We start from the raw sequence: 111644 nt of genomic DNA on the forward strand, positions 1-111644 counted from the left end.
TCGGCGACCGAGCCGGGGCGCGCGGCGGGCGCCTCGACCGGGGCCGACGCGCCGACGGTGACGGATTCCCGCAGGGCCGCGCCGAGTTGCTTGGCCAGCTGCCGGGCCACGTCGGCCGGGGTGTCGCCGGGGCCGAGCGGCAGCAGCAGGACCGTGCCGCCGTCGCGCGCGGCGGCCAGGCCGTGCCGGGTCGCCGCCAGATGCGCGGCGGCCGAGCCCATGCGCTGCCGGTCGGCGGTCTGCCGCTCCGCCGTACCGTCCTCGGGCCCTTCCATGCGGGCTGCGAGGACGAGGTGCGGGGCGTCCAGGTCCGCCCGTAGCCGCGCCGCGCGGTCCCGCAGCAGCCGGGGGTCGCGGCCGGGCGTGTCCAGCAGGTCGTCCAAGAGCTCACCGCGCACGCGCTGTTCGGCCTCGCCCGCCGAGCGCCGGGCGAGCAGCAGCAGCGAGGTGACCATAGCGGCCCGCTCCAGGGTGCGCCGGTCGACGGGGTCGAGCCCGGGGTGGCCGCGCAGCACGAGCGCGCCGAGCAGTTCGCCGCCAGCCGAGACCGTGGCCACCCAGTCCCGTCCGTTCCGTATCGCATGGCCGTCCGTGCCCGTCAGGTCGAGCGCGGTGAAAGCCGGTGAGTCGGCGTCGGCGAACTCGACCGTGCCGTCCAGGACTTCGGACACCGCGCTCGCCACGTCATGGACACCGCCGCCGCGCAGGACCAGTTCGGTGAGCCGGTCATGGACCTCGGAGGCGCGCTCCAGGACCGCGCTGTGATCCCGGATGATCTCGTTGGCCCGCTCCAGCTCGGCCAGGGCCGATCGGGTCTCGGCGAGGAGGTTGGCGGTGTCGATGGCGACGGCGGCGTGGGCGGCGAACGAGCCGAGGAGGGCGATCTCCTCGCGGGCGAAGACCCGGCTGTGCCGGTCGGCGGCGAAGAGCACGCCGATCACATTGCTCCCCAGCATCAGGGGAACACCGAGGATCGCGACCAGGCCCTCGTCCCGTACGCCCGTGTCGATGGCCCGGGTGTGCCGGAAGCGCTCGTCGTCGAAGTAGCTCGATGTGACGTACGGGCGGGCGGTCTGCGCGACGAGACCGCCCAGGCCCTCGCCCATGCCGAGCCGCAGCTGCTGGAAGCGGGCGGCCACCGAGCCTTCGGTGACCCGCATATAAGTGTCGCCCGCCGCTGGGTCGTTGAGGCTCAGATACGCGACCTCCGTACCCAGCAGGGACCGTGCGCGCTGCACGATCGCCCGCAGCACCGCGTCCAGATCGCGCAGCCCCGCGAGGTCGTGGGCGGTCTCGAACAGCGCGGAGAGCTCGGCCTCCCTGCGCCGTCTGCCCTCCAGGTCGGCGCGGACCCGCAGGGCGAGCTGCCGGGCGGACTCAAGCGCGGCCAGCGCCTCGGGTCCGGCGCCGTCGGCGCGCGCGAGCAGCGCCGGCCGGTCGTACGCCTCGGCCGCCGCGCCGCGCGCCAGAAGCTCCAGGTAGGGGACTTCGGCGTACTCGGTGAACTGCGGGTGATCGTGGGACATGTTCACAGGGATACCTGCCGTACGGGCCACCGCGCCAGGCCTGTGGAAAACTGTTGGCAGGGGCCAGTCAAGTGACGGATGTGCGTCAGTGGGCGGTCCAGCCGCCGTCGAGGGCGAGCGAGGTCCCGGTGATGAACGACGCCTGCGGGGTGCAGAGATAGGCGACCGCCTCGGCGACCTCGGACGGCTCCACGAGACGTTTGAGCGCGGAGTCCTTCAGCAGCACCTCGGCGAGGACGCGTTCCTCGGGGATGCCGTGGGCGGCCGCCTGGTCGGCGATCTGCTGCTCGACGAGGTTGGTGCGGACATAGCCGGGGCTGACGCAGTTCGAGGTCACCCCGTGCGCGGCGCCCTCCAGCGCGGCGGTCTTGGAGAGCCCTTCGAGGCCGTGCTTGGCCGACACATAGGCCGACTTGTACGCGGAGGCCCGCAGTCCGTGCACCGAGGAGATGTTGACGATGCGCCCCCAGCCCTGCCCGTACATGTGCGGCAGCGCCCCTCTGATCAGGCGGAACGGCGCCTCCAGCATCACCGTGAGCACGGTGTGGAACATCTCGGGCGGGAACTCCTCGATGGGGCGCACCAGTTGGAGCCCGGCGTTGTTCACCAGGATGTCCGTGCCGGTGGCGGCCTGTTCGGCGGCCTCCAGGTCGGTCAGGTCCAGGACCAGCGGCTCGATGGATCCGGCGAGGCCGGTGTCCGCCGTGGCCAGGGCGTCGAGGCCCGCGGCGTCCCGGTCGACGGCCCGTACCTTGGCGCCGGCGGCGGCCAGGCGCAGGGCGCAGGCCCGGCCGATGCCGCCGGCGGCTCCGGTGACGAGCGCGGTGCGGCCGCCCAGGTCGAGGGCGACGGGCGCGGGGACGGGACCAGGTGTGGTGGGCGTGGTCATGTTTTCGACCCTAGGCAGTGCGCCCGCCCACCACCCATGTGGTCCGCACCCACACTTCAGTGCTCGGTCATAGGCGCGAACCATGTCGGTCCATCGGCCAGCGCCTGTTTGATGCGGAAGAGGGCGAACTCCTGGAGCTCCGGCAGCGCGTCGACCGGGAACCAGCCGACCTCCAGGGACTCGTCGTCGTTGACGCGCGCCTCGCCGCCGACGGCCCGGCAGCGCAGACAGATGTCCATGAACTGGCAGTGGTCGCCGTTGGGATAGGTGACCGGGCTCAGCGCGTCGACCAGGATCACTCTCTCGACCACGCACCGCACGGCGGTCTCCTCGTACACCTCGCGCACGGCGGTCTCGGCGGGCTGTTCGCCGGGCTCCGGGATGCCGCCGATGATCGACCACTCGCCGGAGTCGACCCGTCGGCCGAGCAGTACGCGGCCCTCGTCGTCGAAGACGACGGCGCTGACGCCGGGCAGGAACAGGAGTTGGTGTCCGGCCGAGGCCCGGATCGCGCGGATGAACTCAGGTGTCGCCATGGCCTCGACCCTAACGAGACTCCGTCGCGACGTCCTGCGCCTCCCGACGCGCGCGTACCGTGCGGGTCACCGCCCAGCCGAGGCCCGCCGCCGCGAGCGCCACCAGCGCCCACTCGGGGGCGGTACCGAGCCGGGTCGCCGGGGTCTCGGAGGAGCGCAGCGGCACCTTGGCGACGAGCGAGGCGGGCGTGAACATCGCCGTCTTCTGGACCACCTTGCCGTCGGGCATGATCACGGCGCTGACGCCGCTGGTGACCGGGACCGTGACGGTCCGGCTGTGCTCGACGGCCCGCACGCGCGACATGGCGAGCTGCTGGTAGGTCATCTCGCTGCGGTCGAACGTCGCGTTGTTGCTCGGCACCGAGATCATCTGGGCGCCGTGGGTGACGGTGTCACGCACGGCCCAGTCGAACGCGGCCTCGTAGCAGGTGGCGATGCCCACCTTGGTGCCCGCCATGTCGAAGACGCCCGGCTGGGTGCCCCTGCTGAAGTCCTCGCGGACCATGGAGACATAGCCGGGGCTGAACTGCTTGATGAAGCCGCGCAGCGGGATGTACTCGCCGAAGGGCTGGATCTGCCGCTTGTCGTAGGTGGCGCCGGGCCCTGTCTTCGGGTCCCACAGGACCTGCTCGTTGAAGAGGCTGCCGTCGCTGCGCTGGACGACCGCACCCACCGAGATGGGCGCGCCGATCATCTTGGCGGCGTGGTCGATGTCGTTGTAGGCCTGTGCGTCGGTGTACGGGTCGACGTCCGAGGAGTTCTCCGGCCACAGGACGAAGTCGGGCCTGGCGGCCTTGCCCTGCTTGACCTTCTCGGCCAGGCGCAGGGTCTCGCGTACGTGGTAGTCGAGCACGGCACGGCGCTGCTCGTTGAAGCCGAGGCCCAGACGCGGCACGTTGCCCTGGATCACCGCGACGGTGGCCGTGCCGTTCTCGGCCGCGTCGCTGACCAGCGGCGTCGCGGCGAAGGCGGCGGCGACAGGTGCGACCAGGGCGAGCAGCGCGCCGGCCGCGGCGCCCCTGCGCAGGACACCGGTGGCGCGCAGGCGCAGGGCCTGGCGGACGGTCTCGTACAGCCCGAAGCCGCAGAGCACCACGGCGAAGCCGAGCACCGGCGTACCGCCGAGGGCGGCCAGCGGCAGGAACACGCCGTCCGCCTGGCCGAAGGCCAGCTTGCCCCAGGGGAAACCGCCGAACGGCATACGCGCGCGTGCCGCCTCGGAGGCGATCCACATCGCCGCGCCCCACAGCGGCCACCCGGGCAGCCGGGAGGCCACCGCGATCCCGGCGCCGGCGGCGGCGACCCCGATGGCCTCGATGGCCGCGAGGGCCAGCCAGGGGCCGGGCCCGACCTCGACGCCCGTCCACACCAGCAGCGGCAGCAGGAAGCCGAGGCCGAAGAGGTAGCCGAGGCCGAATCCGGCCTTCCAGGTCCGGCCGCGCAGGCACCAGCCGAGCAGCGCGAACGCGGGTACCGCCAACCACCACAGGGGCCGGGGAGGGAAGCTCAGATACAGGAGCACACCGGACAGCGCGGCCGTCGCGGGCCGTACGAGCCGGTGCAGCAGCCGACGGCCGCGCGAGGCGGCGGCGGGCTGCGGTTCGAGCTGCTCTGGCTCGGCTGTGGGGGTGGTGGTCGTGCTCACCCGGCGGAGTCTACGGCCGCGGGCTGTGGGTGCGGCAGCCCGATTCGTACAGTAACCGTCCTTATTCGTACGATCACCGCGTTCGGGATCCTACGATCGCCGGTGCTCACTCGGCGAAACGGCGGAGCTGGAACGTTTCTGCACATCTGTACCCACACCACGCTCCGCGCCGTTACGGTGTGCGCCAGTGGTTGGAGCGTCGGGGGGCGGGGATGAGCGCACGGGAAGGCCGGTCCGCCGCACCCGAACGCGCGGGCGGGGTCGATCTCGTCGGCGTCCTGGTGCTCGGCGCCTGCGCGGGCTGGTCGCTGGTGTCGGCGGCGGGGCGCGAGGCGAGGCCCGAGGGGGTACTGCTCGCGGTGCTCGCGGTCGCCGCCGGGTACGCGCTGGGCCGGATCAGCGGCAGCCTGGTGCCGGTCGCGGCAGCGACCACCGCCGCGATCGCCGGTCTTGTCCTGGCACTCGCGTCGCGGGACGGGGTGCCGGGCGCCACCGTCGACCCTCTGCCGGGCCACATAGGCGTCTCGGCGGCGCTCCCTGTGCTCGCCGCCGGCGGGGCCTGCTGCGCGGCCTGGGCGGCCCGTACGGCGGCGGTCCGGCTCGCCCTGCGGCTGCTCGGCGTCGGATGCGCGGGCGTGGCCCTCGCCCTCGGCTCGGTGGCGGGCTGCGCGGCGGCGCTCGGCGTGCTGCTCTGCTCGCTGGCGGCGGCCCGGATGCGGCGCCGGGCGGTCGGTCTCGCGGGGCTCGCGGCGGTCACCGCGCTGGTGGCGGTGGGGTCGGTGGCCGTCGCCGAGGACGCGCTGCCCAGCGGGCTCACCGTCTCCTTGCAGGGTCAGCTGACGCCGGAGCGCGTGCTGCTGTGGCGGGACGCGGTGGAACTCACCGAGCAGCATCCCGTGCGGGGCACCGGGCCGGATCGGTTCGGCGGCCTCAGCCCCGTCGCCCAGCAATCGGCGCTGACCGCGGGGAAGCCGCACTCCGCACTGTTGCAGCAGGCGTCGGAGCAGGGCGTGGTCGGCGCGGGGCTGCTGAGCGCCGCGTACGGCTGGATGCTCTACGGGCTGTGGCGCTCGCCCCGCAGCACCACGGTGGTCCTCACGGCGGGCGCGGCGCTGACCGCACTGGCGGCGTTCGCCTGTGTGGGCAACGCGCTGAGCTTCACCCCGGTGACCATGGGCGCGGGCCTGCTGGCCGGACTGGCCACCGCCCGGCCACCCGGGGACGGCCGGCCGGAGGCGGAACGGGCGGCCGAAGCGCACCCCACGCGCGCGTAGGGGGGTGGCCAAACCCCGATCAGGCCTCGGCGGCCTTGGTCGTGCTCAAAAGACGCAGGCGGGCGCGGATCACGCGGACCGCAGCCTCGGCGTCGTCCACCGTGACGGTGAAGACGCGGCCGTCGCCGAGCCGCAGCACGACGCCCTCGCCCCGGCGCACCACGACGGCGGTGCCCTTCTCGGGGCGCCAGCGATAGCCCCAGCCACCCCACTGACGCGGGGTGACGCGCGGCGCGAAGTCCGCGCCGACCACGTCGCCGAGCGGGATACGGCGGCGCGGCAGGCCGATGTGGCCGCAGCGCACTTCGAGGGAGTCGTCGTCGACCTTGACGGCCACATGGACGAAGGCGAGGGTCCCGTAGATCACAAGGAGACCGGCGGCGACGCAGCCGATCACCGACATGAGCAGCGGCGCGATGCCGGACGTCCACGTGGAGTCGACCGCCAGCTCGACACCGAGGGCGATGCAGGCCGCACCGCCCGCCGCGAGCAACCACTGGGCACGGTTGGTCGCGCGACCGGTCCAGATCGCCGACTGCGGGGTGGCCGCCTCGGCGCCGTCTTCCTGCGCCGGGAGCTCGGGGGGCTGATCCCTCATGCCTAGCAGACTACTCAGAATCCACTCGACCGGCAGCCACTCCACGCTCAGTGAGCGGGGCTGACCGCCTGTAGCAGAAGGCCTTCCGGGTAGCCGAGCGCGGCCTCGGGCAGCGCGGCGACGCGGCCGCTGAGCAGCACGGTCACGCCGCCCGTGGGCGCGGCGTCGGGGGCCGGCTCGATACCCGCGCGGCGCAGCGCCTGCGCGGCGACGGCGGACGCGCTGCCGTACAGCTCGGGTGCGGGCGAGCCGGGCCGGGAGACCGCCGTACGGATGCGTTCGGCGACCAGTTCGTAATGGGTGCAGCCCAGGACGACGGCCCTTACATCGAAGGGGGTGCGCGCGGCTGCGGCCTCGATGGCCGACTCGATCGCGGCCTCGTCGCCGTGCTCCAGGGCGTCGGCGAGTCCGGGGCAGGGGACCTCGGTCACCTCGACGCCGTCGGCGAAGTCACCGATCAGCCCACGCTGGTAGGGGCTGCCGGTGGTGGCGGGCGTCGCCCAGATGGCGACGGGCCCGCCGCCCGAAGCGGCCGGCTTGATCGCCGGTACGGTCCCGATCACCGGGATCGCGGGCTCCAGTTCGGCGCGCAGGGCCACCAGGGCGTGCACGGAGGCCGTGTTGCAGGCGACGATCAGCGCGTCCGGCCGGTGCTCGGCGGCGGCGCGCGCCACGGCGAGAGCGCGCTCGGTGATCTCCTCGGGGGTGTGCGGGCCCCACGGCATGGTGTCCGGGGCCGAGGAGAGAACCAGGTCGGCGTCGGGCCGCATCCGGCGTACCGCGGCGGCCGCCGCCAGCAGGCCGATTCCCGAGTCCATGAGCGCGATCTTCACCCGGTCACCATAGTCGACCGCCCTTGCGCACCGGCTCAGGTGGTGCAGACTGCGGCGGATGAGCGCCCTCGCATGGATCGCCGTGGTGTCACTGCTCTGCTGGCTCTGGCTGCTGCTCGGGCAGGGGTTCTTCTGGCGCACCGACCAGCGTCTGCCCGCCCGTTCCGCCCCGCCCGACTGGCCGGATGTCGCCATCGTCGTCCCGGCCAGGGACGAGGCCGAGGTGCTGCCGCGCAGCCTGCCCACGCTGCTCGCCCAGGACTATCCGGGCGAGGCCGAGATCTTCCTGGTGGACGACGGCAGTTCGGACGGCACCGGCGAACTGGCCCGGGCGCTGGCCGCGCGGGAGGACTGCGCACTGCCGCTGACGGTGATCTCCCCCGGTGAGCCGGGGCCCGGCTGGACCGGGAAGCTGTGGGCGCTGCGCGAGGGGATCGCGCTGGCTCGCACCCGGGATCCGGAGTATCTGCTGCTCACGGACGCCGACATCGCCCATGAGCCGGACAGTCTGCGGGAGTTGGTGGCCGCGGCTCGCTCCCAGCGGCTCGATCTGGTGTCGCAGATGGCGCGGCTGCGGGTCGCGAGCGGCTGGGAGCGGCTGGTGGTGCCCGCCTTCGTGTACTTCTTCGCGCAGCTGTATCCGTTCCGCTGGATCAACACCCCGGGGGCGCGCACGGCGGCCGCGGCGGGCGGCTGCGTCCTGCTCCGCACCGAGGCGGCCGAGCGGGCGCGCATCCCGGAGTCGGTGCGCCAAGCGGTGATCGACGATGTGTCGGTCGCGCGCGCGGTGCGGCGCTCGGGCGGACGGATCTGGCTGGGGCTCGCCGAGCGCGTCGACAGTGTGCGCCCGTATCCACGCCTCGTGGACCTGTGGCGGATGGTCTCGCGCAGCGCGTACGCCCAGCTGCGGCACAACCCCTTGCTGCTGCTCGGTACGGTCGTGGGGCTCGCGCTCGTCTATCTCGCACCCCCGGTCACGCTCTTCGCCGGGCTGCTGCGGGACGACCCGGTGGCGGGCTGGGCGGGCGCGCTCGCGTGGCTGGTGATGGCCGGGACGTACGTACCGATGCTGCGCTACTACCGCCAGCCGCTGCTGCTCGCCCCGCTGCTCCCGTTCACCGCACTGCTGTATCTGCTGATGACGGTGGACTCGGCGGTGCAGCACTACCGGGGGCGCGGGGCGGCATGGAAGGGGCGCACTTATGCGCGGCCGGAGGCGTCGCCGGACCGGTGAGCCGGACCGGTGAGCCGGGCAACCGACCTGGGTCGCCCGAACCGCGCCCACGCGCGCGTCATTTGCGACCCGGTGTCCAGTTCATGCCCCAGCCGTACGCCTGGTCTATGGTGCGCTGCGGGCTGACCCCGCGCTCGGGCACCAGATAGCGGGCCTCGCGCTGGACGACGAGGTCTCCCCCGGTGTTGGTGATCAGCGCGAGGGCGCAGACCGTGGAGGGCACGGTGCACTCGTCCAGGGAGAAGTCGATCGCCGCGCCGTGCTGCGGCTGGAGCGTGACCGTGGCGTGCAGATCGGCGAAGCTGCGCGCGCCTTCGTAGATGGTGACGAAGATCAGCAGGCGACGGAACTGGTCCTTGTGGTCGAGGTTGACCGTGAGGTTCTCACCGGATGAAACGGCTCCCGTGCGGTCGTCACCGTCGAGGTGGATGTACGGGGGCCGGTTGAGCGAGCCGAAGGCGTTGCCCAGCGCCTGCACGACTCCCTTGCGGCCGTCGGCGAGCTCATAGAGGGCGCACAGGTCGAGATCGAGGTCGGTGTGGTTGGCGACGGCCCGGCCCAGCTTGGCGCCCCAGCCGCTGAACTGCTTGCGCACCTGCCAGTTGAGGTTGACCCGCAGGGCCCCGGAGCCGCCGCCCTGCTTGGCGAGCGAGACCGTGGGCGCCGCCTTGGTCAGCGTCACCTTGCTCAGGCGTACGGGGGCGGGCGGCGCGGCCGGGGGCGGCGGGGCGGCCGCCGGGAAGGCGGGGACGGTCGGCGCGGGTCGCGTCGGCGCGGGCTGTACGGGCGGCGAAGGCGGCGCGGCCACCACCGGCGCCACGGCCGGGACGGGCGGAGACGACGGGAAAGGCGCCGCAACCGGTTTGTCCACCGTGATCCCGAAGTCCGTTGCCAGCCCTTCGAGTCCGGAGCCGTATCCCTGCCCGACCGCCCGGAACTTCCAGGCGCCCTGGCGCCGGTAGAGCTCACCCAGGATGAACGCCGTCTCGACGGTCGCGTCCGTGCTGTCGAAGCGGGCCAGTTCCGCGCCGCTCTCCGCGTCGAGCACGCGGACGCACAGCCCCGGGACGCGGCCAAACGTTCCTCCGTCGGCGGAGGCCGCGAGCACCACCCGCTCCACGTCGGGCTCCACGCGCGCGAGGTCGACGTACAGCGTGTCCGTCACACCGTCGGGAGAGGTCCGCTTGCCCTCGTGGCGCACGGCGCCGGAGGCGTGCGCGGGCTGGTTGTAGAAGACGAAGTCCGCGTCCGAGCGGACCTTTCCGGTGGCCGACGCGATCAGCAGCGCCGAGGCGTCCGCGTCCGGCACCCCGGGACCCGAACGCCAGGCCAATTCGACGCGTACGCTCCGCGCCGACACAGGAACATTGGACCCCTTAAGCATGGACATGCTCGCCCCCATCGCGACTCCGGGTGCCGAAAAGGACTTTCCGCACCGTCAACCTAACCCCCGGCGGACGTTCCGGCACCCGGCGGTAACCCCTCCCGAGCTCGGCCTTTACACGATTCGTACGCTCCTGGGCGACCGATTTTCCCAGATTCGCTCGCATTGGGGACGGGCGGTCACTCCGAACCCGTGAAACAACCCTCTTATCGGGCTCCCCAACGACCACATCGTGGGCTTAACTTATGTGCCATGACCTCCCCCCGCTCCACCTATGGCGGCGGTTACTACTCCGCGCCGTCCTTCCCGGACACCCCCATCTACGACTCCCTCGTCGCAGAACGGGGTACGCCTCAGATCGCCCCGATCCGAGTGCCTTCTCTGTACGACACCGGCAGCAGCTATCTGCCGGCCCTTCCGGCCGCGCTTCCCGCCCTGCCCGCCGGTCCCTCGCAGCAGCCCGCGTACGCCTCCTCTTACGGCTACCAGCAGGCGCCGCAGTCGATGCCGCTGCAGCAGGCGCCCGCGCCGTACATCCCGCAGCAGGCCGGCGTCCCGCGCGGCTACCCGGCTCCGCAGGCCCAGCAGCAGCGCCCGATGGCCCCCACCGGCTACGAGGCGATGCGTCCGGCGGCTCCGCGCCCGGCGCCCGCCCCCGCGCCGTACGACGGCTACAACCAGCCGTACCAGAACACGGGGTACTGAGCCGCCCTTTCCGCCGTTCGACCGGATGTCCGAGGCGGCTGGCAAGATTGGTTCATGGAGAGCCGAGTTCAGCCAGTCGTCCGCGATATCCACATCTACCCAGTCAAGTCGGTCAGGGGGATCCGACTGGACGAGGTGGAGGTCGAACCGTGGGGTCCGGCCGGTGACCGTCGCTGGATGGTCGTCGACGCGGACGGGAAGGCCGTGACCCAACGCGAGCAGGCGCGGCTCGCGTTGACCGCCGCCGGCACACTGCCGGGCGGCGGTGTCCGGCTGTCCGCGCCCGGCCAGGAGGACCTGACGGTCTCCGTGCCCGAGCCGATCGGCGCGAGCGGGGTCAGCCTCTTCGGCAAGAAGGTCAAGGCGATACCGGCGGCCGACGCCGCACACGAGTGGTTCAGCGACTACCTCGGGGTGGAGGTGCGCCTGGTCCACCTCGACGATCCCGCGACCCGGCGGCCGATCGACCCGGACTTCGCGCTCCCGGGCGAGACGGTGAGCTTTGCCGACGGCTTTCCGCTGCTGGTGACGACGCGCGCCTCGCTGGACGCGCTCAACTCGCTGATCGCACAGGGCGACCGGCCGCACGAGGGCCCACTCCCGATGAACCGGTTCCGCCCCAATGTCGTCGTGGATGGCACCGAGGCCTGGGCCGAGGACGACTGGTCGCGGATCGCGATCGGCGAGCTCACCTTCCGGGTCGCCAAGCCCTGCGGCCGCTGCGTCATCACCACGACGAACCAGTCGTCCGCCGAGCGCGGCCGCGAGCCGCTGCGCACGCTCGGCCGCCACCGCCGCTTCGGCACCAAGCTGGTTTTCGGGCAGAACGTCGTCCCCGAGCGCCCCGGCGTCATTCGCACCGGTGATCCCGTACGCGTTCTCGCATAGCGGGCGCGGCTGCGGGAACTCGTGGGGGCAGTGGACGCGTTGTGTGGGAGGGGGCGCGGGTGACGTTGCTCTCTCTTGGTCCCGCCCGTGCGTGGGATGTGCCGTTCCGGGCCAGGACGGAAGCGGAAGGGGGTGTGATTCGGTGCGATCCGCAGTGGGGGTGTGGCGTTGGCGGAAGAACCCCTTACGCCGACGTACGGATCTCGTGGAGGCGTGGGTGGCGCTGACCGCCCTGGTGTTGACGGTGCTGGCCATGCCGGTGCTTGGGAGTGTGTGCGGGGTGATGACGGACCGTGCGCTGCACCGCACGGTCATCAGGGAGCAGCGCACGCGGCACGCGACGACGGCCGTGGTGGTCCGCGAGACGCACGACCACAGGGCGGCATCCGACTTCGACGGCCTGGGCGGCGGCCGCGAGGGCCGGGTGCGGGTGGTGGCCAACTGGACGGCGTACGACGGAAGTGCGCACAGCGGCACGGTCTCGGCGCCCCGGCGCTCGGTGCCGCCGGGCACCACCTTCCGTATATGGACCGACGACAAGGGCATGCGCGCCAGCCGCCCGTTGGACTCCGCCACGGCGCACGCGCACGCGGTCTTCGCCGGGCTGGGCGCGGCCCTGGCCGCGGCCGGGCTCGTCGAGGGCATACGACGGCTGGTCGTATGGCGTCTGGTGCGCCGGCGGTACGCCCGTCTCGACCGCGCCTGGGCCCGATGCGGTCCGGACTGGGGCCGTACGGGAGCAGGCAGCTGACCGGTCAACTCACCGGCCTCGCGCGCGCTACGGTGGACCATCAGTCGCACGTACAGCGTTGGCACGCACGAGGTGGGGGCACAGCAACGCCATGGCTCAGGGCACGGTCCAGGTAACCCACACCGGCACGTCGAGGTGGCGGCGCCGCACCGGCGAGTACGCCTCGCTCGCCGCTGCCCTGGAGGCCGCCGCGGACGGCGACGTCCTCACGGTCGCGCCCGGCACGTACCGGGAGAACCTGGTGCTGCGACGGGCCATAACGCTGCGCGGCCCCGAGGGGTCCGCCGGGTCGGTCCGGATCGCCCCCGTCGACGGCGTGCCGCTCACCGTGCGCGCCTCCGCCACCGTGCACGACCTGCAACTGGAGGGCCAGGACGCGGCGGCGCCCGCGCTGTTGATCGAGGACGGCGCGCCCGAGCTGTGCGACCTTCGGGTGGTCACGCGCTCGGCGGTCGGCATCGAGGTGCGCGGCGCGGCCCGCCCCACGGTGCGCCGGTGCGTCGTGGACAACCCGGGCGGCGTCGGCATCGGCGTACTGGACGGCGCCGGCGGGCTGTTCGAGGAGTGCGAGGTGGTCTCGGCCGGCCAGTCGGGCGTCTCGGTGCGCGCCGGGGCCCACCCGCGCCTGGAGCGCTGCCGGATCCACCACGCCAGCGGCGCGGGACTGTCGGTGACCGGCGAGGGCAGCGGTCTGGAGGCACTGGGCTGCGAGGTGTACGAGATCAAGGGCGCCGGGGTGCAGATCGCCGCGCGCGCCACCGCCCACCTCACCGACTGCACGGTCCACCGCACTTCGGCGGACGGCGTCACGCTGGACACCGACGCGGTGCTGACCCTGGCCGACTGCGCCATCCACGACATCCCGGAGAACGGGGTGGATCTGCGGTCCCGTTCGGTGCTGACGCTGACGCGTTCGGCGGTGCGCAACTTCGGCCGCAACGGTCTGTCGGTGTGGGACCCGGGGACCCGGGTGGACGCCAACCAGTGCGAGATCCACGACAGTACGGGCGACTACCCGGCGGTGTGGGTGAGCGACGGCGCGACCGTGGTCCTGGAGGCGTGCCGGGTGCACGACGTGCCGGACGCGCTGTTCGTCCTGGACCGGGGCTCGCGGGCCGATGTCGTCGACAGCGACATCTCCCAGGTGCGCAACACGGCGGTGTCGGTGAGCGACGGCGCGACCGCCCAGCTCGACGACTGCCGTATCCGCGAGGCCTCCACCGGCGCCTGGTTCCGCGACCACGGCAGCGGCGGCACCCTCGCCAACTGCACCATCGACGCGGCGCAGACCGGCGTGATCGTCACCAAGGGCGCCGACCCGAGGATCGAGCGCTGCACGGTCACCACCCCCGCCGAGGCCGGTTTCTATGTCTCCGCCGAGGGCCGGGGCACCTTCCACGGCTGCCGGGTGACCGGCAGCGGCGGCTACGGCTTCCATGTCGTCGACGGCTGCCGTACGACGCTGACGCGCTGCCGTACGGAGCGCTGCGCGCGCGGTGGTTACGAGTTCGGCGAGGACGGGCCGGTCGTCGAGGACTGCACCAGCGACGAGAGCGGCGTGCGCTCGGCCGCGCACGAGCCGTCCGCCCCGCAGACCGCCACCCAGACGATGGGGCTCCTCTCCACCGTCCCCGGCCCGCACCCGACCGCGACCGCGACCGTCGAGGTGAGCGCCACCGACCCCACCCGCACCTCGCAGGCCGTACTCGGCGAACTGGACGCGCTGGTGGGCCTGGAGAGCGTCAAGCGCGAGGTGCGGGCGCTCACCGACATGATCGAGGTGGGCCGCAAGCGGCAGCAGGCGGGGCTCAAGGCGGCCTCGGTCCGCCGCCATCTGGTCTTCACCGGCTCCCCCGGCACCGGCAAGACCACGGTGGCCCGGCTCTACGGCGAGATCCTGGCCTCGCTCGGGGTGCTGGAGCGCGGGCATCTGGTCGAGGTGTCCCGGGTCGACCTCGTCGGCGAGCACATCGGGTCGACGGCGATCCGTACCCAGGAGGCGTTCGACCGGGCGCGCGGCGGGGTGCTCTTCATCGACGAGGCGTACGCCCTGTCCCCCGAGGACTCGGGGCGGGACTTCGGGCGGGAGGCGATCGACACCCTGGTGAAGCTGATGGAGGACCACCGCGAGGCAGTGGTGGTGATCGTCGCCGGGTACACGGCGGAGATGGAGCGGTTCCTGCGGGTCAACCCCGGTGTGGCGTCCCGTTTCTCACGAACCATCACCTTCAGCGATTACGTTCCCGAGGAGCTGCTGCGGATCGTCGAGCAGCAGGCCGAGGAGCACGAGTACCGCCTGGGAGAAGGGTCTTCGGAGGCCCTGTTGAAGTACTTCACGGCGTTGCCCAAGGGTCCGGCGTTCGGCAACGGTCGCACCGCACGCCAGACCTTCGAGTCGATGGTGGAGCGGCACGCGGGACGGGTCGCCCAGCTCGCCGAGGCGAACACCGACGACCTCACTCTGCTCTACCCGGACGATCTGCCCGAACTTCCCTGAACTGTACGGATGTTGACGATCCGTCAGCGTGGCTGGGGCAATGCCGGGGCCAGTTCGTCCAGCAGTGCTGTGCGCTCCTCGGCGAAGGCCGGGTCGGCCTGGTAGTCGGAGTGCGCGAGGATCGGCGCGGGCAGTGGCTGGCCCGGTGTCCGGCCGAAGGCGATCGGGTCGAGCAGCGGGCCCCGGTCCACGTCCGTGCCGGGCAGTACCGGGCCGCCGATCGGGTCGGTGGCCCGCCACAGATTGCGCCAGCAGTGCAGTTCACGGTGGAGGGCGGTCAGCTCCGAGCACCCGAAGTACGCGGGGAACCAGCGCCCGTACAGCCTCTCAAGAGGTGAACCGTAGGTGAGCAGTGCGACCCGCTGCCGGGTGTGGGCGGGCAACTGCCACACGGCGGCCGCCGACAGGACGCTGCCCTGGGAGTGCCCGGAGATGACCAGGCGCCCGCCGGTCCGCTCGGTCCAGGTGTTCATCCGCCAGGCGAGGTCCGGCACGGCCCGCTCGGCGTAGCAGGGCGGCGCGAACGGGTGGGCCGCGCGCGGCCAGAACGTGCCGACGTCCCAGAGGATGCCGATGGTGCGCCGGGCCGAGGCGTCCTTGTAGGCGCGGCGCCCCCAGGTGACGAAGAGCAGGAAGCCGAGGCCGGTGAACCAGGAGCCCAGCGCCTGCACCGTGTCGGCGGCCGAGGCGATCACCGCGGGCGCGCCGGACGCGGCCCGTCCGGGGACCTCGCCGGTGGTCCAGGAGCCGGTCAGCGCGCCCGCGCCGAGCAACAGGGTGGCGGTGGCCACGATGCCGAGGAACGCGGGCGCGCGGTCGGTGAGGCGGGCCATCGCGCGAGCGGTGGCGATCTGCCGGGAGCGGGCCGTGTCGGGAGGCTCGCCCGGGTAGTCGGCGGGCAGGGCGCGCTCCTCGGCGCGCGCGGTGCACCACGTACGGACGGCGAAGTACGCCACGGCCGGGAGCAGAAGGGCGAGCAGGGCGGGGATCGCGGAGGCCTGCCAGGTGAGCAGCGGCGGCGGGCCCGTGAAGACGTCACCGGCGGCGCCGGGGGTGCCGGAGCGGTCCAGCCAGTCGGCGACGCGTTGGGCGACGCCGCCGGTCATCACCCCGCCGAGCGCGCACGCGAGGAGGGCGACGGCGGGCCCGCCGAGGCCTAGGAGCGCGGTACGGGCGTCGTACGGGCGGCGCCGCAGGACGAGCGCGGCCACCACCAGGGCGAGGACCAGTGCGCCCTGGGCGAGGGCGATGATGCCGAAGACGCGGTCGCCGGGCAGGGTGGAGTGCGAGACCCAGCCGGGCCGGTTCCAGGACGCGTACCCCAGCGACAAGGCGAGCAGCGCGAGAGCGGCGGCGGGCAGGCCGGTGATGACGGCGCGGTCCAGTTTCTCGTCGAGCACGGACTCGCTGCGGCCCCGGCCGCACACGACCCAGAGCACAACTACCCCTGCGCCAAGGACAGTTGAGGCCAGGAACCAGCCGATGACCGCCAGCGGGGCGCTGCCGCCCGCGCGGTCGTGGCGGGCTGCGGCGCCGGTGACAGCCGCGGCGACCGTGAGGAACCCGGCGGCGGTGTGCGCGGCGCGCAGGCGGGCGACCAGCCGTCGCCCATACCAGAAACCGGGGCGACTCAGGGCGGGCCGTTGCGAGGGCTCGCCCAGAGTTACCCCGGCGGCCGTGAGCGGCTGCTGTGACTCGTACGCGCTCCAGGTGCGGTTGGACAGATACCAGAGCAGCCAGGTGAGGGCGGCGGGCACCAGCGCGGCGAGCGCCAGGCGGCGGCCGGGCTGGCTCCACCATCCGTGCCGCGCGGCGGAGAGAAAACCGAGCCAGGACTTCCCGTCGGCGCAGCGCGCCACACCCGCGCACTGCCACGCGGCCAGATCCAGCGCGACCTCGCAGGCGGCGGCGGTGAGCAGCACGGTGAGGCTGAGCGCGACGAGCCGCACGAGCACCCCGTACAGCCGGACCGTGCGCTCGTCGCCCCGGGCCGGTGGGCGCATCCAGTGCGCGAGGTTGACCACCATGAACGGCAGGAGCAGCAGCCACAGGGCGCGGGCGCCGTTGCCGGAGGTCAGATTGGACCAGCAGTACGCCTCGCGGACGGGACGGCCGACGGGGTGCTCGTCGGCGTCGGCGTCCTCGGCGCGCCGGTATATGGCGGCGGTGTCGTCACCGGTGACCCGGACCGTACGCGGGTCGCCGAGCATGGACTGCGGGGTGGCGCCGCCGACGCCGTGCACCAGCAGTTCGAGCGCGGGCCCGCCGTCGCCGGCGGCCGGTGTGGCACGGGACACTTCTGTGACTCGCTCTCATGATGGGAGGATCGGCGGCGGGACACGGCGTCGGCGGTGCGCGGATCACGGATCATGCGGGTCGTGCGGTCGTGCGGGCTTCAGGATCTCGGATCCGGGGCGGGAGTGCGGTGTCCTCACGGAATCTCCCCGTGACAGGATTCGGATGCTGTACGACGACAGGTACAGCGGACGCGCACCGGCAGACGTGTGCGCGGCGGATGTGTACGGCGACGTGGAAGGACCGACCCGGCAGTGAGCGACAATCAGAATCTGCTCGCGGAGCAGCGTCGCGCCCTGATCCTCGACGAGGTCAGACGGCGTGGCGGTGTCCGGGTCAACGAACTCACCCGGAAGCTCAACGTCTCCGACATGACGGTGCGCCGCGACCTCGACGCGCTGGCCCGCCAGGGCGTCATCGAGAAGGTGCACGGCGGTGCGGTGCCGGTGGTCGAGGCCTCCACGCACGAGCCCGGGTTCGAGGCCAAGTCCGGCCTTGAGCTCAACGCCAAGGAGGACATCGCACGCGCGGCGGCGGCGATGGCCGTGCCCGGCAGCGCCATCGCACTCTCCGGCGGCACGACGACGTACGCGCTGGCCCACCGGCTGCTCGACGTGCCGGATCTGACCGTGGTGACCAACTCGGTACGGGTCGCCGACGTCTTCCACTCGGCGCAGCGCGCGGCGGGTGGCGTCGGGGTCCGGCCGGGAGCGGCGACCGTGGTGCTGACCGGCGGTGTGCGCACCCCGTCCGACTCGCTGGTGGGCCCGGTCGCCGACCAGGCGATCCGCTCGCTCCACTTCGACGTGCTCTTCCTCGGGGTGCACGGCATCTCGGTGGAGGCGGGGCTCTCCACGCCGAACCTCGCGGAGGCGGAGACCAACCGCCGGTTCGTGCGGTCCGCGCGGCGGGTCGTGGTGGTCGCGGACCACACCAAGTGGGGGACGGTGGGGCTGAGTTCGTTCGCCTCGCTGGACGAGGTGCACACCCTCGTCACCGACGCGGGCCTCTCGGACGCGGCCCGCGAGGAGATGGCCGAGCATCTGCCGGGCCTGGTGGTGGCGGGCGAGCACGACGCGGACGCGGACGCCGAGGAGCAGCGCCCCGCCGAAGACATGTGACGGGGCCGTCGGCGGAGACCGGCCGAGGCCCCCGGACTCCGCCGACGACCGAAGGCGCCTCACGGACCGCTCCGGACTCCCACCGAAGACCAGGGCCCCGACGGACCCCGCCGACGACACCTGACGGACCGCCAGCTATGGTGTGCGGGCTCGTTGTTGCTCGCTCGTGCCTGTCGACACCGACCCGCTGGAGGTGCGGCCGCATGGCTCGCCGACTCCGCCCCGTGGAGCTCGACTTCGTCGAGTCCGCCCCGTTGCGTCTGGTCTTCGCCGCCGAGGTGTCCGCCCCGGCGGACGCCGTCTACCGGGCGCTTGCCGTCGAGACCGAGACCTGGCCGGAGTGGTTCGCGGCCGTGACGCACTCCCGGCCCACCGACGGCGGCCGCCAGATCCGGCTGCGCGGCGGCACCCGGTTCGAGGAGACGGTGATGGCCGCCGAACCCGCCACGCGCTACGCCTACCGGGTCGACGTCACCAACGCCCCCGGCCCGCACGCCCTGTTGGAGGAGTGGCGGCTCACCCCGACCGCCGCCGGCACCCGGGTGCAGTGGACGTTCGCGGCGGCCGGGGGCGCGCCCTTCCGGTTCGTCCTGCGCATCGGAAGAGCGGGCCTGGGCCGCGCGTTCCGCGACGCCGTGACCGCCCTCGACCGACGGCTGGCCGCATCCGACCGCAGGCCCGGCGGGGAACCGACCTAGTCCGGCCACACTCCATTGGCCAGGAACGCCTCGATCGTGGCCGTGTACGGCGCGATGTCCAGGCCCTGTTCGGCCAGCCAGGCGTCCGAGTAGTACTTGTCGAGGTAGCGGTCGCCCGGGTCGCAGAGCAGGGTGACGACGCTGCCGGTGCGTCCGGCGGCCACCATCTCGGAGACGATCTTCAGCGCGGACCACAGACCGGTACCGGTGGAGCCGCCCGCCTTGCGGCCGATGGCCTGCTCAAGCGCGCGTACGGCCGCGACGCTCGCCGCGTCCGGGACCTTCATCATCCGGTCGATGGCGCCGGGCAGGAAGCTCGGCTCCATCCGGGGGCGGCCGATGCCCTCGATGCGCGAGCCGCAGTCGCTGGAGGCCAGCGCGTCGCCGCGCGTCCAGCCGTCGAAGAAACAGGAGTTCTCCGGGTCCGGCACGCAGATGCGCGTGTCGTACTGCATGTAGTGCACATAGCGGGCGATGGTCGCCGAGGTGCCGCCGGTGCCCGCGGTGGCGACGATCCAGGCGGGCTCGGGGTAGCGCTCCAGCTTGAGCTGCTGGTAGATCGATTCTGCGATGTTGTTGTTGCCGCGCCAGTCGGTGGCACGCTCGGCGTACGTGAACTGGTCCATGTAGTGACCGCCGGTCTCCAGCGCGAGGGCCGCGGCCTCCTCGTACATCTTGCGCGAGTCGTCCACGAAGTGGCACTGGCCGCCGTGGAATTCGATCAGCCGGCACTTCTCGGCGCTGGTGGTGCGCGGCATGACGGCGATGAACGGCACGCCGATGAGCCCCGCGAAGTACGCCTCGGACACGGCGGTCGAGCCGCTGGACGCCTCGATGACGGGCTTGCCGGGGCGGATCCAGCCGTTGCACAGCCCGTACAGGAAGAGCGAGCGGGCCAGGCGGTGCTTGAGGCTGCCGGTGGGGTGGGTGGACTCGTCCTTGAGGTACAGGTCGATGCCCCAGCGCTCGGGCAGCGGGAAGCGCAGCAGATGCGTGTCGGCGGAGCGGTTGGCGTCGGCCTGTACCTTGCGCACGGCCTCCTTGAGCCACGCCCGGTAGGCCGCGTCGCTGCGGTCCACGTCGATGGTCTCCATGCCGTTCCTCCATGTCTCGCGGGCCCCGGGAACGGGAATGACCCGAGGGGAAATGCCTTGAGCGAGCCCGGTGGGCGGCTCACCGAAGTCGGCTGGAAACGCGCGGCTCCGTCACTTGACAATACCGCCCCCACCTGCACAAACATTCCCTTTGAGGATCCATAGGGGTGGCTTGTGGGACGCCGGTGAAGCGGCGCACGGCGGCGGGTGACGGCCGATCCTCCGCGCGCCCTGGTGCGTACGACCGACGTTGTGCAGACTGCCCAGCAGGATCAGGTACGAAGGGGGCACAGCGGCCATGACCGAGCCGGAGTTCAGCGTCAGGGGTGTGCGGATCGAGCGGTGGACGCGTTCGCTGACGCGAGCGGGCCAGGTCCTGATCAAGGACGGCCGACTCGCGCTGCTCACCAGCAACGGCCGGGAGATCGACAGCGCGCCGCTGCGCGCGGTGACCGCGGGCAAGCCCCGGCTGCCGTGGGGCGCCAAGGCCGACCGGACGGTGGCCAAGCTCAACGGCCATCGGTACCGGCTGACCATGGGGCAGCAGAGCGGCAGGCCGCGCGGTGCGGAACTCACCCAGCGGTTCCTCCAGGCGGTACGCCCGGCCAGCGGGCCGCGCGGCTGAAGGGACTGCCGGGACGCGAGTTGCGGAGTGCCACCCCCTGCGCCACCCTGGTCTCACATCACTGAGGGTTTACCGGCGGTCACGCTGTGATCCAGCCCGCCGGACCAGACAGGCTTCTTCCGGACTCAATCGGGGAGTCGCAGCCGTGATCAGCCAGCCAAGCAGGCATTGCACGGTGGAGCTCCAAGCCCTGCCGTCGCGGATCGGGCAAGTCCGCAGAATCGTTTCTGCGCAGTTGCGCTACTGGCATCTCGATCCGTTGATAGACCAGGCGGCGCTCGGTGTCACCGAGCTGCTGACCAATGTCCACCGGCACGCCCAGCCGGACAAGATCTGCACCGTGGAGATCGAGCTGCTGCTCGACCGGCTCACGGTGTCGGTCCACGACCACGACCCGCGGCTGCCCGCCGTACGGGACGCCGACCCCCTCGCCACCAACGGCCGCGGACTCGCGTTGATCGCGGCGGTCAGCGAGAGCTGGGGGGTGCGCCCGCACGGCGATTCGGGCAAGACCGTGTGGTTCACGCTCCCCACGTCGCCCACGGTGGTGGCGCTGCCTCCCCTGCCGGCGTACAAGGCGAAGACCGCCGCCGCCAAGGCGAGCGGCCCCTGCCTGCACAAACGGCCCGCCGCCGCGCGCGCCGACGGCCGCTCCGGCCATCCACGCACCCCCGCCCGGTCGCCCGTGGCGGGCTGACCGGGCGGGGTCGCCTCCCTCGACCGGGGGCGACGGTCACTCCGCCCCGGCCTTCCCTCGACTGCCGAACTCCTCGTCCAGGACGGAGAGCCGGCGCCAGTACTCGTCCTCGTCGATCTCGCCCGCGGCGAACCGCCGGCCGAGCACGGCGAGCGGCGAGTGCTCGTCGACGCGCGGGCGGTCGCCGTAGGACCGGCGGTCCTCGAAGGGCGGCCGCCAGGGGCCGCGCCGCCCGCGCCACGCCGTGCGGCGCAGCACCGTCACGACCGTGAAGATCACGGCCGCCCACACGATCGGGAAGAAGAGGATCCAGGGTCCGGGCCCGTCGTATGCCAGCGTGTTCATCGCGGTTCAACTCCTCGGTAGCGACTGGTCTCGCACGCCTCGTTCTCGCGCTCCTTCGAGACTCCCGCCGAGGGGTGGCCCGGGTCGTCGTACAGCCAGCGGCTCTTGGCGTACCTCCCGGGGAGTAGACCGGCACGTGAGAACTGCTCTGGATTCTGTACCTACTCGTATGTACAGTACGAGCATGAGCACACCCGAGCGTCTGATCGAGGCCACCCGGGAGCTGCTGTGGGAGCGGGGCTACGTCGGCACCAGCCCCAAGGCCATCCAGCAGCAGGCGGGCGCGGGCCAGGGCAGCATGTACCACCACTTCGCGGGCAAGCCCGATCTGGCGCTGGCCGCGATCCGCCGCACCGCCGAGGAGCTGCGGGCCGCGGCCGAGGCCCAGTTGGAGACCGAGGGCACGGCGTACGAGCGGATCCGCGGCTATCTGCTGCGCGAGCGCGACGTCCTGCGCGGCTGCCCGGTGGGCCGCCTCACGATGGACCCGGACATCATCGCCAGCGACGAGCTGCGCGCGCCCGTGACGGAGATGATCGACTGGCTGCGCGGCCGACTCGCGCAGATCGTCCAAGAGGGCGTGGACGCGGGAGAGTTCACCACTTCCCTGGTCCCTGAGGAGATCGCGGCGACCGTGGTGGCGACGCTCCAGGGCGGCTATGTCCTGGCCCGCGCGTCCGGCTCGCCCGCCGCGTTCGACGCGGGCGTCCGGGGCCTGCTCGCGCTGCTCACACCGAGTACCACCTGACCTGCGCTTTTCCAAGCCGTACGACTCCAGGAGTACGTCATGCACGCCATGCAGTACGAGATCGTCCTGCCCGCCGACTACGACATGGACACCATCCGCACCCGGGTCGCCGCCCGGGGCCATGTGCTCGACGACTTCCCCGGGCTCGGCCTCAAGGCGTATCTGATGCGCGAACGCGGCACGGACTCACCCGTGAACTCGTACGCGCCCTTCTACCTCTGGAACACCCCCGAGGGCATGAACTCCTTCCTCTGGAACCCGCTCTTCCAGGGTCTCGTGGACACCTTCGGCCGGCCCGAGGTCCGGTACTGGACGGTCCTGTCGTACGAGGAGAACGCGCCCGGCACGCTCCCGGCGTCCGCGACACGCCTGCGCGTTCCGGTGCCGGACGGCATACCGCCGGCGGACTTCGTGGCCGAATCGCTGGACCGGACACCCGCTGAGGGCGCGGTGGCGAGCGCCGTCGTGATCGACCCCAGCCGCTGGGAGCTGGTCCACTTCACGCTGTGGGAGGGGAAGGCGCCGCAGGGTCCGGGCGACCGGTTCGAGGTGCTGCATCTGTCGGCGCCGGAGCGCGACAAGATGGCGGCGGGGAGGCAGTGGTGACGGAGATTCCTGTCGTCCGCACCGTGCGCGGCGATGTCATCGCCACCGACCTGGGAGTCGTGGACTCCCACGACCATCTCTTCATCCGGAGCCCGCTGTTGCCGGGCAAGGAGCTGGACGACGTCCGGGACGCGGGTACCAGGCTGGCCGCGTTCCGTGACCTGGGCGGCGGCACGGTGATCCAGTGGACGCCGCACGGGATGGGGCGCAAGGCGGACCAACTCCCGGACCTGTCAGCCAGGTTGGGCGTCCATGTCGTCGCCGCCACGGGCCTGCACCAGGCAGCCCACTACTCCCCCGAGTCACTCGCCTCACTGCGCGGATCGCTGGCCGGACTGTTCGTACGCGAGATCACCGAGGGCATCCACGGTACGGCGGTCCGGGCCGGTCTGATCAAGGTCGCGGGCGGGTTCCACGGTCTGGACGAACACGCCCGGCTCACGATGCGCGCGGCCGCCAAGGCGCATCGGCGCACGGGCGCGGCCATCGCCGTACACCTGGAGCTCGGGACCGGTGCGCTGGACGTACTCGACCTGCTCTGCGGGGAGTTGGAGGTCGCGCCCGACCGGGTGATCCTCGGCCACCTCAACCGCTCCCCCGACTTCACAGCCCACCGCCAGGCCGCCGAGGCGGGCGCCTACCTCGCCCTCGACGGCCCCTCCCGCACCAACCACGCCACGGACTGGCGCATGCCGGACGCGCTCAAGGCCTTGGCCGACGCGGGCTACGCGGACCGCCTCCTCCTTGGCGGCGACACGGTAACCCCGGACACACCCGGCATGCCCCACCTCCTGCGCCGCGTCCGCCCACGACTCGAACTCACCCTGGGCAAGGAGCTGGTGGAACAGATTCTGATCGGGAATCCGCCGGGGGCGTTCGGGTTGCGGGTGTAGGGGGCTCGCGCCCTCAACCCAACGCCGCCAGCGGATCGTCCAGCACCGGCTGCCACGCCAACTCGGCCGCTCCCACCAGGCTGTTGTGGTCGAGGGAGCAGGCCAGGATCGGGACGCCGCCGCTGCGGCCCCATAGGCTGCGGTCGGCTACTACCGCCCGTAGGCGGTCGGGGTCGGCTTCCAGGAGGGCCTTGTGGAGGCCGCCGAGGATGATGCGGTCGGGGTTGAGGATGTTGACGAGGCCCGCGAGGCCCAGGCCCAGGCGGTCGATCAGCTCCTCGGCGGCGTGGCGCACCGAGACGTCGTCGTACTCCGTGCGCAGCAGTTCACGAGACTGTTCGAGGAGCGAGACCTCGGGGCCGGGGTCGCGGCCCGCCGTCGACAGGAAGGCGAGCGGGTCGGTCTCGACGTCCAGGCAGCCGCGGCCGCCGCAGTAGCAGGGGCGGCCCTCGGGGTTGACCGTGAGGTGGCCGACCTCCAGGGCGAGGCCCGAACTCCCGGTGTGCAGACGGCCGTCGAGGACGAGCGCGCCGCCGACGCCCCGGTGTCCGGTGGCGACGCAGAGCAGATGCGCCGCGCCCCGCCCGGCGCCGTGGCGGTGTTCGGCGAGGGCCGCGAGGTTGACGTCGTTGCCGGTGAAGGCGGGGCCTTCGATGCCCGCCGCCCGTACCTGCTCGGCGAAGATCTCGCGGACCGGGGCCCCGGCCGGCCAGGCCAGGTGCAGCGGGTTGAGCGCGGTGCCGTCGGGCTCGGCGACCGCCGACGGCACCGCGAGACCCGCGCCGACACAGCGCAGCCCGCTGCCGCGCAGCAGTTCGGCGCCCGCCGCCACGACTTCGCCGAGTACCTGCGCCGGGTCGGCGGAGACGGTGACGCAGCCGGGCGCGGTGGCGACCGTACGGCCGCCCAGGCCCACGAGCGCGGCGCGGAATCCGTCGGCGTGCACCTGGGCGGCGAGGGCGACGGGGCCGGAGTCGTTGACCGCGAGGCGGTGCGAGGGGCGGCCCTGGGATCCGGCGGCCGCGCCGGGCCGTGAGTCGACCTGGATGAGTCCGAGTGCTTCGAGTTCGGCGGCGACCGCTCCGGCCGTCGCGCGGGTGACGCCCAGTTCGGCGGTGAGGACGGCGCGGGTGGGCGCGCGGCCGGTGTGGACCAGTTCGAGCGCGGGGCCGAGTGCCCCACGGCCCCTGTCCAGCCTCGTCTTGGTGTGCGTCGCCTTGCCGTTCATGGGGGCGAGTCTCCCATGATCCAGGACGGAGGCCGCCCTTCCGGCCGTTGCCCCGGTCACACATCGGCCACCGCCCGTCGACCTGGCAGCCGCCATACCGCCGGATCCACGCGCGCGTTACCGGCTTGTCCCCGACGGCCGCCGCCCCCTATCCTGAGTTTGTGCCGCTACTAAACAAAGTCCGGACGGCCGCCTCGGGGGAACCTGGCGCGGAGACCGCCGCACCCTCCCTGTCCCGCCTCCGCACCGCCCTGACCGTGTTCTTCGCCCTCGACGGATTCCTCTTCGCCGGGTGGGTGGTCCGGATTCCGGCCATCAAGCAGCAGACCGGCGCCTCGGCCGGTGACCTCGGCCTCGCCCTGCTCGGCGTCTCGGCGGGAGCCGTGGTGACGATGGTGCTCACCGGACGGCTCTGCCGCCGCTTCGGCAGCCATCCGGTCACCGTCGCCTGCGCCGCGCTGATGGCGCTGGGCATCGCGCTGCCGCCGCAGACCCACTCCGCGCTCGCGCTCGGCTCGGTACTGCTGCTCTTCGGTGCCGCATACGGCGGTATCAACGTGGCCATGAACAGCGCGGCCGTCGACCTCGTGGCCGCGCTGCGGCGCCCGGTGATGCCGGGCTTCCACGCCGCGTACAGCCTCGGCGGCATGCTCGGCGCGGGCGTCGGCGCACTGGTCGCGGGCAGCCTCTCCCCCACCACGCATCTGCTCGCGCTCACCGGGTTCGGCCTGCTGGTCACCGCCTTCGCCGGACCGGCGCTGCTGCGTCACCCGGCACCGGCGCACGCCGACACCCCGCACGCCCAGGGGCGGCGCCTGGACGGACGGGCCCGCCGCCTGGTGCTCCTGTTCGGCGTGATCGCGCTGTGCACGGCGTACGGGGAAGGCGCCATGGCCGACTGGGGCGCGCTCCATCTGGAGCAGGACCTCGACGCCGCGCCCGGGGTCGCCGCCATCGGCTACTCCCTCTTCGCCCTGGCCATGACGGCGGGCCGGCTCAGCGGCACCACTCTGCTCGAACGGCTCGGCCAGACCCGCACGCTGGTCGCGGGCGGCACGACGGCCGCCGCCGGAATGCTGCTCGGCGCGCTCGCCCCGACCGTATGGCTCGCGCTCGCCGGTTTCGCGGTGATGGGTCTCGGCCTCGCCAACATCTTCCCGGTCGCGGTGGCCCGCGCGGGCGCGCTGGCCGGACCCGGTGGGGTCGCCGCCGCGTCGACGCTCGGCTACGGCGGCATGCTCCTCGGCCCGCCCGCCATCGGCTTCCTGGCCCAGTGGTCGTCGCTGCCGATCGCGCTGACCACGGTCGCCGTACTGTCGGCGGCGGCCGCGCTCATCGGATACGGCTCGCGGCACGCCACGGCCGGGGTGTGACGAGAAGGTCGTACACGGCCAGCACATGACGGATCGTCATGTTCCGCATGGCGCGTGACGGGGAGCACTGCGTAGAGCAGACCGCACGCCCGTCCCGCTGGCAGAATTTCGACATGGACACCGCAGAACTCATCGACATCCTCGGCCGCGAGGGCCGGTTGCTGGCCGAGGCCGCCGCCTCGGCCGGCCCGGACGCCACCGTCCCCACCTGCCCCGACTGGCAGGTACGGGACCTGGTACGGCACACGGGCACCGTGCATCGCTGGGCCACCACCTACATCGTCGAGTGCCTCACCGAGTTCCACCCCGCCCCCGAGGAGCCCGACCTCGACGGCGCCGAACTCCTTGCCTGGTTCCGCGAGGGCCACAGCGCGCTCGTCGACGCACTCGCCGAGGCTCCCGAGGATCTTGCGTGCTGGCACTTCATGCCCGCGTCGTCGCCGGTGGCGTTCTGGGCCCGTCGCCAGGCGCACGAGACGGCGATCCACCGGGTGGACGCCGAGTCCGCGCGGGGCGGTGAACTCACCCTTCCCACCCCGGAGTTCGCCGCCGACGGCATCGACGAGCTGCTGTGCCAGTTCCACGCCAGGGAGAAGAGCCGGGTGCGCACGCGCACCCCGCAGGTGCTGCGCGTACGGCCGACGGACACGGACGCGGTGTGGACGGTGCATCTGTCGGACGGGGTGCCGCGCACGGTCCGCGACGACGACGGCGCCGCCGACTGCGAGCTGAGCGGCGCGGCGTACGAGCTCTATCTGACGCTGTGGAACCGTAGGCCGCTCTCATCCGTTGCCCTTGCGGGCGACGCGTCGCTCGCCGAACTGTGGCGCGACAACTCGGCCATCGTCATGCGGTAGCAGCCGCGAGCGGTCGCACGACGCCAGAAGGGCCGGTCCACCAGAGCAGTTGCCAGGAGGGCCGGCCCCTTGGCGCCGAGCGCATGGACCGGTCCACGAACGGTCCCTACGCGGCCCGCTCCGCCAACATGCGCGCCAGCACTGCCCGCTGCAACGGCCGCACCTCGGCATGCCGCGTCCGGCCCGCGTCCGTGATCGCGACCCGGACGCCCCGCCGGTCCTCGCTGCACATCCCGCGTGTCACCAGGCCCACCTTCTCCAGCCTGCCGATCAGGCGGGACAGCGCGCTCTGACTGAGATGGACGCGCGCGGAGAGTTCCTGCACGCGGTAGGCCTCATGACCGTCCTCCGCGCACCCTTCGACGAGGACGTCGAGCACCTCGAAGTCGCTCGCACCGATCCCGTACTGATGCAGCTCGCGATCGAGCTCGCACGTCGTGCGCGCGTGCACCGCGAGGATGCCGCGCCACTCGTCCACGAGCATGCGCTCGGACTTCTTGGCCGCCATGTCCGCACGTTAGCAGAGAAGACGGGCTTTGTTGCATCGGAATTAAATGCGTTTGCACCTCATGCATGTGCATGTACTGTCCTCCGCATGACCACTCCGCTCAACGCCCCGTCCACCCAAGAGCGTTGGAGTCCCCGACTGTGGGGAACCCTCCTGGTGCTCTGCGCCGCGATGTTCCTGGACGCCCTCGACGTCTCCATGGTCGGCGTCGCACTGCCCTCGATCGCCACCGATCTGCACCTCACCACGTCGACGCTCCAGTGGATCGTCAGCGGCTACATCCTCGGCTACGGCGGTCTGCTGCTGCTCGGCGGACGCGCCGCCGACCTGATGGGCCGCCGCCAGGTCTTCCTCATCGCGCTCGGCGTCTTCGCGCTGGCCTCGCTGCTGGGCGGACTCGTCGACTCCGGGCCGCTGCTGATCGCCAGCCGCTTCATCAAGGGCCTCAGCGCCGCGTTCACCGCGCCCGCCGGCCTCTCGATCATCACCACCACGTTCAAGGAGGGCCCGCAGCGCAACCGCGCGCTCTCCATCTACACCACCTGCGCCGCCACCGGCTTCTCCATGGGCCTGGTCCTGTCCGGTCTGCTCACCGAGCTCAGCTGGCGCTGGACCATGCTGCTGCCGGCCCCGGTCGCGCTGATCGCCCTGTTCGCGGGCCTCAAGCTCATCCCGCGCAGCGCCCGCCCCGAGGGCAAGCGCCACTACGACGTACCGGGCGCCGTCACCGGCACCGGCTCGATGCTGCTCCTCGTCTACACCGTCGTGCAGGCACCCGAGGTCGGCTGGGCCTCCGCCCGTACGCTCCTGTCGTTCCTCGCCGTCGCCGTGCTGCTGACCGTGTTCGTCCGTATCGAGCAGCGCACCGCCAGCCCGCTCATCCGACTCGGCGTGCTCCGCTCCGGGGCCCAGGTGCGCACCCAGCTGGGCGCGGCCGCGTTCTTCGGCTCGTACGTCGGATTCCAGTTCATGGTCACCCAGTACATGCAGTCGGTCCTTGAGTGGTCCGCGCTGCAGACCGCGCTCGCCTTCCTGCCCGCCGGTGTGCTCGTCGCGCTCTCCTCGGTGGGGATCGGCTCGATCGTGGACCGCTTCGGTACGCCGAGGATCCTCGCCGTCGGCTTCGCGTCGCTGGTCGTGGCGTACGCGCTGTTCCTGCGCATCAGCCTGACTCCGCAGTACGCGGCCGTCATCCTGCCGTCGATGCTGCTGCTCGGCGCAGCCTGCGCGCTCGTCTTCCCCTCGCTCAACATCCAGGCCACCACCGGCGTGGACGACAGCGAGCAGGGCATGGTCTCGGGGCTGCTGAACACCTCGATCCAGGTGGGCGGCGCGATCTTCCTGGCCGTGGTGACCGCCGTGATCACGGCGGGCCACAAGGGCGATTCGCCGCAGGCCATGCTGGACAGTTTCCGGCCGGGTCTGTGGGTCGTCACCGGCATCGCGTTCGCCGGACTCCTCATCACCCTGACCGGTCTGCGCACCCGGCCCGACCGCCCGACGCTGGTGGTCGCGGCCTCGGACGCGGTCGCGACGCCCGAGCCCGCGAAGGTCGCCGTACGCGACTGACGCGCCCACGGGGGGAGATGCGGCCGACGGGTGCTTCTTGCCCGTCGGCCGCATCTGTGCGGACACTTCTCCCATGGGGAACCGGAGCCGGGCCGACCGCGATGCCGTCACCGTCGAGATCGGCTACGCCGTGGTGACCGCCCTGTTGGGGGCGTTCCTCGCGTTCGGGGCCGTCGCCGGACCCGTCTTCACCTTCGAACTGCGCCATCCCGCCCGGGGGTTGCTGCTCCTCGCGGGCACGGCCGCCGCCGTCCTCGTCTTCGTCAGCCGGACCGTACACGTCCTGTGGCGCTTCTCGTACGCGGGTGAGAACCGCCGGGGAGAGCGCCGCCGGAATCAGCCGAGCCAGCCCGGCCGGACCAGGCCCGACTCATAGGCCAGGACGACCAGTTGGGCCCGGTCGCGGGCGCCGAGCTTGACCATGGTGCGGCTCACATGGGTCTTGGCGGTGAGCGGGCTGACGACCAGGCGCCGGGCGATCTCCTCGTTGGACAGGCCCATCCCGACCAGCGCCATCACTTCGCGCTCCCGCTCGGTCAGGTGGCTCAGACTCTCGGCCGTGGCCGGTTCCTTGGAGCGGGCCGCGAACTCGGCGATGAGCCGCCGGGTCACCCCCGGCGAGAGCAGCGCGTCCCCGTGCACCACGGCCCTTACGGCACGCAGCAGTTCCTCCGGCTCGGTGTCCTTGACCAGGAACCCGGAGGCACCGGCGCGGATCGCCTCGAAGACGTACTCGTCTAGCTCGAACGTGGTGAGCATGACCACCTTCACCGCCGCGAGCTCCTCGTCGCCGGTGATGAGGCGGGTGGCGGCGAGCCCGTCGAGGCGCGGCATGCGGATGTCCATCAGCACGACGTCGGGCCGCAGTTCGCGCACCCCGCCCACCGCCTCCTCGCCGTCGGCGGCCTCGCCCACCACCTCGATGTCCGGCTGGGCGTCCAGCAGCGCCCGGAACCCGGCCCGGACCAGCGACTGGTCGTCGGCGAGCAGTACGCGGATCACGGTGTCTCCCTGGGTGCGGTACGGGTGAGCGGGAGCCGGGCGACCACGCGGAAGCCGCCGTCCGGGCGCGGGCCCGCCTCGATGGTGCCGCCGAGCGCGGCGGCCCGCTCCCGCATGCCGATCAGCCCGTTCCCGGAGCCGCCCGCGTCGCCCGGCGCGGCCGGTCCGTCGTCGTCGACGCGCAGTTCGAGCATGCCCGGCGTGTATCCGACCCCGACCCGGGCGGTACGGGAGCCGGAGTGGCGCACCACGTTGGTCAGCGCCTCCTGGACGATACGGAACGCGGCCAGATCGGCCCCGGGCGGCAGGTTCCTGCGTACGCCGGTGGTCTCGGTCTCGACGGTGAGCCCGGCGGCCGCGGCCTGTTCGACGAGTTCGGGCAGGCGGTCCAGGCCGGGAGCGGGCGAGCGGGGCGCGTCTCCCGGGGCGCGCAGCGTGTCCAGGACCTGGCGGACCTCACCGAGCGCTTCCTTGCTGGCCGACTTGATGGTGGTCAGCGCGGTGCGCGCCTGTTCCGGGTCGGAGTCGAGCAGTGCGAGGCCCACGCCCGCCTGGACGTTGATGACCGAGATGCTGTGCGCGAGCACATCGTGCAACTCCTGGGCGATCCGCAGCCGCTCCTCGTCGGCGCGCCGCCGGTTGGCGGCCGCCCGCTCGGCCCCGGCCCTGGCCCACTGCTCACGTCGTACGCGCATGAGCTCGGCGACCGCCAGGACCGCCAACACCCAGGCGGTGACGGCAAGTTCCTGCCCCCAGGGCGCGGCCCGGTCGCCCTGCGGGGGCAGCCAGCGGTAGAGCCAGTGGGCGACGAGGAGATGGCCGAGCCAGAGCATCCCGACCGCCGCCCACGCGGCCCGGCGGTGCCCGGCGACGATCGCCGCGAAGCAGCCGACGGCCACGGCGATCAGGATCGGCCCGTACGGGTAACCGGCGCCCAGATAGACCATGGTGGCGCCCGCCGTACCGAAGACGGCGAGCACGGGGTGGCGGCGGCGCAGCAGGAGCACAGCGCAAGCCGCGACGATGAGCAGCCGCGCGAAGACGTCGAGCGGGGCGCGATCGGGCTGGCCGTGCGCGGCGAAGCCGGAGCCTGCCATGACGAACACGGTCAGCAGGATGGTCGACACCCACGGCAGCCGGGACCGCCCGTCGGCCCCCACCGCGCGGCCCGGACCCCAGGCCCCCGCGCCCCCGAACCGCGCCCAGGGCGGCAGAGGCGGCGCCTCCCGGGGCCGGGCCGGGGCACCGCAGCGGGCGGGGCGCGGTGGCTGCTGCTGTTCCATACCGGCCACGCTAGCCCCGTGCCTGCGGCGCGGGCGTCAGCCCGGCGTGGTGATCACGGCTACTCCCCGGGGAGTACCAGCCCGACCGTGGCCGCGAGCCCGGCGGCCGCGTGCCCGAAGAACGCGTCCCGCTCCTCGACGACCCGATGGAACTGGCCGAACAGCTCGAACGAGATCAGCCCGAACAGCTGCGACCAGGCGGCCACCAGCGCGACGGCGGCCGCCGGGGGCAGCTCGGGGGCGAACTCCGCCGCCATCCGCTCCGCCTCCGCGCGCAGCTCGGGCGCGAGCTTGGGCACCGCGACGCCCCGGCCCCGGTGGGCGTCGCTCACGATCGAGATCAGCACGAACCCGACCCGTCCGGCGGGAGCGATCGTGGTCTGGGGCGCGGTGTAGCCGGGGACGGGCGAGCCGTAGATCAGCGCGTACTCATGGGGGTGGGCGAGCGCCCAACCACGCACGGCCCGACAGACGGCGACCCAGCGCTGAGCCGGTGGCTGAGCGGGATCCGCGTCGGCGAGGGCGCGCTCGGCGGCTTCGCCCACGGCGTCGTACGCGTCGACGATGAGCGCGGTCAGCAGGTCGTCGCGGCTGGGGAAGTAGCGGTAGAGAGCGGAGGACACCATGCCGAGCTCGCGGGCGACGGCGCGCAGCGAGAGCTTCGCCGCACCCTCGGCGGCGAGCTGTTTTCTCGCCTCGTCCTTGATCGCGGCGGTGATCTCGGTACGTGCGCGGGCTCGGGCGCCCTTGACGGTGCTCATGGGGGCATTCTGCCATCGGCGAGAGCGGTGCCCAAGAACGAGAGCACTGATCCGGCCAGAGATCTCTGCACAAATTCGAGAGCACTGCTCTTGCTTTGGATCACCGATCGCGCGCACACTGCTCTCAAGCGAGAGCACTGCTCTCGAAATGCCGAGAGCGCCGCTCTCCCAAACGCAGGGGTTCCCATGTCGTCGCAGCCGATGCCGTCGCAGCCGTACTACCTCAAGGGCAGCAGCTTCACCATCCGGATGAACAGCGCCATCGGCTGGCTCGCCCGCCACGGCCTCAGCCTGGCCGGCACCGCCGAGCTCTCCGTACGCGGCCGCAAGAGCGGCAAGATGCAGCGCGTACCGGTCAACCCGCACACGTACGAGGGCGCGCAGTACCTCATCTCGGCGCGCGGGCACTCGCAGTGGGTGCGCAACATGCGGGCGGCGGGCGGCGGCGAGCTGCGGGTCGGCCGCAAGATCCGCGCCTTCACGGCCGTGGAGATGTCGGACAGCGAGAAGACCGCCGTCCTGCGCACCTACCTGGAGCGCTGGGGGTGGGAGGTCAACCAGTACTTCCAGGGCGTCACCGCGAAGTCGAGCGACGACGAACTGCTCGCCGCCGCGCCCGACCACCCGGTCTTCCGCATCACCGTCGACGCCTGAGCGGGACCCGGCCTCCCGGGCCCCCGTCCGGTCTTCCTACGAGGTCCCCCTACGAGCTGCGGCGGTCCACCGCGTCCAGCACGCGCCGCGCCATCGGATGCGTACGCACCAGACCGGCCAGCGTCGTCGAGCCCCGGGTGATGTCGGCGAACGCCTTCCACGCCGGGCGGAAGCCGGTGATCGCGGCGTGCAGCATCGCCGGGCGCTTCTCGAAGAGCGTCAGCATCCGGCGGCCCACGCCCATCTCGACGCCGAGGCCCGCCTTGATGGCGAAGGCGTAGTTCAGCGCCTGGCGCCGGGCGTCCACCGCGTCCTGCGACTCCGCGATCCGCACCGCCCACTCGCCCGCGAGCCGTCCTGAGCGCAGCGCGAACGAGATGCCCTCGCGGGTCCACGGCTCAAGCAGCCCCGCCGCGTCCCCGCACACCAGCACCCGGCCGCGGGAGAGCGGCGAGTCGTCGCTGCGGCACCGGGTCAGATGCCCGGACGAGACGGCGGGCTCGAACCCGGCCAGGCCGAGCCGGGCGATGAAGTCCTCCAGATACCGCTTGGTCCCGGCGCCCTCGCCGCGCGCGGAGATCACGCCGACCGTGAGCGTGTCGCCCTTGGGGAAGACCCAGCCGTAACTCCCGGGAATCGGGCCCCAGTCGATGAGCACCCGGCCCGCCCAGTCCTCGGCGACCGTCGCGGGCACCGGGATCTCGGCCTCCAGGCCCAGGTCCACCTGGTCGAGCTTGACGCCGACATGGGCTCCTATCCGGCTGGCGCTGCCGTCCGCGCCGACGACCGCGCGCGCGAGGACGGTCTCTCCGCCGGCCAGCACCACCGCGACCGTGCGCCGGTCGGGGACGGCCGAGCCGTGCTGCTCGACCCGCTGGACGGTGACCTGGGTGCGCAGCTCGGCGCCCGCCTTCTGGGCCGCCTCGACCAGACCGGCATCGAACTCCGGCCGGTTGATGAGCCCGAAGAGCATCTGCTTGGAGCGGCGCGTGCGCGTGAGGCGGCCGTTCAGCGAGAACGTGACCGCGTGCACCCGCTCCTTCAGGGGCAGTTCGAACCCGGGCGGCAGCGCGTCCCTCGACGGTCCGATGATGCCGCCGCCGCAGGTCTTGTAGCGGGGCAGCTCGGCCTTCTCCAGGAGGAGCACCCGGCGGCCCGCGACGGCCGCCGCGTAGGCCGCCGAGGCGCCCGCGGGCCCGGCGCCGACCACGACGACATCCCACACGGGCGCCGTCCCCGGCTCGCCGTGCTGCGTCCCGGCATCTGCGTTCTCGCTGCTCACGATGTGCTTCTGCTCCCGATCCGACCCGTGGCCATGCTGATGACCGCATCCTACGGCGCGGTAGGTCCCGCTCCACCGTGTGGGAGGATCGGCCATACCTTCGTAGTACATACACGTGCGCGTACGTACGCGTTCACGTACTTCAACGTCGCACCCACGAGGAGCGTGCCCATGACCGCGAATCCGATCGCCGAGACCGTCGCCTCTCTCATGCCCCGCGCACAGGCGGAGCTCACGGAACTGGTGGCGTTCCAATCGGTGGCGGACGAGGCAGTGGCGCCCAGGAGCGAGTGCGAGGCGGCCGCCGCCTGGGTCGCCGGGGCACTGCGCGCCGAGGGCTTCCAGGATGTGGCCCTGCTCGACACCCCGGACGGGTCCCAGTCGGTCTACGGCTTCCTGCCCGGCCCGGCCGACGCGCCGACCGTTCTGCTGTACGCGCACTACGACGTACAGCCGATGCTGGACGAGTCCGCCTGGCTGAGCCCGCCGTTCGAGCTCACCGAGCGCGACGGCCGCTGGTACGGGCGCGGCGCCGCCGACTGCAAGGGCGGCTTCATCATGCACCTCCTCGCGCTGCGCGCGCTGAAGGCCAACGGTGGCGTCCCGGTCTCGGTGAAGGTCATCGTCGAGGGCTCGGAGGAGCAGGGCACGGGCGGTCTGGAGCGGTACGCCGAGGCGCACCCCGACCTGCTCACCGCCGACGCCATCGTCATCGGCGACACCGGCAACTTCCGTGTCGGCCTGCCCACGGTCACCGCGACCCTGCGCGGGATGACGATGATCCGGGTGAGCATCGAGACGCTCGAAGGCAACCTGCACTCGGGCCAGTTCGGCGGCGCGGCGCCCGACGCGCTGGCCGCGCTGATCCGCGTACTGGACTCGCTGCGGGACGAGAACGGGCAGACGGTCGTCGACGGGCTCGCCGCCGACTCGGCGTGGGACGGACTCCAGTACCCGGAGGCCGAGTTCCGCAAGGACGCCAAGGTGCTCGACGGGGTCGACCTGCCCGGCACCGGCACGGTCGCCGACCGTATCTGGGCGCGTCCGGCCGTCACGGTGGTCGGCATCGACTGCCACCCGGTGGCGGGTGCGACGCCGTCCATCCCGGCGAGCGCGCGGGCGCAGATCAGCCTGCGGGTGCCGCCGGGCGTGGACGCGGCCGAGGCCACCAAGCTGCTGTACGCGCACATCGAGAAGAACGTGCCGTGGAACGCGCGGGTCTCCTTCGAGCAGGTCGGCCAGGGCCAGGCGTTCCGGGCGGACATCACCAGCCCGGCGTACACCTCGATGGCCGAGGCCATGCGGATCGCCTACCCGGGCGAGGAGATGCAGTCCTCCGGCATGGGCGGCTCGATCCCGCTCTGCAACACCCTCGCCGCGCTCTACCCGCAGGCCGAGATCCTGCTGATCGGGCTGAGCGAGCCGGAGGCGCAGATCCACGCGGTGAACGAGAGCGTGTCGCCGCAGGAGCTGGAGCGGCTGTCGGTCGCCGAGGCGCACTTCCTGGTCAACTACGCGCGCTCCAAGCAGTCCTGACGGTTCATCACCTCTGTTCCGCCCGGAGTGTGACGACCCCCGTCACGCTCTGGGCGGAATCGCGCAGAGCGTAGATCCATGCCGTGTGCGGCGGGCGCGACGTACGTTCGCCGTATGGATCTCGTACAGGTGACGTCGCAGCTGCACATGTTCCGCTTCCCGATCGGCCAGGCGTATCTGTGGCAGGACGGGGACGAGTTGACGCTGGTGGACGCGGGTGACGTCAACGCCGCCGCGCCCATCGAGGAGGCGATTCGCGGCCTCGGGCTCGACCCGGCCGCGATCCGCCGGATCGTGATCACACACGGCCACAACGACCATTACGGGGCGGCCGGCGAGCTGGCCGAGCGGTACGGGGCCGAGGTGATCGCCCATCGGCTGGACGCGCCGGTGATCCGGGGCGAGCGGCCGAGGGCGGACCCGGTTCTGCTGGACTGGGAACTTCCGCTGTGGGAGCACGCGTTGACGGTTCCGGAGGCACCGTCGACCAGGGTCGACCGCGAGGTCGAGGACGGGGACGTGCTCGACTTCGGCGGCGGCGCCGTCGTGGTCCACTCCCCCGGCCACACCGACGGCTCGATCGGCATCCATCTCCCGCGCCACGGCGTGCTGTTCACGGGCGACTGCGTGGCCGGGGTGGGCCAGGTGATGCTGGGCGTCTTCAACGTGGACCGGGCGCAGGCCCAGGCCTCGTTCCGGCGGCTCGCCGCCCTCGCCCCGTCCGTGGCGTGCTTCGGCCACGGGGACCCGCTGACGACGGACGCGGCGAAGGTGCTGACGGAGGCGTCTGCCTGAGCGGGCGCGCGGGTGCCGGCCGGTGCGTCCCAGGCGACCGCCTGACGCGGGGCACGCGGGTGCTGACCGAAGCGTCCCGGGCGACCGCCTGACCGGGGCGCGCCCACACCCGACGCCCCTCACCCCACCGGCACCCCCGCCTCCAGGTTGAACACGGTCGACTTCTCCCGGGCCCGCAGCGCCCAGCGGAGCCGTTCGTAGCGGGCGGGCGGCAGCAGATGAGCGGCCTCCTCCTCGCCGACGAACCGCCAGCCACGCAGCTCCGAGCCCGGCAGCCGCACTTGCCCGGCGTCGGCGAGATCGAGCCGTCCGCCGTCGAAGAGCAGCCGCAGCCCGCCGTATCTGGGGGGCGTCGGCGGCTCCCAGTCGACGACGAGGAGGCGGGGCACCCGGTCGAGCCGTATGCCGATCTCCTCCTCGACCTCGCGCATGCCCGCGCGGGCGGGCGCCTCGCCGCGTTCGACGACGCCCCCGGGGAACTCCCAGCCCGGCTTGTACGTCGGGTCCACCAGGAGCACCCGGTCGCTCTCGTCGAAGAGCAGTACTCCGGCGGCGAGGGTCTCGGCCGTGGGCTCCGGCGTCTGGACGATCTCGCAGGCGCGGGCCGCTCCGCTGCGTACGGCCTCGGCGATGAGTTCGGCGGTGCGGCGCGGGGTGAGGGCGCCGTTGTCGACGACGTGGGCGTCCTCGGTGAGCCAGCCGAGGGCCGCGCGATAGGGCGCGATGTGCTCGTACGCCCACTGACGGCAGCGCTCGCTGGCCTCGGGGTCGTCGGGCACTTCGACGCGGGCGGCGATTCGGTCGCGCAGGATCGTTTCCTCAAGCGTAAGAAGCACATGCCGTACGGATATACGGCGGGAGGCGAGCCCGCCGAAGATCTCGTCGCGGTACTCCTGCCGCAGCAGCGACATGGGCACCACGAGGACCCCGCCGACCTCGGCGAGCAGCGCGGCCGCGCCGTCGACGACGAGGCGGCGCCAGATCGGCAGGTCCTGGTAGTCGCCGACCTCGGCGAGTCGTTTCTGCGGCAGCAGATGCCGCAGCACGCCGCCGATCACCTCGGGGTCGTACAAGGTGCTGTTCGGGATCAGGTCGACCAGTTCGCGCGCGGTGCTGGTCTTGCCCGCGCTGAACGCACCGTTGATCCAGACGATCACGGTTCCCCCTCTTCCGTAGCCCCCAGTGGATTGCCCGCAACAGAGTGCCACGGAAACCCCCGGGGGGAACCGGGCGCCCTGATCTTGCCCACAACTGTGGCGATGCTGTTGCACGTTGAACGCGCCGTTCCGGCCGCGCGGCACGTCCTTACCAGCGGAGCACCGGCCACGGGGGGCCCACGGGGGGCCGTAACGCACGCGGTGGGGACATCGTTGTGCGAGTGCCGGAAGAAAACGAGGGGGTGCGACGAATGCGTCGTACAGTGCTGGAACGCTTTCCCGCCGGCGGCCCGCGCGGCAGCTGGCCCGCCGAGGAGTTCGCCCGGGACCGCCGTAACGAGGGCGTGGCGGCGGAGGTCGTGATGGACCTGGAGTCGGACGCGTTCCTGGTCGTGGTGCGACAGTACGTACCGGAGGCGGTGGGCTGAGCCGCGCCCCCGGCTACCGGTAGTGCGTCGGGGCGTCCGCCCGGGCGGACGCCCCCTCGCCGCGGCATCAGGCGAGCTGCGGTGCCACCTCCGCCGCGACCCACTCCATGGCCTTCTCGACCTGCTCGGCCGCGACAGGCAGCCACAGGGTGCAAGCGGTGAGCCCTGCCTCGGCGAGCCGGCCGAGGTCGTCGACGACACTCGCCGCGGTGGGCTCGGCGCCACCGAGCGGCCGCCCCGGTGGCGGAGCCACCGCGGGGACACCGGGCGGCGTGAGGAACGCGGCCGAAGCGAGCGTCAGGCGGTCCGCGTCCTCGGTGCCGCCGAGGTCACGCAGGCGGTCGCGGACACCGGTGACCTCCGCGGCGTCGGCGCCGGAGCCGTACCACCCGTCACCGAACCGGAGCCAGGCGGACCGCAGGAGCTACGCGAAGTGACAGAGGCGCCTCGGCTACACCGGCAGCGACACAGACGGATGGCCGGGCCGCACGTCCTGGGACGCGCTCAGAGTCCCCCGATCATGAACGCTCACTCGGAGAGCTCGATCCGCCAGGGCCGCGGCCACTCTCCAGAAGGAGGGGGTGCGCCAGCGATCCCAAGGTCGCGCCGCGAGGACACGTAGAAGGCGTCACGTGCCGCACTGGCCAACTGGTGGGCCTTCGTCCACTTGTCGGCGTCGGACTCAACCGTTCCCTCTCGTACGAGCAGCTCGATCATCCATATCGTTTCGTGCCACCGCCGCGCCGCCGCGATCGTCTCCGCATCCCCGACAAGCAGCACCGATTCCCACTCCTCCGCGCGACGGGACTCGGCCTCGGCGAGCAACGGCAGCCATTCAGCCGGGTCCGCCGGGTCGGCAACGTCATTGAATCCCTTGGCTGCGCCTATGCGCTGGGCGATGCGGAGTTGGGCCTTCAGGGCATTGGCGTAGCGACCGTACGTCTCAAAGCGCCGTTCGTCCCACCGCTCTTCCCTCTGCCGCTTCCACTTGCGGCGTTCCGTCAGGTTTTGCGTTGCGTACGAGGCCGTCGAGCCCACCACAACACCGATCAGCGCCGGAAGTTGATCAAGAAGCACTGTCACCCCCTCAGCCCTTCCCAGATCACCTGCGCCTGCCATCCACAGACTGAAAGCCCATACCCATGAATCCGAGTCAGTCCACCCGCCGCACCATCCGCACCCTCTTTCAGACAGCCCTCTCCCTTGCGGCCGCCCTCCCTCTGATCATCGACGCATCCGGCATCCCGCAGACCACGGCCGGTGTCGCCGTCGCGCTCGCCATAGCCGACGGCCTCACTCTCATAATGGCCCTGCCGGTCGTCGAGAACCTGCTGCCCGGATGGTTGTCTACCGCCCCGGACGCCGACGACGAGTTGCTCGCCCTCGACCGAGATCGGGGTGCCAAGTGACCGAACCGGACCCGTCCGACGTCGCCCTCGAACTGGAACGGCTCCGGGGGGGGTCGTCAAGGCGGGATTCGCGCGCCTCGACGGGCAGCTCGCCCTCGTCGTGCAGCGAGGCGACCAAGCCGACCGGCAGCTCGCCGACCACGAACAGCGCCTCGACACCCTCGAACGCGGCCGGTGGCCGCTGCCCAGCGTCCTCGCCCTAGTCGCCGTCTTCGGTCTCGTGCTCACCACGTGGCAGTTCGCCACGCAATAACTCACCTTTGCCGTAGGCTAGTTGAGGCACTGCAAGAGAGGCGCAAGCGAGATCGGGTCCGACGCCCCGATTAGGTAACGCTCACCGTCACCGAATCGCCGCAGCCTACGACCGGTACGCAGGTGAATGCCGAGTAGCCCTGGCAAGGCACCTCTTGAGACTCACGCGTCGGCAGAGCCTCAGCTAGACCACACGCCATGGTGGTGGTCGGGCTGAGGTCTGCGCACCCAAGGTCCGATCACCGGAGAGGGATCGGACCTTTGCAAACACCTAGCCGAGACAAGGCTCTGTACGTAGCGCTGTGCTTTCTTCTCTCGATCACCGCCGCACTGGTGGCAGGAATCATCACCTTAGGTACGGGGGGCTCTGGCGCCGAGGCGACCGGGAACGCCGGAACGACCTTGGGTGCCGCGCTTGTCATCTGCCTGTCAGCCCTCAGCCTGCTTCTATAACGCAGCATGCCCCCGCCGCCGCCCTCGGGCTGGCGACGGGGGCGCCTTTGTTTTGTCGCGTCCAGACACGGGAGGACCCTCCGCAACCAGCAACGCCCAGGGTCCTCTCGTAGGGGACAGTCACCGTGCGGGTGCACCTATGCGGCCACGGGCACGGGCGCTATGTCCCCCTCCTTTTCGCGGTCCGCCCCAGCGCGGGGAGACGGGTCGGGGCGGCTGCCGCGGCCTTGGGGAGGCTGGTCGAGCTTCGCGTGCCGACGCCGCTTACGGTCCGACTCGGCGCAGAAGGTGACACGCACGGGCTGCGCCCAGCAGTAGCAGGTGTACGAGTAGCCGTTCCGGTCCGTCCGCGGCGCGACATACGCGCGGCAGGGCGACGGCATCGACCAGTAGATCGCCAGCAGCGCCAGCAGTCCAAGGGCGACCGCGATGACGATTACACCCCAGAATGCGCGCTCCATGCCGGGGCTCACTCTGCTGCCTCTGCGACACCGTCACGCGCCGACACGAACAAGCCCAGTTGATCGCCGAGTTGGCAAGTGACGTCGTGAGCGAGCTCTCGCGAGAGCTCGACGATCACCTCTGTACCGAGGGCAAACCACACAGGACCCGGCTTATTCTCGGGCCCAAACGCCATCACGTGCACGATCTTGGGTTTGATCACGAGGCACCCCGCCCACCCTCGACCATGGAGAACCACACCGACTTGGACGTCGGGAGCAGTCCCCCGTACTGCGCGGTTCCCCAGCGGTCCGCAAGGCTGTCCACGATGAACAGGCCGTACCCGCCCTCTCCGTCGCTGATCTCACGCGGCATCGGCAGACCACGCGGCAAGTCGTCGTGTACGTACACGCTCACCTCTCGCTTGCCGACCGTCACGTCGACGTACACGAGCTTTGCTCGGGTGTGCCGGTAGACGTTGGTGACCACCTCGCTCGTACAGAGCCGAGCAGCCTCGGCGAGCTGCTTGTGCCCCGAGCTACGGCACAGCGCTGCGACCAGATCACGCATGCCGCCGGCGGCTTCCTCGCGGTTCGCTGTGGTCAGGCGGAAGGTCATGGTGGATGTGGAAACGGGTGGTGCGGGAGGCACTAAGCCTGCGGTCGTCATGTCGTCGTCTCCCAACGCGTGTGTGCTCGCGCTGCTCGCCATGCGTGGCAATGGCCGCACGATGCGCATGCCTCAACTGGCTTACGCGCGGCTGCACTTCGGGCTAACTGGCGTGCGACGCGGTGCTGCTTGGAAGGTAGGGCACAACATTGTGACGGCGCAACAGTGGTACGGCCGTCGCACCCCCAAGGGTGGACTCATGGCACAGCGGGCGGCACACTCGTACAGGCAGTTGAGGGAGGGTTCATGCCGCCACGGAGTTACCCATCCGCCAGACAAAGGCGGTTGGGCACTGAACTACGCAGGATGCGAGAGCGGGCCGGCATGTCCGGCTCTGAAGCGGCAGCAATCTTGGGTGGCGAGCGCGCCCAAATCAGCCATATCGAGTCCGGCCGGTACGGCGTGAGCAGCGAACGCGTACGACGTCTCGCCGTGCACTACTCAGCAACAGACAAGTACCTCGTTGATGCGCTCGCGAAGATGGCTGACGAACGCTTCAAAGGCTGGTGGGAGGACTACCGCGGAGCGCTGACGCCCGGCAACCTGGACGTGGCCGAGCTGGAGTTTCACGCAACCAAGCTTCGGGGCATCTACATGTTGCACGCGCCTGGCGTCCTTCAAACACAGTCGTACGCCCGTGGGTTGATTCAGAGCAGTGTCGCCGCCACGCTTCCGTCCGGAGAGCTGAACTTGCGCGTTGAGCACCGTATGCGGAGGCGCGCAATCTTTGATCGGCCCAGCCCAACCCCCTTTGAAGCCTTCATCCATGAGGCAGCACTGCGCATGAGGTACTGCGATGCCGACACGATGCGAGAACAGCTTGAGTTCCTGAGCGAAGCCTCGCAGTGGCCGTCCGTCACAATCCGAGTGATTCCGTTTGACGCTCAAATCACGGGCTCAGTGCACTCGATGCAGTACGCAGCCGCAGAAATCCCGACACTCGACACAGTCCAGATCGACAGTGCTTTCGATGGCGGCTTTCTGAACGCAGAGGCTCAGCTCACAACTTACCGAGAATTGCTCTCCTCTATCGAGTCGATCTCACTCGGGGCGGAAGAGTCATGCAAATACATTCAACGCATCGCACAGGAAATGTGAGTTAATCGGCATGACTGACGGAATTCAGTGGCAGAAGTCCTCTTTCTCGGGAGCTGACAACAATCAGAGCTGCGTCGAGCTTGCCCCTGTCGACGGAGAGATCAAGATTCGCGAGAGCGACGATCCCGACGTGATCGTTACGACGAGCGTCGCGAAGCTTCGTGCTCTCGTTCTGGGAATCAAGGCCGGGGAGTTCGACCACCTGATCTAGTGAACGGATAGCGTGCGCGTCCCCCATCTATGCAGGTGGGGGACGCTTGGCATATGCCAGTACAACTTTGGGACGGCGCACCATTGCGACGCGCGTCGCAACAGCGCTGCGCCGCCTGTACGGGTTGAACTCCAGGCAGGGCCGTGCCCGGTGGTGGTGCAACTCTCTTGCACTGCAACCTTGTTCAAGAGACCCCCGAGCGGTTGCCCTGCCCCTGTCCCCTGTCGGAGGCGGGGCAACCATGCCTCTGCGAGGGAGGGCAGACGCATGCTCGTTGGGCAGGCCGACATGAGTCGTGGCGTAGCAATGTTGCCGTCTAGACCGGTCCTCATAGAGGCCGACGTCGAGCATGGATATTGGTACGAGGTTCTGCTCTACCGCTCTGCCGCCGACAAGTCACCCCGCCTAGTCCGAAGTGCCGTGCTGGAGACGATCTCCCGAGCCGTGCAGGCACTGCGTATCGACCTGCGTGCCAGCCATGTCTTCGCCGTGACTTCTCAGGAATCACGCAGGGCCGTTCAATGGGTCAATGAGGGGTTCACGGCCGCTCGAAGGACCCTCGAACTCGGCAAGCCGCTCGGGTTCGCCCTCCGCCTACACACGGGCCGGATCACCGCATGGTCCGTTCGCCCAGCCCAGTTCCTATGCCTCACACCGTTCGACTGGTGCAACCGATCGAGCGAACACACGTGTGCAACACGCCCCTTGGGGCGCTAGCCCTCTCTCGAAGCCTTTGTGTCACGGCACCGCGACCGCTCCCGTTCACAGGAGGCACACCGTGCAGAGCACCGCAAGCAAAGCGATCACCACCGTCCGCAGTATCGAGCTTGAGGTGACCGGGAAGTGCCAAGCCCAGTGCGAGCATTGCCTCGCCGACTCAGGCCCGACCGGCACTGACGGAACCATGACCCTCCCTGACTGGCTCCGCATCATCGACGACGCCCCCGAAATCGGCGTCAAAACGGTTCAGTTGATCGGCGGCGACCCCACCCTCTACCGCGGCTCCCCCGAACTCATCCGGCGCGCCCTGGGTCGCGGGCTCGACGTCGAGGTGTTCACGAACCTGATCGCCGTACCGCGCCGTCTCTGGGACGCGCTAGCACTCCCCGGGGTCGGCATCGGTACGTCGTACTACAGCGATCAGCCCGAGCAGCACGACCGGATCACCCGCACGCGCAACAGCCACAAGCGCACCCGCGCGAACATCATCGAAGCCCTTCAGCGTTCCATCCCGGTCCGAGCCGGCATCGTCGAGTGCTTCGAGGGCCAACGGGTCCGGGAAGCCGAAGCCGACCTGCGCGCCCTCGGGGTCGAGCAGATCACTGTCGACCGCATGCGCCCCGTCGGCCGAGGCGCCCGTGGCACGACACCCGACCTCTCAGACCTCTGCGGACGCTTTACCCGGGGCCGCGCCGCCGTACTCCCCAATGGGGATGTGGCGGGATGCGTGCTGTCGCGGTTCATGCCCGCCGGGAATGTTCACGAGCAGTCTCTCGCCGACATCCTGAGCGGCGCAGAATGGGCGAGCATCGCCGCTCGCGTCCCGGGCCTGTCCGCCGGAGCCTGTCCGCCCGATGACAGCGGCGACTGTAGCCCCGCCAACACCGAGGCATGCCCTCCCGCATTCGACAGCGTCGCCGAACTGCCGATCATCCACATTCCAGGAGTCGCCCGGTGAACTGGGAAGAACGTGCACACGCCCTCGCTGCCACCGTTACCCCCCGCGCCTCCCGATGGGGAGCAGCCGTGGCCGCAACCCCCCGACACCTGTTCGTGCCGAACTGGTGGACGCGCAACGGGCGCGCGTGGGCATTGCGTCAGGGTGCGACGGACGAGCAGGTGTGGCTCGACGCTGCGTACGCCGACCGGTCCCTGATCACCCGGGTTGGTCCCCTTCACGCCGACGACGCCAAGCCTGGCGACTCCCCCATGGGTCGCCCGACCATCTCGGCCACGCTTCCAAGCCTCGTCGTCCGCATGTACCGGTACGGACAGATCGGCGACCGCGACGATGTTCTCGACCTCGGTCTCGGCACCGGCTACGGAACCTGCGTCGCCGCCCACCGGCTCAGCGACCAGCAGGTAACCGCCGTCGACGTCGACCCCCTCGCCTGCATCACCGGCCGCGAGCGTCTCGCCGAGGCAGGTCGCCGCCCCACCGTCGTGTGCGCCGACGCCACCGAAGAACTCCCTGGAACGTTTGATGTCATCGTTGCCACCGTGGGGCTTCGCCGCGTGTACCCCAGCATTCTCGATGCCCTCAACCCCGGCGGACGGCTCGTGACCACCATCGCGGGAACCACCCTGATCATCACCGTCGAGAAAGCCGAGGACGGCACCGCGACCGGGCAAGTCCTGTGGGACCGGGCCGGCTTCATGCCCACGCGCTCCAGCCTCGACTATCCGCCCGGCGCCGACGACCTGCTCGACGCAGCCGTTATGGCCACAAGCGAGCACCCCAGGGTCAGCCCTTATCCCGTCGTGGACGTCGCCAACGCATGGGACCTGTCGTCCATGCTGGACCTCACCGCGCCCGACATCGCCCACCACTATGAGGAGCGGGGCGACGGAACACGGGTCGCCGTCATGGCCCATTCCGACGGTTCATGGGCCCGCGCCACAGGAAGGCCCAACGAACGCGCAGCCGTCGACCAGGGCGGCCCCCGCCGTCTGTGGGACATCCTCGACGAACTGCGTACCCACTGGCTCACCGAAGGCGAGCTACCCGCACGCGGTGCTCAGGTCTTCGTCAAGGCCGACGGAACCACGATCCTCGCCCGCGGCAACTGGCACGTGAAGCTGTGACCCCACAACGCCCCGACCTCGCCGACGAGCTCTTACGCCGCAGGGCAGCCGACCAGCACGCCAGGGGCGTACGTGAACACGGGATGGTTGCCGCCGACCTCGACGCCATGCGGGCAGTGGACAGCGACAACGTCACGGCGCTCAAACGGATCACTGCCGAACACGGCTGGCCCGGCCGAACCCTCGTCGGCCAGCAAGCCATGGACGCCGCATGGCTGCTCGCCCAGCACGCCGACGCCGACCCAGACTTCCAGCAGGAAGCCCTCTTACTGCTCCGCGAGGCCGTCGCCGCCGGCGAGGCCGAGCCGCGCCACCTCGCCTACCTGACCGACCGATGCCTCGTCCACGAGGGTGAACCACAGCTCTACGGCACCCAGTACGTCAAGGACGAACAGGGGCTACGCCCCTACACCATCAGAGAGCCGAACGGCCTTGACTCACGGCGGGCCGAGATCGGGCTCGGCCCGTTCGCCGAATACGACGCGCAAATGCGCGAGCACTACTGACTCGCCCGACGCTCCACCCGTCGGCGTCCGCCAACGGCCCGGCGGGCGGAACTCCCACGCTACGTCAGGCAGCTTCACCCTTTACGCCCACGAACCCGAGGGCAGCGCCCACGCATGGCACTTCCCCACCGGCCGCCGCTGGAACCTCTAGCACTTCTAAAGACTCTCCGTTCGCTGGCCTTCCCCCGACCCGTCATAGGGTCGGGGGGACCGCCGGATGGGACCTGCTCGAATACGAGCACCTCGTCGGCCGGCACGCCGACTAGTCCCCCGGCTCCCCCGACCTACCGCTGCTCGCCGACGCCCTGGCCAAGCTCCAGAACACGCCACGCCCTGACCTCGACGACCTGATCGACTGGGCATGGCCCACCCGGGGCGCAGCTTGGATCGACCCCGCAGTGCTCATGCTGCGACTTATGGAAGCCGGCCACACAGCCACCAGCCGGACTCAGCCAAACCCGACCTCCCAACACACGGTGTCAGCAGCTCAGAACTCCCTCAATTTCAGTTTGCGCAGCTTCCTTCAGGCACAGAACGCCAACCATGACAGGGCTGGACTGGGGAACCGTCCCAGCATGGGCAAGCGCGTTCCTCACAAGCGGATCACTGCTCCTCGGCTTCTACATCCTGCTGCGCGACCGCAGGAAGGAAGAACGACAGGAAGCACTCAAAGTCGTCTGCTGGTCGGAGTACGGCTACCTAGGCACGCCCGACCAAGACATGCACATGGTGCACATGCTGAACACCTCGTCCCGACCGGTCTACAACGCCTCAGTGCTCGTCGACTTGAGGCTCGACGCCTTCGACGGGTTCGAAGGGTTCGGGCTCGCCAACATCATCCAGTCGACCGAAGAGGCGACCACTCAGATCCCCAGACGCATGAACGATCGCAAGATCTTTCCAGCTGCTGTCAGCTTCACCGATGGCGACGGCATCAACTGGGTACGGGAACTCGGCTCGCGACGCCTCTACCGCAACCCACACTCCGGCCGCCGCTACCTCGCCAGGCTCCGCTGGCGAGTTCAAAGTGCCAAGCACTACGGCTGGCGAAAGCTGTTTGCCCGTAGAGGGCCTACACGACCGCTACGGCGCAGGCTGCTGCGCTAGCAGCAGGCACCGATGTCCTTCGCCCTCAGCCCTCTTCATCAAGCCCGGAAGCGGTGACGTGCCTACGGAGTGAAGGTACTCACTCCGTAGGCTGGACATCCACGCTGACCAGCCCGGTCACCTGAACCGGTCGAATGATCACGAACGAGGGGCTACCTTGGTGGGCCCGAACACGGTCCACTGCACATTGCCGTCGCCCGCAGTACTACCGAGGGGTACGGCGTGTCGTTGGAGGTGTTCGCGAGCCTGCCACCAGTGCCGCTGCCGCGCGTCGGCGACGACTGCAACAAGGTGGAGGGCACCCTGCATGGCCGCGCTCTCCCGGCCGGCAGGCTCTCGCTGAAGCTGGTCCACGGCCTGAAGGGCGACTTCGGTGGCCTCCTGGACGGCGCCGTCACGCGGGTCGGAGAGCAGTACTTGGGCCAAGTTCCAGGAGGCGGCGGCGATACGTACCGGGTCGTCGGCGTTTTCCGCCGCCCGCATGGCACGGTCGGCGGCCATAAGGGACAGGTCGAGCCGGCCGGTGCGTCTACAGTACGAGCGCAGCAGTCCGTACAGGTCGGCTGTGGTGCGCAGGACATCGCGCCGGGTGGTGGGGTCGTGGCGGTGGCTGCGGATGGCGTGTTCGATGTCGTCGATGAGTGCGGGAAGCGTTTGGGCAGCGTCGGTGAACCGCTGCTCGGAACACTGCCAGCTGGTCCACGCCTGCTCAACACGGTCGCGCAGTACAGGGGCCGTCGCCGGAGTCACGTCAGCGGGTGACCGATAACCCATGAGGGCGCGGGCGACTCCGGGGTTGATCGTGAGGGGAGCTGCGGATTCGGGAGGGGCGCTTTCGGCAAGGAGGACAGCGACGGGAACGCCGAGTTCGGCGGCGAGCCGGACGAGCACGTCGTGGGAGGGGATCCGTTTCCCGTTTTCGATCAGGGAGAGGTAGCGAACGCTGATGCCGCACAGTCCCGCCACGGCGGCTTGGCTGCGGTTACCGTTCTTGTGGCGGTAGTGGGCGATCCGCCCGCCGATGAGCAGTCTCGGCGCGTCCATGCTGGTCTCCCGTGCTGGGTGCGTGGCCTCAGCGAAGGGCGGTCGCAGGACTTGGGCGCGCCGTGTGCCCGTTCTAGTGGAGTCTCATCACCCAATGGAATGGGTCCAGTTGGGGAGGGCCGGGGCATGGTGCTGGTGTTGTGGGACATCGACCACACGCTGATCGCGACACGTGGAGTGGGCCGGACGCTGTCGGCGGCGGCGTTCGCGGAGGCGACCGGGGTGGTGATGCGGGAGCAGGCGGCGATCGACGGGATCACCGAGAGGGTGATTTTCCGGGAGACCGCCAAGCTCCACGGACTGACCACCGGCGACGGCGACTTCGAGCGGTTCGCCGAAGCACTTGCCGACCAGCACGTGAAACGCTCCGCCGAGCTGCGCGAGCGCGGGCACGCGCTGCCGGGGGCTGCGGCCGCGCTCGACGCGCTGGCCGGGGCGACACAGACGGTGGTGACGGGCAACGTCCGCCGCGCCGCCGAGGTCAAGTTGGCGGTGTTCGGGCTGGACCAGCACATCCGATGGGAGCTGGGCGCCTACGGCGAGGAAGCCGAGGACCGCGCCGACCTGGTGCTGCTGGCTCTGGAACGGGCCGAGGTACAGGCTGCCGACGCGGTCCTCATCGGCGACACGCCTGCCGACGTGGCCGGGGCTCACGCACACGGTGTACTGGCCGTGGCCGTCGCGACCGGCCGGAGCAGTGAGCAGGAACTGCGCGAGGCCGGGGCGGACTTGGTCCTGCCCGACCTCCGCGACACCGAGGCGGTGGTGGCCGCAGTGCGGGGCCGGGCCGGTAATTTCACCTGGGGCTCGGGTGGGTGAATTGGGGCCCGCCGGGGACCACGGCGGCGCCGACCCACTCACGGGCGGCATCATGCCGAACATCAAGTCACGCGGCGCAGCCTTCTACGCCTCGACCGATGCGGCTGATCTGGCAGCCTGTTCGATCCTCGCGCAGTAGGCGGCGCGGGCTTCCTCGTCGATCTGCGTCTCATGTTCGGGACGCATCCCGGTTCGGCCGTCGACGCCTTCGCGCAGGATGTCGGCGTGCCCGGCATGCCGGTTGGTCTCGCTGAGGACGTGGACCATGACGGCGAACAGGTTCGTGTTGGTATGAGGCTCCGGCCACCACGGCACGTGGCCGGGGGCGTCGAGGGGAAGCGCGTTGATCGTCGCGTCCGAGTGCTGCCACGTGCGCCGGTAGGACTCGATGATCTGATCGCGGGTCTCGTCCTCGGTCGCCCACAGATCGCTGCCTTCGTGGTCCTGCCACCGGGGCAACGGTTCCGGGGAAGGGCGGTCGAAGACCTCGCCGAAATACCTGGCCTCAACGCTGGCCACGTGTTTGACCAGGCCGAGGAGGTTGGTCCCGGTCGCCGTCAAAGGCCGGCGGGCGTCGTATTCGGACAGGCCGTCGAGCTTCCAGAGCAGCGCCTTGCGGTCCCGCCGCAGTCTCCCGTGCAGGTTGTCCTTCGCGAATTCATCGATCATGCGGCACCAGCCTGCCATGGGCTGCTCGTGGTCTCAAGATCCCTTACGCGGTCCGCAACGACGGTCAGAAGCGACTGGCAGAGCCGAGGCCCGGCCATGGCCACCGCGCGCTGAGCAGCTACAAGAAGCTCGCGGAACCTGCCACGAGACAGCCTCTTACGCCGCCGCGCGGCCGCGCCGCCGAGGTCAGGCGCCCACGAGGATTCCGGAGATTTCCTCCTGGATTCGCTTCAGCTTCTCATACGTGGCAATCACGTCCAGCTCGAATTCACGGGGCCAGTTCGTCCTCGAATGCCAACGATAGGGGACCCCCTCCTCTTTCCAGCGCAAATGACTTACGCGCCAGGAGCTATGGTGGTCGATGAAGGCGATGTACGAGGCAGGCATTCGCGGCGCATCAATCAGATGTGCTTTGGTCGACAACAACACCTGAATGGCCGAGTTTCTGGGCATCAGGTCATTGTCCACCCAGAAGAGCCAGGTGTTCAGGTCTTCGGAGCTTATTGATCCGTTCGCGAAGAATATATTGCGACCGACCGTCTCACTGAAGTCCTTGAAGGATGCCGTCCCCTCGTGCAGCAGAAAGAACAGCGGCCCGTACAGCTCTTCAAGTTGTCTCTCGACATGGGACAACCTCGCCCGGTGCTTGTTCCTGTTGCGCTCGGATCGCTCGGACAGAATGTGATTGACCAGCCATCCAACGGCCGCAGCAACCGCCGCGATAGTGGCAGCCGTGACCGTGCTGTCCATGTTCTTCCCCCTCCGCCCCAGTTGGCTTCTTGCCATCACATCATGGCGACGCGAAGCAACTCCCTTGGAGGAGTGGCGCGTTCTCACCTTATGCTGTCCTGCCCGTGCCAGTTGCCGGGCCGCTTCGAACGGCAGGGTACCGAAGCCCTACCCCTTGCTGGACCCCAAAGTAAGCCCCGCGATGAAATGCCGCTGCAGCAGCAGGAACACCACCAGCGTCGGCAGGGCCACGATCACCGACCCCGCCGCCAGCAGGTTGTAGTCCGTGAAGAACTGGCCCCGCAGGTTGTTCAGGGCCGAGGTGATGGGGAGTTTGTCGCCGTCCGACATGAAGACCAGGGCCCACAGGAAGTCGTTGTACATCCAGGTGAACTGGAGCGTGGCCAGGGCCGCCAGGGCCGGGCGGCACAGGGGCAGGGTGATGCGCCAGTACTGGGTCCAGACGCCCGCGCCGTCGACGATCGCCGCCTCCAGGATCTCCTGTGGCAGCGTGCGCATGAAATTGGCCAGGACGAAGACGCAGAAGCCGATCTGGAAGCCGATGTGGACGACGATGACGGCCCAGTACGAGTCGAACATCGTCATCGAGTCGGACATCCAGTACGGCAGCGGGATGCGGTTGAACAGTACGTACAGCGGGGTCACGATGACCTGTTGGGGCAGCAGGTTGCCCGCCGTGAACAGCATCAGGAGCACGATGCCGCCGCGCAGCTTCAGGCGGGAGACCGCGAACGCCACGAACGACGCCAGGAACAGTGTCACCAGCACGCCCGGCACCGCGATGATCAGCGTGTTGACGAAGTACTTCGTCATGCCGGAGTCGCTGAAAGCCTGTTTGTAGTAGTCGAACGACAGGTGTTTCGGGAACGAGAAGTAGCCGTTCTTCGACGTCTCCTCGTACGGGCGCAGCGACGCGTAGACCGCCAGCAGCAGCGGGGCCAGGAACGCCAGCGAGACCGTCATCAGGAAGGCGTGCACGCCCAGGCGGCCGGGGCGCACCCGGCGGCGCCGGGCCTGGGGCGGCGCCGGCGGGGCGGTGGCGGGGGCCACCGGTGCGGTGTCCACGGTCATCTGCTCTTCTCCCCTCGGATCTCCTGGACCAGGTACGTCACGACGAACCCGAGGGAGACGGTCAGCAGCACGACGGCGATGGCGGAGCCGAAGCCGATGCGGCTGGCCTCGCCGATGATGTTGTCGGTGACGAGCACGGAGAGCACTTCGAGGCCGTTGCGGCCGTGGTTGACCGCGTACACGATGTCGAAGGCGCGCAGCGACTCGATGACGGTGATCACGCCCACGATCACGTTGACCGGGCGCAGGGTGGGCAGCACGACCCGGAAGAACGTCTGGGTCTCGCTGGCGCCGTCGATCGCCGCTGCTTCTTTGAGAGTCGGGTCCACGGCCTTCAGGCCCGCCAAGTAGAGGATCATGACGTAGCCCGTGTGCCGCCAGGCCGCCGCCAGCAGGATCATCCAGATGTTGAGGTGCGGGTCGCCCAGCCAGTCGGTCGGGTTCTGCTTGTCGCCGATCATCGCGTTCAACGCGCCCTGGTCGCGCGAGAAGACGAGTTGCGCGATGAAGCCGACGACGGCGAGCGACAGTACGACCGGCATGTAGAGCGTCGACTGGTAGAAGCGGCTGAAGCGGACGCCCCGGTCGATCAGTACGGCGAGCAGCAGCCCGAACGGGACGGCGACCAGGCCGAGGAAGGCCAGCCACATCAGGTTGTGGCGGACCGCCGGCCAGAACGGCGGGTAGTTGGTGAAGATGTTGGTGTAGTTCTGCGTGCCGACCCATTTGATGTCGCCGATCCCGTCCCAACTCGTGAAGGACAGGACGACGGACGCGAGGGTCGGGCCCCACACGATGGCGAGGTCGAGCAGGACGGGTATGCCGAGCAGCACACCGAGGACGGCGAGGTCGCGGGCGGTGAACCGCCGCGGCCCTCGTCGTCCGGCGCGCCGTGCGGAGATGAGCGACACGGCTGAGTACTCCAAGTCCGGGCGGATGTGGGCCAGTTGACGGGCGCCCGACGTCAGTCCGCGGCGAAGATCGTCTTCCGCTGCCGCTCGATGTCGTTGACCAGCCCGTCCACGTCGTTCGGGTTGCCGATGAACCGCTGGAGTGCCGGGATCATCACGGTCGAGGAGAAGTCCGGTCGGGTGTCGCGGTCCATGAACTGCGAGATCTGCTTGGCGCCGGAGATCAGCTGGACGGACTTCTTCTGGAGCGCGCTGTACTTGGTGGTGTCCGCCGCGCTGTTGACCGCGATGTTGTTGGGGTCACTGGCGAGGTAGGTCTCCTCGGCCTTCGGGGTGGCGAGCCACTTCAGGAGGTCCTTGGCGCTCTCCATGCTCTTGGCGTTCTTGAGGTTCTTCGCGTTCTTGGCGAGCAGGAACCCGTCGATGGGCGCCTCGACCGCGTCCTGGCCGTGCTCCGGGTTGATGACGGGGAACGGGAAGAAGTCGACGTCGTCCTGCTCGGACACCGGGAACTGCTGCCCCACGTGCGGCAGTCCGAAGACCGCCATGCCCGTCTCCTTCTTCTGCAGGCTCTGCGCGGCCTCCTGCCAGGTGCGGCCGTTGGCGCCCTTCTGGCAGTACGGAAGGATTCTGCGCCAGGTGTCGAAGACGTCCTTGACCCGCTTGTCCGTCCACGACTCCTTGCCCGCCATCAGGTCGCGGTGGAAGTCGTAACCGTTGCTGCGCATGTTGATGTAGTCGAACGTGCCCATGACGGGCCAGCCGTCCTTGTCGCTGAACGCGAGCGGTACGAGCTTGTCCTTCTGCATCTGCCTGGCGAGCGCGACGTAGTCGTCGAGCGTCTTGGGCGCCTGGTAGCCGTGCTGCTGGAAGACGCTTTTGCGGTGGAACACCGCCCATGGGTAGTAGTAGTACGGCGTGAGGTACTGCTTGCCGTCCTCGCCCGTCGACTGCGCCTTCAGCGCCGGCGAGAAGCCCTGGAAGCCCTGCCACAGGTCGCTGATGTCGTGCAGCAGCCCCTTCTTGGCGAAGAACTGCATACGGTTCCCGGCGAACCACATGAAGACCTCGTCGGGCTTGCCCTGGAGATAGCGGTTGATGTTCTCCTGGAAGGTGTTGTGGTCCACGGTGTTGACCTTCACCGTGCGGCCTTCCTTGGACTGCTGCTCGTACGCCTTGAAAGCGTCCGCGAAGGCCTTCTTCGGCACCGCGTCCGACGAGTTGGAGCCCATCCGGATCGTCTTGCTGTCACCGCCGGGTCCGCTGGAGCAGGCGGCGAGCAGCGAGGGGAGCGTGACCGCCCCGGCGCCGATCGCCGCACCGCGCAGGAGACTTCGCCGTGACATCCGATGTCCCGCGACGCTCCCGGGCACAGCAGGACCTCTGAACGATGACTGCGCCATGTCCCCCTCCTTGGGGTGCAACCCAACACAACCGAACGCGTGGCTTGGATCACACCCCCAAGTGAGGGCGCCGTCAAGGGTTTTGACGCGACACCGGGTAACCGTTACCAGTTCTATTCCAACAGACTCCAACAAGCTCTACCGCAAACGCGCGTGGCCGATGAGCGCACCGCGAAGTGCGCCTCATCGGCTCAACTGCCGTGAATCCGGCGGAAGGTGATGAGACATCACCTTCCCGCCCGCACCGCCCGGCGAGCAGTCGTCGGAGCGCTGACGGCCGCGGCGGCCGCGCCCACCAGACCCGCGTCCGTACCCATCAGCGCGGGGGCGACCTTGAGGCCCTGGACGAAGGAGAGCGTGGCGTAGTCGTGCAGGGCGCGGCGCAGCGGGGCGAAGAGGATGTCGCCCGCGCCCGCCACTCCGCCGCCGATCACCGCGATCTCGATCTCCGTCAGGGTCGCGGTCGCCGCGATGCCCGCGGCCAGCGCCTGGGCGGCCCGCTCGAACGAGGCGAGCGCGACCGGATGCCCGGCGCGCGCGGCCTCGGCCACGGCGGCGGCCGAGGCGTCGCCGTCGGGACCCGGGGTCCAGCCGCCCGCCAGCGCGCGGCGGGCGATGTTGGGGCCGCTGGCGATCCGCTCCACACAGCCGCGCGCCCCGCACGGACACGCGTCCCCGTCCAGGTCGACGCTGATGTGGCCGATGTGGCCCGCGTTGCCGGTGGGACCGGGGTGCAGTCGGCCGTTGAGGACGAGGCCGCCGCCCACGCCCGTGGAGACGACCATGCACAGCGCGTTGTCGTAGCCGCGGGCCGCGCCCAGCCAGTGCTCGGCCGCGGTCATCGCGACCCCGTCGCCGACCAGCTCGACGGGGAGCCCACCGGTCGCCGCCCGTACCCGCTCTACCAGCGGAAAGCCGCGCCAGCCGGGGATGTTGACCGGGCTGACGGTCCCGTTGGAGGCGTCGACCGGGCCCGCGCTGCCGATGCCGACGGCGGTCACCCGCGCCCACAGCGCGGATCCGGCCAGCTCGGTAAGCACCTCGTCGACGGCACGCGCCACCGTCTCGCCGTCCTCCTGCGCGGGGGTCGGTCGCTGCGTCCGTACGAGCAGCCGGCCACCGGCGTCCACCAGCGCTCCGGCGATCTTGGTTCCGCCGATGTCGAGCGCGGCGACGAGGTCGGTGTGCATCGGTGTCGGATCTCCTGGTGGGCGTGGGTGCGAAGCTAGTCGGATCAACAGTCTCCATTCACCTGACAACGTTGTCCAGGGCCTATGCTCGACGCCACACGGCGATCCCCCGCGATCCGCTCGCCACACCACCCGTAACCCCCCGCACCCCTCGATCCTCCCGACGACGACAGGACACCGCACGTGGCCGAGACCGCCCGCCACCATGAGCCCCGTTACGGCATCCGGCCCACCATGAAGGATGTCGCCTCGCGCGCCGGTGTGGGGCTGAAAACGGTATCCCGGGTCGTGAACGGCGAGGCCGGGGTCACCCCGGACACCGAGCGGCGCGTCCAGGAGGCGATCGAGGCGCTGGGGTTCCGCCGCAACGACAGCGCGCGCGTGCTGCGCAAGGGCCGCACCGCGTCCATCGGGCTCGTCCTCGAAGACCTCGCCGACCCGTTCTACGGGCCGCTCAGCCGCGCGATCGAGGAGGTCGCCCGGGCGCACGGGGCGCTGCTGATCAACGGCTCCAGCGCCGAGGACGCCGACCGCGAGCAGGAGCTGGTGCTCGCCTTCTGCGCCCGCCGCGTCGACGGGCTCATCGTCATTCCGGCCGGCGGCGACCACCGCTATCTGGAGCCCGAGATAAAGGCCGGGGTCGCGACGGTCTTCGTCGACCGTCCGGCCGGGCAGATCGACGCGGACGCGGTGCTCTCCGACAGCTTCGGGGGCGCGCGCGAGGGCGTCGCGCATCTGGTCGCGCACGGCCACCGGCGGATCGGCTTCATCGGCGACCAGCCGCGCATCCACACCGCGACCGAGCGGCTGCGGGGGTACCGGGCGGCGATGGAGGAGGCCGGGCTCGCCGTCGACGACGCGTGGGTCGCGCTCGGCTCGACCGATCCCGAGCGGGTGCGGTCGGCCGTCGAGGCGATGCTCAGCGGGCCGTCGCCGGTCACCGCGATCTTCGCGGGGAACAACCGGGTGACGGTGACGGTGGTACGTGCGCTGGCCGGGCGCTCGCGGCCGGTCGCCTTCGTCGGGTTCGACGACATCGAGCTCGCCGATCTGCTCGGGATCACCGTGATCTCGCAGGATGCGGCGGCGCTCGGGCGCGTTGCGGCGGAGCGGTTGTTTCGGCGGCTCGACGGGGTCGATGAGGCGCCTGCTCGGGTGGTCGTGCCTACCGCGCTCATCGCGCGGGGGTCCGGGGAGATTGCGCCCCCGGGCGACGATCTCTGAGTGCGGGGCGCTCCGCGGGGTGCTGGTCATTCGGCTGCGGACCGTGGGGGCTGGTCGCGCAGTTCCCCGCGCCCCTAAAAGCGGCACCTCCACGTCAGCAAAAGCGGCACCTCGCGTCAGCAGATCTTCAAGCCCGGCACCGGGTGGTTGTTGGTGCCGCCCTTCAGGTAGACCACGCTGACGTACACGTTGTTGTTGCCGTTGTCGTCGTCCGTCTTCGCCCAGTACGTGTTGGTCCACTTGCCGTATGTCTCGCGGCGGCCCAGGTCGGTCTGGCAGAAGAAGTAGTTGGTGCCCGCGCGCAGCGTACCCGCCGTGCCGCCGTCGTGGCGGTAGGTCTTCGCGGTGCGCCACACCTGGCAGTTGTACCTGCCGCCGCCGATGGGCTCGCATGCGGAGGTGGGGCTGCCCGACGGCTTCTTGCTCGGTTCCGCGGTGCTTTTCTTGTGCTCTTTCTTGCCGGAAGGCCGGGTGCTGGTCGCGGTGGACGGGTGAGCGCCGCCGTCCCAGGCGCGGCCCGTGCCGTCGTCGGCGGTCGATCCCGGGACCGGGCTGCTCGCCGAGCCGACGGCCTGCTGGTGGGCGCCCTTGTCGTCGCCCGTGCCGACCATCGCGTACGTCACCCCGGCGCCCGCGAGCACGACGGCCGCCGCGCCCGCCGCCACCATCGCCCGTGCGCGTCCCCGCTTGGGGGACTGCGTGGGCTGCGGGGCGACCACCGGGCCGAAGCCCTCGGGGCGGTGCGGCAGTACGTCTCGTACGGTCGCCTCGCGCGGCGGTATGGCGGGCCCGCCCAGCGGCTGCGTCGCGGCCGGGGCGTGGCCCTCGGCCACCGCCGACAGGAGACGCGCGGCCGTCTCCGCGTCGGGGCGCTGGGCCGGGTCCTTGTGCATGAGCTGGCGCAGTACGGGTGCGAGGGGCCCCGCCCGGACCGGCTCGGGCAGCGGCTCGACCACGATGGCGTTCAGCGTCGACCAGGTGGAGGTGCGGCGGAACGGCGAGGAGCCCTCCACCGCCGCGTACAGCGTGGCGCCGAGCGCCCACACGTCCGAGGCGGGGCCCGGCTCCTGGCCCTTGGCCCGCTCGGGCGCCAAGTAGTCGAGGGAGCCGACCAGTTCACCGCTGCGGGTCAGATGGGTGGCGGAGCCGTCGCCGGGGTCGTCCATGGCGGCGATGCCGAAGTCGGTGAGCACCACCCGGCCCGCGCGCTCCAACAGGATGTTGCCGGGCTTCACATCGCGGTGCAGCACGCCCACGCGGTGCGCGGCGGCCAGCGCTTCGAGGACGCGGGCACCGATGGCGGCCGCCTCGCGCGCGTCCAGCGTGCCGCGCTCGCCCAGTACGCCGTCGAGCGAGGGGCCCTCGACGAGCTCCATCACGATGACCGGGCGGCCGTCGTGCTCGGTCACGTCATGGACGGCGATCACCGAGGGATGCCGCACGCGCGCGGCCGCGCGTGCCTCGCGCTGCATGCGCAGCCGCAGGTCGCCGAGCTCCGGCCCCGAGGTGTCGGTGTACGTCCGCAGTTCCTTGACCGCGACCTCGCGGCCCAGCACCTCGTCGACGGCGCGCCAGACGACGCCCATGCCGCCCCGGCCCAGCTGTTCGACGAGCCGGTAGCGGCCCGCCAGCCGGTTGTTCTCCCCCGATGACACCGCTGCCCCGTTCCCTGTGACGGTTGTGGTCGCGTACAGAGTACGGGGCGGCGGTGACAGCGCCCGGGCTACGGGGTGGTGACGGTGAGGGCCGCGCGGCGCGGGGAGGCGAAGCCGTCGAGGTCGGCGCGGGTGAGGCCGGTGAGGCGGGCGACCTCCTCGTTGTCGAGGGCGCCGCAGTCCAGGCCGCGCAGCAGGAAGCCGCTGAGCGCCTTGGCGGTCGCGGGCTCGTCCATGACGTCGCCGCCCGCCTTCGCCACATACGCGGCGAGCCGCGCCGCGGCCTGCTCCAGGCCCTCGCGGTAGAACGCGTAGACGGCCGCGTAACGGGTCGGCAGATGGCCCGGGTGCATGTCCCAGCCCTGGTAGTACGCACGGGCCAGGGCGCGCCGGGTGAGGCCGTAGTGGAGCCGCCAGGCCTCGTGGACGTGCGCGGTGGAGCCGATGGGCAGGACGTTGGTGGAGCCGTCCGAGACCCGTACGCCGGTGCCCGCCGCCGCGACCTGCATCACGGCCTTGGCGTGGTCGGCGGCCGGGTGGTCGCTGGCCTGGTAGGCGGCGGAGACGCCCACGCACGCGCTGTAGTCGAAGGTGCCGTAGTGCAGCCCGGTGGCGCGGCCCCGGGCGGCGTCGATCATCCTGGCCACGGCGGCCGTGCCGTCGGCGGCCAGGATCGACTGGCTGGTCTCGATCTGGATCTCGAAGCCGAGGCGCCCGGCGGGCAGGTCGTGGGCCTTCTCGAAGGCCTCCAGGAGCCGTACGAAGGCGGAGACCTGCTCGGGGTAGGTCACCTTCGGCAGGGTCAGGACGAGCCCGTCGGGCAGGCCGCCGTGCTCCATGAGGCCGGTGAGGAAGACGTCCGTGGTGCGGATGCCCCGGTCGCGTACCGCCGCTTCCATGCACTTCATGCGGATGCCCATGTACGGGGCCGCCGTGCCGTTCTCGTACGCCTCGTGGATCAGGCGGGCCGCGCGGGCGGCGGCCGCGTCCTCCTCGGCGTCGGGGCGCGGGCCGTAGCCGTCCTCGAAGTCGACGCGCAGGTCCTCGACGGGCTCGCGCTCCAGCTTGGCGCGCACCCGGTCGTAGACGGGGGCGGCGAGCTCGTCGGCGATGCCGAGCACCTTGGCGAAGGAGGCGGCGTCCGGGGCGTGCTCGTCCAGGGCGGCCAGCGCCTGGTCGCCCCAGGAGCGGATGGTGGCGGCGTCGAAGACGTCACCCGGTACGTAGACGGTGTGCACGGGCTGGCGGGTGCCGGGGTCTCCCGGGTAGCGGCGGGCGAGCTCCTCGTCCACGGCCACCAGCGAGGCGCTGATCTCCTCGCTGACGCCGCCGGCGAGGCTCGTCGCCACCTTCTCCTGCTGACCCATCCTGCACCCTCCGCGTTCAGGTTTCCACGTGGCGGAATCAATGCTCCGCATAGCAGAATTTAGTTACGGGGTACCTCTGCCGTCAATGGTTGCCCAAAACGGCCGGGGGCCGCGCGGTGAAGATCACCACGCGGCCCCCGGTCGAGCGAACAGGCAGGTCAGCCCTTGCGCGCCTGGACCTCTTCGGTCAGCTGCGGGACGACGTCGAACAGGTCGCCGACCACGCCGTAGTCGACCAGGTCGAAGATCGGGGCCTCGGAGTCCTTGTTGATGGCCACGATGGTCTTCGAGGTCTGCATGCCCGCGCGGTGCTGGATCGCGCCGGAGATGCCGGACGCGATGTACAGCTGCGGCGAGACCGACTTGCCGGTCTGGCCGACCTGGTTGGAGTGCGGGTACCAGCCGGCGTCGACGGCGGCGCGGGAGGCGCCGACGGCGGCACCGAGCGAGTCGGCCAGCGCCTCGATGATCGCGAAGTTCTCGGCGCCGTTGACGCCGCGGCCGCCGGAGACCACGATCGCGGCCTCGGTCAGCTCGGGGCGGCCGGTCGACTCGCGCGGGGTGCGGGAGACGACCTTGGTGCCGGTGGCCTGCGCGGAGAAGGTGACCGACAGGGCCTCGACGGCGCCCGCGGCCGGAGCGGCCTCCACGGCGGCCGAGTTCGGCTTGACCGTGATGACCGGGGTGCCCTTGGAGACACGGGACTTGGTGGTGAAGGAGGCGGCGAACGCGGACTGCGTCGCGACCGGGCCCTCGTCACCGGCCTCCAGGTCGACGGCGTCGGTGATGATGCCGGAGCCGATGCGCAGCGCCAGGCGGGCCGCGATCTCCTTGCCCTCGGCGGAGGACGGGACGAGCACGGCGGCCGGGGAAACGGCCTCGTACGCGGCCTGGAGCGCGTCGACCTTGGGGACGACGAGGTACTCGGCGAACTCGGGGGCGTCGACGGTCAGGACGCGGGTGGCGCCGTGCTCGGCGAGCGCGGGCGCGGTGGCCTCGGCGCCGGCACCGAGGGCGACGGCGACGGGCTCGCCGATGCGGCGGGCGAGCGTCAGCAGCTCCAGGGTGGGCTTGCGGACGGCGCCGTCCACGTGGTCGACGTAGACGAGAACTTCAGCCATGGGACTCAATCTCCTGCGAAGTACGAAGAATCGGGGGGCAGTTGGGCGCTACGAGCTGTCGACGAGCCTTAGATGAACTTCTGGCTCGCGAGGAACTCGGCCAGCTGCTTGCCGCCCTCGCCCTCGTCCTTGACGATCGTGCCGGCGGTACGGGCCGGACGCTCGGCGGCCGAGTCGACCAGGGTCCAGGAGCCCTCAAGACCGACCTCGTCGGCCTCGATCTCCAGGTCCTCCAGGTCCAGCGACTCCACCGGCTTCTTCTTGGCGGCCATGATGCCCTTGAAGGACGGGTAGCGGGCCTCGCCCGACTGGTCCGTCACGGAGACGACGGCCGGCAGGGACGCCTCCAGCTGCTCCGACGCGGAGTCGCCGTCACGGCGGCCCTTGACGGTGCCGTCCTCGACCGAGACCTCGGAGAGCAGCGTGACCTGCGGAACGTTCAGACGCTCGGCGAGGAGGGCCGGCAGCACGCCCATGGTGCCGTCGGTCGACGCCATGCCGCAGACGACCAGGTCGTAACCGGTCTTCTCGATGGCCTTGGCGAGCACCAGCGAGGTGCCGATGACGTCGGTGCCGTGCAGGTCGTCGTCCTCGACGTGGACGGCCTTGTCGGCGCCCATGGAAAGCGCCTTGCGCAGCGCGTCCTTGGCGTCCTCGGGGCCGACGGTCAGCACGGTGATCTCCGCGTCGTCCGCCTCGTCGGCGATCTGCAGTGCCTGCTCGACCGCGTACTCGTCGAGCTCCGAAAGGAGGCCGTCGACGTCGTCGCGGTCGACGGTCAGGTCATCGGCGAAGTGCCGGTCGCCGGTGGCGTCGGGCACGTACTTCACACAGACAACGATCCTCAAGCTCACGCCGGCTCTCCTACTGCATCGTCATTTCTGGGCTGCCTTGTTGCACGCAGCATAGGCGCCTGATGGGGCGGTTTCCGGTCGGGGCGACCGACGCTCCGAACGAAATATTACTCGCCAGTACACCCACTGTGTTCCCAGTAAGCAAGCGCTTTGAACTGTGACGTTGCCAACGCTGAGTAACCGGCGAGTACGGAGACTTTTCGGCCCTCGCGGACGTTGAGGCGGTCCCCGGGCGGGGTCAGTCCCGCAGCCCGTTGAAGCGGCCCTGGTGGTAGAGGAGCGGGCGGCCGGCGCCCGCGGGCTCGCCGACGACCGCCTGGCCGACCACGATGCGGTGGTCCCCGGCCGGGATGCGGGCCACCACCCGGCACACCAGCCACGCCAGCACCCCGTCGAGCACGGGCACGCCCTCGGGGCCCGGTTGCCAGCGGGTGGGAGCGCCGAAGCGGTCGGCGCCGCTGCGCGCGAAGGTCGCCGCCAGCTCTTCCTGGTGCTCGCCGAGTATGTGGACGCCGATGTGCTCGGCCTCGGCGACCACGGGCCAGCTGGAGGAGCCGGTGCCGATGCCGAAGGAGAGCAACGGGGGCTCGGCGGCGACCGAGTTGAGGGAGGTGGCGGTGAAGCCGACGGGCCGGCCGTCACGCTGCGCGGTGATCACCGCGACGCCGGCGGCGTGCTGGCGGAAGACCGCGCGGAAGAGCTGGGGTGAGGCGAGGCGTCCCGTGCCGAGCTCGGGCGAAGCCGTCATGGAGTTGTCCTTCTGCGGTCGGTGCGAGGGGGCCGGGAGATGCTCAGCGGCCCGTACAGCGCGCACTTGCGGTGCGGGCGAGGTCCGCATGGACGCGCCCATAGAGAAGGATTCGGATCGGCACATCGTCAGACTGACGATTGCGGACGGGCTCAGTCAAGTGCGTTCTACGATGTGGGAGATCCGTCACGGGACGCTCCACGCAGCTCACACCGCCTCTCCCAGCGCGGCGATCACATCGGCCCGGCGCGGCTGTCCGGACGCCCGGCGCACGATCCTGCCCTCGCGATCGAGGACCAGGACGGTGGGCGTAGCCCGGATGTCGAGGGCCCGTACGAGCGCGAGACGGTCCTCGGCGTCGATCTCCACATGCTCGACCCCGTCCACCATGGCGGCAACTTCCGCCAGAGTGCGCCGAGTTGCCCGGCAGGGCTGGCAGAACGCCGTGGAGAACTGGACCAGGGTGGCCCGCTCGCCCAGCTCCCGGCCCAACTCCCCCGCTCCGAGCCTCGGCTCGTCCTCGCGCACCACGACCCCTCCCCTTACTCCGATGTCCGGCCTGTACAGCGCCCAGGACCGGCCGGAAGATTCCCGCACGGCCCCGACCTGGGCGTACGTGATGAGAATCTCCCTCGCACAAGGCCCCAGGACTGGCCAGCACGGCGCGTATCGGGCACGATCTGCCCAATGCCGAAAACCTACGGCTGCGTAACTTCCACCGGGAGGAACCCTCCCCCGGGATCAGAAGGGCCTCCCCCAGATGGCAGAACTCGTGTATCGGCCGGTCGTCGGCGCCGCCCTGACCCTGTTCAAGGCGCTCGACCTGAAGATCGACACGCAGGGTTCGGAGAACATCCCCCGCACGGGCGGGGCGGTGCTCGTCAGCAACCACATCAGCTATCTGGACTTCATCTTCACCGGGCTCGCCGCGCTGCCGCAGAAGCGCCTGGTGCGCTTCATGGCCAAGGAGTCGGTCTTCCGGCACAAGATCTCGGGCCCGCTGATGCGGGGCATGAAGCACATCCCGGTGGACCGCAAGCAGGGCGAGTCCGCGTACGCGCACGCCTTGGCGTCGCTGCGCTCCGGTGAGATCGTCGGCGTCTTCCCCGAGGCGACCATCTCGCAGTCGTTCACGCTGAAGAGCTTCAAGTCGGGTGCGGCCCGGCTCGCCCAGGAGGCGGGCGTCCCGCTGATCCCGATGGCGCTGTGGGGCACCCAGCGGGTGTGGACCAAGGGCCGCCCGCGCAACTTCAAGCGCAGCCACATCCCCGTCACCATCCGGGTCGGCGAGCCGGTGGAGGCCCCCGCCGACCAGTACGCGGGCGCCATCACCCGGCGGCTGCGCGAGCGGTGCCAGGAGCTCCTGGAAGCCGCCCAGCGCGCCTATCCCGTACGCCCGAAGGACGCCGCCGACACCTGGTGGATCCCGGCGCACCTCGGCGGCACCGCGCCCACGCCCGAAGAGGTACGCGAGCGCGAAGCCAGCCGCTGAATCGTCACGCCCCGGCGCCCACCGGTGCGTGCACGGTGATCCGCGCACCGGGGCTGGCCTTCTCCAGGAGCTCGGCGAGCTCGGCTCCCGCCGTCTGGAGATCGCAGTGCGGCGCCATCCCCTCCAGCAGGAACAACGCGCTGGTCGACTCCTCGGTCAGCCGGGTGCGCACCCCCTGGCGCCAGTTCCAGCGACGGCAGGTCACGCCCTCGTCGTCGCACCACACCACCTCGCCCGCGTCCGGGTGCTCGATCACCGTCTCGCCGCCCGCGACCGTGGGGAACGGCTCGTCGCCGACGGCCCGCACCAGCCGCATCGACCCCTTGATCAGCTCGGCGTCCTCGCCGCCGACCGGGACGAGATGGGCGACGCTGATCGCGTTGTAGACGTCCACGAGCCGGTTGACCCGCGGCAGCCCGCCGTCGGCGAGCGCGCGCTTGGCCAGCGCCTCGGCGGAGTTGCGCGTACGGGACGGCTTGGCGCCGAACGCCGTGTACGCGGCGCGCCAGGCGACCATGTGCGGGTCCTCGTGCGGGGCGAGGCCGCCGAGCCGTTCGCGCAGCCGCCGCGCGGCCTCGTCCAGCAGGGCCGAACTCGCCGCGTCACTGGGGCCGTTGACGAGTTCGCGGGCCTCGACGGCGACATGGGTGAAGCCGGGCGCGAGCGCGCGGACCTCGTCGGAGACGGTGAGCGTGAACGTCATGATCGGTCGTGCCTCACAGTTCGGTCGGGAGCGTCCGCCAGAGATACGGACGGTCGGGCGCGGCCTTCAGAGCGGCCAGCACCACAGGATGCGGTACATCATAGAGTACCGGGTAGTCCACCTCACTGAACTCCGAGCGAGCCTTCCAGGCCAGCCGCTCCTCCCCCACGGAAAACTGGGCGTCGACCCCGGGCTTGTTCCCGCGCACGTCCTGCCGGGCCCACTCCCGCTCGCCGGGCAGCTTGAGGGCGACCAGGCCATGGACGGCGGGGTTCGAGCCGTCGTCATCCGCGAGCCGCTGGTAGCAGAGGGCGGCCGGTATCCCCTCGGCCCGCAGCAGCGCGGCATAGGCGTGGGACTTGGCGTAACAGATGCCGGTGCCCTGCTCCAGGACGTCGGAGGCCCGCCAGGTGACACGCATGTCGCCCGAGTCCTGGGAGTGCGGGATGGTGTCGCGGGCGAATTCATAGGCGCGCTTGGCGTATGAGTATGCGTCGAGTGCGTCGGACGCGAGCTTCGCCGCGAGGGTGCGTACGAGCGGGTGGTCGTGGTCGATGACCTCGTCCGACACGAGGTAGGCCGCGAGTTCAGGGTTCCGCTGAGTGAGCCGCATGGCACGGGAGCGTACGAAAGCGGCCGACCGTAAGTCAATGACTTTACGGTCGGCCACATATCTATCCAGCGATTAGCGGGACATCTCCTCCTTGAGCGCCGCCAGGAAGCCGTCCACGTCGTCCTCGGTGGTGTCGTACGAGCACATCCAGCGGACGTCGCCGGCCGCCTCGTCCCAGAAGTAGAAGCGGTAGCGCTTCTGCAGCCGCTCGCTGACGTCGTGCGGAAGGCGCGCGAAGACCGCGTTCGCCTGGACCGGGTAGAGGATCTCGACGCCGCCGACCGCGCTCACACCGTCGGCGAGCCGCCGGGCCATCGCGTTGGCGTGGCGCGCGTTGCGCAGCCACAGGTCCTTGGCGAGCAGCGCCTCCAACTGCACTGACACAAAACGCATCTTGGAGGCGAGCTGCATCGACATCTTGCGGATGTGCTTCATCCGGCGCACCGCGTCGGGGTTGAGCACGACGACGGCCTCGCCGAACATCATCCCGTTCTTGGTCCCGCCGTACGAGAGTACGTCGACGCCCACCGCGTTGGTGAACGCCCGCATCGGTACGTCGAGCGAGGCCGCGGCGTTGGCCAGCCGGGCTCCGTCGAGGTGCACCTTCATGCCCAGCTGATGGGCGTGGTCGCAGATCGCGCGGATCTCGTCGGGCGTGTAGACCGTGCCCAGTTCGGTGTTCTGGGCGAGCGAGACGACCTGCGGCATGGCCCGGTGCTCGTCGTCCCAGCCCCACGCCTGCCGGTCGATGAGCTCGGGGGTGAGCTTCCCGTCCGGCGTGGGCACGGTGAGCAGCTTGAGGCCCGCCATGCGCTCCGGCGCACCGCCCTCGTCCACGTTGATGTGCGCGGTCTCGGCGCACACCACCGAACCCCAGCGGTCGGTCAGCGCCTGCAGCGCCACCACGTTGGCGCCCGTGCCGTTGAAGACCGGGAACGCCTGCGCGTCGGCGCCGAAGTGGCTGTGGATGACCCGCTGGAGGTGGTCGGTGTACTCGTCCTCGCCGTAGGAGATCTGGTGACCTCCGTTGGCGAGGGCTATCGCGGCCAGGATCTCGGGGTGCACACCGGCGTAGTTGTCGCTGGCGAAGCCGCGCACCTCGGGGTCGTGGTGGCGGCGCGCGTCCGTCCTCACGGCTTCGGGGTCAGCCACAGACGCTGTCCGTTCACTTCCGCCGCGGGCTTGTCCCAGACCCCGGCGATCTCCTGGGCGAGCTCCTTGACGTCGGTGAAGCCCGCGAACTTCGCGTTCGGGCGCTCCTCGCGCATCGCGTCGTGCACCAGCGCCTTGATCACCAGGATGACGGCGGCGGCGCCCGGGCCCTCGTCGCCGCCCGCCTTGCGGAAGGCGTCGGCGAGCGCGAGCGTCCACGCCTCGGCGGCGGCCTTGCCCGCGTTGTACGCGGCGTTGTTGGCCGTCGGCTTGTGCGCGCCGGACTGGCTCACCAGCACATAGCGGCCGCGGTCGCTGCGCAGCAGGCCCTCGTGGAAGGCGAGCGAGGTGTGCTGAACCGTCTTGATCAGCAGCTTCTCCAGGAGCTCCCAGTCGGCGAGGTCCGTCTCGGCGAAGGACGCGCTGCCGCGCCAGCCGCCGACGAGGTGGACCAGGCCGTCGATGCGGCCGAACTCCTTCTCGGTGCGCGCCGCCCACTCGCGGGTCGCGTCCAGATCCAGCAGGTCGACGGTGTCGCCCACCACGGTCGCCCCGCCGTGCGCGTAGCGCGCCGCGTCCACGGCCTCCGCGAGGCGTGCCGCGTCCGCGTCGGACGCCACCACGACGGCACCCGCCTCGGCGAGCGTGAGCAGGGCGGCGCGGCCCGCCGGGCCCGCCGCCCCGGCCACCGCGATCACGGCGCCGCTGAGCGGCCCGTTGCCATTCCCGTTGCCGTTCATGATCGTCTCCTCCGCACGAGCGCTCACGCGGCGGCTCGCTCGGCACTCGCCGCGGTGATTCCCTTGGTGGAGGCAATCACGTCCTTCAGCTTCTTGGCGAGTGCCTCATAGAACATGCTCAGGGGAAACTCGTCCGCAAGCACGTCGTCGACGAGTTTGCGCGGCGGCTGCGAGAGGTCCAGGGCGTCGGGGCCCTTGGCCCAGCGGGATCCCGGGTGCGGCGCGAGATAGGTCGAGACCAGGTCGTACGCGGCGAACCAGTGCACCAGCTTCGGGCGGTCGATGCCGTCCCGGTAGAGCTTCTCGATCTCGGCGCACAGCTGGTTGGTGACGGCCGGGGCCTGCTCCCAGTCGATGTGCAGCTGGTTGTCGGTCCAGCGCACCACGTCGTGCTTGTGGAGGTACGCGAAGAGGAGCTGGCCGCCGAGGCCGTCGTAGTTGCGCACGCGGTCGCCGGAGACGGGGAAGCGGAACATCCGGTCGAAGAGCACCGCGTACTGCACATCGCGGCCGTGCTGGTTGCCCTCGGCCTCCAGCTTCACGGCCTCCTTGAAGGCGGTGAGGTCGCAGCGCAGCTCCTCCAGGCCGTACATCCAGAACGGCTGGCGCTGCTTGATCATGAACGGGTCGAACGGCAGGTCGCCGTGGCTGTGCGTGCGGTCGTGGATCATGTCCCAGAGCACGAACGCCTTCTCGCAGCGCTCCTGGTCGCCGACCATCTCGGCGATGTCCTCGGGCAGTTGGACGCCGAGGAGGTCGACGGCCGCCTCGGTCACGCGGCGGAAGCGCGCGGCCTCGCGGTCGCAGAAGATGCCGCCCCAGGTGAAGCGCTCGGGCGCCTCGCGCACGGCGATGGTCTCCGGGAAGAGGACGGCCGAGTTGGTGTCGTACCCGGCGGTGAAGTCCTCGAAGGCGATGCCGCAGAACAGCGGGTTGTCGTACCGCGTGGCCTCAAGATCGGCCAGCCACTCGGGCCACACCATGCGCAGCACGACCGCTTCGAGGTTGCGGTCCGGGTTGCCGTTCTGCGTGTACATGGGGAAGACGACCAGGCGCTGCAGGCCGTCGGCGCGGTCCGCGGCCGGGTGGAAGGCCAGCAGCGAGTCCAGGAAGTCCGGCACGTCGAAGGCGCCGTCGGCCCACTTGCGCAGGTCCGCGACGAGCGCGCGGTGGTACGCGGCGTCGTGCGGCAGCAGCGGGGACAGCTCCTCGACCGCGTCGACGATCCGCTCGACCACGGCCTCGACGGCCGCGCGGGTGGGCGCGCCCTCGGCGTCGAAGTCGATGGATCCGTCCTTGGACTGCCAGGGCCGGATCTCCTCGACGGAACGCTTGAGCACGGACCAGGCAGGGTGCTCGACCACCGGCCGGTCGGCGATGGCGCCGGCGACCACGTCCTGCACAAGAATTTCCGTCATGTCACTTCCTCCACGGGAGAACCTCGCGTTAAGACACCGTATCCGTGTTCGGTTCACCGGCTCAAGAGGGATATCGGGAAATTATCCTGCACACCTTCACGCGGGCCGCTGTTCTTCCTGCTATCGGCGCCCGAGGCGCACGCTTCTATCACAGCGCGGACGTAGTGCCAAACCCGTCAAGCTCCGGGGGACTCGCCCACCCCCGGGTGACACCTCTGGCCGCGGGACACCCCGGACGGGTAGGACGGAGAGGTCCCTCCAGTCCCCCGAGTGCGGAGGCGTGACCCCATGAGTACCCGCGCCGTCCTTGTCGCAGCCCTCATCACCGGACTCGTCCTGGGCATCGCGGCCACCCGGGGAAACGACTCCGCCGCCCCGCGCGAGCCGGGGTCCATCGCGCGGGCGGGCCGTTAGGCTGCGGCACTGCCGCGTGGGCACGGGACCGCCCGCGCGCGATCCGCCGTCGACGGAAGCGAGGCCTGTCTTGACGTTCCTCACCATCGGTCATCGCGGGGTCATGGGTGTCGAGCCGGAGAACACCCTGCGTTCGTTCGTCCGCGCCGAACGCGCGGGCATGGACGCCATCGAACTCGATCTGCATCTGAGCAAGGACGGCGCCCTCGTCGTGCTGCACGACGCCGATGTGGACCGCACCACGGACGGGACGGGCCCGGTGGCCGAGAAGACGGTCGCCGAGCTGCGCGAGCTGGACGCCGGTCAGGGCGAGCGCATCCCGCTCTTCGAGGAGGTCCTGGACGCGGTCGGCACACCGCTCCAGGCCGAGATCAAGGATGTGGCGGCCGCCGTCGAGCTGGCGCGCGTCATCCACGCGCGCGACCTCGTCGGCCGCGTCACGGTGTCGTCGTTCCACGACGAGGCGCTGGCCCGGATGGTGTCGCTGGTGCCGGGCGTACGGACCGTACTGATCGCGAGCCAGTGGGAGGACGAACTCGTCGACCGGGCCAGGGCGGTGGGCGCGCACGCGCTGTCGCTGGACATCCACCACCTCACGCTGGCGGCCGTCGAGCGCGCGCACGCCGCGTCCTTGCAGGTGATCGGCTGGGTGGTGAACACCCAGGACCATCTGCGGCTGGTGCGCGCGCTGGGCCTCGACGGCGCGATCACGGACTGCCCGGAGATCCGCCGCACCGGCCGCTTCACCGCCTGAACCGGCCGGAGGCCCGGCGGTCCGTCAGGCCAACTCCTTGACCAGCAGCTCGAATTCGAGGTCCGCGCGCTGCGGGATGCCGAAGCGGTCGTCGCCGTACGGGAAGGGCGTCATCCTTCCGGTACGGCGGTAGCCGCGCCGCTCGTACCAGGCGATCAGCTCGTCGCGCACCGAGATCACGGTCATGTGCATCTCGGTGACGCCCCACGCCTCGCGGGCGGTGCGCTCGGCCTCGGCGATGATCTCCTTGCCGAGGCCGCTGCCCTGGAGCTCGGGGCGGACCGCGAACATCCCGAAGTAGGCGGCGTCGCCCCGGTGTTCGAGCTGGCAGCAGGCGACGATACGGCCGTCCCGCTCCACCGTGAGGAGTCGGCTGCCCGGGCTGTGGATCACCTGGCGCACGCCCTCGGGGTCGGTGCGCTGGCCTTCGAGGATGTCCGCCTCGGTGGTCCAGCCGGCCCGGCTGGAGTCCCCGCGATAGGCCGACTCGATGAGCGGTACCAGCTCCTCGACATCGGCTTCGGTGGCGTCCCGGTAGCTCAGCTCTCCGGCGCGGGTGGTGTCCATGGCGAACCTTCTCCCAACTGCATCAATACGTCGTACGTCACGGGGGCACCACGAGCGTATCCCTCTCCCCCGTACCCCCTTGGACGGCTCCAGGTCGCGGGCGTGCGCTCCCCCGGTGTGCCCTTGCGCCCGCGTGCGCGGCGCTTCCCGTGGGCATCGACTCCTCGGCAGGGCCACACGTCGAGCGGGGAGGTGGGCCATGCACGGATCCGCGCTGTCCGGCTGGCTGCTCGTGGCGGTGTGCGCGGCGGCGGGCGCGTACTGCCTGATGCGGCTGCGCAGCGACTGCGAGCGGGCGCGCAGTTCGGCCGGCGGCGAGGCGGTGATGGGCTTCGGCATGGCCGCGATGGCCGTCCCTGCGGCCTTCGTCACCCCGCCGTCGTGGCTGTCCGCCGCCTACGCCGCGGTCTTCGGCGCCGCGGCCCTGCGCGCGGGCTGGCTGATCCGCGCCACGACCGCGAAGAGCGCCGGAACCCATCATCTGCACCATGCGATCGGCACGCTCGCCATGGTCTACATGGCCCTGGCCATGAGCTCGCCCGGCAGCCACACCTCGCACCACGACCACGCGGGCCCCGCCGGGGGCATTCCACTCGTCACCGGGGCGCTGCTCGTCTACTACGTGGCCTACGTGCTCACCACGGGCGCGCGACTGCTCCCGGCGGCGGGACCGGCCCGCGAGGGCACGGCGATCGCCTGGGGCGCACGGCCCGAACTCGCCCTGGCCTGCCGGTTGTCGATGGGAATCGCGATGCTCGCCATGCTCATCGCACTCTGATCCCGAGCCGCGCACCTTGGTCGATGATCGTGATCAAAACGTGGCGTGCGTCACTTGACGCACGAGGTCATACCTATGGGCAGGACCCCGCTCATAGGCTGAGGCCATGATGGTCTCCCTCGCGCTGCTGGCGCTCGGCGTCGTGTCCGCCGTGGTGGCCCCGCGGCTGTTCGCGCGCGCCCACTGGGCCGAGCGCGAGCCGGTGGTGGCGCTGTGGGTCTGGCAGTGCGTGGTGGCGGCGGTGCTGCTCTGCTTCGCGCTCGCGATGGTCTTCAGCGCGGCGGCGGCCTGGCAGACGGTACGGGGGCAGGTGTTCGCCCCGGCCCCGCGCGCGGTGGTCGACGCGTACGCGCTCGGCCCGTACGGCCCGTGGTCGGCGGCGCTCGCGGTGCTGCTGTTCTGCGGCGGCGCCTGGACCGCGGCGATGCTCACCCGGGAGATCCGCGAGGCCCGCGCGCGGCGCCGGGCACGCCGCTCCGAACTGCTCGTCCGCGCGCCCCTGCTGCCCGGCGAGGAGCCCGGCGGGGCGCCGCTGGTGGTCCTGGAGGCGCAGCGCCCAGACGCCTGGTGGCTGCCCGGTCCGATGCACCAACTGGTCATCACCACGGCGGCACTTCGCCGCCTGAAAGGCCGTCAGCTCGACGCCGTGCTCGCCCATGAGCAGGGCCACGCGCGCGCCCGCCACGACTGGCTGCTGCACTGCTCGGCCGCGCTGGCCAACGGGTTCCCGAAGATCCCGGTGTTCGCCGCGTTCCGGGACGAGATGCACCGCCTTGTCGAACTGGCCGCGGACGACGTGGCGTCGCGGCGCTACGGGCGGCTCACGATCGCGCTCGCACTGGTCGAACTCAACGAGGACCGTGGGCTGTTCGGCCCCTGCCCCGCCCCGCACGGCGAGGTACGGCAGCGGGTGAAGCGCCTGCTGGGCGGCGCGCCCCGGCTCACCGCGGGCCACCGGCTCCGCCTCACGGCGGCGGCCGCACTGGTCCCGGTGGTCCCCCTCCTGGTGGCCTTCGTCCCGGGCCTGCGCGCGCTGGGCTAGCCATCCGTACGCTCCAGCGACGCGAACCACCCGAGCCCGACAGGGCTTGATCCGGCCGGGCCACGCGGGGAAGGATCGCGACCATGGCGATCGAGGGTGTGCTGTTCGATTTCTCCGGGACGCTGCTGCGCGTCGAGTCGACGCGCGAATGGCTGTCCGCCGTTCTCGATGAGACCGGCACAGCACTGACCGATGAGCAACTAGCAGTAACTGCACAGCAGTTGGCGGACGTGGGCGCGCTGCCGGGCGGCAGCAATCCCCTCCGCGTACCACCGCATCTGGCGGAGCTGTGGGCGACCCGCGACCAGAGCTCCGCGCTGCACCGGGCCGCGTACACGGGCCTGGCGCGGGAGGTGACATTGTCAGATCCGCAGTTGTACACCGCGCTCTACGACCGGCACATGACACCGGCCGCCTGGCACCCGTACCCCGACACGGAGGCGGTCCTGGCCGGGCTGCGGGAGCGGGGCGTCAAGGTGGCCGTGGTCAGCAACATCGGCTGGGATCTGCGGCCGGTCTTCCGCGCGCACGGCCTGGACGACCTGGTGGACGCCTGTGTGCTGTCGTACGAGCACGGGGTGCAGAAGCCGGACGTACGGCTGTTCCGGGCAGCCTGCGAGGCCGCCGGGTGCGATCCGGGCGAGGTGCTGATGGTCGGCGACGACCGCCGGGCGGACGGCGGTGCGGCGGCTCTCGGCTGTGCGGTGCACTTCGTCGACCATCTGCCGGTCGGAGAACGGCCCGCCGGGCTCACTCCCGTACTGGACCTCGTCGACCAGGGCAGATTCGGGCCGCCCTTTCTGGGTGATCCCCCGCGTCACCCAGAAAGGGCAGCAAATCCGCAGGCCAGAACCCCCGGGAGGGGTTCCCGCATACGGTGACCTGAGTATATTGGCTCAGAGCCAGTCAACGCAGGAGTTACAGCATGTCCCCGCGAAGCGCATCGGTCAATGAAGAGTTGCGCCGACGTTCCCGTGAACGGCTGCTCCAGGCGACAGTCGAGCTGGTTGCGGAGCGCGGCTACGAGGCGACCACCCTCGGCGACATCGCCGACCGGGCCGGGTCGGCCCGCGGCCTGGTCTCGTACTACTTCCCGGGCAAGCGCCAACTGCTCCAGTCGGCGGTCCACCGGGTCATGCACCTGGCCCTGCACGCGGGGCTTGAGCAGGAGCCGCGCACCGACGACGGCCGCGAGCGCCTGGCCCGGGCCATCGACGCCATACTGGCCCTCACCTATGTGCACCCCGTCCTGATGCGGGCCCATATGGCCGGCATCCTCCAGGCCGAGGGATTCGTGCAATGCCCCGAGCAGCAACGATTGTCCTGGCTGCTGCGGGACACGATGGAGCGCTACGGCTCGCAGGACGTGGAGGCCGACTACCCGATGCTCCGCGCGCTGCTGATGGGCGCGGTCTTCGCGGCGCTGCTGCCCGGCGCGCCCATGGAGGTGCCCCGGCTGCGCGCCGAGCTGTTCCAGCGGTTCGGGCTCGAATGGGAGCTGGGCAACCCGCCGCCGCAGGGGAAACCGCTCGCCGTGCCGTGACGCCCGAGGCGAAACCGTTCGCCGTCCCCTGACGCCGCGCGCGCACCGGTGCGATGCTGGAGTCCCTGGTGGGTTCCACCCGCGGAAGGGAGTTCCCTTCGTGCTGCGTATCGCCGTCGTCGGTTCCGGGCCGAGCGGGGTCTACACCGCCCAGTCACTTCTCACCCAGAGCGCCGTGCCCGGACTGCGGGTCGACGTCCTCGACCGGCTGCCCTGTCCGTACGGCCTGGTGCGGTACGGGGTGGCGCCCGACCACGAGAAGATCAAGTCGCTCCAGAACAACCTGCGGGCCGTCCTGGAGGACGAGCGGATCACGTTCCTCGGCCATGTCCAGATCGGGCCCGGCGGCATCGCGCCCGAGCAGCTGCTTGGGCTGTACCACGCGGTGGTGTACTGCGTGGGCGCGGCCGCCGACCGCCGGCTCGGGATTCCGGGCGAGGACCTGCCGGGCAGCTGCTCGGCCACCGACTTCGTCTCCTGGTACAGCGCCCACCCGGACGCCGAGGGCAACGCTTTCTCCCCCGACTGGCTCGACGCGCGCGCGGCCGTCGTGATCGGCGCGGGCAATGTGGCCGTCGACGTCGCCCGGATCCTCTCGCGCGGCGCCGACGAGCTGCGGCCCACCGACGTGCCGCACGCGGCGCTCGACGCACTGGCCGCCGGACGAGTGCGCGAGGTGCACATGGCCGCGCGGCGCGGCCCCTCGCAGGCGAAGTTCACCACCAAAGAACTGCGCGAGCTCGGGGCGCTGCCGGGCGCCGAGGTGAGCGTGGACGGCGCCGAACTGGCCCTGGATCCCGGCTACTTGGACCCGTCCGCGCTGCCCGCCGCAGTCCGCCGCAACGTGGAGGTGCTGCGCGGCTGGGCCGGGGGCCGCGAGCCGCGCGAGGTGGAGCGTCTGCTGCGGCTGCGGTTCTTCCTGCGCCCGGTGGAGATCCTGGAGCGGGACGGGCGGGTCGGCGGCGTCCGGTTCGAGCGGACGGTGCCGGACGGGTCCGGCGGCGTGCGCGGCACCGGCACGTACGAGGACATCGAGGCCCAGCTGGTCCTGCGGGCCGTCGGCTACCTCGGGGTCCCGCTCGCCGGGCTCCCGTTCGACGCGTCGAGCGGGACGGTGCCGAACGCGGCGGGACGCGTACTGCGCGACGGGGTGCCCTCGCCCGGCGAGTACGTGGCCGGCTGGATCAAGCGCGGCCCGACCGGCGTGATCGGCACCAACCGGCCGTGCGCCAAGGAGACGGTGACCTCGCTCCTGGAGGACGCTCCCGCGCTCGCCCTGCGCCCGGTCCAGGGTGAACCTCTGGACTCCCTGCGGGAGTCGGGGCTCCGGCCGGTGGAGTGGCGCGGCTGGCTGGACATCGAGCGCGCGGAGGCGGAGCTGGGGCAGTCGCTCGGCCGGGGTTCGGTGAAGATCCCGGACTGGGACGGGCTGTTGGCGGCGGGGCTGGGACAAGTACCGGGCTAGCCGCCTACACGGCGTCGCCGCTCACCCTCGCCGCCTGTCGGGCCGCCGCGTCCAGGACGCTGTCGAGCAGGCCCGGGAAGAGCGCTTCCAGGTCCGCGCGGCGCAGGCCGTTCATCTTGGCGGTGCCCCGGTAGACCTGCTGGACGACGCCGTTCTCGCGCAGCACGCGGAAGTGGTGTGTCGTCGTCGACTTCGTGACGGGCAGCTCGAAGCACGAGCAGGAGAGCTCGTCGGCGGCGGCCGCGAGGTCGCGGACCACGCTCAGCCGGATCGGGTCGGAGAGCGCGTGCAGCACCCCCTCCAGGCGGATCTCGTCGCGCGCCGGATGGTCGAGTTCACGCTTGCTCGTTGCTGTGGACACCGTCCCATTGTACGAGAGTCATCGTAGTTTGACATTCCCCGTACTACGATGAGTATCGTACTAAGCGAACCCGGCGTCGCCCCCGGCGCCGCGGCCCGTCCTGGATGGAGTCTGCCGTGTCTGCTGCGAGTGCCCTGTTCGAGCCCTACACCCTGCGGTCGCTGACCTTCCCGAACCGGGTCTGGATGGCCCCGATGTGCCAGTACAGCGCCGAGGCCTTCGGCCCGAACGCGGGTGTGGCGACCGACTGGCACCTCGCCCACTACGGGGCCCGCGCGGCCGGCGGCACCGGCCTGATCCTCGTCGAGGCGACCGCCGTCAGCCCCGAGGGCCGCATCTCCCCCGGAGACCTCGGCATCTGGAACGACACCCAGGTCGAGGCGCTGCGCCGGATCACCGCGCTCCTGGAGAGCCAGGGGACGGTGCCCGGAATCCAGATCGCCCACGCGGGGCGCAAGGCGAGCACGGACAGCCCCTGGCGGGGCGGCGCTCCGCTCGCCCCCGACACCGAGGAGGGCTGGCAGCCGCTCGGCCCGAGCCCGGTCGCCTTCGGCCCGAACCACACGGTACCGGCAGAGCTGACGGTTGATCAGATACGGGAGATCGTCGGCCAGTTCGCCGACGCCGCCCGGCGCGCGCTGGACGCCGGGTTCAAGGTCGTCGAGATCCATGGCGCCCACGGCTATCTGATCGGCGAGTTCCTCTCCCCGCACTCCAACACGCGTACCGACGCGTACGGCGGCTCGTTCGAGAACCGCGTCCGGTTCGCCCTCGAAGTCGCCGACGCCGTACGGGCGGTGTGGCCCGAGGAGCTGCCGCTGTTCTTCCGCATCTCGGCCACCGACTGGCTGGACGAGGGCGGCTGGACCGCCGACGAGACCGTCCGCCTCGCCGTGCTGCTCAAGGAGCACGGCGTGGACCTGCTCGACGTGTCGACCGGCGGCAACGCGGCAGGCGTGCGCATTCCCGTCGCGCCCAACTACCAGGTCCCGTTCGCGACCCGGGTGCGCAACGAGAGCGCGCTGCCCGTCGCCACCGTCGGCCTGATCACCGAGCCCGCCCAGGCCGAGAAGATCCTCGCCAACGGCGAGGCGGACGCGATCCTGCTCGGCCGCGAACTCCTCCGCAACCCGGCCTGGGCCCGCCAGGCGGCCCGCGAACTGGGCGGCGAGGTCCACGTCCCGAACCAGTACTCCTGGGCGATCTGACACCGACCGCCGCGTTCAACCGACGTCGAAGGGCTCGCTCACTCCGGTGAACGGGCCCTTCGCCGTGTCCCCGTGGTACGCGAGCCGGTAGCGGCCGGGCGGGGTCGCGGGCGGGGCGGTCCAGGTCACGGTGGCGATCGACGTCGAACCGCCCGAGCGGGACCAGCGGAAGATCGTCGACCAGTCACCGTCATCCGCTATGCGCTTCCAGCCGTCGGCCGTCCAGTGCTCCACGGACAGGTAAGTTCCGCCCCTGCGCAGGTCGTTGCCCGGGTGCGCGGCCACGAACGAGGCCGTGGCGCGGCGGCCGATCACGGCGAAGGAGAGCACGTCGCCGAAGGCACGGCCGGGGTGCGGCGCGTCCGAGGCGCGGTGGCGGTGCCGTCTGCGTACGGGCACGGCGGGCTCGGGGACGCCCCGGTCGACGGGGACGCCGTCGCGCAGGGCGGTGGCGAGCGCGGCCACGGTCTGGCAGAGCGCGGGCAGCTCCCAGCGTCCGAAGAGCGTGCTGCCGCCCTCGTACTCCTGGGCGTCGTACTCCTCGGGCGTCGTCACGTAGTGGAGGTAACCGTTGCTGTATCCGGCGACGAGGACGTTCTCCAGGGGCGCGCCGAGGATCGCGGCGGCGGTGCGGCGCAGTCGGAGCCCGGCGACGATGGTGACCTCGCCGGGGATCCCGATGAGGAACAGCGGCCCGATGCGCAGGAGTTGGACGGGCGCGCGCTCCTGGACCATGGGGCGGACCCGGTTGACGGGCCCGGCGGGCAGGGCCAGCGCCTTGGGATGCTGCGCGTCGCGGAGCTTCGGTGCGAGCGGATAGAGGAACCGCCGCGAGAACGCGTCCCAGAGGGGGTTGACGCCGGGCCTGAAGCCCTTGAAGCCGGGGCCGTCGACCCACGCGCCCGCGAACGCGGCCGCACCGCCGACGGGAGGCGAGGTCCGATGCGTACGACCGTCTCCGGTGTGCTCGGGTCCCACTTCGACGGCCGACAAGTGCACGTACGTAGTACGTGTGTCGATGCCGCCGGACATCTCGGCGCCGCGCAGCGCCGCCGCGGCCTCGTACTGGCGGGTGCCGATCACCCGGGTGTTCTCGAACTGGTCGCCGGTCGGGCCACTGCCCGGCGACAGGCCCAGGTTGGGCGACATGTCACCCGCGTTGGTCTGGGCGAAGGCGGTCACCAGCTCCGGCGTGCCGTCCGCGAGGTAGTCGGCCCCGGCCACCAGGCGCTCCCAGTGGTAGGCGGCATAGCCCTTGTTGTCGGCGCTGATCAGGCGGTTGCGGTTGGTCATGCTGGTGTTGTGGGTGGCGAACCAGTTGACGGCGCCCACTATTTGACCGTCCCGTTCGAGGGTGAGCAACGTGGTCTGGGGGTCGACGGCCGCCGGGAAGTGCGCGCGGTCGGCGGCCGGATTGCGCGCGAAGGCGCGGTGGGAGCGGTTGACGCTGGCGCCGGTCAGCTCGCCGTGCGCGAGGCGCAGCACGGTCGGCGCCAGGTCCTCGATCGCCGCGTGCGCGGCCTCGGTGATCCCGTCCGTGATCGCGGCGAACGTACGCTCCCTGAAGCCCCCGGTGTTGCTGTTGTACAGCTCGTGGTGGAAGTAGCCGCCGGGGCCGCAATGGGTGTGGGTCGCGGTGAGCATGACGTTGGACGCGTCGTACCCCTCGGGCAGCCGTCGCAGCACCTCCCGTACGACGCTGTCGGCCATCAGCGGCAGCTCGCACACCACCAGGAGCACCCGGTGACCTGCCGCCCGGTCCACGAAGGCGAAGGCACGGGCGCGCTGGCGGGTGTGGATCCCGGCGCTCTGCTGGTCCGCCTTGCCGTACCCGAGCATGCCGCACTCGGCGGCCTCACCGGTGATGTCGGCGATGCCGCGCCCGGCCAGGAACGCGGGGTCGGCCGGGTCGGTCGTTCCGTACGTCATCGTCGCTCCGCTCTCGTCGGGCCCGTGCGGGGTGACTCGTACCGGTGACTCGTACGGGTGAAAAGGGCGCCGAGGCGTGGAAGCGATCGGCTCCACACCCTCTGACCTGCGCGGACGCCGTCTGCGGGGGCCGCTGTCAGTGGTGGGGTGCAGACTGGCCACTATCCGGAACAACGGCGTTTTGGAGGGGTCGGGATGACCGACGTTCTGCTCACCGTGGGGACACGCAAAGGACTCTTCGTCGGCCGCAGGCACGGCGGCGGCAGCTGGGAGTTCGACGGTCCGCACTTCAATGCCCAGGCGGTCTACTCGATCGCCATCGACACCCGGCGAGCGGTCCCCCGGCTGCTCGTCGGCGGGGACAGCGCGCACTGGGGACCTTCCGTGTTCCACTCGGACGACCTGGGCAAGACCTGGGTCGAGCCACCTGAACCGGCGGTGAAATTCCCCGAGTTCACGGGGCGCTCGCTTGAGCGAGTATGGCAGCTGCACCCGGCGGGCCCGGAGGCGCCCGACGTGGTCTACGCGGGGACGGAACCGGCCGCGCTGTTCCGCTCCGAGGACGGCGGGATGAGCTTCGAGCTCGTGCGGCCGCTGTGGGAGCACCCGACACGCTCGCAGTGGGTGCCGGGCGGCGGTGGTGAGGGGCTGCACACCATCGTCACGGACCCCCGGGACGCGCGGGCGGTGACGGTCGCGGTCTCCACGGCCGGGGTGTTCCGCACCCGGGACGGCGGCGAGAGCTGGGCGCCCGCCAACAAGGGCGTGTCGGCGGTGTTCCTGCCGGACCAGCACCCCGAGTTCGGCCAGTGCGTGCACAAGATCGCCCAGGACCCGGCCGACCCGGACCGGCTGTATCTGCAGAACCACTGGGGTGTCTACCGCAGCGACGACGGCGGGGGCGAGTGGCAGGACATCGGCGACGGACTGCCCTCCACCTTCGGGTTCGCGGCCGCGACGCATCCGCGCCGCCCGGACACGGCGTATCTGTTCCCCATCACGGCCGACTCCGACCGGGTCCCGGCCGGGAACAAGTGCCGGGTCTACCGCACCGAGGACGCGGGCCGCAGCTGGGATCCCCTGACGGCGGGGCTGCCTCCCGAGGCGCACTACGGGACGGTGCTGCGCGACGCCCTGTGCACCGACGACGCCGACCCGGCCGGGGTGTACTTCGGCAACCGCAACGGCGAGCTGTACGCGAGCGCCGACGACGGGGACAGCTGGCACCTGCTCGCCTCGCATCTGCCGGATGTGCTCTGCGTACGGGCGGCGGTGATCCGCCAGTAGAGTGACGGCCGTGGCAGCACGACCGTTGAAAGAGATCGTTGAGCCCGGCTGGGCGGACGCTCTGGAGCCCGTAGCCGGACGGATCGCCTCGATGGGCGACTTCCTCCGTCAGGAGATCGCCCAGGGGAACACCTACCTCCCCGCCGGACAGCATGTGCTGCGAGCGTTCCAGCAGCCGTTCCACGAGGTGCGGGTCCTCATCGTGGGACAGGACCCGTATCCGACGCCCGGGCACGCCGTGGGGCTCTCGTTCTCGGTGGCCCCCGAGGTGCGGCCGCTGCCCGGCAGCCTGGAGAACATCTTCCGCGAGATGCACACCGACCTGGGCCTGCCCAGGCCCTCCAACGGGGACCTGACGCCCTGGACGCAGCAGGGCGTCCTGCTGCTCAACAGGGCGCTGACCACGGCGCCGCGCAAACCCGCCGCGCACCGGGGCAAGGGCTGGGAGGAGGTCACCGAGCAGGCCATCCGCGCGCTGGTCGCGCGCGGGACACCGCTGGTCTCGGTGCTGTGGGGCCGGGACGCCCGCAATCTGCGGCCGCTGCTCGGCGAGCTCCCGGCGATCGAGTCCGCGCATCCGTCGCCGATGTCGGCCGACCGGGGCTTCTTCGGGTCGCGGCCGTTCAGCCGCGCCAACGACCTCCTGGTCCGCCAGGGCGCGCAGCCGGTCGACTGGCGTCTGCCGTGACCTCCGGCGCCGACGCCTGGGTGCTCGGGGTCGACTCGGGCGGGTCCGGGGTGCGGTTCGCCCTGGGCCGGGCCGAACCGGGCGCCCCGACCGAGGTGTTGGTGTCAAAGGAGCCGGTGCGGACCGGCCCCGCCGGGATCGACGCCGGGCAGCTCCTCGGCCAACTGCTGCCCGCCGCCCGGGAGTTGCTGGCACGGACCGGGGCCGAGCGGGTGGCGGCGGTGGCCGTGGGCGCCGCCGGGATGGCCTCGCTCGGCGACGACCTGCGGGCCCGGCTGCCCTCGGCTCTCGCCGATTCCCTCGGCGTGACGCGCCTCGCGCTGGCCGCCGACGCCGTGACGGCGTACGCGGGGGCGCTCGGGCAGCGGCCCGGGGCGGTGGTCGCGGCGGGCACCGGGATGATCGCGCTCGGCACGGATCTGACGGGGTGGCGGCGGGCTGACGGCTGGGGGCATCTGCTCGGCGACTGCGGCGGCGGCGCGTGGATCGGCCGCGCGGGCCTGGAGGCGGCCCTGCGCAGCCACGACGGCAGGCCCGGCGGGTCGGCGGCGCTGCGCGAGCGCGTGGAGGCGCTGTTCGGCCCGGCGCCGGAGCTGCCCGGGTTGCTGTACCCGCGCACCGACCGGCCGGCGGTGCTCGCGTCGTTCGCCCCCGAAGTGGCGCGCTGCGCGCCGTTCGACCCGGTCGCGGCCGCGATCCTGCGCCAGGCGGCCCGGCACATCGCCGACGCGGCGGCCGCGGTGTGCCCGGACGGGGTGCGTACCACTGCGGAGTCGAGCGCCGACTCGTCCACCGGCGGGACCACCACCACCGGCTCGGGCGAGGCCGGTTCGCACGTTTCCAGCAGCCTCCTCTCCCCTCCCACCAGCGCGGGCGAAAGTGTGAGCGAATGCGAAGTCGCGCTCACCGGTGGGCTGTTCAGGATCGGCGGCCCGCTGCTCGTCCCCGTACGGGAAGAGCTCGCCGCGCTGTTGCCGCGCGCGCGGACCGTCGACGCGGCGGGGGATCCGCTCGCCGGAGCGGTGCTGATCGCCGCCGCGCTGGCCCGTGGCGAGCTGCGACTGCCGCACGACCCCCGCATGTTGTGCGTCACGACAGAGCAGGACACTTGAGGGCAATATCACTGACCGGATAAATGCGGACAGATACCGCTCACCTGCCCCCTACCCGAACAGCCGCGCACGCAAAGCCAGTAGCATGCGGCGCCATGAGCTCCCCCACTGGGCCCGCATCCGGCCTGCCTGTACGAATGCCGCGACCCCGCCAGCCAGGGCGGCACCGCCGCCCGGAACCGGTGGTCGCTCCCGAGGGCGCGCCCGCCCTCGTTCTCGCCGTTCCCGGTACTCCTTCCCCCGCCGTGCGCTCGCTGGCCGAGGAAGTCATCAGCATCGCGCGCTCCGAGCTGCCCGGCCTCGACGCCCGGATCGGCTACCTGGACAGCGCCGACCACGAGTACCCCACGCTCGACGCCGTGCTCGCGCACGCCGCCGCCGAGCGCACCGCCCGCTTCGAGCAGGCCCGTGCCGCCGGTCAGGACGTCACGGCGCCCGACGGCCCCGTCGCCGTCGTCGTGCCGCTGCTCGCGGGCCCCGACAGCGCGCTGATCCGCCGCGTGCGCCAGGCCGTCATGGACAGCCGCGCCGCCGCCGAGCTGACCGACGTCCTCGGCCCGCACCCGCTGCTCGCCGAGGCGCTGCACGTACGTCTCTCCGAGGCCGGTCTGGCCCGCGCCGACCGCGCCCGGCTGTTCACGGTCGCGACCGCCGCCGACGGCATCATCCTGGCGACGGTCGGCGGCGACGAGGCCGTGCAGGCCGCCGGGATCACCGGCATGCTGCTGGCCGCCCGTCTCGCCGTGCCCGTGATGGCCGCCGCGCTCGACCAGGAGGGCTCCATCGCCGCGATGGCCGACCAGCTGCGCGGCTCCGGCTCGATGCAGCTCGCGGTCGCCCCGTACCTGATCGGTCCCGAGGTCGGCGACGGTCTGCTGGACGCGGCCGCCAAGGAGGCCGACTGCCTGGCCGCCGACCCGCTGGGCGCCTACCCGGCCATCGGCAAGCTGGTGCTCTCGCAGTACGCGGCGGCGCTCGGCATCACCCCGCAGCCGCAGGGCTCGCCGGTGCACTGACGCCAGGCACCACACGAAGGGCCCGCACCGGACGAACGGTGCGGGCCCTCGCGCGTGCGCGCGCGTGAAGGCGCCTCAGCCGAAGACCACGCACGAGGCCGCGGGCGCCTCGACCGAACCGGCCCGGCGCGGGATGCCGCTCTCTTCGTACAGGTCGAACCAGGTGACGTCGCCGGAGCGCTCGTTGGCGGCGTACAGGCGGCGGCCCGACGGGTCGAGGGTGAGGTCGCGCGGCCAGTGGCCGCCGCAGTCCACCGTGGCGACCAGCGCGGCCCGCTCGCCGTCCGGGTCGAGGGCGAGTGTGGCGATCGAGTCGTGGCCCCGGTTCGCGACCCACAGGAAGCGCCCGTCGGGCGCCACGACGACCTCGGACGGGTACGTCCGGTCCGTCACGCCCTCCTGGACCACCCGGGTCTCCCGCAGCGGCTCCAGGACGCCCCGGACGGCGTCCCAGCGGCAGAGGACGACGGTGGGCGCCAGCTCGTTCAGTACGTACGCGTGGCGGCCGTCGGGGTGGAACGCCAGGTGGCGGGGGCCGGAGCCGGGGCGCAGCGCGCACTCGCCGTGCGGCCGCAGGACGCCCGTCGCCGGGTCGAGCGCGCAGACGCGTACGGAATCGGTCCCGAGGTCGACGCTCACCAGCCAGCGCCCGCTCGGGTCGGGCAGCACCTGATGCGCGTGCGGACCCCGCTGGCGCTCCGGGTCCGGCCCGGAGCCCTGGTGCTTCAGTACGTACGCGGCGGGGCCCAGGCTGCCGTCCGGGCGCACCGGGAGCGTGGTGACGCTGCCCGAGGTGTAGTTGGCGGTCGCGAGGTGGCCCGCGAACAGGGCGAGGTGGGTCGGAGCGGCGCCGTCCACCGGCACCGGTTCGCCGAGGAGGACCGGGGTGTCGCCGGTGACGTCGAAGGCGGCGGCCGTGCCGTGCTCGCTCTCGCCGACCGCGTACAGCACGGTCGAGTCGGCCGACAGGGCCAGGAACGACGGGTCGGCCAGGGCGTCGGTGGCGCCGAGCGGGGTGAGCGCACCCGTCCCCGCGTCCACGGCGGCGACGGTGATCCCCCGTCCGCCCGCCGTGGTGAACGACCCGATGAATGCCCGCCCGGCGCTGCTCTCGGCCACCGTTGCTTCCCCTCTCGCGCGACTGTGCGCACCGGGGCCGCGCCCGGCGCTGATGGCCGCGACGGTAGCAGGCGGTCTAGACCAACCCCGCGAGGCGGGCGGCCGGGCGCTGAGGCTCAGCCCGTGAGGGCCGGGGCGCGCGTCGAGGTGCGCAGGGGCGTGGCGAGGTCGGCGAGCGCCCGCTCCAGGTCGTGCAGATGCGCCAGGGCGGCCTCGGCGGCGTGGTGGTGCTTGGCGGGTGCGGGGACGGTCGCGGCGGTCTGGGCGACAGCCACCGGCACCTGGTCCGTGACCGCCGCCGGGGTGACCAGCGCCTCCACCGCCGCCTCCACGCGGCGGCAGGCCGCCGTCAGGCGGGCGTCGTGCGAGGCGGCGGGGTCTGCGGCGACGGCGGTCAGGCCGTGCACCTGGCGGGCGCAGTCGTCGAGCAGCGCGATGATCTGGCGGGCGCGCGACCTGCGGCCCTTGAACGGGCTGAGCGGGTGGACCAGCGGGGCCAGCGAGAGGCGGACCCGGCCGAGCAGCAGCTCCAGCTCGGCCGCGTGCGGCGTCGGGTCGGCGCTGTCGTCCCCGGCGAGGCGGCGGGTCGCGGCGCTGGTGCAGCCGCGTACGCAGTGCAGGGCGCGCTCGATCCAGGCGTCCGTCGCCGCGTGCGTGGTGACCGGCAGGACGAGCGCGACGGCCGCCGCGGCGCCGATCGCGCCCACCGCGGTCTCCTCGAAGCGCAGCACGAGCAGCCCGGGGTGCAGCACACCGAGCAGCCCGTAGAGCAGTCCGGCCATGACGGTGACGAAGAACATCATCCAGGAGTACGACACCGGAGCCGTGTAGAAGATCCCGAAGACGCAGACGGCGACGCCGAGCGCGGTGGGCGCGGGCGCGCCGTGCAGCGGCAGTGCGACGACCAGGCCCGCGGCGATGCCCGCGACCGTGCCGAGCACCCGGCGGAAGCCCCGGACCAGGGTCTCGCCGCGCGACGCGGTGTTCACGAAGATCCACCAGGCGGTGCCGACGGCCCAGTACCAGCGCTGCTCGGAGAGCATCTGGCCCACCCCGAGCGCGATGGCGCAGGCCACCGTCGCCTGGAAGGCCTGGCGGGTGGTGGGGCGGGCGAGTCCGCGCCCGGTGAGCGGGGCCGGGGCGGCGGGCGGCGGGGTGCGCCGCTCGAAGCACCAGAGCCCGAAGCGGACCAGCGCCGAGGCCGCGATCGCCAGCCCGATGGCCCCGTACAGCTCGGGCAGCTGCGCCGGGACGGCGTGCAGGAACTGGGTCGTGAAGAACATCATGAAGCCGAACACGCCCAGCGCGTGGCCGCGCGGGCCCCAGCGCCTGGCGTAGACGCCTGCGAAGACGACGGCCAGCCAGGCCGCGTCGCGCAGCAGCGGCACGCCGTGCAGCGCGGTGGCCAGGGCGAGGACCGGGAATCCGACGGCCGGGAGCAGCGCGGTGCTGACCGCCTGGCCCCGGACGGTGGGGTCGGCGACGGTGAAGAGTGCGAGCAGCGCCGCCAGGCCACCGGTGATGGAGGCGGGCAGGGACATGCCGCACAGCTCGGCGGCGGTGACCGCGAGAGTGATGCCGAGTACGGCACGCGCGGAGACCCTCAGTCGTACAAGCCCCGGGTCCGGAGCCACAAACATCCTCTTCACGGCGGTCGCCGCGCCCCCCTTCAGTGGAGAAGCCACCCGCTCACGGCGCGACCCGTACGGGCACGCGTCGACGGACATGGCAAAGGCGCCGCGTCCGGGACCGGCGTCGTCGCCGCCCGGCGCTCTGCGGCGCCGTCTATTTGCTACGTACAACTTGCTACGGAGAAGAGGAAAGCATCCGCAGTGACACTGGCTCAACTGCTCTCGTTCCGACTGAGCCATTGGTACAGTGAAATCGCGTACGGCAGGACCATGAAGGGGCCAACGGACCATGGCAGTGGACGCGCTCGACACCCGCATCCTGCGGCTCCTCATCGAGCAGCCGCGCACGAGCGTGCGGGAGTACGCGCGTCAGCTCGGCATCGCGCGGGGCACCCTCCAGGCGCGGCTCGACCGGCTCGAACGGGACGGGGTGATCACCGGAACCGGCCCGTTCCTCTCCCCCGCCGCCCTCGGCCACCCGGTCCTCGCCTTCGTCCACGTCGAGGTCACCCAGGGACATCTCGACGAGGTGGGCGACGCGCTGGCGGCCGTGCCGGAGATCGTGGAGGCGTTCTCGATCACCGGCGGCGGCGACCTGCTGACCCGGGTCGTGGCCCGCGACGCCGGTCACCTGGAGGACGTGATCCAGCGCCTGATCCAGCTGCCGGGCGTGGTGCGCACCCGCACCGAGGTGGCCCTGCGCGAACGGGTCCCGCACCGGCTGCTGCCGCTGGTGGAAGCGGTGGGGCGGGACGCGGGCACGCCCTAGCGCGGCGTCCTGAATGGCCGCCGTCCGGCGACGGGTCTACGTTCGAGGACATCGGCACGATCGCGACCACCCCCGGAGAACATCTGCCATGGCAAAGATCCTTTTCGTGATGACCGGCGCCGAACACTGGACGCTCGCCGACGGCACCAAGCATCCGACCGGTTTCTGGGCCGAGGAGGCCGTCGCCCCGTACGAGGCGTTCACCGGCGCGGGCCACGAGATCACGGTCGCCACGCCCGGCGGTGTCGTACCGCCCGTCGACAAGGGCAGCCTCGCGCCCGAGGTCAACGGCGGCCAGGAGAACGCCGACCGGGTCGCGAAGGTCCTTGCCTCGATGGACGAGCTCCGCCACCCGCTGAAGCTGGCGGAGGTCGAACTCGACGCGTACGACGCGGTGTTCTACCCCGGCGGCCACGGCCCGATGGAGGATCTGGCGGTCGACGCCGACTCCGGCAAGCTGCTGGTCGACGCGCTCGGCTCCGGCAAGCCGCTCGGCGTGGTCTGCCACGCACCGGCCGCGCTGCTCGCCGCCACCCGCGACGACGGCACCAACGCGTTCGCGGGCTACCGCCTCACCGGCTTCACCAACGCCGAGGAGACCCAGGCGGGCCTCGCGGACAAGGCGAAGTGGCTGCTCCAGGACCGTCTGGAGGCGGCGGGCACCGACTTCCGGGAGCGCGAGCCATGGACCCCGCACGTGGTCGTCGACCGCAACCTGGTCACCGGCCAGAACCCGGGCTCGGCGGCGCCGCTGGCCGCCGAGATGCTCAAGATGCTGGGTTCCTGACCGGGCCGAGTTGCGTACCGCGCAGGAGCCGGAAGGCTGGAGAGCGTTCGAAGGCCGGGGAGCGACTGTACGTACGGACGCGGACCCGGCCGTCCGACTCAGCGAGGGGACACACCCATGCAGGACCTCGCGGCGCTCGCCGGAGAGCATCTGACCAAGGCACGCCTCGCCTCGCACGGCCGCAGCGCCCATCTCATCGTCCACGACGGCGCGCTGCGGCAGAGCGTGATCGCCCTCACCTCGGGCTCGGCACTCGACGAGCACAGCGCCCCACTGGCGTCCAGCCTCCAGGTGCTGAGCGGCCATGTGCGGCTGACGTCGAACAGCGGCAACAAAGAGCTGCGGGCCGGGCAACTCTGCGAGATCCCCAAGGAACGGCACGGGCTGCTCGCCCTGGAGGACTCGGCGGTACTGCTGACGGCCGTCACCGCCGTGATGTAGGCGTACGGACACGGCTGCGCGAGACGCCACCTCGTCCGGTCGCCCCGACCCCCACCCCCCGTACCGCGACGAACACCCCCACCGTCACCACCCACGCCGCCACCGCGACCCACAACAGCACCTCCCCCGGTGTGCGCAGCGCCCCGATGCGCGCCGCCACGCCCGTGGACAGCGCCGCCACGGCGGTCATCCCGAGCGGGAACACGGTCGCCCAGCGCCGTACGTCGTAGTGCGGCCGTGGTCTGACCACCTCGGCCGTCAGCAGGATGGCGTACGCGGCGAAGGCGAGCCCGAGCAGGACGAGCGTCGCCGTGCGCAGCACGTGGTGCGCGGTGCCGCTCCACAGCGGGGACGCGGTGAGCTTCGATCCGGCCAGCGCCGAGATCCCCAGCGCGCCGCCCGCGATCCACTGGTCGCCCGCCCCCTTCCACACCTGCCGTACGTCGAACCGGACCAGCGCCGCCGGATAGAGCAGCACCCCGAGGCAGAACAGGACGAGCGCCGCCCGGCCGAGCCAGTCGCCGCGCCCCGCCAGCGCGAGGTTCGCCGCGAGCACCGCGAGCGCCTGGGTGGCGACGCACACCAGGAAGACCCCGCCGGGCATCCGGCGCCGCCAGTGCCGTACGACCGCGTAGAGCAGAACAGGCCACAGCGCGGCGGCCAGTGCGAGCAGGACGGCGGCGGCGGGCTGCCAGCCGAGCAGCGAGAGGCGCGTGCCGAGCACGGCGGTGGCGGCGACGGCGGTGAGTGCGGGCGGAGTGTCGGCCTCCGCCTCCCAGCGGGGGCGGTCGCGCAGGAACCGCACGGTGAACCGGACGGCAAGGAGCAGCCACACCGCCGAGGCAAGCGCCAGCGCGATCCTGGAGAGGGTCTCGTGGCCGATGAGGTGCAGGCCGACCGAGACGATGCCGGTCGCCATCACCGCGGCGCCCGCCGCTGCGGGGAGGTCGGCCCACCAGTGGCCGGAAGGACGGTTCACCGTGTCATCGGTACGCGGCGACCGCCGGGGCCGCCACCGGGGTGCGCCAACGGGAGCACTCCGGGCATCCCGGACAGGCACTTCGAGACCCCGACTCCCGCTTGGTCCAGACCTATTGACGAAAGGTCTGGACCTCCTTACGGTGTGGCGCAACCGGACCCCGTACGTCTCCAGGTTCCCCACAACCCAGGAGGTTCCGCCATGCTCGGTCGGACGTTACGTCTGCTGGGGGCCGGCCTCGCGCTGGCCTGTGCCGCGCAGTTGCCCGCCGCCGCATCGCCCGCCGCGCCCTCGGCCGACACCTGCGCGGTCAAGCCGAGGCCCACGGGCAAGGTGCTCCAGGGCTACTGGGAGAACTGGGACGGGTCGTCCAACGGCGTGCATCCGCCGTTCGGCTGGACGCCGATCACCGACTCCCGGATCCCCGGCCACGGCTACAACGTCATCAACGCGGCCTTCCCGGTGATCCTTTCGGACGGGACCGTCCTCTGGGAGGACGGGATGGACGCCACAGTGAAGGTCCCCACACCGGACGAGATGTGCCGGGCCAAGGCCGCCGGGCAGACGATCCTGCTCTCCATCGGCGGCGCGGCGGCGGGAATCGACCTCAGCTCCAGCGCGGTCGCCGACCGGTTCGTGGCCACCGTGGTGCCGATCCTCAAGGCGTACCACTTCGACGGCATCGACATCGACATCGAGACCGGCCTCGTCGGCAGCGGCTCGATCACCGAGCTGTCGGCCTCGCAGGCCAACCTCGTCCGCATCATCGACGGCGTCCTCGCCCAGATGCCGTCGAACTTCGGCCTGACGATGGCCCCCGAGACGGCGTACGTGACCGGCGGCAGCGTGGCGTACGGCTCGATCTGGGGCGCGTATCTGCCGATCGTGAAGAAGTACGCGGACAACGGCCGGCTGTGGTGGCTGAACATGCAGTACTACAACGGCAACATGTACGGCTGCTCCGGCGACTCCTACTCCGCCGGCACGGTCGAGGGCTTCACCGCGCAGACGGACTGCCTCGACAGGGGTCTGGTCGTCCAGGGCACCACGGTCAGGGTCCCCTACGACCGGCAGGTCCCGGGCCTGCCCGCCCAGCCGGGCGCCGGCGGCGGCTATATGTCACCGGACCTGGTCGCGCAGGCGTGGCAGCACTACGGCGGCGCCCTCAAGGGCCTGATGACGTGGTCGATCAACTGGGACGGCTCGAAGGGCTGGACCTTCGGCGACAACGTGAAGGCGCTGCAAGGGCGTTGACCGCCCGGGACGCACACCGGAATCCCACCTTCCGAAAACCTGCACACCGCGTGCGCAGACCGGTCACCGCACACCTGTGCTCACCCTGGTCCGTACCAGTCGGCGAGGGCCTTAACAGCCGGAGTGTCCCAGTTGAGCAATTGGATATCCGGGGACGAGGAATTCATGAAGTGAAGCTCGTGAAGAAGCTGCCCCCAAGTTATGGACACCTCTGCACGCGGCGGTAATAAGCACGGTGGATAACCCCTGATCAGGGCCGGTGGGGATTGGCTGTGTACGCCGTCGGCATGCTTTGATCCTGCCCCATACGGGAGCCCCGCCAACGGGCTCCAGGTATTGAATTCCCCCCGAATGAAGGGCAGTTTCCCCATGAACATCACCCCGCAGGTCGAGACCCGCGAGATCTCCGACGCCGACCTCGACAACGTGTCCGGCGGCCTCGTCGGCACCGCGCTCGGCAACGTGACCGGCACCGCCGACTCGCTCCTCCCGGTCTCGGGCATCGTGGGCTCGGTCACGGGTCTCGTGCAGTCGACGACCGGTGTGAACGTCGGCGCGGTCACCGGCATCGCCTCGGGCCTCACCGCCGGTCTCTGAGACGCCGTGTGAGCCCCGGAACCCGCTCGGTTCCGGGGCTCCCCGCATCGTTACGCAGGTAAGGGCAGCGTCCCGTGCAATTTCGTCAACAGGCCCTGTCCAAGCTCCAGTCACCGGAGGATCTCGACCTGCCGGTGCGTTTCGCGCGCCCGCAGGGCCGTCTCGTCCTCCTCGTCACCGTGGCCGTGATGGCCGCCGCCTGCTTCTGGGCGCTGACCGGCTCGGTCTCCGCCACCGTGAGCGCACCCGGCATCCTCACGCACGCGCAGGGCAGTTACGTCCTGCAGAGCCCGTACGCGGGCCAGGTCACCGGGGTGCTCGCCAAGGAGGGCCAGACCCTGTCCGCCGGAGCCCCGCTGCTGACCGTACGTACGGAGCGCGGCGACCGGGTCGTGCGCGCGATCGCCTCGGGCCGTCTCACGGCGCTCAAGGCCACCATCGGCGCGGTGGTCGCCACCGGCGCGGACGTGGCGAGCGTGGAGCGGATCGGCTCCAGCGACGACCCCTTGATGGCGATGCTGTACGTGTCGGGTGACGCGGGCGCCTCCGTCCCGGTGGGCGCGAAGGTGGACCTCGGCGTCCAGTCCGTGCCGTCCGGGCAGTTCGGCGTGCTGCGCGGACACGTGGCCGCCGTCGGCAGGACGTCCCAGACACGCGAGCAGATCGCCGCCTTCCTCGGCGACGCCCAGCTCGGCGAGCAGTTCTCGCAGCACGGCAGGCCGGTCGCGGTCCTGGTGCGCCTCGATCGCTCGGCCGCCACCAAGTCCGGCTACGCGTGGTCGTCGGCGCAGGGTCCGCCGTACGCGGTCGACTCCATGACCCCGGCCTCCGGCACCGTCCATCTGGCCGACCAGCGTCCGATCGATTGGCTGCTCCCGTGACCGCCCCGCACACCGCACCTCCCCAGCTTCCCCCGCCCGGACGGCGCCGCCGCGACAACCCGCCACCGGACAGGCGCCGTTCACGGTCGGCGCCGAAACCGAAGAAGACGAAGACGGTACGCACCCCCACCATCCTCCAGATGGAGGCACTGGAATGCGGCGCGGCCTCGCTCGCCATGGTGCTCGGCCACCACGGCCGGCATGTGCCGCTGGAGGAGCTGCGCATCGCCTGCGGCGTCTCGCGCGACGGCTCCCGGGCCAGCAACGTCCTGAAGGCGGCCCGCAGTTACGGCCTCACGGCCAAGGGCATGCAGATGGAAACGGCCGCTCTGGCCGAGGTCCAGGGGCCCGCCATCCTCTTCTGGGAGTTCAACCACTACGTCGTGTACGACGGCCCGGGCCGCCGGCTCGGACGGCGTGGCGTGTACATCAACGACCCCGACAAGGGCCGCCGTTTCGTGCCCGCCGAGGACTTCGACACCAGCTTCACCGGTGTCGTCCTCGTCCTGGAACCGGGCGCATCGTTCCGGCGCGGCGGCAAGCGGCCCGGCGTCCTGGCCGCTCTGCCGGCCCGGCTGCGCGGCACCACCGGCACGATGCTCGCCGCACTCCTGGCCAGCCTGCTCCTGGTGGCCGTCGGCGCGACGCTGCCCGCGCTCAGCCGTACGTATATCGACATGTTCCTGATCGGCGACCAGACCTCGCTGCTCGGGGTGCTGTTCGCGGCGATGGGCACCATGGTGGCGCTCACCGCCGTGCTGACCTGGCTCCAGCAGGCGAACCTGCTGCGCGGGCGCGTCATCTCGTCGACGCTGGGCGGCGCCCGGTTCTTCCGGCATCTGCTCAGACTGCCGGTCACCTTCTTCGCCCAGCGCAGCCCGGCCGACCTCGTCCAGCGGCTCCAGTCCAACGACGCGGTGGCCGAGACCCTGGCCCGCGATCTCACGGCCGCCGCCGTGGACGGGGTCGTGGTGCTGCTCTACGCGTTCGTGCTGTGGAGCTACGATCCGCAGCTCACCGTCATCGGCATCGGGATCGCCCTGCTCAACGTGGTCGCGATGCGCATCGTCGTACGGCTGCGGGCCACCCGTACGCAGAAGCTGAGGGCCGACAGCGCACGGCTGACCAACACCTCGTACACCGGCCTGCAGTTGATCGAGACGATGAAGGCGACTGGCGGGGAGGACGGGTACTTCCGGCGCTGGGCGGGGCAGCACGCGACCACGCTGGAGGAGCAGCAGCGGCTCGGGGTGCCGAGCGCGTGGCTGGGGGTCGTCGCGCCGCTGCTCGCGACGCTCAACAGTGCGCTGATCCTGTGGATCGGCGGGCTGCGGGCGGTCGAGGGGCATCTCTCGATCGGTCTGCTGGTCGCCTTCCAGGCGCTGGTGACCCGCTTCACCGCGCCGGTCACCCGGCTCAACTCGGTGGCCGGACGGGTCCAGGACTTCGCGGCGGACGTCGCCCGGCTCAAGGACGTCGAGAACTTCCCGGTGGACGCGCTGTACTCGCGCGGCGAGGTCGCCGAGAGCACCCGCAGGCTCAAGGGCCATGTGACGCTTGAGAACATCACCTTCGGGTACAGCCCGCTGGACGCCCCGCTGCTCACCGGCTTCTCGCTCTCCGTGGGGCCCGGGCAGCAGGTGGCGCTGGTGGGCGGCTCCGGCAGCGGCAAGTCGACCGTTTCCCGGCTGATTTCGGGGCTCTACGCGCCCTGGGAGGGCACGATCCGTATCGACGGGCAGCGCCTGGAGGACATCGCGCGCGGCGCGCTCGCCGCGTCGGTCTCCTTCGTCGACCAGGACGTCTTCCTCTTCGAGGGCACGGTCCGGGACAACGTGGCGCTGTGGGACCCGTCGGTCCCCGACGACGCGGTGGTGGCCGCGCTCAAGGACGCGGCGCTGTACGAGGTGGTCGCCCGGCGCCCGGGCGGCATCCACAGCCGGGTCGAGCAGGACGGCCGCAACTTCTCCGGCGGCCAGCGCCAGCGCCTGGAGATCGCCCGCGCACTGGTGCGCCGCCCGAGCATCCTGGTGCTCGACGAGGTCACCAGCGCCCTGGACGCGCAGACCGAGCAGGTCATCATCGACAACCTGCGCCGCCGTGGCTGCGCCTGCGTCGTGATCGCCCACCGGCTGAGCACGGTCCGCGACAGCGACGAGATCGTCGTCCTCGACCACGGCACCGTCGTGGAACGCGGCCGCCACGAGGACCTGGTCGCCGCCGGGGGCCCGTACGCCGAGCTGGTCAAGGAGCACTGAGGTGACATCCGTCCACCACCTCCCGAACGCCGGCGCGGCCGGACCCGACGCGGTCATCGGCGCACTCGGCGGCCTCGGCCGGCACATCGACTGCACCGGACTGCGCGGCCTCGCCCTCGAAGGGCCGCAGGTGCTGTGGCTCGTCATGGGCGGCGCCCTGGACCTGTTCGCGGTCGACGCGGTGGAGCAGGGCCACTGGCACTTCCTGGGCCGCCTCGAACCGGGCACGCTGCTCCTGGGCCCCGTCGAGGGCCCGCGCCACACCCTCATCGGCCGCCCGCTGCGCGAGTGCGTACTGCGCCGGATCCCGCTGCGCGAGCTGTACCGTTCGTACGACACGGAGTACGGCGCGTACGAGGGCCAGTACCCCAGTCAGTACGACACCGGCGACGCCGCGCTCAGCCTCCTTGAACACGCCTTCTCGCTCGGCGTCGGGCGCGGCCAGCGCGTGTTGTTCGAGGCCCCGCTCGACGGCCGTACGCAGGTCGACGAGACGGTGGCCGACGACGACGTCCTGTGGCTGCCGATGTCGCCCGGCAGCGTCCAGTACGGCGCCGCGTTCAGCGCGGAGGCGGCCGGTGACCTGCTCGTCGACGGCGCGCTGTGGCAGGGCATGGTCAACCGGCAGTACCGTCTGCTGTCCGCCCTCGACCGCTGGATCGAACGCCTTGAGCGCGCCCACGAGGACCGGGCGGCGGCCGGGATCAAGGCGGGCGAGGCCGTCCGCGACGAGGCCGACCGGGCGCTTGTGACCTCCATCGGCCGCCCCCGTAAAGCGAGTTCGGCGAAAACGGCAGCCGGTGACGACGCCACGTACGCGGCGTGCCGACTGGTCGCCGAGGCAGCAGGAATCACCCTCATGGAGCCGTCACGCGGCGGCGCGGTGAGCGAACGCATCGACCCGGTCGAACGGGTCGCGGTCGGCTCGCGCATCCGCACCCGCCCGGTGCGCCTCGACGGGCGGTGGTGGCGCGACAACGCCGGGCCCCTGGTCGGCCACCGCGCCGCGAGCGGAGCCCCGGTCGCGCTGCTCTGGCGCCGGGGCGGCTACGAGGCGGTCAACGCCGTGACCGGCCGACGCACCCGGGTCGACGACGCCAACGCCGACGAGTTCGAGCCGCGCGCCGTGATGTTCTACCGGCCGCTGCCGGATCGGCCGTTGAGCACCTGGCGACTGCTGCGCTTCAGCCTGCGCGGCACCCGCGCCGACCTGCGCAATCTGATCCTCGCCGGGCTGGTGACGGTCGGCCTCGGCGCGCTGGTGCCACTGGCGACCGGGCAGGTGCTGGGCGTGCTCGTACCCCGGGCCGAGAGCGGCCTCATCGTGCAGGTCTCGCTGGCGGTGATGGTCGCGGGAATAGTGGCGGCGGCCTTCACACTCCTGCAGAACCTCACCATCCTGCGAATGGAGGGGCGCATAGAGAGCACGCTCCAACCGGCGGTGTGGGACCGACTGCTGCGCCTGCCGACGAAGTTCTTCGCCGAACGCTCCACCGGTGAGCTGGCGAGCGCGGCGATGGGGGTCAGCGCGATCCGCCGGGTGCTCTCGGGCATCACCCCGGTCGTCGTCCAGTCGGTCACGATCGGCGTCGTGAACCTCGTCCTGCTGCTCTGCTTCAGCGTCCCGCTGGCGCTGACGGCGATGGCGATGCTGCTCGTCATCGCGGGCGTGTTCCTGACGCTGGGGATGTGGGAACTGCGCTGGCAGCGCCGCCTGGTCGCGCTAGGCAACAAGCTCAACAACCAGGCGTTCCAGACCCTGCGCGGCCTGCCCAAGCTGCGGGTCGCCGCCGCGGAGAGCTTCGCGTACGCGGCGTGGGCGCGGGAGTTCGCCCGCAGCCGCGAGCTCCAGCAGCGGGCGGACCGCATCAAGAACGTGACGACGGTGCTCAACGCGGTGTATCTGCCGCTGTGTTCCTTGGTGGTGTTCGTCCTTCTGGCGGGCCCGGCACGCGGATCGCTCTCGGCGGGCGCCTTCCTGACCTTCAACACCTCGGTGACGATGCTGCTGACAGCGGTGACCCAGCTGACCGGCGCGTTCCTGTCGGCGGCCGCAGCGCTGCCGATGTACGAGCAGATCAAGCCGGTACTCGACGAGGCCCCCGAGACGCACGGCACCAGCACGCAGCCAGGCGTCCTGACGGGCGAGATCGAGGCGAGGAGCGTGTCTTTCCGTTACGGCGAGGACGGCCCGCTGGTACTCGACGAAGTTTCTCTGAAGGTCCGGCCGGGCGAGTTCGTGGCGATAGTAGGCCCCAGCGGCTGCGGCAAATCCACGTTGCTTCGCCTACTGATCGGCTTCGACAAACCGATCTCGGGCAGCGTCCTGTACGACGGCCAGGACCTGACGGCGCTCGACCCGGCGGCCGTGCGCCGCCAGTGCGGTGTCGTCCTGCAGAACGCCCAGCCGCTGACCGGCTCGATCCTCGACTGCGTCTGCGGCGCGGAGGTGTTCAGCCAGGAGGAGGTGTGGCAGGCCATCGCGATGGCGGGCCTGGCCGAGGACGTCCAGCGGATGCCGATGGGCCTGCACACCATGATCGCCGGCGGCGGCGCGGTCTCCGGTGGCCAGCGCCAACGCCTGATGATCGCCCAGGCCCTCGTCCGCCGCCCGCGCGTCCTCTTCTTCGACGAGGCGACGAGCGCGCTCGACAACGAGACCCAGCGCGTGGTCATCGAGAGCACCCGCGCCTTGGCCGCCACCCGCGTGGTAATCGCCCACCGCCTCTCCACGGTCCTGGACGCGGACCGCGTACTGGTGATGTCGGAGGGCCGAGTGGTCCAGGAGGGCCCGCCTGGGGAGCTGTTGGCGGATACGGGTGGGGCCTTGCATGAGCTGGTGCGGCGGCAGTTGCGGTGATCTCCGAGGACTTCGGCACTGCGCTGCTGTGCCGGCCTCAGCCTCGCGTCATCATGATCACCGACGTTGGCAGCGCGATCACACCACAGACGGCGAAGAGACTGCCGATACCGCGTACGAATCCAGGACGGACGGACCGTGCCCTGACCTGATGCACGGACCCCTGCTCCAGCCTGTCCACAACGAAGGCATGGAAGCGATCGGACGCATTCTTGGTCGCCAACACTCCGCCGCCGATGAGCGTCACTAGCCCCCAGACCAGGAGGAACGGGCCGGGGCTGGGCTCGGTCTGGCCCGCAAGAAGCATCATGATCACATCCTTCATCGGCCGCGCGATGCGGGTCAATCGGCTGGCGCGGTGTGGTCGGCGGAGCGGCTTTGGGTGGTGCGCGACGTCATCCCGTACCGGCTCCACGTCCACGCCCCCTATGGGGGCAGCCGCGCGCATCGGGATGTAGAAGCCGCGAGCAAGCAAGGCCAGGTGCAGTTACTCGGCTAGTCGCGCCCCCGATACGTCGCGCTTCGCTGTGCGTGTCCACAGTGGCCCAGCTCCGCTTCCGTTGCGATCTCGGCTTGCCCTACGCAACCGCGTGACCACACACGGCAGCACCGTTGCCGCAACGTCGGGACCGTACGATCTGGCATGCGTCTGGCACGACCTTTTCGTCCCGAAGTCTCGGCTATGGGGCCATTGAGGTCCACTGGGCTGGTCACTCGGCCGCTGACGGTCTGGGTCAACGGCACGGTCAGACCATTGCCGTCCGACCGTGAGGCTGGGCCGAACTTCCCCGCGATGCTTGACGATCGGGCAGGACAGTCGGTCCCGGCAGCTACGCTGCATTGGGTAGCGGGACAAGTCGGGGGAGGTGCCCTTCGTGGCGGCCATCAGCGCGAGCCGGAAGATCGAGCGTGCAGGAGTCAACGCCCTGCGAACGCTGCTCGAGGAGCATGACCACCTTGTCCAGGAGATCGACGGGGGCGCTGATCACGGCGAAGACCTATACGTTGGGTTCGCCAGTGAAGGCCGGCGTACCGGACACGTCATCGCTATCCAGGTGAAGAGCGGCCAGAAGTACAAGCGGGCCAAGGGGTACGCCATCCCTGTCGCCGACCATCGGGATGACTGGAAGGAGAGCCGTCTCCCTGTGGTGGGCGTGGTCTATGACCGCGACGAAAAGCGACTCTTCTGGGTCAACCTCACCAAGGAATTGCGACGTGGTAGCGAAACGACGTGGATTCAGGTTCCGCGGGCCAATGAGTTGACCGATGAGTCTCTCCACAGATTTATCGCTGAACTTCAGGAGTTCATCGACGCGCAGAGTGTGTGGCTCGCCAGCGAAGACGAGACAGCAGGCCAATCACCCGCCGCAGTCCGCAAGTCTTCCAAGGGAATTCTGAGTCTCACCACCCCGGCAACCCTGTCGGAGGCTGCGCAACCCACCGCGCACGGGAGCGCGGCTACAACCGCGAACGGGCGCACGGCCCCTACGGCACCCGGTCCGGAGCCGAAGCAGAGGAGCACCGTCACCGCCGAGCATGACCCGGCAGATCCGTCATCCGTTCTCGACGCGTCAGTCGCTGCATTGAAGGCCGATCGCCATCACACGCGAGAGCGCGGCTACCAGGACGGAGTGCGCCTAGCTCCTCACCTTGGCTGGCTGACTCTCGATGAGCTTGCCAACCGAGATTTCGACTTCGGAGGCTGGTTGGATGGCTGGCGCAATGGGTGGCTAGAAATACAGATGGGACAAGCCCCCTCGGGCACCACGAGGCCAACTTGGCTGCCGCTACTCGCCGATCACCTCGGAGCACTGGTCGACCCGATCGGCTATGACCGTTGGTCCTTTACTCCGAGCAGGGCATATCTCGACGGTTTCGTCGCCGGGCTTCGCACGGTGTCGCAGGACGCAGGAGCGACCATGCCAGGCCGCATATCACCCAGGCAGCCGTCTGTCGGGCCGCAGTCTGCACCCACCCCTGGCGCCGGCACCGCACGGAACCAGGAAGAGCAGCAGATCAGTGCTGATGCCGCACCTGCCGCAGGAGGCCAGGGACCCTCAGGCGCAGTGTCCGCAGAGGCCGTCACACCGCCGGTTGTATGCAGCGATCAGAAGAGACTAACCACCGTCAAAGGCGTGCTCGGGAGCATCAACTTCGACGGCGAAACCGTCACCATCCGCAAGGAAGGCTACGGCCCACGCATGAAAGGAATTCGGTCACTCACCGTCCGAGAGATTGACCACGTCATCGTAAAGCCAGCCACAGCGATGTTTCACGGTTATATCCAATTCGTCGTACGAGACCACCCGCCTGCGCCTGACCAACGCCTAAGCACGGCCAGCGGACGACCGCACCGGGAAGACCCAGACTCAATGTCATACGCACGGCGCGCCAACCGTGAAATCGAACACCTTAAGGCAAAGATTGAGAGCGCAATCGTCACGGCGAGGGATGGCGTCCCACCAAGTGGTGTAGCAGCGATCACCGCGTAGCCCCTGGTCATGGGGCGGCCATCGCGCAACTCTCCGAGTAACGAAGCTCGTCAAGACGATCCACAACCACTGCCCCTCGCCGACAGCCCTGCACCAACAACCCGATCATCGTTGTAGCGGCGGTCGGGCGGCCACAGAGGTCGGCGGAGTCTGATTCCGTGTCAAGGCGGCAAGTGCGGCCATCGGATGAGGCCGGCACCGCGCTGGCATAGATTTTGCGGCCAGGCCTCATCCTTATCAGGTCGATCCAAGGGCGGCCGGAACCTCGGCCAACCGCCTTGCTGCCCCGACTGGCCTGCCGCTGCTGTTCGGCCTTGGTCGGCGGCATCCACGACTGTTGGGGTCAGCTGCTGATGTCAGAAGGCTGCTTGCCGAGCTTGCTGTAGTAGTCACGGCAGAACGTCACAAGATCCTCCGCATGCAGCGCACCGTACTCTTCAGGCGTTGTGTGATCGACAGCCTGGATGACGTGGTGAGCTGAAGTCGAGCGATAGCCCATCGCGCTGTCCATCTCCGATATCTCCACAGCCCAGTACTTCACCAACGTCGGCGACTCCTGAAAGCTGCTGTAAGTGATCGTGTCCCGGAGATCCCAGTCCTTGATCACAACGTTCAGCCCCTCAGCGAGAGCCGCGCGGGCATACTCGATGGCAGCGTCGAGACTCAAGCTGTAAAAGGTCAGAGGGCGGCCATTGGGCTCGCGCGGGGTAGCCATACCCGCACTCTATGAGCTACCTGAGGTCGGCTGTGCGGCTTTGGCCGGTGTCCTGCCCGGTTTGGGGTTGAGCATGATCATGGGGCCATACGCTTGCCAGCGACTCGGGCAGCCTTGGCCTGCCCGCTGATGTGTCCGAGTGGCCCCCTGGTCTTGCTCGACGTGGGACCCGGACCGGGGAGGTGGGTAAATCCGTGGAGCCGACTGCCCCAGCCACGGCGTACCCCTTCTCTGGCATCAGGCGGCTGGTCGCCATGCGTGCGGCACGGGTGCCGCCGGGCCAGAGCGGGGCGGAGACAGGAGCGCAGGCCGCAGGCCCGGCCCGCGTCAGCGGGCCGCCTTGAACCTGTAGAGAAAGTTGTTACTCAGGCCCAAGCTCAGGCCCAGGGCCATACGCAGATGCGTCGGCGCTCGCCCGCCGCTATCGGGCTCACCAGCCACACCATGGCCAAGGAGCCTTGGACCAGGGTTAGCGTCGTCAACTGCTGTTCGCGAAGCTCCCGTTCCGCCTTCCGGCCGTCCGGCCATCCGGCCATCCGGCCATCCGGCCATCCGGCCATCCGCCAGGAACGCCCGCGCCGCCCGCAGCGTCTCGCCCTCGAAGCCCGGCAGCGCCGTCCGCACCGCGATCCGCACCCAGCGCACCGCCTCCTCGACCGAGTCGACCTCCAGGGCGGCGGCATTGACGCGCTCCCCCGTGTCCCGGAGCTCGGCCGAGAACTCGCGCAGGAACCCCGGCCCCTCAGCATGGGAGCTCCGCCGTCACCGTGCGGCCCGCCTCATCGCCCGTCACCGACAAGCGGCTCGCGAGCGCCATGACGATGCTCAACCCCCGCCCGTGAATGGCTTCTTCCGCCGCCTCGGTGACCTTCGGGCCTTCCGGCGTCCCGCCCGAGTCCGTGACCGCCACGGTCACCCGGCCCTCGGTGACCGTCAGCATCACCTGGAGCACGTGCGCGGCCGTGTGAGTCAGCGCGTTCGTCCCCAGCTCGCTGACGACGAGGACGTCGTCGACCCGGGGGTGCGCCCGTAAGACATCCCGGGTCCAGCGCCGGGCGCGAGCCACTTCTTCCGGGGAACCTGGGCAGATCAGCCCCCAGGCTCCCGCTGCATGTAGTTGCAGGCAGGCGGCCCATGGACCGGGTTTTCACGGGCTCGTGCTAGATGAGTCGAACGCCGTCGTGTGCGCGGACGGCCGGCGGGGACATGCGATCCAGTGCGTCCAGGACGCGGATCGCGTACGCCTCGTCGGCGAGCTCGACCACTTCCTCGCGGGTGACCCAACGCAGTGCTCGGGTCTCGTCGCCGACCGTGGGAGCGCCGTCGATGGCTTCACAGCGGAAGACCAGGGAGACGATCAGGCCGGTCATGTTCTTGTACACGCCGGTCAGCATCGCCGGGAGGGCGATCTTGATGCCCGTTTCTTCCAGAACTTCGCGTTGCAGGGCTTCGGGGAGGGATTCCTCTCGTTCGACCACGCCGCCGGGCGGCTCCCACTTACCGTTGTCGCGCCGCTTGATCACAAGCGCGCGGCCCGCGTCGTCGACGATGACGCCAGCGACGCTGACGGAGTGCGGGCGATCGGTGCTCACGTTCCTCGGCCCTCCCGGGTCTGGCTAGGCTCTCCACCATAGCGATCCGGGTCACCTGCTCGTCTAGATATCCAAAGGAGTACGTACATGGCTCTCCCGTCCGGTCTTCTGGGCGCGCTGGACCCGACCAGTGACCGCGCTGTCTTCCGTCAGATTGCCGACCACCTGCGCGAATCCATCGACAAGGGCCGTTTCCGCGAGGGCGACAAACTGCCCTCGGAGACCGAACTGGTCGACCATTACGGCGTCTCCCGCATGACCGTTCGCAACGCCCTCTCGATCCTCCAGGGCGAAGGGCTCGCGGTCTCCGAGCACGGCAGGGGCGTCTTCGTACGGCCCCGCCCGCCGGTGCGCCGACTCGCTTCCGACCGGTTCGCTCGCCGCCACCGCGATCAGGGCAAGTCCGCCTTCACGGTGGAGGCCGAAGCCGCGGGCGTGCACTCCGAGGTCGACGGCCTGGAGGTGAAGGAGGAGAAGCCCTCCCAGGACGTCTCCGCCCGCCTCGGCTCCCCGCGCAAGGTCCTCGCCCGCCGTCGCCGCTACCTCATCGACGGACGCCCGGTCGAGTTCGCGACCTCGTACCTCCCCCTCGACATCGCGCGCGGCACCCAGATCGCCGAACCCAACCCCGGCCCCGGCGGCATCTACGCCCGCCTGGAGGAGAAGGGCCACCGCCTCGACCACTTCGAGGAGGAGATCCGCGCCCGCATGCCCTCCCCGCAGGAAGTCCGCATGCTCCACCTCGCGACCGGCGTCCCCGTGATCCATCTGATCCGTACCGCGTACGACACCGAAGGCCGCGCCGTCGAAGTCTGCGACACCGTCATGGCCGCCGACGCCTTCGTCCTCGCCTACCAACTCCCCGCCAACTGACGGCACTCGATACGGGGCGTGCACTCGGCAGGATTCGAACCCGCACCCTTCCACTCCGCAGTCAGAAATCCGCCTGCGCCCAAACATCCGCCCGCCCGACCGACTCCAAGGCGTACTTCGTGCAGTACAGGTGACGGATGTACTCGATCGCCGGGTCGTGGACGCGGAACTCCCCCGCCGGGTACAGCACCGTCAGCTCGTACGAGCGCTCGCGGTTGATGTTGCCGTTCTTGTCGCGCCACTGGCCGCGGCCCTCCTGGATGGTCAGGCCGGAGGGGAAGCGGGGGGTGACCACGTCGGCTACGAACTTCATGAACTCGTCGTCGGGGATGGGCGGTTGGCCGCCGTGGCGGCCGGAGCCGAAGTAGAGGTGGGTGGCGATGTACGGGCTGCCGTGTCCCCCGGCGGGCCGTGAGGCCGACGCGGTGGCTGTCCCGTAGGCGACGTCCGACGTGGGGCCCTGGGTGACGAAGAGGAGCGCGACCGCCACGAGGGCGGCGGCCGCGGGCGTCGACAACCGTATGTGCAGCATGGTGTCCCTGTCTGTTGGTGTGGTCCTGGTGGGGGTGTTCTCAGTGGCGTGACGCCGACCGGGGTGTGGCTGTCGGCGGTCTGTCGCCGACCTCGTACGCGTTACGGGGAACCCGGCACGCACTTCAGCAAGAACGCTGCCGCGTCCCGCAGATTCGTCGGGGCGTCGGCGCAGCCGAGGAGTTGGGCCGCCGTGCTGGCGAGCGTCTGCGTCGTGCGTACCGAACCGATCGCGCCCGCGCGCGGCGCGATGTCCGTGATCAGGTCCTCCGCCTCGGACCACGCCCCGGAATCAACCAGCGCTGCCAGCAGTTCGGCGGTGAACAGGTGCCGGTAGGACGGGCCGGGGGCCGTGGCCGCCTCGTAGAGGAGGGGGACAGCCGTGTCCCACTCGCGCAGCCGGGCGTGCACCCAGCCGCGGTGGCCGAGCAGTTCGATCTCGTCGATCCACCAGGCCCAGTGCGGGTCGTCGGCCGAGACGCCGTCCAGGAAGCGGCTCTGGGCGCGGGAGATGAGGTCCACGGCCTCCCGGCGGCCGCCCAGCAGCGCGCTCGCGTGCGCCTGCCGGACCAGGACGAGGCTGCTGACCCTGGCGGGGAGCGGCCTCGGACCGGCAACGCGCGAGGCGGTCTCCAGGGCGCGTCTCGGGCGGCCGGTGTGGGTGTCGAGCATGCTGTCGTTCAGGAGTACGAGGCGGGACATGCCGCGGTCGCCGCAGAGTTCGGCGAGGGCCAGCGCCCGGGCGTTCATGTGGTGGGCGCGGCCGTAGAAGCCCGCGTCAAAGAGGATCCAGCCGATGACCTCGCACAGTTCGGCGAGGGCGGCCAGGAGGTCGCTCTCGCGGCCTCGCAGCCGAGTGGGGTCGGAGGTCAGGTGTGGAATGCTCCGCAGCGCCTCGCGTACCGCCGGTACGGCGGCCGTTGCCCCGCACTCGGCGTCGATCGACACGAGCCGCTGCACGGTGCCCAGGGCCAGCGGGATCAGCGTGCCGGGGTCGGCGTCGGGAGCCGTTGCGGGGCGCGGCCGAGCCTTCGACGCCGTGGCCGGGCGCGGTCGAGCCCTCGAAGCCGCTGCGGACCGTACGGTCATGAGCTGAGCTGCACGTTGGTGCGCCGGGGCCGGGCCTGCGCGAGCGCAGTGAAAGACGACGCCACCTCGGTCAGCCACTCCACCTCGTCGCGGAAGTCGTCGTACGGCGGCCGTGCGGGGATGTCGGACGCGTCGGCCCGCTCAGCACGTTCCTCGGCCGGAATGCTCAGCACGGCACGCACCTGCAACGCCTCGCCGAGCGGCGAGGTCGGGTCGTCGGGCAGATCCAGGGAGCGGGCCTCACGGGAGAAGTCTGCCAGCGACAGCGTGGTGCGCAGCATCAGTTGGCCGTCGCGGATCTCGATGACGCGGCGGTAGAGGCTGTAGTGCGGATCTCGGGGCGGGATGAGGTCGCGCGGCCAGCAGCGGGGCGGGTCGAGGGCGATGTCGGGCGACGCCTGGTACAGCGCCCACCACAGGGGCCGCAGCCGCAGATACGAGCGGTAGCTGCGCAACCAGCCCAGCGCGCGGGTGAGATGGATGCCCCAGGACGGAATCGTCCACCCCAGGATCTGGAGCAGCGCCCCGACGCTGCCGCAGGTCCACTGGATGGGGTCGAGCGCGGAGGCGTCGAAGTGCAGCCGGGTGCCGGCGATCTGGATGCTGCGCGTGACGCAGTAGACCATGATCAGGCTCGCGCCGACGGTCACCGTACGCATACCGAACCGCAGCCATTGCCGGTTGGCCATCTTGGTGAAGCGCAACGACAGCCGTACGGTCTCGAATTGACCGATGCCGCAGATCAGGAGATAGAAGGACATGTAGAGCGCGTAGCGGCCGTCCTGAATGCTGAGCAGGATCGTCGATGTGGCCGATTTCGACTTGGCGAACGGGGTCGCCACGAACGACGCCACGAAGAGCACGGTCAGTGCGACGCCGAAGAACAGCATGCGGCGCCGGGCCCTGAGCGGGGCTTCTTCGGGCGGCGAGGACCAGTAGACGAGAACCACCTGCTGGGCGGCGGTCAGGACGACCACCGCCACCTGCACGATCAGCGACGTGATGTTGGGGCGGCCGAAAAGCGCGGAGATGTGCAACCGCAGAACGTCGAGGTCGACCAGGAAACTGATCCCGGAGCAGAAGAAATACGTGCACAGCGCCCACAGCGCCGGGTCGTTCCTTCTGCGCAGAAGGTCAGGAAGGCGATAGGCGAAAGCCGCGAGTCCGCCGATGGCACAGGTCCACGACAGGAATCCATAGAAGTCGTTCATCCGTGATCCGGTTTGCCGACGCCGTTCTCGATACGCGCGACGACCTCCGCGGCCTCCGCCGGCACGCCCCAGGCGGGTTCGAGCCATCGCTTGGTGGCCCTGGCCAGGATCAACGAGGCCATCATCTCGGCCTCCTGCTCCTCGTCGTCGCTGTAGCGGGAACGCATCAGCATGCTCTGGACCACGCCCGGGCCGACGTCCGAGAACAGCGGGCCGGTTCCGCTCTCCTCGAATTTCACCGAGCCGCGGTGCTGAAAGGCGATATGGGCCAGTTCATGCGCGATGATGTGTTCCTTGTGCGACGCCGAGGCCGCCTTCTCGTACGCGATGATGTCGAAGTCGTCCATTTTCAGCCAGAGGCCGAAGAGATGGCGCTCCGGGAACGGCATCGGAATGAGATGGATGGGACGCTCGTTCTGCGCACTCAGATAGCGGTGGAGTTCATCGATGCCGCAGCCGTGGTCCATACCCCACTGGGCGAGCAGAGCCTCACACGTCTGGCGAACCTTTTTCAGGCGACGCCTGCGCCGACGGTCCTCCGGCGACGGCAACGCGGAATCGGACACCTTCATCCCCGGCCCTGACCTCGCTGATTCAACACGCCCACGATTCAGGGGTCCCGAACCCCGAGCAGACAACGCGGCCATGATGCCACACGGTCAACTGGCAGACGATTGGCGCGAGTTCGCCCGGTGTACGCGTTGGCGAGAATTCGCCCCTCGCATATCAGCCCAGAAAGCTCAGCCTTACCTGCCGCTGCGGGTTGTCCTTGTTCGTGTCGACCAGACACACCGACTGCCACGTCCCCAGCTCCAGCCGCCCGGCCACGACCGGAAGCGTGGCGTGCGGCGGGACGAGGGCCGGCAGCACGTGGTCGCGGCCGTGGCCGGGGCTGCCGTGCCGGTGCTGCCAGCGGTCGTCGGCCGGAAGGAGCGTGTGCAGCGCCGCCAGCAGGTCGTCGTCGCTGCCCGCCCCCGTCTCCAGAACGGCGATGCCGGCCGTCGCATGGGGGACGAACACATTCAGGAGGCCGTCCCGGCCACCGGCCGCCTCCTGGAGGAACCGCTCGCAGTCCCGGGTCAGATCGAATACGGTCTCGGAGCTTCCGGTGGTGACACGGAGTACTTGGGTGGTGAAGACATCGGGCATGCCTCCATCCTGCCGCCCGGTCCTGGGTAGCGCGCTATGGGTCTCGCACAGGGACGACCCTGCTGTCGCGCCGGGAAGATCTGCGCACCCCCCTTGGTTAGTGGAACCGTGAACGACTTCGTGGCGCAGGAAGCACGGGACACGCAGGACGTGGACGTGGTGGTCATCGGCGCCGGGCAGGCGGGTCTGTCCGGCGCCTACCATCTGCGCCGGGCCGGGCTGGAGCCGGACCGCGACTTCGTGGTCCTCGACCACGCGCCCCGGCCCGGCGGCGCCTGGCAGTTCCGCTGGCCGTCCCTCACTTACGGCAAGGTGCACGGAATGCACGCGCTGCCCGGCATGGAGCTGACCGGCGCGGACCCGGCGCGGCCGTCCTCTGCGGTGATCGCGGAGTACTTCGCGCGCTACGAGGACACCTTCGGGCTACGGGTCCACCGGCCGGTGGAGGTGAACGCGGTACGGGAGGGCGAGCGGGGGCGGCTGCTCGTGGAGACGTCCGAGGGGACGTACGCCACGCGCGCGCTGCTGAACGCGACCGGCACCTGGGACCGGCCGTTCTGGCCGCGCTACCCTGGCCAGGAGACGTTCCGTGGGCGCCAGCTGCATACCGCGAACTATCCGGGTCCGGAAGAGTTCGCAGGTCAGCGTGTTGTGGTGGTCGGTGGCGGGGCCTCGGGCACGCAGCATCTGATGGAGATCGCGGAATACGCGGCCTCGACGACCTGGGTGACGCGGCGGCCCCCGGTGTACCGGGAGGGCCCCTTCACCGAGGAGCTGGGGCGGGCGGCGGTCGCGATGGTCGAGGAGCGTGTACGGCTCGGGTTGCCGCCGAGGAGTGTCGTGTCGGTGACGGGGCTGCCGCTGAACGACGCGATTGTCGCGGCGCGGGCGAAGGGGGTGCTGGACCGGTTGCCCATGTTCGACCGGATCACCCCGGGCGGGGTGGTCTGGGACGACGGGCGGTCGGTGGATGCCGATGTGATCCTGTGGGCTACCGGGTTTCGGCCCGTGATCGACCATCTGGCGCCGCTGAAGCTGCGCACGGCGGGTGGGGGGATCCAGATCGACGGTACTCGTGCGGTGCGGGATGAGCGGGTGCATCTGGTGGGGTATGGGCCGTCGGCTTCGACTATCGGAGCCAATCGCGCGGGGCGCTCCGCTGTTCGGGAGATACGGGAGTTGCTGAGTGCGCCGGTGGAGGTGCCGTGATTCGTCTGCGGGCCGCCGTGGGCTTGTCGCGCAGTTCCCCGCGCCCCTAAAGAAAAAAGACGGGGGACGGGGCTCGGCTAACCCGCCGGCTTGCTCCGGTGGTTGTTGAACTCCCTTACGTTCCGCTGCTGTTCCGCATAGCTGCTCGTGAAACGTGTGTCGCCCGGGGCCACCGTGACGAAATACAGCCAGTCCCCCGGTGGCGGCGCGATCGCCGCGTTCAGGGCCTGTTGGCCCGGGTTGTCGATCGGGGTCGGGGGCAGGCCGTCGCGCGCGTAGGTGTTGTACGGGCTGTCGGTCCTGGTGTCGGCGTGGGTGGTGGACAGGGTGGAGCGGTTCAGGGCGTAGTTGAGCGTCGAGTCCATCTGTAGCGGCATGCCTTTGGCCAGCCGGTTGTAGATGACCCGGGAGACCTTGCCCATGTCGGCCGTGGTGTCGGCCTCGGCCTGCACGATGCTGGCGACGACCACCGTCTGATAGACCGTCAACTTGTTGCGCCCGGCACCGGCCGCGATGTGGTCCTTGCCGAAACGTTTGTTGGCGGTGTCGACCATGTACGCGAGCAGCCCGGCCGGGGTGGTCTTCTTGGTCACCGGGTAGGTGGCCGGGAAGAGGTAGCCCTCGGGGTTGCCGTTGGCGTCGGTCGGGAGTTCCAGTCCGGCCGACGACGCCGCCTGCCGGGTGGTGCCCGGCGCTACGCCCAGGCTCTTGTCGACCGCCGCGTACACCTGTCCCGCCCGCCAGCCCTCCGGGATGACCAGGGACTTCACCTTGCCGCCGGTCTCCCGCAGCACCAGGACGAGCACCACGGCGCCCGCGACGAGCATCAGGGCGAGCGCGGCCAGCAGCAGTCGGCCTCGGCGGGTCAGCCGGGTCCGGGGCCCGGCACTACGCGTGGACTCCGTCATACGGGCACGGTATCCCGGTCGCCCCGGCCCCGGCGGGACCGTCGCCCGCCCGGCCCACCGTCATGAGGCGACCGGTGCCAGCCGGGCGTCGCGGCGGACCAGGGCCGCGTACCGGCCGTCCTGTTCGAGCAGTTGCTCGTGTGTCCCGCGCTCGGCTATGCGGCCGCTGTCGAGAACCACGATCTGGTCGGCGTCGCGGACGGTGGAGAGGCGGTGCGCGATGGTGAGCGTGGTGCGGCCCGCCGAGAGCGCGTCGATGGCCTGCTGCACCGCGTGCTCGGTACGGGTGTCCAGCGCGCTGGTCGCCTCGTCGAGGATGAGCACGGGCGGGTCGCGCAGAATCGTGCGGGCGATGGCGAGCCGTTGCTTCTCGCCGCCGGAGAACCGGTAGCCGCGCTCGCCGACCAGGGTGTCGTAGCCGTCGGGCAGGGACGCGATGTGGTCGTGGATCTGGGCCGCACGCGCGGCCGCCTCCAGCTCTTCATCCGTGGCGTCCGGCTTGGCGAAGCGCAGGTTGTCGGCGACGGAGGTGTGGAAGAGGTAGGTCTCCTGCGAGACGACGCCGACCGCGCGCGCCAGGGTGTCGAAGTCGAGGTCGCGCACATCGACCCCGTCGAGCGTGACCCGGCCGCCGGTCACGTCGTACAGACGCGGCACCAGATAGCTGAGCGTGGACTTGCCGGAGCCGGTCGGGCCGACGACGGCGAGGCTGCCGCCGGCGGGCACGGTCACGTCGACCTCACTCAGCGTCGGGCCGCTCTTCTCGTCGTAAGCGAAGTCGACCGATTCGAAGCGGACTTCGCCGCGGATCTTCTCCAGCCGGACCGGGTGCTCGGGCTCGGTGATGTCGACCGGCAGGTCGAGGTACTCGAAGATGCGCTGGAAGAGCGCGAGCGAGGTCTGCATCTGGACGCCGGTGGTGAGCAGGCTCACGGCGGGCCGGAACAGGCCCTGCTGGAGCGAGACGAAGGCGACCAGCGTGCCGGTGGAGATCGAGGGCCCGCCCTGCTGGAGGGTGAGGCCCGCGGCCCAGTAGATGACGGCGGGCATGGCGGCCATGACGATGCCGATGGTCGACATCCGCCACCGCCCGGCCATGCTGGAGCGCACTTCGAGGTCGACGAGTCGCTCGGACTCGGCCGCGAAGGACTTCGTGAGCGAGTCCGAGCGGCCCATGGTGCGGCCGAGCAGGATGCCGCTCACCGAAAGGGACTCGGTGACCTCGGCGGCCATCGCGGCCATCTGCTTCTGACGCTGGGTCGTGATCTTCTTGCGCTCGCGTCCGACCTTGCGGCTGATCCAGACGAAGACGGGGAGCAGCAGGAGTGAGACCGCTGTGAGGCGCCAGTCGAGGGCCAGCATGGCGACGACGGTGGCTATGACGGCCGTGAGGTTGGAGACGAGCGAAGTCGCGGTGGAAGTCACGGTCGCCTGCATGCCGCCGATGTCGTTGGCGATGCGCGACTGGACCTCGCCGGTCCGCGTCCTGGTGAAGAAGGCGAGCGGCATCCGCTGGAGCTGCGCGTAGACCCCGGTGCGCAGATCGTGCATGACGCGCTGGCCGACGGTCGTCGAGATCAGCGTCTGCAGGACGCCGAAGACGCTGTTGACGACGGCGGTGAGGATCATGCCGAGGGCGAGCAGGCTCAGCAGCCCGGTGCGGCCCTGCGGAATGGCGACGTCCAGGATCTCGCGCAGCAGGAACGGCGAGGCGACCGAGACGAGCGAGGACGCGGCGACCAGCAGGCCCACGACGGCGAGCCGGCCGCGGTAGGGGTGGAAGAGCCGCAGGATGCGCCGCGTCTGCCCGGGCGGCTGCTCGGCGGCACGGTCACGGGACGAGGGTGTCCAAGAGGATTCTTCGGGGTGCATGAGCTCCTTCGACAAGGGGTGAGGCGACAGGACGGCGCCGGTCACAGGGCCGTTCCGGCCATCGCGACGACGCCACTGACAAGACTTTGCAGAGCATAGCTCATTGTTACCTATACTCACAATGAACAAGGTCCTGATATTGTTCCCGCATGAGCACTACCGACGCCGACGGCATGCTGGCCGAACAGCTGCTCCGGCTCACGCGCAGACTGCACCGCATCCAGAAACAGCACTTGGAGCCGGTCGGCATCACCCCCGCCCAGTCCCGGCTCCTGCGCATGGTGGCGCACCACGAGCAGCCGCCCCGCATGGCCGATCTCGCCGCCCGTCTGGAGGTGGTCCCGCGCGCCGTGACCAGCCTGGTCGACGGGCTGGAGGAGAGTGGGAACGTGCGCCGGGTCCCCGACCCGAGCAACCGCCGGGTGGTGCGGATCGAGCTCACCGACACCGGCCGGCAGACGCTGCGTGCGCTGCGCGGCGCACGCCGGGGCGCGGCCGAGGAGATCCTGGCGCCCCTGACCGCCGACGAGCGCGAGGTGCTCGGCGGTCTGCTGTCCGCTCTGGTCGACGGAGTGCCGGAGCGCCGCTGCTGAATGGATTCGCCGCATGCCGCTCCTGGAGCCGACGCCGCAAGCACTGCGACCCGCGGGGCTGCGCGCCCCCTCCCCCGACCGGGTCCCGGACCGGTTGGCGGGCGGCACACCGGAGCCGCTGCGCGGCGAGCTGACCGCGCTGCTCGGCGCCGACAAGGTGCTGTGGAAGATCTCCGACCTGGTGCGCTACGCGTCGGACGCCAGCCCGTACCGCTTCGTCCCCCAGGTCGTGGTGGTCGCCGAGGACATCGACGACGTCTCCGCGGTGCTCTCGTACGCGCACGGCAAGGGCCGTGAAGTGGTCTTCCGCGCGGCCGGGACCAGTCTGAACGGGCAGGCGCAGGGCGAGGACATCCTGGTGGACGTGCGCCGCCACTGGGCCGGCGTCCAGGTCCTGGACGGCGGCGCCCGCGCCCGGATCCGGCCCGGCACCACGGTCGCCCGGGCCAACGCGGCGCTCGCCCGGCACGGGCGCGTGCTCGGCCCCGATCCGGCGAGCGCGCTGGCCTGCACCATCGGCGGGGTCGTCGCCAACAACGCCTCCGGTATGACGGCGGGCACCACCCGCAACTCGTACCGGACCCTCGCCTCGCTCACCTTCGTCCTGCCGAGCGGCACGGTCGTCGACACCGCCGATCCGCGCGCCGACGAGGATCTGACGCACGCCGAACCCCGGCTCTGCGCGGGCCTGTTGGCGCTCAAGGCGGAGATCGAGGCGGACCCGGAACTCACCGCCCGCATCCGGGCCAAGTACGAGATCAAGAACACCAACGGCTACCGGCTCGACTCCTTCCTGGACGGCTCGACGCCGGTGGAGATCCTGCGCGGGCTGATGGTCGGTTCCGAGGGCACGTTCGGCTTCATCTCCGAGACCGTCTTCGACACCGTGGCGCTGGAGCGCGAGCTCTGCACGGCGCTGCTCTTCTTCCCCACGCTCCCGGCCGCGGCGGCCGCCGTGCCGCTCTTCAACCGAGCGGGCGCGCTCGCCGTCGAGCTGATCGACGGCAACACCCTGCGCGCCTCGGTCAGCGTCGAGGGCGTGCCGGCGGACTGGGCGGCCCTCCCCAGGGAAACGGCCGCGCTGCTCGTGGAGTTCCGCGCCGCCGACGAAGAAGGCCGTACGGCGTACGAGCGAGCGGCGGCCGACGTGCTCGCCGGGCTCGAACTGGTCGCGCCCGTCGCCTCGGTGACCAATGACTTCACCCGTGACGCGCGGACGATCGCCGGGTACTGGAAGGCCCGCAAGGCGTTCGTGGCGGCGGTGGGCGGCGCCCGCCCGGCCGGTACGACGCTGATCACCGAGGACTTCGCGGTGCCCCCGGCCCGGCTCGCCGAGGCCTGCGAGGCGCTGCTCGCGCTCCAGGAGGAGCACGGCTTCGACGCCGCCGTCGCCGGGCACGCCGCCCACGGCAACCTGCATTTCCTGCTCGCCTTCGACGCCTCCCGGCCCGACGACGTGG

113 protein-coding genes and 1 pseudogene (2 of these 114 cut by a window edge) are annotated in these 111644 nt (G+C 70.9%); 58 read left to right on the top strand and 56 right to left on the bottom strand.

The window, feature by feature from the left end; translation table 11 throughout:
- The 4 genes from BG418_RS16375 to lnt all read right to left on the bottom strand — a co-directional run.
- A protein-coding gene (locus BG418_RS16375) for a GAF domain-containing protein (protein WP_188274619.1) crosses the window boundary here: on the bottom strand, positions 1-1526 show its 5' portion. It extends 391 nt beyond the left edge of the window; the window shows 1526 of its 1917 coding nt (coding positions 1-1526); its start codon is at positions 1524-1526; its stop codon lies beyond the left edge, outside the window.
- A gap of 85 nt (positions 1527-1611) precedes the next feature.
- On the bottom strand, positions 1612-2415 hold the full coding sequence (locus BG418_RS16380) for a 3-hydroxybutyrate dehydrogenase (RefSeq protein WP_188274620.1): 804 nt from the start codon (positions 2413-2415) through the stop codon (positions 1612-1614).
- A 56-nt stretch (positions 2416-2471) separates the two neighbouring features.
- On the bottom strand, positions 2472-2951 hold the full coding sequence (locus BG418_RS16385; RefSeq protein ID WP_188274621.1) for an NUDIX domain-containing protein: 480 nt from the start codon (positions 2949-2951) through the stop codon (positions 2472-2474).
- A 10-nt stretch (positions 2952-2961) separates the two neighbouring features.
- Positions 2962-4596 (bottom strand): apolipoprotein N-acyltransferase, encoded by a 1635-nt coding sequence (gene lnt / locus BG418_RS16390; protein ID WP_188274622.1) that lies wholly within the window; start codon positions 4594-4596, stop codon positions 2962-2964.
- A gap of 212 nt (positions 4597-4808) precedes the next feature.
- Here lnt and BG418_RS16395 point away from each other — a divergent pair, with 212 nt between their 5' ends.
- On the top strand, positions 4809-5870 hold the full coding sequence (locus tag BG418_RS16395) for an O-antigen ligase (RefSeq protein ID WP_188274623.1): 1062 nt from the start codon (positions 4809-4811) through the stop codon (positions 5868-5870).
- A 19-nt stretch (positions 5871-5889) separates the two neighbouring features.
- Here the strand turns inward: BG418_RS16395 and BG418_RS16400 are convergent, their stop codons facing one another.
- Together BG418_RS16400 and BG418_RS16405 are read right to left on the bottom strand one after the other, a co-directional pair.
- Positions 5890-6468, bottom strand: coding sequence for a hypothetical protein (locus BG418_RS16400; protein WP_188274624.1), 579 nt, complete (start codon positions 6466-6468; stop codon positions 5890-5892).
- Between the two features lie 47 nt (positions 6469-6515).
- Positions 6516-7301, bottom strand: coding sequence for an aspartate/glutamate racemase family protein (locus BG418_RS16405; protein WP_317453670.1), 786 nt, complete (start codon positions 7299-7301; stop codon positions 6516-6518).
- A 58-nt stretch (positions 7302-7359) separates the two neighbouring features.
- Here BG418_RS16405 and BG418_RS16410 point away from each other — a divergent pair, with 58 nt between their 5' ends.
- The gene (locus BG418_RS16410) at positions 7360-8535 is read left to right on the top strand and encodes a glycosyltransferase (protein WP_188274625.1); all 1176 of its coding nucleotides are present in this window, start codon (positions 7360-7362) and stop codon (positions 8533-8535) included.
- A 58-nt stretch (positions 8536-8593) separates the two neighbouring features.
- On the opposite strand, the gene BG418_RS16415 is transcribed toward BG418_RS16410, so the two are convergent.
- Positions 8594-9937, bottom strand: a complete 1344-nt coding sequence (locus BG418_RS16415) for a TerD family protein (protein WP_188274626.1) — start codon at positions 9935-9937, stop codon at positions 8594-8596.
- A 234-nt stretch (positions 9938-10171) separates the two neighbouring features.
- On the opposite strand from BG418_RS16415, the gene BG418_RS16420 reads away from it, so the two are divergent.
- The 4 genes from BG418_RS16420 (at position 10172) to BG418_RS16435 (ending at position 14760) form a co-directional block, all read left to right on the top strand.
- Positions 10172-10624: a DUF6643 family protein gene (locus BG418_RS16420; RefSeq protein ID WP_188274627.1), complete on the top strand. Its 453-nt coding sequence runs from the start codon at positions 10172-10174 to the stop codon at positions 10622-10624.
- A 54-nt stretch (positions 10625-10678) separates the two neighbouring features.
- Positions 10679-11512, top strand: coding sequence for an MOSC domain-containing protein (locus BG418_RS16425; RefSeq protein WP_188274628.1), 834 nt, complete (start codon positions 10679-10681; stop codon positions 11510-11512).
- A 217-nt stretch (positions 11513-11729) separates the two neighbouring features.
- On the top strand, positions 11730-12263 hold the full coding sequence (locus BG418_RS16430; RefSeq protein ID WP_317453671.1) for a hypothetical protein: 534 nt from the start codon (positions 11730-11732) through the stop codon (positions 12261-12263).
- Between the two features lie 91 nt (positions 12264-12354).
- On the top strand, positions 12355-14760 hold the full coding sequence (locus BG418_RS16435; RefSeq protein WP_188274630.1) for a right-handed parallel beta-helix repeat-containing protein: 2406 nt from the start codon (positions 12355-12357) through the stop codon (positions 14758-14760).
- A gap of 23 nt (positions 14761-14783) precedes the next feature.
- Here BG418_RS16435 and BG418_RS16440 read toward each other — a convergent pair whose 3' ends face one another.
- The gene (locus BG418_RS16440) at positions 14784-17057 is read right to left on the bottom strand and encodes a hypothetical protein (RefSeq protein WP_188274631.1); all 2274 of its coding nucleotides are present in this window, start codon (positions 17055-17057) and stop codon (positions 14784-14786) included.
- A gap of 252 nt (positions 17058-17309) precedes the next feature.
- Between BG418_RS16440 and BG418_RS16445 the strand changes: the two genes are divergently transcribed.
- Together BG418_RS16445 and BG418_RS16450 are read left to right on the top strand one after the other, a co-directional pair.
- Positions 17310-18176, top strand: a complete 867-nt coding sequence (locus tag BG418_RS16445) for a DeoR/GlpR family DNA-binding transcription regulator (RefSeq protein WP_188274632.1) — start codon at positions 17310-17312, stop codon at positions 18174-18176.
- Between the two features lie 203 nt (positions 18177-18379).
- Entirely contained in the window at positions 18380-18874 is a 495-nt protein-coding gene (locus BG418_RS16450; protein WP_188274633.1) for an SRPBCC family protein, read from the top strand.
- Here BG418_RS16450 and BG418_RS16455 read toward each other — a convergent pair.
- A complete protein-coding gene (locus BG418_RS16455; protein WP_188274634.1) occupies positions 18871-19968 on the bottom strand; it encodes a PLP-dependent cysteine synthase family protein in 1098 nt (365 codons plus the stop codon). The genes BG418_RS16450 and BG418_RS16455 overlap by 4 nt on opposite strands.
- 298 nt (positions 19969-20266) lie before the next feature.
- Between BG418_RS16455 and BG418_RS16460 the strand changes: the two genes are divergently transcribed.
- Both BG418_RS16460 and BG418_RS16465 read left to right on the top strand, forming a co-directional pair.
- On the top strand, positions 20267-20593 hold the full coding sequence (locus BG418_RS16460) for a hypothetical protein (RefSeq protein ID WP_188274635.1): 327 nt from the start codon (positions 20267-20269) through the stop codon (positions 20591-20593).
- Positions 20594-20738: 145 nt separating this feature from the next.
- Entirely contained in the window at positions 20739-21290 is a 552-nt protein-coding gene (locus tag BG418_RS16465) for an anti-sigma regulatory factor (RefSeq protein ID WP_188274636.1), read from the top strand.
- Positions 21291-21326: 36 nt separating this feature from the next.
- Here BG418_RS16465 and BG418_RS16470 read toward each other — a convergent pair whose 3' ends face one another.
- A complete protein-coding gene (locus BG418_RS16470) occupies positions 21327-21635 on the bottom strand; it encodes an SHOCT domain-containing protein (protein WP_188274637.1) in 309 nt (102 codons plus the stop codon).
- Positions 21636-21804: 169 nt separating this feature from the next.
- Between BG418_RS16470 and BG418_RS16475 the strand changes: the two genes are divergently transcribed.
- Genes BG418_RS16475 through BG418_RS16485 form a run of 3 tightly spaced genes read left to right on the top strand, consistent with a single transcriptional unit; the run spans position 21805 to position 23882 of the window.
- Positions 21805-22383, top strand: coding sequence for a TetR/AcrR family transcriptional regulator (locus BG418_RS16475; protein ID WP_188274638.1), 579 nt, complete (start codon positions 21805-21807; stop codon positions 22381-22383).
- A gap of 39 nt (positions 22384-22422) precedes the next feature.
- Positions 22423-22989: a DUF4865 family protein gene (locus BG418_RS16480; protein ID WP_188274639.1), complete on the top strand. Its 567-nt coding sequence runs from the start codon at positions 22423-22425 to the stop codon at positions 22987-22989.
- Positions 22990-22994: 5 nt separating this feature from the next.
- Positions 22995-23882 carry a phosphotriesterase gene (locus BG418_RS16485; protein ID WP_188274796.1) on the top strand — a complete coding sequence of 296 codons (888 nt, stop codon included), beginning with the start codon at positions 22995-22997 and terminating at the stop codon, positions 23880-23882.
- Between the two features lie 13 nt (positions 23883-23895).
- Here BG418_RS16485 and BG418_RS16490 read toward each other — a convergent pair whose 3' ends face one another.
- Entirely contained in the window at positions 23896-25110 is a 1215-nt protein-coding gene (locus tag BG418_RS16490; protein WP_188274640.1) for an ROK family protein, read from the bottom strand.
- A 161-nt stretch (positions 25111-25271) separates the two neighbouring features.
- Between BG418_RS16490 and BG418_RS16495 the strand changes: the two genes are divergently transcribed.
- Together BG418_RS16495 and BG418_RS16500 are read left to right on the top strand one after the other, a co-directional pair.
- Positions 25272-26483, top strand: a complete 1212-nt coding sequence (locus BG418_RS16495; protein ID WP_188274641.1) for an MFS transporter — start codon at positions 25272-25274, stop codon at positions 26481-26483.
- A 113-nt stretch (positions 26484-26596) separates the two neighbouring features.
- Positions 26597-27340 carry a maleylpyruvate isomerase family mycothiol-dependent enzyme gene (locus BG418_RS16500; RefSeq protein WP_188274642.1) on the top strand — a complete coding sequence of 248 codons (744 nt, stop codon included), beginning with the start codon at positions 26597-26599 and terminating at the stop codon, positions 27338-27340.
- Positions 27341-27446: 106 nt separating this feature from the next.
- Here BG418_RS16500 and BG418_RS16505 read toward each other — a convergent pair whose 3' ends face one another.
- A complete protein-coding gene (locus BG418_RS16505; RefSeq protein WP_188274643.1) occupies positions 27447-27848 on the bottom strand; it encodes a MarR family winged helix-turn-helix transcriptional regulator in 402 nt (133 codons plus the stop codon).
- 87 nt (positions 27849-27935) lie between these two features.
- Here BG418_RS16505 and BG418_RS16510 point away from each other — a divergent pair, with 87 nt between their 5' ends.
- The gene (locus BG418_RS16510) at positions 27936-29417 is read left to right on the top strand and encodes an MFS transporter (RefSeq protein ID WP_188274644.1); all 1482 of its coding nucleotides are present in this window, start codon (positions 27936-27938) and stop codon (positions 29415-29417) included.
- A gap of 73 nt (positions 29418-29490) precedes the next feature.
- Positions 29491-29793 carry a DUF6332 family protein gene (locus BG418_RS16515; protein ID WP_188274645.1) on the top strand — a complete coding sequence of 101 codons (303 nt, stop codon included), beginning with the start codon at positions 29491-29493 and terminating at the stop codon, positions 29791-29793.
- Here the strand turns inward: BG418_RS16515 and BG418_RS16520 are convergent.
- Genes BG418_RS16520 through BG418_RS16530 form a run of 3 tightly spaced genes read right to left on the bottom strand, consistent with a single transcriptional unit; the run spans position 29754 to position 32463 of the window.
- A complete protein-coding gene (locus BG418_RS16520) occupies positions 29754-30419 on the bottom strand; it encodes a response regulator (RefSeq protein ID WP_188274646.1) in 666 nt (221 codons plus the stop codon). The genes BG418_RS16515 and BG418_RS16520 overlap by 40 nt on opposite strands.
- The gene (locus BG418_RS16525; RefSeq protein WP_188274647.1) at positions 30416-31702 is read right to left on the bottom strand and encodes a sensor histidine kinase; all 1287 of its coding nucleotides are present in this window, start codon (positions 31700-31702) and stop codon (positions 30416-30418) included. The genes BG418_RS16520 and BG418_RS16525 overlap by 4 nt, the downstream gene beginning before the upstream one ends.
- Positions 31703-31761: 59 nt before the next feature.
- Positions 31762-32463: a TetR/AcrR family transcriptional regulator gene (locus BG418_RS16530; RefSeq protein WP_188274648.1), complete on the bottom strand. Its 702-nt coding sequence runs from the start codon at positions 32461-32463 to the stop codon at positions 31762-31764.
- A gap of 186 nt (positions 32464-32649) precedes the next feature.
- Here BG418_RS16530 and BG418_RS16535 point away from each other — a divergent pair, with 186 nt between their 5' ends.
- Positions 32650-33117 (top strand): nitroreductase family deazaflavin-dependent oxidoreductase, encoded by a 468-nt coding sequence (locus BG418_RS16535; RefSeq protein ID WP_398999059.1) that lies wholly within the window; start codon positions 32650-32652, stop codon positions 33115-33117.
- Positions 33118-33166: 49 nt separating this feature from the next.
- Here BG418_RS16535 and BG418_RS16540 read toward each other — a convergent pair whose 3' ends face one another.
- The gene (locus BG418_RS16540) at positions 33167-34399 is read right to left on the bottom strand and encodes a geranylgeranyl reductase family protein (RefSeq protein ID WP_188274649.1); all 1233 of its coding nucleotides are present in this window, start codon (positions 34397-34399) and stop codon (positions 33167-33169) included.
- A 171-nt stretch (positions 34400-34570) separates the two neighbouring features.
- Between BG418_RS16540 and BG418_RS16545 the strand changes: the two genes are divergently transcribed.
- Together BG418_RS16545 and BG418_RS16550 are read left to right on the top strand one after the other, a co-directional pair.
- On the top strand, positions 34571-35935 hold the full coding sequence (locus tag BG418_RS16545) for a dipeptidase (RefSeq protein WP_188274650.1): 1365 nt from the start codon (positions 34571-34573) through the stop codon (positions 35933-35935).
- Positions 35936-36049: 114 nt separating this feature from the next.
- A complete protein-coding gene (locus BG418_RS16550; protein WP_188274651.1) occupies positions 36050-36730 on the top strand; it encodes an MBL fold metallo-hydrolase in 681 nt (226 codons plus the stop codon).
- A gap of 119 nt (positions 36731-36849) precedes the next feature.
- On the opposite strand, the gene BG418_RS16555 is transcribed toward BG418_RS16550, so the two are convergent.
- Complete coding sequence (locus BG418_RS16555; RefSeq protein WP_188274652.1) at positions 36850-37887, bottom strand: NUDIX domain-containing protein; 1038 nt, start codon at positions 37885-37887, stop codon at positions 36850-36852.
- A 251-nt stretch (positions 37888-38138) separates the two neighbouring features.
- Here BG418_RS16555 and BG418_RS16560 point away from each other — a divergent pair, with 251 nt between their 5' ends.
- Positions 38139-38315 (top strand): hypothetical protein, encoded by a 177-nt coding sequence (locus BG418_RS16560; protein WP_188274653.1) that lies wholly within the window; start codon positions 38139-38141, stop codon positions 38313-38315.
- A 67-nt stretch (positions 38316-38382) separates the two neighbouring features.
- Here the strand turns inward: BG418_RS16560 and BG418_RS16565 are convergent, their stop codons facing one another.
- Positions 38383-38568, bottom strand: a complete 186-nt coding sequence (locus tag BG418_RS16565) for a hypothetical protein (RefSeq protein WP_188274654.1) — start codon at positions 38566-38568, stop codon at positions 38383-38385.
- A gap of 136 nt (positions 38569-38704) precedes the next feature.
- Between BG418_RS16565 and BG418_RS39910 the strand changes: the two are divergent.
- Positions 38705-38839, top strand: a pseudogene (locus BG418_RS39910) (N-acetylmuramoyl-L-alanine amidase); the annotation flags it as partial.
- Positions 38840-38843: 4 nt separating this feature from the next.
- Here the strand turns inward: BG418_RS39910 and BG418_RS16570 are convergent.
- A complete protein-coding gene (locus tag BG418_RS16570; protein ID WP_188274655.1) occupies positions 38844-39434 on the bottom strand; it encodes a hypothetical protein in 591 nt (196 codons plus the stop codon).
- Between the two features lie 23 nt (positions 39435-39457).
- Between BG418_RS16570 and BG418_RS16575 the strand changes: the two genes are divergently transcribed.
- Complete coding sequence (locus BG418_RS16575; RefSeq protein WP_188274656.1) at positions 39458-39724, top strand: hypothetical protein; 267 nt, start codon at positions 39458-39460, stop codon at positions 39722-39724.
- A gap of 100 nt (positions 39725-39824) precedes the next feature.
- Positions 39825-39977 (top strand): hypothetical protein, encoded by a 153-nt coding sequence (locus BG418_RS41205; protein WP_398999066.1) that lies wholly within the window; start codon positions 39825-39827, stop codon positions 39975-39977.
- Between the two features lie 589 nt (positions 39978-40566).
- On the opposite strand, the gene BG418_RS16585 is transcribed toward BG418_RS41205, so the two are convergent.
- Together BG418_RS16585 and BG418_RS16590 are read right to left on the bottom strand one after the other, a co-directional pair.
- On the bottom strand, positions 40567-40890 hold the full coding sequence (locus BG418_RS16585; RefSeq protein WP_188274657.1) for a hypothetical protein: 324 nt from the start codon (positions 40888-40890) through the stop codon (positions 40567-40569).
- Between the two features lie 199 nt (positions 40891-41089).
- On the bottom strand, positions 41090-41488 hold the full coding sequence (locus BG418_RS16590) for an ATP-binding protein (RefSeq protein ID WP_188274658.1): 399 nt from the start codon (positions 41486-41488) through the stop codon (positions 41090-41092).
- 297 nt (positions 41489-41785) lie between these two features.
- Between BG418_RS16590 and BG418_RS16595 the strand changes: the two genes are divergently transcribed.
- The 6 genes from BG418_RS16595 to BG418_RS16620 all read left to right on the top strand — a co-directional run bounded on the left by BG418_RS16595 (position 41786) and on the right by BG418_RS16620 (position 47266).
- A complete protein-coding gene (locus tag BG418_RS16595) occupies positions 41786-42637 on the top strand; it encodes a helix-turn-helix transcriptional regulator (RefSeq protein ID WP_188274659.1) in 852 nt (283 codons plus the stop codon).
- Between the two features lie 10 nt (positions 42638-42647).
- Positions 42648-42848: a DUF397 domain-containing protein gene (locus BG418_RS16600; RefSeq protein WP_188274660.1), complete on the top strand. Its 201-nt coding sequence runs from the start codon at positions 42648-42650 to the stop codon at positions 42846-42848.
- A 778-nt stretch (positions 42849-43626) separates the two neighbouring features.
- Positions 43627-44526, top strand: a complete 900-nt coding sequence (locus BG418_RS16605) for a radical SAM protein (RefSeq protein ID WP_317453672.1) — start codon at positions 43627-43629, stop codon at positions 44524-44526.
- A gap of 68 nt (positions 44527-44594) precedes the next feature.
- Positions 44595-45653, top strand: coding sequence for a methyltransferase domain-containing protein (locus BG418_RS16610; protein ID WP_317453673.1), 1059 nt, complete (start codon positions 44595-44597; stop codon positions 45651-45653).
- Positions 45650-46159 (top strand): DUF6624 domain-containing protein, encoded by a 510-nt coding sequence (locus tag BG418_RS16615; RefSeq protein ID WP_188274663.1) that lies wholly within the window; start codon positions 45650-45652, stop codon positions 46157-46159. Before BG418_RS16610 ends, BG418_RS16615 begins: the two co-directional genes overlap by 4 nt.
- A gap of 543 nt (positions 46160-46702) precedes the next feature.
- Positions 46703-47266, top strand: coding sequence for a hypothetical protein (locus tag BG418_RS16620; RefSeq protein ID WP_188274664.1), 564 nt, complete (start codon positions 46703-46705; stop codon positions 47264-47266).
- Positions 47267-47404: 138 nt separating this feature from the next.
- On the opposite strand, the gene BG418_RS16625 is transcribed toward BG418_RS16620, so the two are convergent.
- Entirely contained in the window at positions 47405-48310 is a 906-nt protein-coding gene (locus BG418_RS16625; RefSeq protein ID WP_188274665.1) for a helix-turn-helix domain-containing protein, read from the bottom strand.
- 126 nt (positions 48311-48436) lie between these two features.
- Between BG418_RS16625 and BG418_RS16630 the strand changes: the two genes are divergently transcribed.
- Complete coding sequence (locus BG418_RS16630; protein ID WP_188274666.1) at positions 48437-49129, top strand: HAD family hydrolase; 693 nt, start codon at positions 48437-48439, stop codon at positions 49127-49129.
- Positions 49130-49213: 84 nt separating this feature from the next.
- Here the strand turns inward: BG418_RS16630 and BG418_RS16635 are convergent, their stop codons facing one another.
- The 6 genes from BG418_RS16635 to BG418_RS16660 all read right to left on the bottom strand — a co-directional run bounded on the left by BG418_RS16635 (position 49214) and on the right by BG418_RS16660 (position 55123).
- Positions 49214-49798 (bottom strand): DinB family protein, encoded by a 585-nt coding sequence (locus BG418_RS16635; protein ID WP_188274798.1) that lies wholly within the window; start codon positions 49796-49798, stop codon positions 49214-49216.
- Between the two features lie 186 nt (positions 49799-49984).
- Positions 49985-50548 carry a hypothetical protein gene (locus BG418_RS16640; protein ID WP_188274667.1) on the bottom strand — a complete coding sequence of 188 codons (564 nt, stop codon included), beginning with the start codon at positions 50546-50548 and terminating at the stop codon, positions 49985-49987.
- 147 nt (positions 50549-50695) lie between these two features.
- On the bottom strand, positions 50696-51619 hold the full coding sequence (locus BG418_RS16645) for a carbohydrate ABC transporter permease (RefSeq protein ID WP_188274668.1): 924 nt from the start codon (positions 51617-51619) through the stop codon (positions 50696-50698).
- Positions 51616-52530, bottom strand: a complete 915-nt coding sequence (locus BG418_RS16650) for a carbohydrate ABC transporter permease (protein WP_188274669.1) — start codon at positions 52528-52530, stop codon at positions 51616-51618. The genes BG418_RS16645 and BG418_RS16650 overlap by 4 nt, the downstream gene beginning before the upstream one ends.
- 53 nt (positions 52531-52583) lie before the next feature.
- A complete protein-coding gene (locus BG418_RS16655) occupies positions 52584-53876 on the bottom strand; it encodes an ABC transporter substrate-binding protein (protein ID WP_188274670.1) in 1293 nt (430 codons plus the stop codon).
- 284 nt (positions 53877-54160) lie between these two features.
- Positions 54161-55123, bottom strand: coding sequence for an ROK family protein (locus tag BG418_RS16660; protein WP_188274671.1), 963 nt, complete (start codon positions 55121-55123; stop codon positions 54161-54163).
- Positions 55124-55306: 183 nt separating this feature from the next.
- Between BG418_RS16660 and BG418_RS16665 the strand changes: the two genes are divergently transcribed.
- The gene (locus BG418_RS16665) at positions 55307-56347 is read left to right on the top strand and encodes a LacI family DNA-binding transcriptional regulator (RefSeq protein WP_188274672.1); all 1041 of its coding nucleotides are present in this window, start codon (positions 55307-55309) and stop codon (positions 56345-56347) included.
- Positions 56348-56463: 116 nt separating this feature from the next.
- On the opposite strand, the gene BG418_RS16670 is transcribed toward BG418_RS16665, so the two are convergent.
- The 6 genes from BG418_RS16670 to BG418_RS16695 all read right to left on the bottom strand — a co-directional run bounded on the left by BG418_RS16670 (position 56464) and on the right by BG418_RS16695 (position 62644).
- A complete protein-coding gene (locus BG418_RS16670) occupies positions 56464-58002 on the bottom strand; it encodes a serine/threonine-protein kinase (RefSeq protein WP_188274673.1) in 1539 nt (512 codons plus the stop codon).
- 68 nt (positions 58003-58070) lie between these two features.
- Positions 58071-59369 (bottom strand): DUF6986 family protein, encoded by a 1299-nt coding sequence (locus tag BG418_RS16675; RefSeq protein WP_188274674.1) that lies wholly within the window; start codon positions 59367-59369, stop codon positions 58071-58073.
- A 158-nt stretch (positions 59370-59527) separates the two neighbouring features.
- A complete protein-coding gene (locus BG418_RS16680; protein WP_188274675.1) occupies positions 59528-60490 on the bottom strand; it encodes an electron transfer flavoprotein subunit alpha/FixB family protein in 963 nt (320 codons plus the stop codon).
- 68 nt (positions 60491-60558) lie between these two features.
- Entirely contained in the window at positions 60559-61344 is a 786-nt protein-coding gene (locus BG418_RS16685) for an electron transfer flavoprotein subunit beta/FixA family protein (RefSeq protein WP_188274676.1), read from the bottom strand.
- Positions 61345-61582: 238 nt separating this feature from the next.
- The gene (locus BG418_RS16690; RefSeq protein WP_188274677.1) at positions 61583-62092 is read right to left on the bottom strand and encodes a flavin reductase family protein; all 510 of its coding nucleotides are present in this window, start codon (positions 62090-62092) and stop codon (positions 61583-61585) included.
- 207 nt (positions 62093-62299) lie between these two features.
- Entirely contained in the window at positions 62300-62644 is a 345-nt protein-coding gene (locus tag BG418_RS16695) for a TlpA family protein disulfide reductase (protein WP_398999157.1), read from the bottom strand.
- A 208-nt stretch (positions 62645-62852) separates the two neighbouring features.
- Between BG418_RS16695 and BG418_RS16700 the strand changes: the two genes are divergently transcribed.
- A complete protein-coding gene (locus tag BG418_RS16700) occupies positions 62853-63584 on the top strand; it encodes a 1-acyl-sn-glycerol-3-phosphate acyltransferase (RefSeq protein ID WP_188274678.1) in 732 nt (243 codons plus the stop codon).
- 4 nt (positions 63585-63588) lie between these two features.
- On the opposite strand, the gene BG418_RS16705 is transcribed toward BG418_RS16700, so the two are convergent.
- From BG418_RS16705 to BG418_RS16725, 5 genes are all read right to left on the bottom strand, one after another.
- Entirely contained in the window at positions 63589-64287 is a 699-nt protein-coding gene (locus tag BG418_RS16705; RefSeq protein WP_188274679.1) for a B3/4 domain-containing protein, read from the bottom strand.
- A gap of 13 nt (positions 64288-64300) precedes the next feature.
- Positions 64301-64900 carry a transglutaminase family protein gene (locus tag BG418_RS16710; RefSeq protein WP_188274680.1) on the bottom strand — a complete coding sequence of 200 codons (600 nt, stop codon included), beginning with the start codon at positions 64898-64900 and terminating at the stop codon, positions 64301-64303.
- A 72-nt stretch (positions 64901-64972) separates the two neighbouring features.
- Positions 64973-66034 carry a low specificity L-threonine aldolase gene (locus BG418_RS16715; RefSeq protein ID WP_188274800.1) on the bottom strand — a complete coding sequence of 354 codons (1062 nt, stop codon included), beginning with the start codon at positions 66032-66034 and terminating at the stop codon, positions 64973-64975.
- Positions 66031-66792, bottom strand: a complete 762-nt coding sequence (locus tag BG418_RS16720) for an SDR family NAD(P)-dependent oxidoreductase (RefSeq protein WP_188274681.1) — start codon at positions 66790-66792, stop codon at positions 66031-66033. Before BG418_RS16720 ends, BG418_RS16715 begins: the two co-directional genes overlap by 4 nt.
- A 23-nt stretch (positions 66793-66815) precedes the next feature.
- Complete coding sequence (locus tag BG418_RS16725; protein ID WP_188274682.1) at positions 66816-68210, bottom strand: DUF6421 family protein; 1395 nt, start codon at positions 68208-68210, stop codon at positions 66816-66818.
- Between the two features lie 288 nt (positions 68211-68498).
- On the opposite strand from BG418_RS16725, the gene BG418_RS40545 reads away from it, so the two are divergent.
- Positions 68499-68624, top strand: a complete 126-nt coding sequence (locus BG418_RS40545) for a hypothetical protein (protein ID WP_262928592.1) — start codon at positions 68499-68501, stop codon at positions 68622-68624.
- A 70-nt stretch (positions 68625-68694) separates the two neighbouring features.
- Positions 68695-69378, top strand: a complete 684-nt coding sequence (locus tag BG418_RS16730) for a glycerophosphodiester phosphodiesterase family protein (RefSeq protein WP_188274683.1) — start codon at positions 68695-68697, stop codon at positions 69376-69378.
- A 24-nt stretch (positions 69379-69402) separates the two neighbouring features.
- On the opposite strand, the gene BG418_RS16735 is transcribed toward BG418_RS16730, so the two are convergent.
- The gene (locus BG418_RS16735) at positions 69403-69945 is read right to left on the bottom strand and encodes a GNAT family N-acetyltransferase (protein ID WP_188274684.1); all 543 of its coding nucleotides are present in this window, start codon (positions 69943-69945) and stop codon (positions 69403-69405) included.
- 199 nt (positions 69946-70144) lie between these two features.
- On the opposite strand from BG418_RS16735, the gene BG418_RS16740 reads away from it, so the two are divergent.
- The 5 genes from BG418_RS16740 (at position 70145) to BG418_RS16760 (ending at position 74773) form a co-directional block, all read left to right on the top strand.
- Positions 70145-70723 carry a DUF5134 domain-containing protein gene (locus BG418_RS16740; RefSeq protein WP_188274685.1) on the top strand — a complete coding sequence of 193 codons (579 nt, stop codon included), beginning with the start codon at positions 70145-70147 and terminating at the stop codon, positions 70721-70723.
- A gap of 106 nt (positions 70724-70829) precedes the next feature.
- The gene (locus BG418_RS16745; protein WP_188274686.1) at positions 70830-71765 is read left to right on the top strand and encodes a M56 family metallopeptidase; all 936 of its coding nucleotides are present in this window, start codon (positions 70830-70832) and stop codon (positions 71763-71765) included.
- Between the two features lie 83 nt (positions 71766-71848).
- Positions 71849-72646 (top strand): HAD family hydrolase, encoded by a 798-nt coding sequence (locus BG418_RS16750; protein WP_188274687.1) that lies wholly within the window; start codon positions 71849-71851, stop codon positions 72644-72646.
- Positions 72647-72690: 44 nt separating this feature from the next.
- Positions 72691-73308, top strand: coding sequence for a TetR/AcrR family transcriptional regulator (locus tag BG418_RS16755; RefSeq protein WP_188274688.1), 618 nt, complete (start codon positions 72691-72693; stop codon positions 73306-73308).
- 100 nt (positions 73309-73408) lie between these two features.
- Complete coding sequence (locus BG418_RS16760; protein ID WP_188274689.1) at positions 73409-74773, top strand: FAD-dependent oxidoreductase; 1365 nt, start codon at positions 73409-73411, stop codon at positions 74771-74773.
- Between the two features lie 4 nt (positions 74774-74777).
- On the opposite strand, the gene BG418_RS16765 is transcribed toward BG418_RS16760, so the two are convergent.
- Entirely contained in the window at positions 74778-75134 is a 357-nt protein-coding gene (locus tag BG418_RS16765) for a helix-turn-helix transcriptional regulator (protein WP_188274690.1), read from the bottom strand.
- Between the two features lie 116 nt (positions 75135-75250).
- Here BG418_RS16765 and BG418_RS16770 point away from each other — a divergent pair, with 116 nt between their 5' ends.
- Entirely contained in the window at positions 75251-76342 is a 1092-nt protein-coding gene (locus tag BG418_RS16770; RefSeq protein ID WP_398999091.1) for an NADH:flavin oxidoreductase/NADH oxidase, read from the top strand.
- A 15-nt stretch (positions 76343-76357) separates the two neighbouring features.
- Here the strand turns inward: BG418_RS16770 and BG418_RS16775 are convergent, their stop codons facing one another.
- Complete coding sequence (locus BG418_RS16775) at positions 76358-78271, bottom strand: neutral/alkaline non-lysosomal ceramidase N-terminal domain-containing protein (protein ID WP_188274692.1); 1914 nt, start codon at positions 78269-78271, stop codon at positions 76358-76360.
- A 195-nt stretch (positions 78272-78466) separates the two neighbouring features.
- Here BG418_RS16775 and BG418_RS16780 point away from each other — a divergent pair, with 195 nt between their 5' ends.
- From BG418_RS16780 to BG418_RS16795, 4 genes are all read left to right on the top strand, one after another.
- On the top strand, positions 78467-79558 hold the full coding sequence (locus tag BG418_RS16780; protein ID WP_188274693.1) for a sialidase family protein: 1092 nt from the start codon (positions 78467-78469) through the stop codon (positions 79556-79558).
- A gap of 10 nt (positions 79559-79568) precedes the next feature.
- Positions 79569-80246, top strand: coding sequence for a uracil-DNA glycosylase (locus BG418_RS16785; RefSeq protein ID WP_188274694.1), 678 nt, complete (start codon positions 79569-79571; stop codon positions 80244-80246).
- Complete coding sequence (locus BG418_RS16790; RefSeq protein WP_188274695.1) at positions 80243-81358, top strand: BadF/BadG/BcrA/BcrD ATPase family protein; 1116 nt, start codon at positions 80243-80245, stop codon at positions 81356-81358. The genes BG418_RS16785 and BG418_RS16790 overlap by 4 nt, the downstream gene beginning before the upstream one ends.
- A 95-nt stretch (positions 81359-81453) precedes the next feature.
- The gene (locus BG418_RS16795) at positions 81454-82374 is read left to right on the top strand and encodes a sirohydrochlorin chelatase (protein ID WP_188274696.1); all 921 of its coding nucleotides are present in this window, start codon (positions 81454-81456) and stop codon (positions 82372-82374) included.
- 75 nt (positions 82375-82449) lie between these two features.
- Here the strand turns inward: BG418_RS16795 and BG418_RS16800 are convergent, their stop codons facing one another.
- Together BG418_RS16800 and BG418_RS16805 are read right to left on the bottom strand one after the other, a co-directional pair.
- The gene (locus BG418_RS16800) at positions 82450-83493 is read right to left on the bottom strand and encodes a lactonase family protein (RefSeq protein WP_188274697.1); all 1044 of its coding nucleotides are present in this window, start codon (positions 83491-83493) and stop codon (positions 82450-82452) included.
- A 116-nt stretch (positions 83494-83609) separates the two neighbouring features.
- Positions 83610-85133 (bottom strand): FUSC family protein, encoded by a 1524-nt coding sequence (locus tag BG418_RS16805; protein ID WP_188274801.1) that lies wholly within the window; start codon positions 85131-85133, stop codon positions 83610-83612.
- A gap of 280 nt (positions 85134-85413) precedes the next feature.
- Here BG418_RS16805 and BG418_RS16810 point away from each other — a divergent pair, with 280 nt between their 5' ends.
- The 3 genes from BG418_RS16810 to BG418_RS16820 all read left to right on the top strand — a co-directional run bounded on the left by BG418_RS16810 (position 85414) and on the right by BG418_RS16820 (position 87121).
- Complete coding sequence (locus BG418_RS16810; RefSeq protein WP_188274698.1) at positions 85414-85893, top strand: Lrp/AsnC family transcriptional regulator; 480 nt, start codon at positions 85414-85416, stop codon at positions 85891-85893.
- A gap of 88 nt (positions 85894-85981) precedes the next feature.
- On the top strand, positions 85982-86680 hold the full coding sequence (locus tag BG418_RS16815) for a type 1 glutamine amidotransferase domain-containing protein (RefSeq protein WP_188274699.1): 699 nt from the start codon (positions 85982-85984) through the stop codon (positions 86678-86680).
- A gap of 117 nt (positions 86681-86797) precedes the next feature.
- Positions 86798-87121: a cupin gene (locus BG418_RS16820; RefSeq protein ID WP_188274700.1), complete on the top strand. Its 324-nt coding sequence runs from the start codon at positions 86798-86800 to the stop codon at positions 87119-87121.
- Here BG418_RS16820 and BG418_RS16825 read toward each other — a convergent pair.
- Positions 87105-88040, bottom strand: coding sequence for a tellurite resistance/C4-dicarboxylate transporter family protein (locus BG418_RS16825; protein ID WP_188274802.1), 936 nt, complete (start codon positions 88038-88040; stop codon positions 87105-87107). The two genes, BG418_RS16820 and BG418_RS16825, sit on opposite strands and share 17 nt — an antisense overlap.
- 261 nt (positions 88041-88301) lie before the next feature.
- Between BG418_RS16825 and BG418_RS16830 the strand changes: the two genes are divergently transcribed.
- From BG418_RS16830 to BG418_RS16850, 5 genes are all read left to right on the top strand, one after another.
- Entirely contained in the window at positions 88302-89354 is a 1053-nt protein-coding gene (locus tag BG418_RS16830) for a chitinase (protein WP_188274701.1), read from the top strand.
- Between the two features lie 369 nt (positions 89355-89723).
- Positions 89724-89951, top strand: a complete 228-nt coding sequence (locus BG418_RS16835; protein ID WP_188274702.1) for a type A2 lantipeptide — start codon at positions 89724-89726, stop codon at positions 89949-89951.
- 74 nt (positions 89952-90025) lie between these two features.
- Positions 90026-90832, top strand: coding sequence for an HlyD family efflux transporter periplasmic adaptor subunit (locus tag BG418_RS16840; RefSeq protein ID WP_188274703.1), 807 nt, complete (start codon positions 90026-90028; stop codon positions 90830-90832).
- Complete coding sequence (locus BG418_RS16845; protein WP_188274704.1) at positions 90829-93090, top strand: NHLP family bacteriocin export ABC transporter peptidase/permease/ATPase subunit; 2262 nt, start codon at positions 90829-90831, stop codon at positions 93088-93090. Before BG418_RS16840 ends, BG418_RS16845 begins: the two co-directional genes overlap by 4 nt.
- Before the next feature lies 1 nt (position 93091).
- Entirely contained in the window at positions 93092-95950 is a 2859-nt protein-coding gene (locus tag BG418_RS16850) for an NHLP bacteriocin export ABC transporter permease/ATPase subunit (protein WP_188274705.1), read from the top strand.
- A 37-nt stretch (positions 95951-95987) separates the two neighbouring features.
- Here BG418_RS16850 and BG418_RS16855 read toward each other — a convergent pair whose 3' ends face one another.
- On the bottom strand, positions 95988-96371 hold the full coding sequence (locus BG418_RS16855; RefSeq protein WP_188274706.1) for a hypothetical protein: 384 nt from the start codon (positions 96369-96371) through the stop codon (positions 95988-95990).
- Between the two features lie 454 nt (positions 96372-96825).
- On the opposite strand from BG418_RS16855, the gene BG418_RS40900 reads away from it, so the two are divergent.
- Positions 96826-98442, top strand: coding sequence for a DUF4365 domain-containing protein (locus tag BG418_RS40900; RefSeq protein ID WP_188274707.1), 1617 nt, complete (start codon positions 96826-96828; stop codon positions 98440-98442).
- A gap of 343 nt (positions 98443-98785) precedes the next feature.
- Here BG418_RS40900 and BG418_RS16865 read toward each other — a convergent pair whose 3' ends face one another.
- The 3 genes from BG418_RS16865 to BG418_RS16875 form a co-directional block, all read right to left on the bottom strand.
- Positions 98786-99157: a hypothetical protein gene (locus tag BG418_RS16865; RefSeq protein ID WP_188274708.1), complete on the bottom strand. Its 372-nt coding sequence runs from the start codon at positions 99155-99157 to the stop codon at positions 98786-98788.
- A gap of 742 nt (positions 99158-99899) precedes the next feature.
- A complete protein-coding gene (locus BG418_RS16870; protein ID WP_188274803.1) occupies positions 99900-100280 on the bottom strand; it encodes an ATP-binding protein in 381 nt (126 codons plus the stop codon).
- A gap of 37 nt (positions 100281-100317) precedes the next feature.
- Entirely contained in the window at positions 100318-100749 is a 432-nt protein-coding gene (locus BG418_RS16875) for an NUDIX hydrolase (RefSeq protein ID WP_067162318.1), read from the bottom strand.
- An 87-nt stretch (positions 100750-100836) separates the two neighbouring features.
- Between BG418_RS16875 and BG418_RS16880 the strand changes: the two genes are divergently transcribed.
- The gene (locus BG418_RS16880) at positions 100837-101622 is read left to right on the top strand and encodes a GntR family transcriptional regulator (protein ID WP_188274709.1); all 786 of its coding nucleotides are present in this window, start codon (positions 100837-100839) and stop codon (positions 101620-101622) included.
- Positions 101623-101683: 61 nt separating this feature from the next.
- Here BG418_RS16880 and BG418_RS16885 read toward each other — a convergent pair whose 3' ends face one another.
- The 5 genes from BG418_RS16885 to BG418_RS16905 form a co-directional block, all read right to left on the bottom strand.
- Positions 101684-102154, bottom strand: coding sequence for a DUF3574 domain-containing protein (locus BG418_RS16885; RefSeq protein ID WP_188274710.1), 471 nt, complete (start codon positions 102152-102154; stop codon positions 101684-101686).
- Positions 102155-102255: 101 nt separating this feature from the next.
- Entirely contained in the window at positions 102256-103242 is a 987-nt protein-coding gene (locus BG418_RS16890; RefSeq protein WP_223184936.1) for a DNA-binding protein, read from the bottom strand.
- A complete protein-coding gene (locus tag BG418_RS16895) occupies positions 103239-104453 on the bottom strand; it encodes an MAB_1171c family putative transporter (RefSeq protein ID WP_188274711.1) in 1215 nt (404 codons plus the stop codon). The genes BG418_RS16890 and BG418_RS16895 overlap by 4 nt, the downstream gene beginning before the upstream one ends.
- Positions 104450-105019, bottom strand: a complete 570-nt coding sequence (locus BG418_RS16900; RefSeq protein ID WP_188274712.1) for a toxin — start codon at positions 105017-105019, stop codon at positions 104450-104452. Before BG418_RS16900 ends, BG418_RS16895 begins: the two co-directional genes overlap by 4 nt.
- 160 nt (positions 105020-105179) lie before the next feature.
- Positions 105180-105602: a secondary thiamine-phosphate synthase enzyme YjbQ gene (locus tag BG418_RS16905; protein ID WP_188274713.1), complete on the bottom strand. Its 423-nt coding sequence runs from the start codon at positions 105600-105602 to the stop codon at positions 105180-105182.
- Positions 105603-105710: 108 nt separating this feature from the next.
- On the opposite strand from BG418_RS16905, the gene BG418_RS16910 reads away from it, so the two are divergent.
- Positions 105711-106811, top strand: a complete 1101-nt coding sequence (locus BG418_RS16910; RefSeq protein ID WP_317453675.1) for an NAD(P)-binding domain-containing protein — start codon at positions 105711-105713, stop codon at positions 106809-106811.
- Between the two features lie 77 nt (positions 106812-106888).
- Here BG418_RS16910 and mltG read toward each other — a convergent pair whose 3' ends face one another.
- Both mltG and BG418_RS16920 read right to left on the bottom strand, forming a co-directional pair.
- Complete coding sequence (mltG, locus tag BG418_RS16915) at positions 106889-107719, bottom strand: endolytic transglycosylase MltG (protein ID WP_188274715.1); 831 nt, start codon at positions 107717-107719, stop codon at positions 106889-106891.
- A gap of 60 nt (positions 107720-107779) precedes the next feature.
- Positions 107780-109591, bottom strand: coding sequence for an ABC transporter ATP-binding protein (locus BG418_RS16920; protein ID WP_188274716.1), 1812 nt, complete (start codon positions 109589-109591; stop codon positions 107780-107782).
- Positions 109592-109740: 149 nt separating this feature from the next.
- Here BG418_RS16920 and BG418_RS16925 point away from each other — a divergent pair, with 149 nt between their 5' ends.
- Together BG418_RS16925 and BG418_RS16930 are read left to right on the top strand one after the other, a co-directional pair.
- On the top strand, positions 109741-110184 hold the full coding sequence (locus BG418_RS16925; protein ID WP_188274717.1) for a MarR family winged helix-turn-helix transcriptional regulator: 444 nt from the start codon (positions 109741-109743) through the stop codon (positions 110182-110184).
- A 13-nt stretch (positions 110185-110197) separates the two neighbouring features.
- A protein-coding gene (locus tag BG418_RS16930; RefSeq protein ID WP_188274718.1) for an FAD-binding and (Fe-S)-binding domain-containing protein crosses the window boundary here: on the top strand, positions 110198-111644 show its beginning. The gene runs 1514 nt beyond the window's last position; 1447 of the gene's 2961 nt are visible here — the first part of the coding sequence; its start codon is at positions 110198-110200; its stop codon lies beyond the right edge, outside the window.

Source organism: Streptomyces sp. CBMA152 (assembly GCF_014596475.1).
Classification (GTDB): domain Bacteria; phylum Actinomycetota; class Actinomycetes; order Streptomycetales; family Streptomycetaceae; genus Streptomyces.

Excerpts from the sequence above, each read along its gene's own strand:
- BG418_RS16675 (WP_188274674.1), bottom strand. The coding sequence starts at position 59,369 with ATGGGTCAGCAGGAGAAGGTGGCGACGAGCCTCGCCGGCGGCGTCAGC.
- BG418_RS16470 (WP_188274637.1), bottom strand. The coding sequence starts at position 21,635 with ATGAACACGCTGGCATACGACGGGCCCGGACCCTGGATCCTCTTCTTC.
- BG418_RS16505 (WP_188274643.1), bottom strand. The coding sequence starts at position 27,848 with ATGGCGGCCAAGAAGTCCGAGCGCATGCTCGTGGACGAGTGGCGCGGC.
- BG418_RS16635 (WP_188274798.1), bottom strand. The coding sequence starts at position 49,798 with ATGATCGATGAATTCGCGAAGGACAACCTGCACGGGAGACTGCGGCGG.
- BG418_RS16625 (WP_188274665.1), bottom strand. The coding sequence starts at position 48,310 with ATGGACGCGCCGAGACTGCTCATCGGCGGGCGGATCGCCCACTACCGC.
- BG418_RS16385 (WP_188274621.1), bottom strand. The coding sequence starts at position 2,951 with ATGGCGACACCTGAGTTCATCCGCGCGATCCGGGCCTCGGCCGGACAC.
- BG418_RS16630 (WP_188274666.1), top strand. The coding sequence starts at position 48,437 with ATGGTGCTGGTGTTGTGGGACATCGACCACACGCTGATCGCGACACGT.
- BG418_RS16905 (WP_188274713.1), bottom strand. The coding sequence starts at position 105,602 with ATGCCCGATGTCTTCACCACCCAAGTACTCCGTGTCACCACCGGAAGC.
- BG418_RS16550 (WP_188274651.1), top strand. The coding sequence starts at position 36,050 with ATGGATCTCGTACAGGTGACGTCGCAGCTGCACATGTTCCGCTTCCCG.
- BG418_RS16420 (WP_188274627.1), top strand. The coding sequence starts at position 10,172 with ATGACCTCCCCCCGCTCCACCTATGGCGGCGGTTACTACTCCGCGCCG.
- BG418_RS16815 (WP_188274699.1), top strand. The coding sequence starts at position 85,982 with ATGGCAAAGATCCTTTTCGTGATGACCGGCGCCGAACACTGGACGCTC.
- BG418_RS16805 (WP_188274801.1), bottom strand. The coding sequence starts at position 85,133 with ATGTTTGTGGCTCCGGACCCGGGGCTTGTACGACTGAGGGTCTCCGCG.
- mltG (WP_188274715.1), bottom strand. The coding sequence starts at position 107,719 with ATGACGGAGTCCACGCGTAGTGCCGGGCCCCGGACCCGGCTGACCCGC.
- BG418_RS16450 (WP_188274633.1), top strand. The coding sequence starts at position 18,380 with ATGGCTCGCCGACTCCGCCCCGTGGAGCTCGACTTCGTCGAGTCCGCC.
- BG418_RS16690 (WP_188274677.1), bottom strand. The coding sequence starts at position 62,092 with ATGACGGCTTCGCCCGAGCTCGGCACGGGACGCCTCGCCTCACCCCAG.
- BG418_RS16395 (WP_188274623.1), top strand. The coding sequence starts at position 4,809 with ATGAGCGCACGGGAAGGCCGGTCCGCCGCACCCGAACGCGCGGGCGGG.
- BG418_RS16530 (WP_188274648.1), bottom strand. The coding sequence starts at position 32,463 with ATGAGCACCGTCAAGGGCGCCCGAGCCCGCGCACGTACCGAGATCACC.
- BG418_RS16780 (WP_188274693.1), top strand. The coding sequence starts at position 78,467 with ATGACCGACGTTCTGCTCACCGTGGGGACACGCAAAGGACTCTTCGTC.
- BG418_RS16500 (WP_188274642.1), top strand. The coding sequence starts at position 26,597 with ATGGACACCGCAGAACTCATCGACATCCTCGGCCGCGAGGGCCGGTTG.
- BG418_RS16590 (WP_188274658.1), bottom strand. The coding sequence starts at position 41,488 with ATGACCTTCCGCCTGACCACAGCGAACCGCGAGGAAGCCGCCGGCGGC.
- BG418_RS16795 (WP_188274696.1), top strand. The coding sequence starts at position 81,454 with ATGAGCTCCCCCACTGGGCCCGCATCCGGCCTGCCTGTACGAATGCCG.
- BG418_RS16725 (WP_188274682.1), bottom strand. The coding sequence starts at position 68,210 with ATGACGGAAATTCTTGTGCAGGACGTGGTCGCCGGCGCCATCGCCGAC.
- BG418_RS16700 (WP_188274678.1), top strand. The coding sequence starts at position 62,853 with ATGGCAGAACTCGTGTATCGGCCGGTCGTCGGCGCCGCCCTGACCCTG.
- BG418_RS16925 (WP_188274717.1), top strand. The coding sequence starts at position 109,741 with ATGAGCACTACCGACGCCGACGGCATGCTGGCCGAACAGCTGCTCCGG.
- BG418_RS16545 (WP_188274650.1), top strand. The coding sequence starts at position 34,571 with ATGACCGCGAATCCGATCGCCGAGACCGTCGCCTCTCTCATGCCCCGC.
- BG418_RS16710 (WP_188274680.1), bottom strand. The coding sequence starts at position 64,900 with ATGCGGCTCACTCAGCGGAACCCTGAACTCGCGGCCTACCTCGTGTCG.
- BG418_RS16560 (WP_188274653.1), top strand. The coding sequence starts at position 38,139 with ATGCGTCGTACAGTGCTGGAACGCTTTCCCGCCGGCGGCCCGCGCGGC.
- BG418_RS16895 (WP_188274711.1), bottom strand. The coding sequence starts at position 104,453 with ATGAACGACTTCTATGGATTCCTGTCGTGGACCTGTGCCATCGGCGGA.
- BG418_RS16490 (WP_188274640.1), bottom strand. The coding sequence starts at position 25,110 with ATGAACGGCAAGGCGACGCACACCAAGACGAGGCTGGACAGGGGCCGT.
- BG418_RS16535 (WP_398999059.1), top strand. The coding sequence starts at position 32,650 with ATGTCGTCGCAGCCGATGCCGTCGCAGCCGTACTACCTCAAGGGCAGC.
- BG418_RS16830 (WP_188274701.1), top strand. The coding sequence starts at position 88,302 with ATGCTCGGTCGGACGTTACGTCTGCTGGGGGCCGGCCTCGCGCTGGCC.
- BG418_RS16595 (WP_188274659.1), top strand. The coding sequence starts at position 41,786 with ATGCCGCCACGGAGTTACCCATCCGCCAGACAAAGGCGGTTGGGCACT.
- BG418_RS16660 (WP_188274671.1), bottom strand. The coding sequence starts at position 55,123 with ATGCACACCGACCTCGTCGCCGCGCTCGACATCGGCGGAACCAAGATC.
- BG418_RS16810 (WP_188274698.1), top strand. The coding sequence starts at position 85,414 with ATGGCAGTGGACGCGCTCGACACCCGCATCCTGCGGCTCCTCATCGAG.
- BG418_RS16475 (WP_188274638.1), top strand. The coding sequence starts at position 21,805 with ATGTACAGTACGAGCATGAGCACACCCGAGCGTCTGATCGAGGCCACC.
- BG418_RS16735 (WP_188274684.1), bottom strand. The coding sequence starts at position 69,945 with ATGGACACCACCCGCGCCGGAGAGCTGAGCTACCGGGACGCCACCGAA.
- BG418_RS16750 (WP_188274687.1), top strand. The coding sequence starts at position 71,849 with ATGGCGATCGAGGGTGTGCTGTTCGATTTCTCCGGGACGCTGCTGCGC.
- BG418_RS16510 (WP_188274644.1), top strand. The coding sequence starts at position 27,936 with ATGACCACTCCGCTCAACGCCCCGTCCACCCAAGAGCGTTGGAGTCCC.
- BG418_RS40545 (WP_262928592.1), top strand. The coding sequence starts at position 68,499 with ATGAGTACCCGCGCCGTCCTTGTCGCAGCCCTCATCACCGGACTCGTC.
- BG418_RS16575 (WP_188274656.1), top strand. The coding sequence starts at position 39,458 with ATGAATCCGAGTCAGTCCACCCGCCGCACCATCCGCACCCTCTTTCAG.
- BG418_RS16705 (WP_188274679.1), bottom strand. The coding sequence starts at position 64,287 with ATGACGTTCACGCTCACCGTCTCCGACGAGGTCCGCGCGCTCGCGCCC.
- BG418_RS16640 (WP_188274667.1), bottom strand. The coding sequence starts at position 50,548 with ATGGACAGCACGGTCACGGCTGCCACTATCGCGGCGGTTGCTGCGGCC.
- BG418_RS16410 (WP_188274625.1), top strand. The coding sequence starts at position 7,360 with ATGAGCGCCCTCGCATGGATCGCCGTGGTGTCACTGCTCTGCTGGCTC.
- BG418_RS16400 (WP_188274624.1), bottom strand. The coding sequence starts at position 6,468 with ATGAGGGATCAGCCCCCCGAGCTCCCGGCGCAGGAAGACGGCGCCGAG.
- BG418_RS16455 (WP_188274634.1), bottom strand. The coding sequence starts at position 19,968 with ATGGAGACCATCGACGTGGACCGCAGCGACGCGGCCTACCGGGCGTGG.
- BG418_RS16720 (WP_188274681.1), bottom strand. The coding sequence starts at position 66,792 with ATGAACGGCAACGGGAATGGCAACGGGCCGCTCAGCGGCGCCGTGATC.
- BG418_RS16880 (WP_188274709.1), top strand. The coding sequence starts at position 100,837 with ATGGCTCTCCCGTCCGGTCTTCTGGGCGCGCTGGACCCGACCAGTGAC.
- BG418_RS16740 (WP_188274685.1), top strand. The coding sequence starts at position 70,145 with ATGCACGGATCCGCGCTGTCCGGCTGGCTGCTCGTGGCGGTGTGCGCG.
- BG418_RS16600 (WP_188274660.1), top strand. The coding sequence starts at position 42,648 with ATGACTGACGGAATTCAGTGGCAGAAGTCCTCTTTCTCGGGAGCTGAC.
- BG418_RS16865 (WP_188274708.1), bottom strand. The coding sequence starts at position 99,157 with ATGGCTACCCCGCGCGAGCCCAATGGCCGCCCTCTGACCTTTTACAGC.
- BG418_RS16820 (WP_188274700.1), top strand. The coding sequence starts at position 86,798 with ATGCAGGACCTCGCGGCGCTCGCCGGAGAGCATCTGACCAAGGCACGC.
- BG418_RS16835 (WP_188274702.1), top strand. The coding sequence starts at position 89,724 with ATGAACATCACCCCGCAGGTCGAGACCCGCGAGATCTCCGACGCCGAC.
- BG418_RS16525 (WP_188274647.1), bottom strand. The coding sequence starts at position 31,702 with ATGGAACAGCAGCAGCCACCGCGCCCCGCCCGCTGCGGTGCCCCGGCC.
- BG418_RS16460 (WP_188274635.1), top strand. The coding sequence starts at position 20,267 with ATGACCGAGCCGGAGTTCAGCGTCAGGGGTGTGCGGATCGAGCGGTGG.
- BG418_RS16515 (WP_188274645.1), top strand. The coding sequence starts at position 29,491 with ATGGGGAACCGGAGCCGGGCCGACCGCGATGCCGTCACCGTCGAGATC.
- BG418_RS16425 (WP_188274628.1), top strand. The coding sequence starts at position 10,679 with ATGGAGAGCCGAGTTCAGCCAGTCGTCCGCGATATCCACATCTACCCA.
- BG418_RS16755 (WP_188274688.1), top strand. The coding sequence starts at position 72,691 with ATGTCCCCGCGAAGCGCATCGGTCAATGAAGAGTTGCGCCGACGTTCC.
- BG418_RS16775 (WP_188274692.1), bottom strand. The coding sequence starts at position 78,271 with ATGACGTACGGAACGACCGACCCGGCCGACCCCGCGTTCCTGGCCGGG.
- BG418_RS16570 (WP_188274655.1), bottom strand. The coding sequence starts at position 39,434 with ATGGCAGGCGCAGGTGATCTGGGAAGGGCTGAGGGGGTGACAGTGCTT.
- BG418_RS16885 (WP_188274710.1), bottom strand. The coding sequence starts at position 102,154 with ATGCTGCACATACGGTTGTCGACGCCCGCGGCCGCCGCCCTCGTGGCG.
- BG418_RS16825 (WP_188274802.1), bottom strand. The coding sequence starts at position 88,040 with ATGGCGACCGGCATCGTCTCGGTCGGCCTGCACCTCATCGGCCACGAG.
- BG418_RS16890 (WP_223184936.1), bottom strand. The coding sequence starts at position 103,242 with ATGACCGTACGGTCCGCAGCGGCTTCGAGGGCTCGACCGCGCCCGGCC.
- BG418_RS16655 (WP_188274670.1), bottom strand. The coding sequence starts at position 53,876 with ATGTCACGGCGAAGTCTCCTGCGCGGTGCGGCGATCGGCGCCGGGGCG.
- BG418_RS16435 (WP_188274630.1), top strand. The coding sequence starts at position 12,355 with ATGGCTCAGGGCACGGTCCAGGTAACCCACACCGGCACGTCGAGGTGG.
- BG418_RS16745 (WP_188274686.1), top strand. The coding sequence starts at position 70,830 with ATGATGGTCTCCCTCGCGCTGCTGGCGCTCGGCGTCGTGTCCGCCGTG.
- BG418_RS16920 (WP_188274716.1), bottom strand. The coding sequence starts at position 109,591 with ATGCACCCCGAAGAATCCTCTTGGACACCCTCGTCCCGTGACCGTGCC.
- BG418_RS16585 (WP_188274657.1), bottom strand. The coding sequence starts at position 40,890 with ATGGAGCGCGCATTCTGGGGTGTAATCGTCATCGCGGTCGCCCTTGGA.
- BG418_RS16645 (WP_188274668.1), bottom strand. The coding sequence starts at position 51,619 with ATGACCGTGGACACCGCACCGGTGGCCCCCGCCACCGCCCCGCCGGCG.
- BG418_RS16380 (WP_188274620.1), bottom strand. The coding sequence starts at position 2,415 with ATGACCACGCCCACCACACCTGGTCCCGTCCCCGCGCCCGTCGCCCTC.
- BG418_RS16480 (WP_188274639.1), top strand. The coding sequence starts at position 22,423 with ATGCACGCCATGCAGTACGAGATCGTCCTGCCCGCCGACTACGACATG.
- BG418_RS16680 (WP_188274675.1), bottom strand. The coding sequence starts at position 60,490 with ATGGCTGAAGTTCTCGTCTACGTCGACCACGTGGACGGCGCCGTCCGC.
- BG418_RS16620 (WP_188274664.1), top strand. The coding sequence starts at position 46,703 with ATGACAGGGCTGGACTGGGGAACCGTCCCAGCATGGGCAAGCGCGTTC.
- BG418_RS16415 (WP_188274626.1), bottom strand. The coding sequence starts at position 9,937 with ATGGGGGCGAGCATGTCCATGCTTAAGGGGTCCAATGTTCCTGTGTCG.